We start from the raw sequence: 115,343 nt of genomic DNA, 5'->3' as shown, positions 1-115,343 counted from the left end.
GGGGGTCATCGTCGGAGCCGCCGGCCTCGAGGACGAGGACGCGTGCTCCGTCGGCGCTGAGCCGGTCGGCGAGGACGGAGCCGGCAGAACCTGCTCCGACGATCAGATAGTCACACTGCTTCACTACAGGTCTCCATCGGACTTGAAGGGTCCCGGTTGCATGGGAAGGGTGTAAGCCGTTCCAGCAGAGGGGATCTCAAAGGAAGGGGCATCGGTTTCCCGTGCCATGGTTAGTAATCTATGTCACATCGGATGGGGCGGGTAGATGCAAGATCGCATCGCGTGATTCCGTATCGGAATCACTGGTCATGACGAGGCGAAAGTCCTGCTCCAGATGCTGACCGAGTCAGGCGAGCAGGTTTGCGTCGGGGATATCGGTGACCCGTTCTCGGGTCACGCGCACCGCGGTCGCGACGAAGTCGCAGACCTCATCGCGGTAGTCGCCACGCGCGGTGGCCACCGCCGCGATCGATCGGGGCCCATCACGCAGAGGGACCGTGCTCAACGACGACGGGTCCAGTCCGAGGCGCCACGCGCTGCCGACGAGTGGAGTGACAGTGCGGGGGCTGCATGCGACGGCGAGACCCATCTCGGAAAGAGTTCGGACAGACTGCTCTGTGGGTGGTCGCCCGTGGCGCTCGTTGACCAGAAGCCAGAAATCGGTCCACAGGACCGGAGCATCGGCCATGTCCAGCATCGGTTCCTCGACGATGTCGGCGATCTCGAGGCGGTCCTTATCCGCGAGTCTATGGTCCTCCCGGCAGCACAGCATGATCGGCTCGTCGAACAGGGAGGTCAGTGCGACGTCCGGGGTCGGGCATGGCGGGCGCACCAGGGCGACGTCCACCAGCCCATCGGAGATCGCGGTGAACTGATTGGGGAAGTTGAGTTCGCGCAGTGTCAGTTTCACATCCGGTCGGTCGACCCGATATTGGCGGATGATCTCTTTGGTCAACTCCGCCGCCGCCACAGCCCCGGCGATGAGACCGATTATCAACTCGCGTCCGGGTTCGCCCGCCTTGCGCACGATCTCGATGGTGCGGCCCATGCGCTCGAGTATTTCCTTGGCCTGAGTAAGAAGGACCTGGCCCGCCACGGTAAGTCCGATTCCTTGCGGGGACCGGATCAGCAGTTCGGTACCGAGTTGGCGCTCGAGCTTGCGCAGCGACTTAGATACTGCGGGCTGGGCTATCAGCAGTCGGCGGGCCCCGCCGTGGATGCTTCCCTCCTCGGCGACCGCGACGAACATCTCCAGTTGCTGCACATCCACCTGAGCGACTCCTTTTGCTGCGAACCCGAGCGTGAGAGGCCGCAAGCCTGCCCCGTCAGTGTGATCGCCGCCACTGCTGGTGACAAGGGAGGTGCTCGAAGACGAGACATTTGTCGCTTGGGGAGACGCAGCGCACGGGCGACTCGGGCGCCATCTACGGCATCCGAGTCGCCCAGCTGCATCGTTGGCTACGGTGCGTTGTACATCGACTTGACCAGCTGGAAGCCAGCCAGGCCCTCCGGGCCCATCTCCCGGCCCATACCGCTTGCCTTGATCCCGCCGAAGGGCGAGACCGGGTCGTTGACGTAGGAGTTGATGCCGATACTCCCGGTGCGCACACGGTTGGCTACCGACAGCGCCCGCTCCGGGTCTTCACTCCACACCGAACCACCCAGTCCGAACTCGCTGTCGTTGGCCATCGCCACGGCCTGGTCGACGTCGTCGTAGGGAATCAGCGCCAGAACCGGTCCGAAGATCTCCTCCTGAGCGATGGTGTGGCGGTTGTCGACATCGGCGAACACCGTCGGCGAGATGAAGTAACCGTGATCGTGGTCCGCCGGCCGACCGCCACCAGCGGTGACGCGCGCGCCCTCAGCGGTGCCTTTGGCGATGTACGACTCGATGCGCTCTCGCTGACGCGCGGACACGACCGGGCCGATCTGAGTGGCCGGATCGAGCGGATCACCGACGGTCAGGCTCGCCGCGAAGTCGGAAATTGTGTCAACGAGTTCACCGTATCGAGCACGGGGCGCGAGGATCCGGGTGCTGAGGAAGCAGGTTTGTCCGTTGTTGAACAGGGTGGCAGGGAAGAATTGTTCGAGCCGGCTGCCCAGATCGGCGTCGTCGAGGACGATTGCCGCCGACTTGCCGCCGAGTTCGAGGGTGACCGGCCGAAGGAGGCGTCCACAGGTCTCGGCGATGCTCCGGCCGGCTGCGGTGGAGCCGGTGAACGCGACCTTGTCGATGCCCGGATGGGCCACGAGATAGGCGCCTACAGCCGCCCCCGCCGGGACCACGTTCAGGACGCCGGCTGGAAGGCCGGCTTCCATGGCGGCCCCGATCATGACGTACGAATCGAGGACTGTCTCGGGCGAGGGCTTCATCACCACGGTGCAACCCGCCGCAAGAGCAGGCGCAATCTTGGTGAAGGCGAGAGCTTGAGGGAAGTTCCACGGGACGATCGCGGCGACGACACCGACCGGTTCCCGGCGCACGACGGTCGTACCCCCGAACATCGCCGGACGGCGCTCATCGGTCGATTCTTTGACCAAACCGGCGTAGTACCGCAGCAGCAGCGCGGGGAAGACGGCTTCCATGCTCTGTGAGGTCTGAATCGGCATCCCGTTTTGCCGACTGACCGCCTCGGCGGTGCGGGCTCCGCGCTTGTCGAGTGCGTCGGCGAAGCGTTCGAGGATCTCGGCACGGCGGTGAGGCTCGTACTGCGACCAACCCGTCGGATCGTCGAAGGCCGCCCGACCGGCATCGACTGCGCGATCAATGTCTGCCTCGGTGCCTTCAGGAACCGAACCAATCACCTCTTCAGTGGTGGGGGAGACGACGGTATACGTTGACGGACTTGACGGGGTTGTCCAGTCGCCGCCGATGTAGAGGGTGTCGAAGTTGGTCGTCACTGTGTTCTCCTGGGGTGTGGTCAACGATCAGCCCTGCTGCGGCGGGACGCTGACGGTCAGACCGTCGAGTTCGGTATCGATTGCGATCTGGCACGACAGACGTGAATTGGGCTGTACGCCTTCAAGGAACTCCAGGAGCTCGAGTTCCTCCGGGGCGGCGGGCTCGAGCTTGTCGAACCACCCACCTTCCACGTACACGTGGCACGTCGCGCACGAACAACCTCCGCCGCACTCCGCCACAATCCCGTTGACGTTGTTCATGGTGGCCACCGACATCACGGTGCTACCCGTGTCCGCGTGGATGCACGATTCTTCGCCGTTGTTGAGGAACTTGATGTGGGGCATAGCTACTCCGTTGGGCTTCGGGAAACGATGGAACATTTGCGCCGACCGTGGCATTGCCCCGCCGCGCATTGCTTCTAGTTCGTAACGTAGGTCACACGCCGGAGCGTCGGTAGGCAGCAAATCGCCATCACGCGATGCCCAACGAGCATCCCTCGTCAGTTAGTACGTCGGCGGTGTCTCGCAGTGGCTCGGGGGACTCCGGCTAGGTCGCCCGAGGGCAGGTGATCGTTCGGCACGACCCCGCCACTGTTATTAATTCATTCGGTGCAATGCCGGCAGGGCGTTCAGGTTGACGTAATAATCCTTACCGGATAATGGAAATTCTTGTCTGCCAGCATATTTGGCAGACACGCACTGCCGAAATGGTCGTATCGCTGTGCGGCGCCGCATCAAGGATCAGTCATTCCGCGGAGATCGGCTCCGCTTCTATCGTTTCTGTAGCCACGAATGCGCCCGCGACAGTTGTGTTCAAGATCGATCGTCGGGAACCGCCCATAGGCCGGAGCCGGATCGTCGGCCGCCGGTGTCGGGGATGAGTGCCCGGAGCCGGGCGGCGTCTTCGCGGAGTGTCTTCTGCAGGTGGGGTCGGACGTCCTCGGCGACGTCTGGTGGCAGTGGGAGCCTTGGCGTACGAGGTCGGCGGTGTTCTCGATGAGCCGCGCCGCTCGCATGAGGAGCGGCTCGGGCACCCGGACGGCGGGGAGGTCCCCGTTGTGGTCTCTGGCCAGGACGCCGAGCGTGGAGATCATCGAGGAGTGCCGTCGTCGCTCATGCCCGGAACGGGTCGTGAACTGGGAATATGACACGTCCCCTCCGATTCTCGATGGTGACCATGCGGCCGTAGACCTCTCGGCTCCAGCGACAGCGGAATCAGGTCGGGGCGTTCGGCCGGCGCGAGAGCCGGGATTCGAGGGGATCTGCCCCACCACGCCGCGGTTACGCAGGGTTACACCTACCACTTCTGTCTGCTCCGCGTCGCTTGTAGACATCCCAGGGGCGCAAGTCGTCAAGCAGCCCGGGTGGTGCGGCGGTAGTCCCAGGCGATGTGTTCGTCGTAGTGGGTGCGGTGGCGGAGGCAGCCGTGGAGGATGCCGACGAGGCGGTTGCCGAGGACGCGGAGAGCTTGGTGGTGGAGGTCGCCGGCGTCGCGTCTCTGGTCGTAGAAGTCGCGGGCGCCGGGGCTGGACGAGAGTGCGCAGAATGCCCATTGGTCGATGGCGTCGTAGAGGCGCCGGTTGCGGACGTGGCGGGCGAGCACCGCGCGTTTTTTGCCGGACGCGACAGTTAGCGGGGAGGTGCCGGCGTAGTTTCTGCGAGACTTGGTGGTGGTGTAGCGGTCGGGGTCGTCCCCGAATTCACCGAGCACCCGGGCGCCGAGTATGACACCAAGTCCTGGCAGGGAGCGGTAGATGTCGGCGTCCGGGTGTGCCTCAAAATGTGTTGCCAGTTCGGCCTCGAGTTCGGTGATTTGCCGGTTCAACTCGGCGATGAGGCCGACCGCAGCTCTGGTGGTGGCGGCGAACGCGGCAGCGACCGGCGGCGGAGCAGCGAGATGTTCGACCCTCAGTCCGGCCTGGATGTCGCGGGCCCGGGTGTCGAGGTTGCGTTGCCGGCCAGCCTTTTTGAGGGCGGATCGGATCGCCGGCAGGGTCAGGTGCGCGGCCTCGGCGGGAGTCGGGGCGCGACCGAGCACGGCCAGGGCGTCGCGGTCGTGCAGGTCGTCGAACACCTCCAGCGCGGCCGGGTAGTACTCCCGCAGTGCCGAGCGCAGTGAGTTGGTCTGCCGGGTGCGGGCCCAGATCAGATTCTGGTGTCCGCGGGCGAGGACCTTGATCGCCTCCACGTCCGGGCTGTCTCCGCCGATCGGGCGGTGGTTGTGTCGGTCCGTGCGCACCAGGTCCGCGAGCAGCTTGGCGTCACCGGGGTCGGACTTCGCACCCGAGACGTGGTGCCGGTCTCGGTAGCGCGCGGCCGCGAGCGGGTTGACCGCGTACACCTGATAGCAGGCGGCGGTCAGCGCCTGTACCCACAGGCCGCGGTCGGTTTCGATGCCGACAACTACTTGACCTGGTTCTTCGGCGTGCTCGGCTACCAGTTCATGGAGCTGCCGGATGCCGGCCAGCCCTTCCGGCAGCCGCCGAGATGCCAACCTCCGCCCGGCCTCGTCCATCAGATACACATCGTGATGCTGTTCGGCCCAATCGTCGCCGACGAAGATCATCGATCACCGCCCCTTCCTTCGGTTTTCGCTCAATCAATTTCGAGCTCGAGGACACCCGGCGGCTACCTAATGGACCAGTGCTCGAGGTTGGCACGACATCCCATCAGCGCTACAGGCGACCTCACCGACCGGCCGGGGCACGCTCTACAATCAGGAATCTGAATCGACCCTCACTCCAGGCTCTCGCAGTGCTCACCGGCCGGCGGCTCGGTGATCAGCTTCCCCCTCGTGATCCGTTTCCTGTCGAAGGCTCGCTGATCGACTCCCATTAGGCTTCCGCGCATGACTGACAGCGGACGTGAACTCGATCTCGTCATCTACGGTGCCACCGGGTTCGTCGGACGGTTGCTCGCCGACTATCTCGCACGCACCGCCCCCGGCGGTGTGCGGATCGGACTCGCCGGACGGTCACAGGCGAAACTCGAAACAACGCGGGCGGCGCTCGGGCCCCGCGCCGCCGATTGGCCGATCGTCATCGCCGATGCCGACGACCCCGTCGCGCTCGCCGAGCTGGCCTCCCGCACACGGGTTGTCGCGACGACAGTGGGACCGTACGCGAAGTACGGCACCGAACTCGTCACCGCCGCCGTCGCGGCCGGCACCGACTACGTGGACCTGACCGGGGAGGTGTTGTTCGTCCGCGCCAGCATCGACGCCCACCACGACAAGGCCCGCGCCAACGGTGTCCGCATCGTGCACTCCTGCGGCTACGACTCCATCCCTTCCGACCTGGGCGTGCACGTACTGCACCAGAAGATCCAAGCCGACGGCGCCGGGGAACTCACCGACACCACCCTGGTCGCGTCGCTGAGCGGCGGAGTCTCCGGCGGAACGATCGACTCGCTGCGCACCCAGATCGACGTCTCCCGGGGCGATGCGGCACTGCGCCGGCTCGCCGCCTCCCCGTACTCGCTCAGCCCCGACCGGACGAAAGAACCCGACCTCGGCCGACAATCCGACGTCGCCGTCGTCGACGGCGCCGACATCGCCCCGCAGGTACGCGGATGGAAGGCCCCGTTCGTCATGGGCTCCTACAACACCCGCGTCGTGCGGCGCAGCAACGCCCTCAAAGGGTGGGTGTACGGCCGCAAGTTCAAGTACCGGGAGGTGATGAGCGTCGGTGATTCGCGCCTGTCCCGCGTCTACGCGGCCGGTGTCGCGGCCATCCTCGGCGGGCTCGTCCTCGGTCTCAGCGTTCCGCCCACCCGGTACGTCCTCGACCGCATCCTGCCTGCACCCGGCGAGGGCCCCAGCGACAAGACGCAGCGCAACGGCTACTTCGCGATGGACATCTACACCACCACCACGACCGGCGCCCGGTACGCGTCCCGGGTGACGGCGCAGGGTGATCCCGGATACCGGGCCACCGCGGTCCTGCTGGGGGAGGCGGCCCTGAGCCTGGTGCTCGACCGCGATCGGCTCCCCGACGAGGCCGGTGTCCTCACCCCGGCCACCGCGCTCGGCGACGTGCTCGTCGAACGACTGCGCGGTGCAGGGGTCGAGATTTCCGCCCGCACACTCTGAAGATGATGCGCACGGCGCCGAACTGTTCCGTGCCCGGGGAAGTGCCCCAAACGGTCTCGGCGCGCATCATCGCCAAGGGATGGTCGCGCACCCTCGGCGGCGGGCAATAGCGCCTGTGCGGGCATCGCCACCGCCGAAGTGATCCGCGTGGGCTGCATCCACTGCTCGGACCCTGCGTGGGAGGGTCCGAGGGCCGGCGGCCGTGGTCTGCGTTCGGTTGCCGCGATGAAGCGCCGTGCGCTGCGGCCGGGGGCCTCGGCCACCGCCCGGGGCCGCGGTGTCCTACGTGAGAGGCCCTCGCCCGGCAGTCTGGAGGGAATCGCGGGATGTCGGGGACATGTCATCTCCCCAGCTGGACGCCCCATTCCGTCGTGCCGACGCCCGGCCGCTGACTGTCCGCGTCATCGAACATGACGCGTGTGGGCCCCTGGTGACGTTCCGCCGGAGCGTCCTCCGCAGGAACTCCCGTGCGGCTCGCACCTTGCAATGTATCGCTGTATCGTAGGGCAGCACCGACCGAACCGGACCCCCTGCCGGCATCGCCGAAAAGGGTGATGAACAGAAAGGGCTCACCGATGGCCAACCCACATCGACTGACCACAGCTCAGGCCCTCGAGTTGATCAAGGAGGAAACCGGTAACGAGCTGTCCTCCTCGACGTTCCGCGGCTACGTCTCCCGTGGGCAAGCACCGGCACCGGTGGAGTGGATCGGCCGCACCCCGCTGTTCAAACGCTCGGAGATCACCGCGTGGGCCCACAACAGACCCGGCCAGGGCGCGCGCACCGACCTGCGTACAGCACGCCGGCGCCGCGCCGAATGATCACCGTCGTACCCGTGGCCTCAGGTTTGTCATGACGACGGAACATCTCGTCCCCCAGCGGATCCCGGTGCAGTATGGGTTCCTACCGGGCGGGAAAGTGACGTGTGTGAATGTGGTGCACCGCGACGGAAGGTTCTCAAGACCGTTAGGATCGTCCACGGCCTGCGGGGGATCGGCTTCGCACAGCAACGACAGATCAACAATTATCAGGGGGAGCGCACACACATGACAGCTGGTGAGGTCACTCAGGCGGAAAAGGACGGAGCCAACAAGTACAGCCGGGCCGTCCTCGCGGCGTACGACACCTTCGTCCTGAAGTGGAGCAACACCTACGCCTGGCGCTGCCCCCGCGAACGACTCCTCACCCACTACAACACCCACCTGGGCGGCCGGCACCTCGACATCGGCCCCGGCACCGGCTGGTACCTCCACCAGGCCACCCACCCGAGCGCGGCGCCCGAGGTCACGCTGATGGACCTCAACACCCACACGATGGCGATGACCACCAGTCGGCTCGCCGACCGGAACATCACCCCCGAGGTTCACACCGGAAGCATCCTCGCCCCCCTCGACCCCGCCGTGGGCGTATTCGATTCCGTCGCAGCGAACTTCGTGTTCCACTGTGTTCCCGGAACCTGGACGCAGAAGGGGGAAGCGTTTGGGCACATCGCCCAGGTCGTCGCCGACGACGGCGTGTGCTTCGGCTCCACCATCCTCGGGACCGGGGTGGAGCACAACCTCTTCGGCCGCACCCTCTGCGCCCTCTACAACGGGCCGATCAAGGCCTTCGACAACCGGGCCGACGACCTCGACGGCCTGCGCACCGCGCTGTCGGCAGCATTCGAGTCCGCCGACATCACCGTCGTCGGAACGGTGGCGGTGTTCGCTGCGCACCGACCGCGACGAACCCCGCCGCAGTAGGGCGCTCACGTGCTCCTCGTGCAGGCATTGATGCCGACGAGACGGGGGACGGGTACTGAGGATGTGGCGGCCAGGGTGCACTGTGCGTGGGCCACCACACGCCGCGGGTTGTGCCATGCTGGAGCAGCAGAGAGTTGACGTCGGGGGACAACATGAATGGTCATACATTGGTGCGATCCACAAGCAGGCGCGGCTGGACGGTGCGGTGCGATCTGTGCGAACACACCTTCGCCGCTGCCGTCGCCGGCCGGCCCGAGGCGGTGGCGTTTGCCGAGACGACTGGGTGGATCGTCGGCGAGCGCACGTGGTGCCCGATGTGCGCTGCGGCCCACGCCTCCCGGCGCACAGCCTGAAATCGCCGATCCACGGCCCTGACCCGGAACTCCGGGGCGGTTGTTGGGCTGTGAGGATGGATTCGAAGCTTTCGTCTCGCGTTGAAGGGAAATGTTGTGGGGGAGCTGGCCGCGGCGAGCAAGGTACACGTGATGGTGTCGTACTGGTGGAGCCGCGGGGACAGCCTCGCCAACCACCAACTCGGCCAGATCCTCACCCGCGCAGCAGGTGTGGACCAGGTTGATCTCACCGATTCGCAGTCGCTCGACCGTGCGTTGCGGATCGCGGTCGCCGATCCCGCGGTGCTGGCCGAGTTGGACGAGTGGTGGCAGATGGTCGAAACCCGCCGGGCCGGCAACGGCACCCGCAACCCGGGACTGGGCCTGAAGACGTCGATTCGGTACCTCACCGACCGGCTCGACACCGCAACAATGACGCCGGAGGCGCTCGACGAATGCCGCCGGCAGGTCGCCGCCGTCGATCAGACCATCATCAGCGCGAAGAACCTCCCCGAACTCGCGCACCCGGACGCCGAGATGCTCGACCTCCTCGCCCGCTACCTGGAGGCACGTTCCCGAGTTCTCGCCCTGGCATGACCCCACCCGGGTGAGCCGACGCCAAGGCGCGAGCCACAGGGTGGGACGGCGAACCGCCACCCGCGGAAGCGACCTGCCGGCATTGCCATAATTGCGTGCATTGTCGGCGATTATGGCGGTTCGGTGACTCGTGGGGACGTGTCATTTCCGCCGGTCACGCTGCGTATTGGCCGCCATGGTTCAGAGGTTCCAGAGTTGGAGCAGAGCGGTCCGCAGGCTGGCGGAGGCGATCCGGTGGTCGGCCCGTAGGCGGGGGTTGGGGTGCCCGAGGTTGGCGAGGGTCTGCTCGGCGTCCGGCACCGGGACCGGGAGAGGTCAGCTCGGCTGCGATTGCGGACCGCGACGGTGCGAAGTCCCAGTTCTGAAGTGCTGGCCACGGATGGCGAGTAGTAGGCCCGTATCGCTTTCTTTGTTAAGGCTAGGTTCGGTCGGAACAGGTCCCTTAGCGGATTCGAATTACGCCGTGGGGGCTGTATTTCCGGCCAGCTTCGCGGTGACAGCCTCGGCGGCGGTCAGCAAACGATCTCGGTACCGTTCGACCGCCGCGCCGGACAATTGATGGGGGAGCTGGTAGAGACTCAACAGGAGCTCCGGTTGCGTGTCTTTACCGAATACCGGTGCACTGATGATCCGGACATCGTATGTGGCAGCAGGGTCGATCTCGGCCGGTTCATATCCTTCGAGGCTGAGGGCGCGGGCGGCTGCGGTGACGTCACCTGCCAGATCGCCCGTTGCGCCGGTCAGTGGAAGCCGCGCAACAGCGCCTTCAAATCGCACCTGGGCATCGCTACGCAGCACGAGCGACCAGCCGCGGTCACGGACGCGTGTGGTTGCTTGCAGGAGTAGGTCTCGATCGAGTGCCTCTCCGCCGCGGCCGATCCACTTGTCGAGTTCGCGTCCTTCGGTCCATGCCATCAGTGGCAGTGCGAGCGGCGGTACGAAGGGCATCCGTTGGCCGAGGCGGATGTGTGGCGACGTCGGGAGAGTGCTTGCCATGCTGCTTCCTACCAGGACCAGTTGGTCTCTGATCGCGACGGAGGCGCAACATTCGACACCCAGCTCGCGGGCGACCGCGTCCATCTCCGGGCGGGCCTGATCAACGATGCTCAGGGGGTGCAACAGATCAGCCTCGCCGGGGGCGGTGAGGGATGTCGAGGAGAAACAGCCGTAGCCGCCCTGGAAGAAGATGAGCGGTGAGGTCGCATCCTCGACCTCGAGTGATGCGACCCGGCCTATCACCAGATAATGGTCACCGGCCTCGTGGACTGTATCGATCACGCAGTCGATCCACGCGATGGAGTCGTGGATACGCGGATTGCCATGCTGTGTCGGTGTCCAGTCGATCGACGCGAACTTGTCAGAACCCTTCAGTGCGAGACTTCGGCAGATGTCCTGCTGGCCGGCACCGAGCACGTTCACGCAGAAACGGCCGCTTTCGCGAATCTTCGGGAAGGTGCTGGAGCTTTTGTCCGGGAGGAACGCGACCAACGCCGGATCGAGCGAGACCGACGTGAAGGAGCCGACGGCCATGCCGACCGGTAGTCCAGCCGAATCGGTCGAGGTGATCGCCACGACGCCGGTCGGGAAGTGGCCGAGCACGGTGCGAAAATGCCCCGGGTCGATCACTGTGTTGGTCTCGGTGAGTGTCATCGGGTCATCCTTCTCGGCGTAGGGGCCGCAGTTTCCTGTTCGTCCTCGGTATTTGGTGGTACGGCTCGGGCCGTTGCGCTGCCTGGCTCCCGTCGAACTCAGAACGCCGCCCGATCACTTCGGCCTGCCTCTGGTGGAACTGCATGAGCACATCGCGTCGCGCATGTGACGTGCGTCGCTCTGTCCATGATGGTTGCACCTAACGCGACACGCTGTCAACTCTAACGTTGAACACTTCTACGAACATGTTGACGCCCGAGGTGGCTTCGTCCAGTTGGTGGATCGCATGTGACGTGCCGCGATGTCGGAATCGGAGGACGGGGAGAGCGGGGATCGAGCGAGCTGAGCGTCTACATAATTGTTGAGTTCGTGGCTGCAACTTCTCGATAGCCGGCCCGAATTCGATCCGGTCCCTTGTGAGGGCTCAGTTCGCCGCCGCGGCGATCGCGTCGGCGATCTCGGCAGGCTTGGTGAACATCGGTCCGTGGCCGGCGTCCACCTTGACGACAGTATCGACGTGGCTCGCGAACTCCTGCTGCAAGGCGACCGAGAACTGCTTGTCCTGCAGCGTGATCACGTAGGTGGCGGGGTGTTGTTGCCAGCCGAGTCCAGTGGCTGGTTCACCGAGCGTGCCGAGGGCGTGTGGGCCCATCTTGTCCAGTACCGGGGCGAGCTGCTCTTCTGTGGCGTCGTTGAACATGGTCTCCCGTGCTACCTCGCGCTTGAAGGTGGCGGTCCCGTCCGCCCGCTGCTCGAGCGCTCCCGCGAGGTCATCGTGTGGCTCCGGGTCGTGGCCCAGGAGATCGCTCACAGCTTCGCCGGCCTGGGGCAGAGCCGCACAGACGTAGACGAGATGCGCCACGCCGTCGTTGTTCGCGGAGGCACGGGTGATCACGGCACCGCCATACGAATGGCCGACCAAAACGGTCGGCTCATGAACTACCTCGAGCGCGTCACGGACTGTCTGGGCATCTCGCTCGAGCGTTCCGTCCGCACCCTGGCTCGGAAGATCCACGGTAGTTGCCTGTATGCCGCGTAGTTTCAGTTCGGTAACCACTTTGTCCCACACCCATGATCCGGTGAAGGCGCCGTGCACGAGAAGTACGGGCTTGGTCATATATCCCACCTCAGTTCGCTCTTCGTCGGATAGTCGCGTCAACGCCCGGCAGATGTTTTCTCGTATTCGAGGCGTTCGCTGTGCCCCGGCACGTCAACCCGCAGGTCAACCTATCGAGCCTCGCGCTGCAGCACCCAAGGGCACGCCGACGTGAAGGGCTACTTCCGCAAATCGAATTTCGCTTTGACGTCTCGAAGACGATCTAAGCCGTGTCCGGCGTATCCGTCAATCCTTCGCGTTAGCTTGCCGGAGAATACCTCTGGATGAGTGCGCAAGCGACAGCGCCCGGCGGATCTTGCGGCGCCGAATTAAAGTGCGGCGGTGCGAATTGGCTCAGGAAGCGCCAAGAGCGGCAGCTGGTGGCAAGCTCGGCCGGAGGACCGCTCTCGAGTGGGATGGACCACGAAATCTTCCATCCTACAGGGCGATTGCCTCAACACGACCGAACCATACAGTCAGCGGACGGCAGCGAATCCGCCGTCCACGGGTAGAAGCTGGCCTGTGATGAAGTGCGAGGCGTCGCTTGCCAGGAAAACCAATACCGGTGCAAGGTCTCTCTCTGCGTTGCCGAAGGTTCCTCCGAGAGGAATATCTTTGCGTAGCTGTTCTTGGTAAGCCGCGAGCTCACTCGCTCCCAGAGAGCTGGTGTACTTGTCGAACATTGGCGTATTTACATAGGGGAGAACGGCATTGACGCGAATTCCCGACGGCCCCCATTCTCGTGCAACAGTCCGGGTCCACGTGTGTACGGCACCCTTCGACGAGCCGTACGTCGAATTGGAGAGTTCGCCGGTGAAACCGGACATGGATCCGAAGTTGATGATGGCGCCGGTGCCTGCATCCTTCATGATCCGGAAGGCTGATTGGTTCGTATGGATTGTGCCGAGCACGTTGACTCGGTAGATACTGTCGAAAAGCTCGTCGGTGATGTCCTCGGCCATGGCGGATCTCTGGAGACCTGCGATGTTTACGAGGACGTCGACACCTCCTAGATCTTGCGCGGCGCTGCGGAAGATTGAGTCTGTTGCAGGTCCGTCCGTGATGTCCAACTTATTGAAGGTGGCGGATCCAGGGCCGGTCTCGGTGGCTTCTCTCGCGGTTGTGGATCCGTCCTCTTCGTTCAGGTCGAAGGAGTAGACCTGGGCTCCTTCGGATACGTAGGACTTGACTATTGCAGCACCGATGCCTTGGGCACCGCCGGTCACCAGAATTCGCTTACCTTCGAGCAGCATCCGTTGCTTCCTTCGACTATATGTGGTGTGAGCCTGAACATCGCTCATCTGGACGTGCGGGTGTGGTTAGGGAACGGTGAGGACGAGTTTGCCGATCACCTCTCGGGTGTGGACGGCCGTCAACGCTTCGGCGACAGCGGTCATGGGGTAGGTATTCGACACCAGCGGCCGCAGTTTGCCTGCGGCGAAGAGCCTCGCGAGTTCTCTCGAGTTGCGCGCCTTTTCGGCGGGATTCGACTGCACGAATGTGTTCCAGTAGACACCGACTACGGAGTAGCCCTTCAGCAGTAGGAGGTTGACCGCGACACTCGGGATCGATCCACTGGCAAATCCCACAACCAGCAGCCGTCCCCCTTGCGCCATCTCACGAGAAGCTGCGTGAAAGGCGTCCCCGCCGACGGCGTCGATGCAGACATCGACGCCTTTCCCTCGTGTCGCGTTACGGATTGCGCCTCGTAGATCGTGCTGGCGGTAGTTGATCAGTTCGTCGGCGCCATGTGCTTTCGCCATTGCGAGCTTTTCTGGGCTGCCGGCTGCCGCTATGACCCGAGCTCCGAGTGCCTTGCCGATCTCGATTGCTGCGAGGCCGATCCCGCCTGCGGCACCGAGTACGAGCAGGGTTTCGCCTACGCATAACCGGCCTCTCTGAACGAGAGCGTGGAAACTTGTTCCGTAGCAGGAGTAGAACGCTGTTGCAGTTGTGTAGTCCATTCCGTCGGGGATCAACTCTGCGGTGTGTTGGTCGGTGACGGACTCCTCGGCGAATCCGCCGTAGCCTGCGCCGATCAAGGCCATTACTTTCTGTCCGACCGTGTATTCGGTGACGCCTGAGCCGACTTCGGTGATGACTCCTGCGACCTCGAAGCCGGGGGTGAAGGGAAGTTCTGGCTGTACCTGGTATTTGCCCTCGATGATCAAGGTGTCGGGGAAGTTGACGCTTGCAGCGCGGACGGAGATGCGTACGTCCGTGTTACCGAGGGTGGGTCTGGGCACGTCTTCGATTCTGAGGTTTTCTGGAGAGCCGTGTGTTTCGCAGAGTACCGCTCGCATTATCGGCTCGATTCTGTCGAGCCGAGGAAGCTGTAGAGGGGGTCGTTGCTGCGGGCTCCCTGTTTGAATCCATCGAGTGGCATGGGTGGATTGGTGGATCGCCACTGTTCGCACTTGTGCCAGTCCAGCACTACCGTCCTCTCGGCGATCCGCCACACGTCGTGTTTGCGGGTGAACACGTCCAGGTAGCGTGCGCCCATCAGGTCGACGATCGGTGGGCCGTCCCCTCTCCGGATCAATGTGACCATAACCTGGCTCTCTGCGTGCGCAGTCTCGTGGTCGAGTATGTCGATGAGTGTGTTGGTGACGGAGTGGGTCGTGGCCGAGTTCGCCTCGGTCAGTCGTCCGGCCACGAAGGCGGCGAACTCCCGCCCGTTTCCTTTCCAGTAGCCGTGATCGTCGTAGGAGTCCGGGTGATACACGGACTCGAGGAGCTCGACGTCACATCGGTCGACTCCGCGGCAGTACCGGTGGATGACCTCTGTTATGGCCTGCTTGTCCAGCAGGTTCTTCAGTTCCTCGTTCATGACCCGACCTGTCTGCACTCGTTGGGCGGGTTGGATCGACGAAGCGGTGTCACAGTTCGAGTTCTTCCCGGTGTTGGTTGCGTTGCGATCCCCGAAGGGTCAGCAAGGCCACGACACTGATGATCGCGCAACCGAGGGTGTAGTAGGCGGCGGAGAGGGGGTCGCCGGTCGCCGAGGCCAACCATGTGATGATGTACGGTGCGGTTCCGCCGAAGATCGCCACGGACAGTGCGTAGGTCACCGAGACACCGGTTGCACGATTGCGGGTGCGGAAACGCTCGGACAGGAACGCCGGCATGGGTCCTCCCACGACGCCGATCAGGATTCCTGCGATGATGAGCGCCACCAGTCCTCCACCGAATCCCCACTTCAGCATGGAGTACAGCGGGTAGGACAGCACCACCACGGCGGCGGATCCGAAAAGTAGGACCGGTCGTCGACCGATTCGGTCGGACACGGCGCCGAACAGGGGCATCGTCAGCCCGGCAATCAGTCCAGTCACGAGCGCCAGAAAGTAGGAGCGCTCGAACGACATGTTGTAGCTCGTGGACAGGAAGGTGGGCATGCCGACCATGAATGTGTTTCCGACTGCGTTGTAGACCACCACTACGCCGAGGGTGGTCAGCAGGTAGGTCAGTGGACGGCGTGCTGTTTCTGCCGGGGAGGGGAGGTCGCCGGCTTCGGTTTCCACCTTGACCTGTTTGAAGTGGGGTGTCTCATCGACCTTCAATCTCAGGTACAACACGACGATACCCATGGGAGCGGCCAGCAGAAATCCGAGGCGCCACCCCCACGAAGCCATCGCGTCGTCCGAGAGGAGGACTGCCAACAGTGTGGCAACTCCGCCACCGAGCACGAATCCCAGTGTCGTTCCCACGAAGGACCAGGATCCGTACACGCCGCGCTTGTTCGCAGGTGCGGACTCCACCATCAGAGATACTGCGCCCCCCATTTCGCCGCCCGCGGAGATGCCTTGGGCGATTCGGCACAGCGTTAGAAGCAATGGTGCGAGCAGCCCGATCGCTTCGTGCGTCGGCAGGAGACCGATGCAGGTTGTCGCGACGGACATCAGTCCGATGATGAGCGCCAGAACTGGCTTGCGTCCGATTCGGTCGGTCATCCGCCCGAAGATGAGTGCACCGATGGGGCGAAGGAAGAACGCCAGGGCGAAGAGCAGAAATGTCGAGAGGATGGAGGCCGTCGGATTCTCGGAGGGAAAGAACAGCGGTGCGATGATCGGTGCCATATAAGCGTAGATGGCAAACTCGTACCATTCGACGAGATTTCCGAGAGAACCCGCTACCAGCGCTTTTCGTGACTTGCTGACATCCAGCACCAGTTCGGTACCTGGGTTTGAACTCGTGATGTTCGACATGGGGTTCGTCCGTTTCAGGATGTGCTTCACCCATCCGGCGAGTGGATGAGCAGGGAAGACCGGTCGTTGTGACTCGAGCCACATCAACGTCAACGTGAATGTTGCCCGTGTCGGATAGGAATGTCAACGCATACGTGGATGGAACGATGAAAATCAACTTCGACGTTGACAAGTTTGCGTGCCTGCTGCCACCATGAGGGAGCGACTCATCAACGCGCGCGTTGAAGGGTGGGAGTGATCCGGGCGAGGAGCGCTGGTCTCCGGTAGCCACATCGATGCGAGAGGTAATCGAATGAAGACAGTGCAAGGTGAGTCCCCGGCCCCGGATGGTGCAACCGGGGTGGGTTTCAATCCAGACCGATTGACCGAAGCCGAGGTCCGAACGGCAGTCGGGCGCGCAAACGTGCCCTCCCTGTTGATGGTCGTGTTCCAAACCACCGGGGACGAGAAGTGGCTGGAGGCACCCTATCGACCCACCCGAGGAAAGGGACTCGGCGATCACGACTCCGGTGGTCTCGACGAGGCAGTGCAAGACGAGATTCGCGAAGCTGCTGTCTCGGCGATCCTCGATCTACAGAACGGCGTCCGCCCGGCCATCGAGGCACCGTCCCCCGACCTGACCGTACGCATGATGAGCGTGTGCATGGGTGAGCCCGTTGGTGCGGAGTACGGGCCGATGCTCTCGCTCGAGCTGGCACGTCGGGCGGCGCCGGAGTCACCGCATCTTGCCCTCGATCCGATCGAGGCCCCCGAGGGCTTCTCGGTCATCGTCATCGGCACGGGCGTCGCCGGAATCGCCGCCGCTCAGCAGCTCGAAGACATGGGGGTGAACTACGTCATCCTGGAGAAGCAGCCCGAGGCCGGCGGGAACTGGTGGCAGAACACGTATCCCGGTGCCGGTGTCGACACCCCCAGCCATCTGTACTCGTTCTCGTTCGCCAAGAATGACTGGACTACGCATTTCGAGCTCCGCAACGAGCTGCAGGGCTACTTCGCTCGGGTCCTGAAGGACCTCGGCGCGGGCGAGCGTGTTCGGTACGGAACCGAGGTGCGATCGGCAACCTATGACGAAAACGCAGCTCAATGGACTGTCGAGGTGCGAAACCCAGACGGTTCTTCCTCGACCTTGCGGTCCGATGTGGTGATCAGCGCCGTGGGCGTGTTGAATCGACCGAAAACCCCCAACGTTCCTGGTATGGACAAGTTCGAGGGGATCAGCTTCCATTCCGCCGACTGGCCGGAGAACCTCGAACTCGACGGCAAGCGCGTCGCGATCGTCGGAACGGGTGCGAGCTCGATGCAGATCGCCCCGGCTATTGCCGATCAGGTAGCGCAGTTGACGATATTCCAGCGTTCTCCCCAGTGGGTGGCTCCGTTCGAGAAGTTCAGGATGCCTATCCCGATGGAGCTGCGACGGCTCATGCAGACGTGCCCGATCTATCACAGCTGGTACTGGATTCGACTGTTCTGGCAGTTCGGCGACAAGGTCATCGAATCGTTGCGAGTCGATCCGGAATGGGATCACCCCGAGCGTTCGGTGAACGCACGCAACGACGCGCACCGGGAGTACTTCACCCGGTACATCACTGCACAGGTCGGTGACCGGGAAGACCTGCTCGACAAGGTCCTGCCGGACTACCCTCCGTTCGGAAAGCGCATTTTGCTCGACAACGGGTGGTACTCGACGTTGCGCAGGGACAATGTCAACCTGATCGACAGGTCGGTCGCCGCTGTACGGGCAGAGGGATTGGTCGACGATCAGGGTACGCAGACCGACGTCGACGTGATCGTGTGGGCTACCGGATTCGAGGCGGCACGGTTCGTCAGCTCGATGGATGTGCGCGGGATCGGTGGACTGTCGCTCCGCGAGGCCTGGAACGACGACGACCCCAAGGCCTATTTGGGTGTGTCCGTACCCGATTTCCCAAACTTCTTCATGCTGGGCGGGCCGAACTCGTTCCCCGGCAGCGGCAGCTTCATGTTCTTCATGGAGGTGCAGATGCGTTACATCCGAGGCCTTCTCACCGAAATGTTCCGCAACGGAATCAAAGCCCTCGATGCGACAGCAGAGGCGAACCGTGAGTACAACGAACTCGTCGACTCGACGCATGCGCGTACGGTCTGGACGCACCGCGGAATGTCGACCTACTACCGAAACTCACACGGTCGGGTGGTATTCGTGATGCCGTTCTTGAACGTGGAGTACTGGCAAATGACCCAACGCCCCGACCTGGAGAACTACACAGCACGGTGATCGTGGCAAGACCGTCACGACCCTGAGTCCTTGACCGAACAGTGCCCCGGAGACGCATACGACTCCGGGGCACTGTTCGCGGATAAGGACCACATACGGTAGCAGCGTTCCTTGACGGGTGGTCGATACCGACTAGGTGTTCGTCGATCTGGCAGCTGCCGGTCAGAATGCATTCTCATAGCGACTCGCCGGTCGATTCGTCCGGTCGTAACCGCAGTCCCTCGAATGCAACAGCGAGTGGATGCTGGCCGAGCGGACCGGGAGGCGAGCACGGACGGGATGCAACGTTGCTGCGCGGAGTGAACTGGGACGTCAACGGCGTCTGTGACACCTACGCGCCTGCCCCACCACGACCGTGTCGAGGCTCGCCCCCGCCTGGGTTACCGACTGAAACCGAGGCTGTGGAGCGGGAGTCGCGCTCGATGATCAGGTCATGATCGCGTAGACGATACAGAGATCCGTCGTGCAGCTGAATCTCCGGCATGCCCCCGGCGAGCACGTGTGGTACCGGTCATGCTGGCCGAGAGATCGAACCGCGGCCACTTCCGATCAGCGCCGTTGCGGTACTGAGGCGCTACCAGGTATCGATCCGACGGCGCACGCTGGACGGGCGGTCCGGTCGTGGCGTGCTGATCACCGAGAGGATCCACGATCTCGTCGAGGACGGATCGATGACGTCGTCGATTTCGAAGACCGACGCAGCGTTGATCGCTTTGCCCTGCTTTTCATACTGCTCGAGGTGAGCACGATAGGCCTGGTCCCGTTCGGCGTCGTCGACGATGGCATCGAGCTCACGGCGAAAGCCAAGTTTCACTGCGCCTTCCGGGCCCATCGCACCGAGTTCACCGGTCGGCCAGGCCACGATCGCGTCGGGAACACGAAAGCTGCCCCCGGCCATCGCCTGGCCGCCGAGCCCGTATGCCTTACGCACGATCACTGTGCAGAACGGCACCGTGAGCGATGGTGCAATGACGAACAGGCGGCTGACGTGCCGAACGGATGCCGTCCGTTCGGCGTCGGGTCCGACGAGGAATCCTGCTGTGTCGCAGAGCGACACGACCGGTATCGCATAGGCCTCGCAGAGTTGCAAGAAGCGCGCCATCTTGTCTGCCTCGGCGCTTCCGATAGTCCCGCCGGCACGGCTGCCGTCGTTGGCGACGACACCGGTAGGCCGTCCCTCGATCCGAACCAACGCCGTGACGATGCCCGGTGCGAAGTCGCGGCGAAGCTCGAGCACAGAGTCTTCATCTGCGATGGTGTCGACGATGGTGCGTATGTCGAAGGGTCGGCTGCGTCGCTCGGGCACGATGTGCCGCAGCTGCCGCTGATCGGGTTCCCTCCACGTTGTCGTAGACCCGCGGAAATAGCCCAAGTAGCGTCGTGCGACCGCTACTGCTTCGGCCTCGTCCTCGACGAGCACGTCGATGACACCGTTGGGACCCTGAACCGACACAGGCCCGATCTCCTCCGCAGCGAAGGATCCGAGACCACCCCCCTCGATCATCGCCGGACCGCCGAGACCGATAGTCGAGTCTTGTGTGGCGATGACGACATCGCATGCTCCCACCAGGGCAGCGTTGCCTGCGAAGCATCGTCCTGAGGCGATCCCGACTGTCGGCACTACTCCGTTGAGGCGGCCGAGTGCAACGAACGTTCCCAGATCCATCCGTGTTGCGCGGGACATGTCGTCCGTGTCGCCTGGTCTGCCGCCGCCGCCTTCGGCGAACACGACGACGGGGGTCCCTCGCCTGCCGGCAAGGTCGAACATCCGCTCAGCCTTCTTGTGGCTCTGGAGCCCCTGTGTCCCAGCCAGCACGGTGTAGTCGTAGGCCAATGCTGCGGTTTGATAACCGTCGACAGTCCCAAAGCCCGCGACGAGACCGTCCGCCGGTGTGGAGTCTTCGAGTTCGGCGACGGGCCTGCGACGGCGTTGTGCTGCGACCACGAGAGATCCGTATTCATGGAACGGTTCGGGATCGAACAGGTCCCGCAGGTTCTCCCTCGCGGTGCGCTTGCCACGCTGATGCCGACGTTCGACGGCGGCTACGCGGGCCTCGTCGAGCGTTCGCCGGTGTCGAGCCATAATGTCGTCGAGGTCGGATCGTGTGGCTGTGAGGTCGAGGCGGTCGATGATTGCCGCTTGCTCGGGCTGATGGCCGTTCGGCTCAATGGCCGCAAGTAGGGTTCGGGCCGATACCGACTGCCCGACCTCCACATGCACGGCGGTGACGGACCCGGAAACTGGCGAGCGTACGTCGGTTTCCATCTTCATCGCTTCGACCGTGACCAGGACGTCGCCGCGGTCGACAGTGGAACCGGATTTCACCGACAGCGCGACGACGGTTCCGGTCACTGGAGTCCGAACGTCGACGGTTTCCTCGTCCGGTGCCGCCTCGCTCGCCGGTGCCGTCTTCACCAGGTGGTCGTCGATCGTTCGTGTCGTCGTTCGACCGCATCGGAACGCGTCGCTGCCGACGAACCACTGGAGTGTAGCGATGTCGGTATCGAGGTCATCGAGACGAACATCGTCGAGGGACGAATACAACTCCGTAGCGGCGGTGGCGAAGTCACCGTCATCCTGATGAACTATCACCTTTGCGAGCAATGGATCGTAACCGGTGCCGACCCGCATTCCGGGCTGCATGTGTGATTCGACTCGAAGGTGCGGTCCGGTGGGAAAGCGCACTTCCTTCAGTCGGTCGGAACCGTCCGGTCTGGGTCCTCCGGTGATCCGGGCCTCGATTGCGATGCCACGGGGGTGACCGAGGGCGCCGGGGGAGAGGTTCAGGTCCGGGAGAGTCCGGTGGTGCGCAAGGTCGAGCTGCAGACCCACCAGGTCCAGGCCGGTGATTTGTTCGGTGATGCCGTGCTCGACTTGCAACCGGGGATTGGCCTCGATGAAATACCACTGATCGAGGTCATTGGCGTCGACCAGGAACTCGAAAGTCGCCAAGCCTCGCAGTGATACTGCGGAGGCGAGTGACACAGCGGCGGTGAACAGAGCCTCGCGCGTGGTGTCGGGTAAGAACTGCGCCGGCGCGATCTCGACCATCTTCTGGTGGCGACGCTGTCCAGTGCAATCCCGGTCGAACAGGTGCATGGGGAATTTGCTACCGTCGCCGGCCACCTGAACTTCGATATGGCGGGCGCGCGGGAGATAGGCCTCGACGTAGACATCGGGAATGCCGAAGCTACGTTCGGCTTCGGAACGGCACCTGTCGATGGCTTGATCGAGTTCCCGGAGATCGTCGACTATGCGCATGCCGCGCCCGCCGCCACCAGCGGCGGCCTTGACTATGACCGCGGTCGCGCCCAGGGACTCGGCGAAGTCGCGGGCCGCTGCCTTGGTAGTCGGGCCGGGTGTGGCGGGCAGCACGGGGACCGAGCATCGGGTGGCCAGTGCCCGGGTGGTGGACTTGTCCCCGAGAAGGCGCAGGGTTGGACCGTCCGGGCCCACGAAAGTCAGCCCGGCCGCGGCGCATGCTTCGGCCAGCTCGGCACTTTCGCTGAGGAACCCGTAGCCGGGGTGCACGATCGTTGCCCGAGTCGACAACGCCGCGCCGCAGATGTTCGCCACGCCCAGATATGCGGACGGTCCGACTCCGGGAATCGGAATCGATTCGTCCGCGCGCATTACGTGCGGCGCATCAGGTTCGTCCTCGCTGTACACCGCTACGGTGCGCAGACCTCGTGCGGCCGCAGTGCGCATGATGCGTAGTGCGACCTCGCCGCGATTGGCGACGAGCAACCCCGTCATGTGGAGGTTTCGGTAGCGGCGAAGCCGCCGTAACCGCCTTGGAAGAAAATCAAGGGAGACTCGGGTGTATCGAGTTCGAGATGATGGACCCGTCCCACGACGATGTAGTGGTCGCCGGCGTGGTGCACGGCGTCGATCTCGCAGTCGATCCACGCCAGGGAACCTACAATGCGAGGCATTCCCGACGGGGTCGGTATCCAGTCGACATCTGCGAACTTGTCTTCGCCTTTGCGGGACAAACTTCGGCACACGTGCCGTTGATCGTTCCCGAGTACGTTTGCGCAGAATCTCTGCGCCGCAAGGATCTTGGGGAAGGTTGTCGACGACTTGTCGGGCAGGAAGGCGACGAGGGGTGGTTCCAGCGAGACGGAGGTAAATGATCCTACGGCCATGCCGACCGGCCGACCGTCGGCGGCGATTGCTGTTACCGCTACTACTCCCGTGGGGAAATGACCCAAGATGTTGCGGAACAGTCCTGGGTCGATCACGCGATCGTCGTCGACTACCAACGATCCCTCGGCCACTCCCGGGGTCTGGGTGCCGATCATTTGATCGTCAACCCTGCGTCGACGGGCAGCATCACACCGGTGACGTATCTGGATTGATCGGATACCAGCCAGGCGACGGCATTGCTGATCTCCTCGGGTTCGAGGATCTCGATCGGCAGCAAGTTGCTGATCGAATTACCCATGTTGGCCGGATCTGCCAATGCCTCCGCCAACGCGGTGTTTCCCACCACCATCGGTGTGTTCACCCCGGTGGGGTGTACCGAGTTGACTCGAATGTTGTGCTCGGCCAGCAGCACGGCGTACTGCCGCATCAGACCCACCACCCCGTGCTTGCTTGCGGTGTAACCGATGCCCGCGCCAGAGCTTCCCCCGACAGCCTTGATTCCGGCCGTCGAACTCGTCATCACGATCGACCCACCACGCCCCTGCGCGATCATGCGTTCCCGCGCGACCTCGACGGTATTGAAGACTCCGACCAGATTGACGCCGATCACGTCGGCGAAGACTGCATCGCGATCCGGTTCGTGCGACTGCTGCGGGGCGATGCCTGCGTTGGCCACCACGATGTCGACTCCGCCGAGCTCCGTGGCACCTTCATCGAGTGCGGCCGACAGTGCCTTCTTGTCGCGTACGTCAGCTGTTCGGGCAACGATGCGGCGATCAAGTTTTTCCACGAGCGCGACCGTCTCGGCAAGATCGTCCTCCGTTGCCAGTGAATACGGCACCGAGTCGATCGAGCGGCAGATATCGACGGCAATGATGTCAGCGCCCTCCTCGGCGAGCCGTACCGCGTGGCTGCGGCCCTGCCCGCGGGCCGCGCCGGTGATGAATGCAACCTTGCCTTCTAGCGTGCCGCTCATACGGAGTCTCCCTTTCGAAATGGACCCGGTCCGGGCACTGACGAGACATGGCACCCAGCCCGAAATTCAATGCGTCTCACGACTCCGCCCGCGACGGATAGCCGTCGACGAGCGCCACAGCTCCGCTATGGCGGCTACCACACCCGACTGTGACGCGCATCGCTCTCTCGAAGCCTGCCTTCACACGGCAATTCTGTCAACTGCGTCGTTGATCTGATCCACAACCACGTAGATTGCAACACTGTGTGCACTGACATTGGAGGTTGACATCTGTGGCACGGCGCATAATGATCGGACCAGCGATCTACGCCGACGTTGATCGCGGCGCGTGCGGGCGACAACGGATGCGCACGACCAGCTCGTCCCGAAGGAGTGCAGATGACCGACATCGAGACCAGGGTGCGACGGCTCGAAGATCGCGCCGAGCTTCAGGACCTCGCGGTTCGATACTTTTTGGCGTCCGACTTCGACGACTTCGACGCCATCGCCGACGCCTTCGCGCCCGAGGGGACCTTCTCCGCGGGCGGTTTCCCCGGTGCGACCGGCGGAAGCGGGATCGCCGACATGATTCGGCAAGCGCGAACGGCGTTCGGTACCACTATCCACACGCCTCACTACGTACTGGTCGACTTCATCGACGACGATCACGCAACGGGCCTCGTCGGTGCGCACCTCGAAATCGCGACGGGCGGCACGACCGTGTTCGGTGCCGTGCGCTACGAAGACGAGTACGTCCGAGTGGATGGCCGCTGGCGATTCGCCTCGCGCAACATGCGCACCGTCCATGTAGGCCCCTGGGACGACGTCGCGTCGTCGTTGACCACGGAGCTGCCGGTCCGTTGGCCAGGCGCCGACCCCGCACCCTCCGACTATCCCGTCACTGCCTGACTCGCGGCGCGTCCGCACCCGAGACGCAGTCGACTGCGGGAGCTACCCGTCATCGAGTCCGGCGGCTCCGCGAGTCTTCGGAAACGTTGACAAATTCGTACTGCAGTATCCAGTTCACTGGATCGAATTAAGCCATACATACAAGTCGCATTGAAGGAGATTCTTATGACTGCCACCCGCGAGGTGTCCACCCGCGAGCTCACCGAGCTCGTCGAGAAGGGAAAGATCGAACGGGTTCTGTTCGACTACGCCTACAACCTGGACATGAACCTTCCTGACCAGCTCGCCGAGCTCTTCACGGAGGATTGCTACGTCGCCTACGGACCGGACTTCGGCGCCGAAGGACGCGCCGCCTACCGCGAGACGCTCGACGGCATCGGCACGTTCTTCACGGCCACCAGCCATCATGTCTCCAACGTCGTCGTCGACTTCTCCGAGGATCTGAACTCGGCCAAGGTCCGTTCGGTCCTCTACGCATGGCATCAATACACCAAGGAAGGCAAGGCTGACGGCTATTTCTTCGGCCAGTACCACGATGACTTCGTGTACGACGACGAGCACGGCTGGCGCTTCGCTCGGCGGGAACTGCGGGCGTCCGGTGTCGTCGACTTCCACGTCAAGAAGCAAATTCCGATCGGACGGGCATGACAACGGTCGCCGAGACCAAACCGGACGCTCAGTTCGAGAACATTCGGATCGAGCATCGGGGCCCCATCAGTTGGATCGTCCTGAACCGACCGGACAAGGCCAATTCGCTGTCGAACGAGCTGCTGGACGAGTTCAGTGCGGCGTTGGCCGCGCTGGCCACCTCCGGAGGTCCGGTCATCGGAATCCGCGGAGCCGGCAAGGGCTTCTCGGCCGGCTACGACATCGGTCAGGTCGGCAAAGTGGTAGCGGATCCGGATCCGGTGGCCGACCGGGAGCGTTTGGCTCGCAACGTCAACCGATTCCTCGCGATCTGGGACCATCCGAAGCCGGTGATCGCCGCCGTACACGGCTACTGCATCGCGGGAGCCACCCAGATGTGCGTGTTCACCGATCTCACCTTCGTGGCACGCAACGCGAAGATCGGTGAGCCGGCGATACCGCTCGGTGGTGGGTACATCGCCCCACTGTGGGCCCCCCTCGTCGGCCCCAAGCGGGCCAAGGAACTGGCGTTCGTGCCTGGTAATTCGATCGACGGCACTACCGCGGTCGAGTGGGGCTGGGCCAATCACGCCGTGGACGAGCAACACCTGATCGACGAAGTAGAGGCGCTTGCCGCTCGCATGGCACGCACTCCATCGGACATTCTGCGGATCAAGAAGCTGTCCATCAACAAGACGATGGAAGCAATGGGCGTGCGCACCGCGGCCCAAGGCGGTGCGGAAATGGATGCACTGCTCCATCTGTCACCGTCGGTGGCCGAGGTCCGCAAGTTCGTGGCCGAGGTGGGCCTGAAGGCCGCTATCGCAGCCTATCGCGAACCCGTCGAGCTGACCAATCAACCTGTGGCAGAGAAGTAATGAGGAAGGACTTACCGTGAGCAGCGGAATCTTGTTCGAGCTGGACAAACACGTCGCACGTGTGACGCTCGATCGCCCCAAAGCACTGAACTCCATCGATCCCGAGATGGATTCGGCGTTGTTCGAGGCATGGACCGAAATCAACTCGAATCCCGACATCTGGGTCGCCGTGCTCGCTGCGACGGGGGAGAAGGCCTTCTGCGCCGGCGCCAACGTCAGCGGAGGGACGGAAGGCGATGGCCGCAGGATGGCGCTCGGCGGTGGACTCACCGGCGTCGGTGGACCCATGCTCACTCTTCGTAAACCTCTGATTGCGGCCGTTCAGGGCTACGCGATCGGCGGAGGTTTCGAACTCGCCATGTGCGCCGACATCATCGTCGCGGCGGACAACGCCCAGTTCGGTATTCCCGAAACCAAGGTGGGCATCATCGGCGAGGCAGGCATCATGCACCGTGCGATTCGGCAGCTGCCACATCACATCGCGATGGCCTTGATTCTCACCGGCGAGCGCATCGATGCACAGCAAGCCGAGCGTTACGGACTCGTCAACGAGGTCGTACCGTACGAAAAGCTGCTCGAAACTGCTACATCGTGGGCGGACCGAATCGCCTCGGCGTCGCCCCTCGCCGTTCAGGCCGCGAAGGACGCCGTTCTGTCGCGCGCGGGTTGGCCGCTCGAGGTCGCGCTGGCAACCCGGTACGAGCCGATCGAGGCCTACGCGAGCAGTGCGGACCGGCTCGAAGGCAGGGCAGCCTTCGCCGAGAAGCGTGCAGCCCAATGGACCGGTCGCTGAAAGCACCTTGATGATGTGCGCTGGGTCAGGTGATCGTTTCCTGACCCAGCGCACAGTCAGTTCTTCGTCCTCGCACCCCTGAAGAACAACGCGCAGAAGGCCTCGGCGGTCTGCTTGGCATCCACTTTGCGCATGCCGGGTTTGAGCCACCGATGTGTCCAGTTGATCATCCCGAACAGTGACTTCGCCATCAGCTGCACCGGTACCTCGGTACGCAGTGCGCCCTCGTCGACGCCCTGTTGGAGCGTGTCGAGGACAAGAGTTTCGAAGCGCTTGGTCTTACGGGCCATCTCTTTGCCCCAGGACGTTGCGTCCAGCTGCAACTGCGTCATGTCCTCCTGGATATACAGGTAGACGAAGGGATAGTTTTTCTCGTAAGAGTTCAGCTGTTGCTCGACGAGCCGGCGAAGCTTTCCGGTCGCGTCGTCGTCGCTGGCAATGATGTGTTCGGCAACCGCGATGTTCTCATCGAGAACATCGACCAGAATGTCGTGGAACAGGGCCTGGAACAGCTCTCTCTTACTCGCGAAGTAGTAGTAGATCGACGCTCTGTCGGTCCCGAACCGCTCGGCAATGTCGTGGAGCGTTGTCCCTTCGAAGCCCTTTTCCCTGAAAACTTCGGCGGCGGTCCGCAGCAGGTCCTGGCGTTTGGCCTGATAGTTGGGGCTGCTGTCGTTCTGAGCCCTGCGACGGCGTCGGCTCATGCCGCTGGTGGCTGCGGTCGAAGTAGGCATTGTCGGATCATACGCCCGGATCGAGGTGGGTGATCAACATCGACGTAGAGCACGATCGGGTCCAATTCTTCAGGCGGAGAAAAGCTCCGAGCACGGGCTGCCGTTCGATGACGGTACTTCTTGCGATCGGCGGTCGACCACGGGGCAATGCCGTACGTCGGTCTCGAACCTTCGGGACCGGGCTGCAGGCGAGATCTCACTGCGGAGTAGCGGTCGACGCAGAGCCTTCTGTGTGCTTCGGGTCATCCGTAACAAGAGTGGGGAGCTCCTCGAAACTCGCGTCGACTAAATCAACTCCAACGTTGACAGGGTGACGTGAGTCGCTTAGCGTTGACATCAACAGACCTTCTGCGCGCAGCACGCGAAGTCTGTGCCACGTTTCAGACAGATTCGGCAAACGAAAACTTTGCCGACGACCGACAATTGAGGACGACATGACTGACTCCGGCGACTGGTGCACCGTCACTCCGCTCGGCGACCTGTTGGTGCGTGGAGCACACGCACATCCCGACCGCGACTTGATCGTGTTTCCCGACGAGCGGTTCACCTACGCCGAGGTACTCGAGCGTGCCATCGCGATTGCACGCGGGCTGTTGGCCATGGGAGTCCAGTCCGGCGACCACGTCGCGCTCCTCGCACCGAACGGTATCGAATTCGTCGAGGGATTCTTCGGATCGGCCTTGATCGGGGCAGTCGTCGTACCGCTCAATGCGCGGCACAAGGCGAAAGAGCTCGGCTACATCATCGAAAATGCGGACATCACCGCGTTGCTGACGGTGTCCGGTCCCGACGACTACGTGGACTTCGTGCAGGTGCTGCACGAATCACTTCCCTCTTTGGCCACTGCGGGCCCAGGTGATCTCCATCTTCCCGAAGCACCGCGCCTGCGTCGAGCCGTTTTGCTGAAAGGGACCGACCGACCCGGTTTCACGTCCAAGGCCGCGTTGGATGCGGCCACAGAGACCGTCGACGCGACTCTCGTGCACCGTCACCGCCGCCGAGTGAGGACGAGAGACATCGCCGCGATTCTCTACACGTCGGGGACGACTGCCAATCCCCGTGGATGCTTGCTCACCCACGAATCGATGACGCGTGGCCCGGTAGAGCGCGCGACCGGCCGCTTGTCGGCAGGGGAGCGCCACCTCAGCTGGGCCGGCGGGCCGCTGTTCCACATCGCTGCACTGGCCCCGCTCATCGGCGCAATCGGTGCCGGGGGAACGTTCCTGACCGACACGTTCTTCGAACCTGGCCGCGCCATTGAGCTGATCAGGGCCGAGCGGCCGACCTGTGTCTGGCCCTGGTTCCCCGGACCGATGCAGATGATGATGGCGCACCCGAACTTCGACGCGGCCGAGTTCGACTCGATTCGGTACCTGTTCCTGATCGGTCCACGGGTCCTCATCGAACAGGTTCAGAATCTCTTTCCTGCGGCCGAATTGATGGCCGCATGCGGAATGACGGAAACGACCGGAATCTATGCACTCAGTGAGCCGGACGAGTCGTTCGAGGATCGAAGCGGTGCGCAAGGAAAGCCCGTTCCAGGGGTTGAGATTCGCATCGTCGATCCATTCGACGGTGCGGAGCAGCCAGTGGGGGTTCCCGGTGAGATCTTGATTCGAGGGTATTGCGTGACCGAGGGGTACTACAAGGACCCCGAGAAGACTGCCGAGTCGATCGATTCGGACGGCTGGTTGCGGACCGGGGACCTCTACAGTCGTACCGAGTCGGGGTGCCTGGTGTTCCACGGACGGCTCAAGGACATGCTGAAGGTCGGTGGCGAAAACGTCGCCGCCATCGAGGTCGAGTCCTTCCTGTGCTCGCATCCTGCCGTTCTGACTGCGGCTGTCATCGGCCGGCCAGACGACCGGCTCGACGAAGTACCTGTGGCGTTCGTTGAGGTCCGCGAGGGCCACCAGCTCACCGCGGAAGAGCTGATCACATACTGTGAAGGCAAAATCGGCCGGTACAAGATCCCGCGTGCGGTGTACTTCGTCGAGGCGGGGGCGTGGCCGATGTCGGCGACTAAGATCAACAAGCGCGGGCTCAAAACACAACTGACGACGCCGGCCAAGTCCATGAGCGCAGCCGGATGAGTTCCGTGACAGTCGGATTCGACTCCCAAGATCTTCGTGTGTTGGCGGAAGAGATTTTGGAAGGAGTTCAGGATGGAGCCGGCCTCGATGAGCAAACCCGTGTGCTCACACACATCGCGGTTCGCGCGGTAGCAACGACGATGGATGTCGCGGGTACCGGCCGCTACATCGAGGAAGCGCTCGACCTGGGCCTCGACGCTGCGCAGATCCAGGAAGCGCTGACGGTGGTATCGGGACTCGGGGTGCACACACTGTTCGAGTCGTCCAGGCAATTGGCGTCTGCCGTTCGCCGCAGAAACGGCGGCGAGGACGCACCGCTCGATCAGACGCAGCAGAACCTGTGGGATCGCTACATCGGCACCGACCCGTACTGGCAGCGCATGGAAACCGAGCTTCCGGGCTTCTTCGACGCACTGCTCAGGATGTCACCGGAAACGTTCGTAGCGTTCTTCGACTACTGCGCGGTGCCGTGGAAGAGTCGGGCACTGCGGGCAGTGACCAAGGAATTGATCTCTCTGGCCGCAGATTCCACTCCCACCCACCGATACAAGCCCGGGATCTTGCTGCACCTGAGAAACGCCCTCGACCTCGGCGCCGGTGCCCGCAGCATCCGTGAAGTTCTCGAAATCTCGGCGGCCGCCCCTGAGCACCGCGGCGTCGGCTGACTTAGCTTAGTCAGCTACCACGAGTCACATCATGCACCATAAGTCACTTCATCCACATGAGACACGCTCTTAGTCCACGATGCTCGATGTGGATCTCGGCCGAGAAGCGTCGAATCTCGTTGGCCCTGCGTAGCTCGCGGTTCTCGCGTTCGAGTTCGGCGATCCGTGCGGCCTCCTCGGTGCGCACCCCGGGACGGTGGCCGTCATCGATCTCGGCCTGGCACCCAGTTGCGCGGCCTCCGGGTGCACACCCAACTGGTCGGCGATCCGCTTGATCGCGCCATGGCTGGTGCCGGGTCCCGCCGCCCTCGGTCGCCAACCTCGTCGCCCGTTCCCGCAACTCGTCCGGGTACTTCTTCGGTGCAACCATGACTTTCATCCTTCCGTGTGATGAAAGCCTCCACCAGAGTCGGGGCGTAACAGTACGACGACCCGCGTTCAGCAGGCGCAGGCGCTGTGCGATCTCGCAGCCGGAAGGCCGGTCGTCCTCACCGGCATCTCCACAGCCAACCCCATCGTCAGTCCGGCGCACACAACAGTGCCAACGACACTGACGCGCCAAAAGATCCGAAATGTCTGGCTCCCAGACTGTCGCTGATCCGCCTGATGACAACCCTTCGTTCAAGTGCAGAGGTTCCGGACTGCCATGTCGATGAGGCGCACCAGACACACTCGATCGACTTCGTCACCGTGTTTGCCCAGCGCAGCACCGCGGAAGTTCGACGTCGCCGTGGACCGTCAGCTCAGCGACAACGGGAGCGAGAAGCTCGCCGCACCCCCGATCGCACGGACAGCTCCGAGCTAGCTGTCGAACACATTGTGGCCGATTGCCATCGGAAGAGCTTGCAGGATTCGCACGGCTACGAGCCGATTTCCGTCGCACCGGTACGACGAGCAGAACACTCCGGTTCCGGCACCACCACACCGGACCCGGGACTCGGGCCCATCGCGACTCGGCAGTGCATGCCGAAGGGACAACGCTTCCTCCACGAACGTCATCGTGCCGCCACAACGAATCAGATTCATATGAGCCACCCCCTCATTCTGCGACAGGTAAATTAGCCGTCGCCATCCGGACCAAGGCCGTTCCTGCAGCAGTCAGGTCCTGTTTGCGGTAGACGAGCACGGTATGCCGCTGCAAGGTGGGTTGAATCCGGCAGACAACAGCACCCTGTTGTTTCGCACGCTCCGCGGATCGTGGCAGTAGTAGGGCGGCGCCCGCACCGGCGAGCAGCAGCGGCACGATCGCCTCTCGGTGGAAGGTCTCCACTGCCACCAAAGTTTCTACCCCGTGCGCAGCCAGCATGGACATGACAGACGCGTGCACTCGCGGGTCGACGATGAGGGGGATCTGGGCAAGTTCCTGTATTGAGAGAACATCGCCTGGGAGCCTGGACGAACCGGGGCCAAACGCAATCGAGACGTCCTCCGCCGGCAGGGCAAGGGCCCCGAGATCCCTGGTAGCGACGGGACCGAGCGTAAGTCCGATCTCGTAAGTTCCCGCGCTCACCAAATCGACCACGTCTCCGCCGTCGGGCACTCCGATCCGAACATTGACCCCTGGGTAGCGCTTTCGGAAACGGCCCACGAGCTCTGCGAGGGGATCTGCCGCCAAAGTCGGCTGGGCGACGATGTCGAGTCTCCCGTCACGCAACTCTTGGACGTTGCTCACCGCGGTGGCAGCCACGCCGAGGGCCCGCAAGGCAAGCCTGGCTGGTCCGACGAGCGCCTCGCCAGCCGAGGTCATCACCACCCCTGTGCGACCACGCCGGAACAACGGCGCACCGACCTCGGCCTCCAATGCGTGAATTGCCTGGCTGAGGCTCGGTTGGGCGACGTGAATTGCTTTGGCTGCTGCCGTGAATGAGCCGTTGTCGGCGACCGCGAGGAAGTAAACGAGGTGTCTACGCTCGATGTCAGTCCCTCCTAGAATCTCCCTGGCTTTCGATTCGGTCTCCGGGGACTCGGAGACCGACAAGCATATATTGCTGCTGCCTATGGCGGCACCAGGGTATTGGTCTTTGCTCGACCGACTTGCTCTCAATAGCGTGATGGCCGTGCCCGTGAATCCGTCGCGGAAGATCGCCAATGAAGGTGGTGCAGATATGCCTCGATCTGGCATTCAGGTCGTTTACCTGTGTTTTCTGGTCGTTCTCGTAGACGGCTACGACATCGCCGTCTACGGAACGGTCCTGCCCGCTCTGCTGAACCAGAATGTATGGGCACTGAGTCCAGGCCTTGCCGGGGCGATAGCCAGCCTTACCCTCTTAGGTCAGATTCTAGGAGCGTTCGCGGCAGGACGACTGACCGATCGGTATGGGCGGAGAACGCTTCTCCTCGCCAGTGTATGCGTATTCACCGTTCTCACGTTCTTGTGTGCGGTCGCTCCCGGGCCCGTGTGGTTTGGCCTATTACGCTTCCTCATGGGGCTGGCGGTAGGTGGTGTCATGCCAACGGCCATTGCACTCGCACTGGAGTTCGCACCGCGCCTCCGCCATAACTTCTACGGTTCTGCAGTTCAAGCGGGTTACGGCCTAGGTGCCGTAACTGTTGCCGTCGCAGGGATATTCATCCTCCCAGAACTCGGCTTCCGCATGATGTTCGTCATCGGTGGACTGCTGGGCCTCGTCATGCTCCCATTCCTCTGGAGGCTTTTGCCAGAATCGCCAGAGTTTCTGATGGCGCGAGGACAATCGGAGCGCGCTTTCCAGGTCGCGGAGCGATTTGGTCTTACTGTCTCCGAGACGCCCCGCGGCAGTCAGCCTGCCAGGGCCGACCAGCGGGCCGCGTTGCGCACGATGATGTCCGCTAGATACCGACGGGCGACCATTGCCTTCCCGATCTCAGGATTCTTCGGGTTCCTGCTTGCCTTTGGGCTGCTCACGTGGTTGCCGGTCATTCTCGGGCAGGAGGGCCACGCCCTGGGGTCCGCCCTGTTCTTGCTTGTCGCACTGAACGTCGGCAGCTCATTAGGCAGCCTCCTACTGTCTCGTATCGCGGACTGGCTTGGTCCCCGGGGCACCATCGCCGTCTGCTTCACTGTGGCGGGCATCTGTGTCGCCAGCGTGGCGTTTCCCCTGCCCACTCCCATGCTCTACGTGCTGGTCTTGGCGGCGGGATTTGCCGGATTCGGCGCCCAGGTGGTGTCATTCAGCTTTGCCGGTGACAGTTATCCGGCAGCCGTGCGGGGCACGGCGCTCGGCTGGACCACCGGTATGGCGCGCATCGGCGGGATCGCTGGACCGACGCTCGGTGGACTGCTCGTCGGTTCCGCCGTAGCGCCCGGATGGAGCTTCGTCACTTTCGGTGCCGCTGCACTCTGTGCCGGTGTCGTCATCCTGCTCGTCCCGCGTGCACGTCGCGCTGCCGACCTGCACCCCGATGAGTCAGCGAAGGTTGTTCCGTCCCAGAACACGCCGGTTTGACTCGTCCCCCACAATCGAAGGAGTATGCCGTGGATCGTTACAACTTGCCGCCCTCTCGCCGACCGCGTCACCCAATTTCACCGGCCACCGACATCCGCCAGCAGGTGCCCGGATACGAGCCGGAGGAACCGGTGCGGCCCCCGGTGGGAGCACCGAACATCCTGTTGATCCTCGTAGACGACATGGGTTTCGGAGCATCGTCGGCCTTCGGCGGGCCGTGCCGGATGCCCGCCGCCGAGCGGCTGGCCGCGGACGGACTCCGCTACACACGTTTCCACACCACGGCGCTATGCTCACCGACCCGCGCCGCCCTGCTGACTGGCCGCAACCACCACACGTGCGGCATGGGTGGAGTGGTGGACACAGCCACGACGGCTCCCGGATACACCGGACGACGGCCACGGGAGGTGGCGACTGTCGCGCGGATGCTCCAGGCGAACGGGTATGCCACCGGGGCGTTCGGGAAGATGCACCAGACCCCGGGCGCCGAGTCCACACCGGCTGGTCCGTTCGACCGCTGGCCCACGCAAGAAGGTTTCGACCGCTTCTACGGGTTCCTCGGTGCTGAGACGAACCAGTTCACCCCCAACCTCATCGACGGGTTGACCCCGATCGAGCCGCCCGCCACCGAGGAGGAGGGCTACCACCTTTCGGAAGATCTGGTCGACCAGTCGATCTCCTGGATCGACTCGGTGTCAACCCTTGATCCGGACAAGCCGTGGTTCTGCTATCTCAGCTACGGCGCATGCCATAGCCCGTTCCAGTTGCCGCGCAGCTGGCGTGGTCGTTACCGGGGAGAGTTCGCGCACGGCTGGGATCAGCAGTGTGAGCAGACCCTTCGTCGCCAGCGTGAGCTCGGTATCGTGCCCGAGGACGCAGATCTGGCCCCATGGGCTGAAGGCGTGCCACATTGGGATGAGCTCAACGACATCGAGAAGGAAGTCGCAGAACGGCTGATGGAGTCGTACGCGTCCTTCGCCGAGCACATGGACACCCAGACCGGCCGGCTGACGACCGCAATCGAGCAACGCGGTCAGCTAGACGACACCCTCATCATCTACATCCTCGGAGACAACGGCGCCTCCGCCGAGGGTGGGTTGGTGGGCACGCTGAACGAGGCTCTCACCACGAACGGTTTCCAAGACTCCGCCGAGCGCATCCACGAAAGACTTGACGACATCGGCGGACCGATGGCGTATGCGCATTACCCTGTCGGTTGGGCGCTCGCGATGGACACGCCCTATGCGTGGGCGAAGCAGGTGGCCTCCCACTATGGCGGCACTCGCAACGGCATGATCGTGCACTGGCCGAACGGCATCGCCGCCCGAGGAGAGCTCCGCCACCAGTGGCACCACTGCATCGATGTCGCTCCGACGTTGCTCGCAGTCGCGGGCATCGAGGAGCCGCATGTCGTCGATGGTGCAGCCCAGCGGCCGATCGAAGGCACCCCGTTCGCCTACACATTTGCCGACGCCACCGCCCCGGACCGGCACACGACGCAGTACTTCGAGATGGTTGGCAACCGCGGGATTTATCATGACGGATGGACCGCGGTCACACAGCACCGCGTGCCATGGCGGTTGGACCAGGCGCGGCCAGCGCCGTTCGCGGAGGACGTCTGGGAGCTTTACGACACGACGACCGACTGGACCCAGGCCCACAACGTGGCACACATATTCCCCGAGAAGCTGGCGGAACTGCAGGAACGCTTCCTGGTCGAGGCGGCCCGTTACCAGGTCTTCCCGCTGGACGACCGAATGACGGAGAAGATCAATCCCAAGGTCGCGGGCCGGCGCGACCTCATGGGCGACCGCCTCAGCGTGACCCTGCGGCCGGGTCTTCCCGGGCTGCGTGAGGACGCCGCGCCGAACATGAAGAACCGGTCCTTCACCCTCACGGCTTCGCTCGCGGTGCCATCCGAGGATCCTGTGTCCGGAGTGATTATCGCTCAAGGCGGCCGCTTTGGTGGATGGTCGCTTTACCTTATTGACGGGAAGGTCTGCTTCTGCCACAACGTCTGTGGCTTGCAGCGGTATACGGTCCGCCACACGGTGCCGCTCAGTCCCGGTGAACACGAGGTCACGCTCCGCTTCGACTACGACGGTGGGGGCCTCGGTCGCGGCGGCATCGCGACCATCAGTATCGACGGCGTGGAGGTGCAGTCAGGGAGGATCGACAGCACTACCCCATTCTTCTTCTCGATCGACGAGACGATGGATGTCGGCCGCGACCGAGGCACGCCGGTGACCGAGGACTATCCGCAGGGCACGGCCAATAAATTCGGCGGACAACTGAATTGGGTGCGCGTCGATCTCGGAGTGGAGCAGGACGAGCCCTCCCCGGCCGAGACTTTGCGGGCCATCCTCACCACTCATTGAATCCCCCCAACTCACCGATGGAGACCAGAATATGGGCAAGTTAGACGGCAAGGTCGCGTTCATTACCGGCGCGGCACGAGGGCAGGGTCGCAGCCACGCCATCCGCCTCGCGCAGGAAGGGGCGGACATCATCGCGGTGGACTCGCTGACCGACATCGACACGGTCGATTACCCGATGTCCACACAGTCGGAGATGGACGAAACGGTCAACCAGGTAAAGGCGCTGAACCGGCGTATCCACACGACGAAAGCCGACGTACGTGACTTCGCCGCGATGAAGTCCGCGTACCAGAACGGCGTAGCCGCGATCGGGCCGGTCGACATTGTGCTGGGCAATGCCGGCATCTGCCAGCTGGGCAGCAAGGAAACGGACCCCGTACAGTCGTTCGGCGACGTAATCGGGGTCAACCTGATCGGCGTCTGGAACACCGTTTTCGTAGCTGCGCAAGATATGGTCGACCGCGGCGCCGGTGGATCAATCGTGCTGACCAGTTCGACTCAAGGCTTGTCGGGTCGCGGCGCGGACGGTTCGGGCGGCGTCCAGGGATATGCAGCAGCAAAGCACGGCGTGGTCGGGCTGATGCGCAGCTTCGCCAACTGGCTCTCCCCGCACGGGATTCGCGTGAACACCGTCCATCCCACCGGCGTGGCGACGCCCATGGTAGAAAACAACGTTGTCGGTAAGTACCTGCAGGAGAACCCACAGGCCACCCAGATGGCCGCCAATCTGATGCCAGTCGGACTAATGGACCCGGCAGACGTCAGCAACGCAATTCTCTATCTGGTCAGCGACGACGGCCGCTATGTCACCGGCGTGACGTTACCAGTCGATGCCGGCTTCAATGCCAAGTAGAATACCCCTAATAATGACAGTCTTAAGCATTGGTGTAATGCCTCTATCGCCGTCGTTAACTCCAAACAAGTCCGCAATCGATGTTATTCGTGAAACGCATTCTGAGGTGACGAGCGTAGTGTCATCTCGGCGTCGAAATCAGCGGCGGAACCGTGTATCAACAAGACCGGCCCGACGTTTGCGCTTGTTGGCCCAATTGGAACCGCCGATCGTCTGACTCGACCGTCGGAGCCCCGACGATATGCCTGCCTTCGGTGGGAGGTCAATTCACTCTTCCCTGCCGAACACGTGTCGTACCCCGCACCGCTAGGCAGTGCGTCGCGCGTGCGGGGTTGAAGGCCTCTGCCCCACCAATCCCAGAGGGTAAGCATCCATAGTCGACAAACTCGCCGACAAGATGCGTTCATCACCGAACCAACCCAGGCCAAAGGCGATGCCATGCACCGAGACTGAGCGACGAAGGCCCAGCGCCATCGCCGTCGACGTCTCCGCACAAGTCAACTCAGTCGTCTACGCGCCGGAAACCGAAGAGGACCCGGGGGACGCCGCCGAACCAAATTCGGAGACGGACATTCACGCAAACAACGCCGACATCGCACCGTAAACGACCGAGCGGGACCGAAACCGGGCTTCGAGCAGATAACGCGCTTCCCGCCACGGCACTGTCCCGAGAGGAACATAGAGTCATGGGCCACTGAAGATGATAATGATTAGAGAGCCTATGCGGCAGACGTATCCAAGTCAGAGCATGACCTGCTACGAAAGTACGACAAGGCCCCCTCAGTAACACCCACCAGAGCTGGACGTTGCTCAACAGTGCTGATCCACAAAGTCCCCAAGGAGCCAAGTCGGCATGCTCAATATCACCAACTCAGCAACACGGGCGAGGAATGCGGTAGCGGCCAAAATGCTCCCGGGCCAGAATGAACCGGATCCACGATTCACCCTGGCCAATGAACGCACCTTCCTCGCTTGGATACGCACATCCTTGGCATTGTTGGCGGCAGGGATCGCCGTCGAGGCCTTCGCCACCGAATTGTTCGCGGATCCGGTTCGGCGTGTAGTGGCGACATCACTGCTGTTACTGGGACTAGCCCTCAGTGTCGGCTCTGGGGTGCGGTGGCTTAGGGTGGAAAGGGCCATTCGGCAGCAAGCACCTCTCCCCATACCCTCGATCGCATTCTTGCTGCTATCGCTCGGGGGTGCGGTTGCTGCTGCGACATTTATTGCAGTCGTTGCTTCCGGGAAATGACCAGCAAGCGGCACACGATGGCCCGGCACTCTGATCCCGGGTTGCAACCCGAGCGCACAACGCTCGCATGGTCCAGAACTCTGTTGGCATTGGGTGTTATCGGCGCCACGTTGCTGCGTTGGACACAAGTGCACGGCGCTACGAATGTTCTTGTGGTGTTGGCTATCCTTGTATTCGTGGCGGCCATTTACGCTACACAAAAATGGCGATATTCCCAATCGAGCATTGGAATCTCCGAGGAGTTCCTCTGCGCCAACGCCGGATCGGTTTTCCTACTGGGCATTGGAACTTCCATCGTTGCGATCGTAGCCATACTTTTCATATGGATTTGAGTGACTGTAAAACCCTGCCAGGATAAAGTGGTGACGTCGCAGTCAGCAGTCACCGATCCTCGAAATTCATGGTTCCCAATTTCAACCTCAATAGCTAGGAGACTAAGAGGGTGTCTCATGTGGATGAAGTGACCTGTGGGATATAATGTGACGCGTGGTAGATGAGTTGTCACTGAGGTTGGTTCCGGATGCGTTGTGGGAGATAGTAGAACCGTTGATTCCTCCTTTTGTCGCCCGGCCGCAGGGAGGTGGCAGTGCGCCGGCCGATGACCGGGCGGTGTTCACCGCGATCGTGTACGTGCTCACCAGCGGATGTGCGTGGCGGCACCTGCCGCCCTCGTTCGGGGTAACCGTGCCGACCGCGCATCGACGGTTCAGTGCCTGGGTGCGGGATGGGGTGTTCGAGAAACTCCATCGCGAGGTGCTCGATCGACTCGGTAGCGCGGGCGAACTCGACTGGACGGCAGCGATCCTGGACGCGGCAAGCGTGCGGGCGAAAAGGGGGGCTCACTGACGGGTCCCAGCCCGGTCGACCGCGGTAAGAAGGGCTCGAAGATCCACGTCCTGTCCGAAACGAATGGAATCCCACTGGTCGTGGGCGTGACCGGGGCGAACACCCATGACAGCACGATGCTGCAACCATTGGTGGCAGCGATTCCGGGCGTGAAGTCTCGGCGCGAACCACGCCGACGCAAGCCGCGAAAGCTTCGCGCCGACAAGGGCTACGACTTCGACATTCACCGACGGTGGCTGCGCGAACGAGGCATCGTCCCGCGGATCGCCCGCCGCGGCATCGAGCGAAACGATCGCCTCGGCCGGTACCGATGGAAGATCGTACGCACCATCGCCTGGCTCACCGGCTACCGGCGCATGACCATCCGCTACGAGCGCCACGGCGAACACTTCGCCGGCTTCCTTCACCTCGCCGCCGCACTCACCTGCTTCAAGAAGCTCCCCACATGAGACACGCTCTAACATTTAGATGAATCCACCTCGTCATTCCAAGAGAGGTTAACGGTGCTTGAATGCCACCTATCGAATCGCAGGCAAAGCACAAGGAAGGTCACCGTTTACGGGACGCTTCCGACGGTGAAGGGTGATTCCATGAAGCGCGCGGTACCGAAAAACATGGAATGGATTTCGGGTGGTACTTTCTGGATGGGTTCGGAGGACTTCTACCCCGAGGAACGCCCCGTCCACCAGGTGACCGTCGACGGATTCTGGATGGACTCGCACCAGGTCACCGTGGCCGAGTTTCGGCGATTCGTGAAGGACACCGGTCACGTCACGACCGCGGAGATCGCCCCCGACCCCGCGCAGTACCCGGGCGCGGATCCGGCTCTGCTCGTGCCCGGTTCGCTCGTGTTCACCCCGACACCGGGGCCCGTCCCGCTCGACGACTACACCCGCTGGTGGTCGTTCACGCCGGGCGCGGATTGGCGGCACCCGGAGGGTCCGGGCAGCAACGTCGGCGGACGCGAACGCCATCCCGTCACGCATGTGTCGTGGTTCGACGCCCGCGCCTACGCGGAATGGGCGGGCAAGGACCTGCCGACCGAGGCCGAATGGGAGTTCGCTGCCCGCGGCGGGCTCGACCGGAAGCAGTTCGTGTGGGGCGAGGAGCACGAACCGGGCGGCAGGCCCGGCGGAAACGTCTGGCAGGGACGGTTCCCGTGGGAGAACCTCCTCGAGGACGGGTTCGCCGGGACCTCGCCGGTAGGACGCTACCAACCCAACGGTTACCGGCTCAGCGACATGGCCGGCAACGTGTGGGAATGGACAGCAGATCACTACACCGCCGACCACTCCGCAGGCGGCAAGAACGTAACCCCCGCACATTCGTGCTGTATACCGGCCAACCCGCGCGTTGATGCCATGCAGATCAACGATCCGGACGAACCATACACGCGCCGCGTAATCAAAGGCGGCTCTCACCTGTGCGCACCAAACTACTGCCTTCGATACCGCCCGTCCGCACGGCAGGGGGAGACCGAAGACACGTCCACCTGCCAGATCGGGTTCCGGTGCATCATTCATGTTTAGAGCGTGTCTCATGTGGATGAAGTGACCTGTGGGACATAATGTGACGCGTGGTAGATGAGTTGTCACTGAGGTTGGTTCCGGATGCGTTGTGGGAGATAGTCGAACCGTTGATTCCTCCTTTTGTCGCCCGGCCGCAGGGAGGTGGCAGTGCGCCGGCCGATGACCGGGCGGTGTTCACCGCGATCGTGTACGTGCTCACCAGCGGATGTGCGTGGCGGCACCTGCCGCCCTCGTTCGGGGTAACCGTGCCGACGGCGCATCGACGGTTCAGTGCCTGGGTGCGGGATGGGGTGTTCGAGAAACTCCATCGCGAGGTGCTCGATCGACTCGGTAGCGCGGGCGAACTCGACTGGACGGCAGCGATCCTGGACGCGGCAAGCGTGCGGGCGAAAAGGGGGGCTCACTGACGGGTCCCAGCCCGGTCGACCGCGGTAAGAAGGGATCGAAGATCCACGTCCTGTCCGAAACGAATGGAATCCCACTGGTCGTGGGCGTGACCGGGGCGAACACCCATGACAGCACGATGCTGCAACCATTGGTGGCAGCGATTCCGGGCGTGAGGTCTCGGCGCGGACCGCGCCGACGCAAGCCGGGAAAGCTTCGCGCCGACAAGGGCTACGACTACGACATTCACCGACGGTGGCTGCGCGAACGAGGCATCGTCCCGCGGATCGCCCGCCGCGGCATCGAGCGAAACGATCGCCTAGGCCGGTACCGATGGAAGATCGAACGCACCATCGCCTGGCTCACCGGCTACCGGCGCATGACCATCCGCTACGAGCGCCACGGCGAACACTTCGCCGGCTCCCTTCACCTCGCCGCCGCACTCACCTGCTTCAAGAAGCTCCGACTTGTATGAGTGTCAGCGGTTCGTGATCGGGTCAGCTACCCGTAGCGTCCCGTAGCAGACCGGAAGGGCTGACTCGAGAAGCTCCTGTCACCCGCACGGTGGGTTGACCCTTGTGGGGTGTGTCCAACCCTCCCGGTCTGCGTTCGCGGAGTGACTGAAGAGAGGCGTGACCCCAAGCTGCTGTGAGAGGTACTTGAAGTCGGATTGTCCTCCGCGGATCCCATCCTGACAGAGAAGGGAACCGTCTTCCATGATCGTCATCGGTATCGACCCGCACAAGTCCACCCACACCGCAACCGCGGTCGACCCGGCCACCAACACCGACCTCGGCTCGATCCGCATCGACGCCACCCTCACCGGCTACAAGACGCTGATTGCCTGGGCCAAGTCCTGGCCGCAACGCCAGTGGGCGGTCGAGAATGCCTACGGCCTCGGACATCACCTTGCGCGGTGGCTGCTCGTCCTCGGGGAGGTTACCCTCGACGTTCCGACCACCGCCACCGCCCGGGTGCGGGAACTCTCCCGCGGCGGCCGCCGCAAGAACGACCGCATCGACGCAGCCGCGGCGGCGTGTGTGGCCGCGCTGCAGGGCGACGCCCGCCCGGTCGACCCGGAGGGTCCCGCCGAGATTCTCGGACTACTCGACGAGCGACGAACAAATCTGTCCAACAGTAGAACCCGCAACATGAATCAGCTGCATGCGCTACTGCGGCAGCTGCTTGCCGGGGGTGCCCCGACCTCGCTCACCGCCTCTGCGGCAGCCGCCCTGTTACGAAGCTTCCGCGCCAAGAGCCCTGTCGACTGGATGCGGGTCGGGCTGTGTCGAGATCTCATCGCGGACATCCGACGCCTCGACGACCAGCTCGCGGCGAACGAGAAGCAGATGGCCGAGACCCTCGACGAGCACGGCACCCGCCTGCGCGAGGTCGACGGAATCGGTGCGGTGACCGCGGCCCGGCTGATCGGCCGCACCGGTCGGCCAGATCGTTTCCCGACCGCGGCGGCCTATGCGAACTACAACGGCTCGGCACCGGTCCAGATCGCCAGCGCCGACACCGACCGGCACCGACTCTCACGCTACGGCGACCGGCAGCTCAACAGCGCGCTCTACACCGTCGCTGTGGTTCAGATCCGGATGCGCGCCAGCGCCGGGCGCAACTATTTCGAGAAGAAAATCGCCGAGGGCAAGAAGCCGGCAGCGGCCAGGCGCGCCCTCAAACGTCACCTGTCCGATCACGTCTGGCGCATCATGCTGTCCGACGAAAAGCGTCGTCTTCAACCAGAGAACAATCACTCCGCAAGGGCCGCTTGACAAACAGAGAGGCACCCCACATGAGACACGCTCTTAATGCCCGTAGTTGCGCCACAAATAGATCGAATGCGTTACTCGATTCTTCATGCCAACGGATCAAATTGCCGCAGAACCCGATCTCAAAGGAATATCGCGAGTGCCCGAAAGCAGCGGGAATCGCGAGGCGCGTTGCACAGCACTATTACGACCACCACAGTCGGGCAATCAACGTCAACGTAACAGTTGACAGTGATCGCGATCACCATTACACTGGAGGGTGCGGTGATCGGTCTGTACTTCCCGGCAACACGCCGAGGCACGTCGCCGGATGATGGACAGAGCCCGTGTTCGATGCCTTCGCGTTTATCGCCCATCGGGCGGCGCGAAGCCGCGGATCTGCGTGAACGATGCAATCCGCAACGAGTGACTGAACGACTCGGAGCATTTTCTCGCGTCCCGACCGGAAAGCGCTGCACTGTCGACACGACCGAAATCGATACCTCGATGATGACAAAGATTGGGAGATCCAGAAATGGAATGCGGAATTTTTCACACCCCGTACATGCGCCCCGGGCGTAAGGACAAGGAGACGTTCGAGTACTCGTTGCTGCTCGCGGCGGCCGCCGACAAGTTCGGTTATCGCGACTTCATGGTCGGCGAGCACGGCATGCAGGCGTGGGAGAATATTCCCAACCCCGAGTTGCTGATCGTCGCTGCCGCTCAGATCACCGAGCGCATGCGTTTTGCCCCGATGGCGCACATCGTGCCGCTGCACAACCCGTCGACGCTCGCCATCCAGGTCGGGTACACCTCGCAGTTGCTCGAGGACCGTTATTTCCTCGGTGTCGGCGCGGGATCCTGGGAAAACGAGGCGGTACTGCGTGGCCAGCCCGGTGACCTGTCCGAAGCCCACCCTCGATTGATGGAGGGACTCGAGGTGATGGACAAGGTCTGGCGTCAGGAACCCTTCAACTTCGAAGGCAAGTACTACAAGGCCGCACGCCTCGACGGACAGATCGATCCGGGTAGCGTCGCATCGCATGGTGAGTTCAAGGTCAAGGACGGCGAGGAGTACCACCTGACCGCAGATCATTCGCCGCACGGCGGCGCAGACGGTCTCGAGATCGCTGTCACTGGTCTGAGCAAGAACTCTCCGTCCCACCGACTCGCCGGTGAACGCGGATGGACCCCCATCTCCTTCTACGGAGGTTCTGCGCTACTGAGGTCGCAGTGGGATACGTACTCCGAGGCCGTCCGGTCCATCGGTGGAACGCCGCAGGGTGCGAACTTCAAGATCGCCCGCGACGTGTACGTTGCAAAGACCGACGAGGAAGCCAAGGAGCAGGCCAAGAACGGCGCCCTGGGTCATGCGTGGAAGAAGTACCTGATGCCGGTCTACCAGAAGTACCGGATTCTTCAGGGCTTCATCGATGATGCAGACAAGAAGGTCGACATCGACGATGTCGACCTGGACTACCTGGCCGACCACGTCTGGCTGTGTGGCAGCCCCGAAACGGTCATCGCCAAGATCGAGAAGACCTTCGAGCTGGCAGGTTTCCGGTACGGCCAGCTGGCGGTCAACACCCATGACGCTCTCGACGATCCGGCACCGTGGGTGGAGTCACTGCGCCTGTTCGCGACGGAGGTCGTGCCGAACGTGCACGTGGAAGGCACCCACGAGACGGTCGCAGCGAACTGACGTCCAATTCGGTTTACGTCCCTGGAGATTCATCCAGTGTTCCAGGCACCGGGGTTCGATGGGCATCGTCAAGTGGTTGGCCTGCCCGAGTCTCTGCGACGATCGGCGGTCGTGGCCACTGCAGCGTCGCACAAAGGATTCCGGTATCCGAACGAGATCATCGCCCACTGTGTGTGGCTCGACCACCGCTTCGCGTTGAGCCTGCGTGACATCTCGGAGAGGATGCTCGAGCGCGGCGTCGTGGTCTCCCACGAAAACGATCCGCCAATGGTGCGCTAAGTTCGGCCACGACTACGCCAATCAGCTCCGCCGGGGGGCGACCTCGGTCTGGAGACAAGTGGGATCTGGACGAGGTGTTCATCCAGATCAACGGGAAGCAATACTACTCGGGCGCGCCGTCGACCAGGACGGCAACGTCCTCGACGTCCTGGTCCAGTCCCGCCCAATCGACATCGAAAGGTCTCCCAGCAGATGAAGGCATGGCAATTCACGGCGATAGACGAACCACTGCACATGGTCGACTTGGCTGACCCGGAGCCCGGACCCACCGACATCATCGTCGACACCAGGGCGGTCGGACTGTGCCACTCAGACATCGGCTTCATGAACGGAACCATCACGGCGCTACTCGGGCACGTACCCATCGTCCTCGGGCACGAGATCGTCGGCACCGTGTCCGCAGTCGGGACTGACGTTACCGAGTTCGTCAAAGGCGACCGCATCGGGATACCCGCCACTACCGATGGGCCGGGCACCGCACTGAACGGTGGGTACGCTCAAAAAGTCAAGGTCCCGGCCCATCTGCCGGTCAAACTGCCCGAGGGCCTCTCGTTCCGCGATGCCGCGCCAGCTACCTGCTCCGGCCGTACGGCGTACAGGGCAGTGCATACCGCTGGGCAGGTCGAATCCGGAATGAAAGTGGGCATCATCGGTTTCGGCGGTCTCGGCTATTTCGGCGTCCAGATCGCACTGGCGGCAGGGGCTACCGTGTTCGTCTCCGAGCTCAACGAGTCTCGATGGCCACTTGCGCGCGAACTGGGTGCGAAGGGGTGTTCGAAGGACATCCGCGATTTCGAGTCCGAGCAATTGGACTTGATCATCGACTTCGCGGGCGCAGACGGAACTCTGAACTCAGCAGTCGATGCCATTCGCCACAGTGGCCGCATCGTCGAGGTCGGCCTGGGGGCGGAGACGTCGTCGGTGTCCATTCCCAACATCACGATGAAGGAAGTCCGCATCGTAGGCTCGTCCAACGGAACGAAGGACGAAGCGCGCGCGATACTCGAGCTCGTCGCGGACGGATCGGTTCGTCCCCACACCGAGCAGATCGCGTTCGACGACATTCCCGCAGGACTGCATCGCCTAGAGCAAGGAGCAACGGACACGCGCCTGATCGCGGTCCTGTAACCGGAAAATGTCGGCAACCCACCGGCCCTCGAACGCTGGTGCCGGTGGGTTGCCAACTGATCGGATCATATGCCCGGGTCGGTCCGCGAAACGACGAGACAGAAGAAGAGCAGAGATCGACCGCGACCAAACGGTTGCTTTGCGGGCCTAGCCAAACTTCGGCGTAGCCAGATTATTGAGTCAAGTTTGTGGTGTTCCGTTCATGTTCGACTGCTTGATAGCTCAGGCTGCGAGTTGCGCTGTGGCGGTGAGGTTATCGACAGGGTGCGGTAGGCGGTGGCAGCTGCTCGCAGGCGTCCGGGAGTGGTTGTCGGGGTGGCGAGTTCGGCCAGGCCCGTGCGTAGGACCAGGTCGTGGACATAGGTGAGGAACTTGGGCGTCCCCCCGAGATGTGGACACCAATTCGATGCAACGGTGGTCAGCGTAGCCGATCGCTGCTCGAACTCGATCGGACAGATCCGCGCCGACATGGGTTACGACTACGACAAACACCGCCGATGGCTGCGCGAACACGGCATCGTCCCGGGCATTGCCCGACGCGGTATCGACAGGAACGACCGGCTCGGCCGGTACCGGTGGAAGATCGAACGCACCATGTCGCGTGACTCACCGGCTACCGACGCCTGACCATTCGCTACGAACGCCGCGGTGAACACTTCGCCGGCTTCCTCTACCTCGCCGGGGCACTCACCTGCTTCAAGAAACTCTCCACATGAGACAAGCTCTTAGACGTCTTTGCCCCCGCGCGTTGACGCGGAGGGCATCACCGCTGCGGCGAACCCAAGCGTTTCACTCCAGTCGGACTCTGGTCGCTGACGTGAGTGAGGCTGCCACTTGAGAGCGGCGGGCTACTCCCAACTTACGAAGCAGGTGCGCGACGTGCCCCTCGACGGTTCTGACGGACAGGACCAATCGGTCCGCGATCTCCCTGTTGGTGAGTCCGTTCGCCACGTATTGTGCAATGTCCATCTCCCGGGGTGAGAGTCCAACCACCGGATGTGGCGATGCCGCCGGGTGGTCGTCGGGCTCCTCGTCCAGGGCGTAAGCGATGAGTTCGGCTATCGACAGTGTCGACCCCCAACGACGCGCTGCCGTGTAGACCTCGTCTCCGAGCGAAGTCCGCGCACGCGATTCGTACACCTCTCTCCGTTCGACCCAGTGCCGGGATCCGTAGAGCTGCATGCCAAACGATTCCCACATGGACGATGCTGCACCGAGAAGTACGGCGGCGCGTTCCCCGGAACCTGCCGCGGATTCTGCCCATGCGAGAAGGTCGGTGACCAATGTTGCTCCGACTGTGTCGTCGAAGGAGCGGTTGAGTGTGAGGGCGTTCATTGCGTGGGTGATGGCCTCGTCGTGACGGCCGCGAACCAGCTCTACCAATCCCAATCCGTACACCGCGTACGACAACATCCATTTCTCTCCGGTAGCCGATGCCTGCGCGTAAACGAACCCGAAGTTCTCGGCAGCGCGTTCGGTCTCTCCGCGAGAGCTGCATAGCATTCCCATCTCGATATGGGCCGTCCACATCAGATCGGTAATACCGGGGAGGCGCTCGTATAGTGTCAACGCGTCCGACAGGTGGCGTTCGCCGGCCTCGAAATTACCGCCCAGGTAAGTGTTGAGGCCCTGCGTCTGCAGGGCGAATGCCAGTGTCGCATTGTCACCGAGTTCGCGTGCGCGTTGCGCGGCAGCAGCAAGCGCTCGGGCCGCTGGGACTCTCTCGCCCTGCATCGTCTGCAGCAATCCCAGCGCCGCGTTGAGCTTTGCTACGACATCTTCGGCAATGTCGTCGTGACCGAGGAACTCAGTCACCCACATCCGGTGTTCTCGTACCGAAAATGCCGACGACCACAGGAACCAGGTCGCGACGAGGCTCGCCGCGAGGTGCAGCGTCTCGTGATTCCGGTCGCTCAGCGCAGTCTGTAATGCCGACCGCAAGTTGGCGCGGTTCTCGCGAAGCCGGGTGCTCACACGCTCTTGCTCGGCCCCTGTCCATGATCGACGGGCGGTGCGCGCCAGTTCAACGCACCAACGCAGGTGTGCCACCCGTAGCTCGGCCTTCTCGCCATCGGACAGTTTGCCGGCACCGAAGTGCCGAATCGTTTCCAGCATCTTGAACCGGACCCGTCCCTCGCCGGTGGTGCGCTGTAGCACCGACTTGCCTATCAGACCGGTGATCGTATCCAAGATGCTCATGGCGTCGACAGGACCTCCGGCACAGACACTTTCGGCCGCGGCGAGATCGAATCCCTCGGAGAATACGGACAATCGGGCCCAGAGTACCTGCTCCTGCGGAGTGCAGAGATCGTAACTCCACTCGACCGTCGCATGCAGACTTCGATGTCTACTCGGCCCGCCGCGGTTACCCGTTGTCAACAACGCCAGCCGGTCGTCGAGACGTTCCGCCAGATCTTCTACGGACAGCGCGGTCAAGCGAGCACAAGCCAGTTCGATGGCCAGCGGCATACCGTCCAGTTGTGTGCACACCCGGCGGGCGGCGTCCCGGCTCGAATCCGTGATGAAGAATCCGGACAGTGCCGCCGAGGCGCGGCTCTCGAACAACTCGATGGCTGGACCCGGCCTGTCCGGGTCACGGTGGTCCGTCATGGACAGTGGATCGAGGACGAGCACGTGCTCTTCGGGAATCGACAGCACTTCACGACTGGTGGCCAGAATCTTCACATGTTCGGTGTTTCGCAACAGAAGCGAGATCAACTCGGCGCACGCGCTGACGAGATGCTCGCAATTGTCCAGCACCAGCAACAGGTGCTTGTAACGTATCGATTCGAGGAGCGATTCGGTTGCACTTCGTTCCGGTGCATCTCGCTCGTCGAACCCCAGGGCGTCCAGAATCGTCTGGGGGAGCAGAGTCTCGCTTCGCAGGGACGCAAGTTCCACGAAGCGGACTCCATCGGAAAATGCCCGACGGTACGTAGCTGCCGCCTCTGCGGCGAGTCTGGTCTTGCCGATACCACCGGGGCCGGCGACAGTGACGAATTGGCTGTCGCCGAGTAGTACCCGGATTCTGTCCAGGTCTTCGCTGCGACCGACGAAACTTGTCGAGAAGAGTGGAATATCGGTCCCAGTGGACGTGCGGATGCTCGATGTGCCGCTGCCGGTCGTTCGTGAACGCTCCTCCTTGACGCGCCGGACCGCGCTCGCCAGCGTATTTCGCGATCCGCTCCATTCGAGTTCCCGATGCAGTTGTGCCACTGTCACATTCGGATCCGCGACGAGCGCCGCGGCGATGCGGGGGCGGAGGGCGTCGGCTGACGACCCAGACCGTGGTCGGTGGTCCCGCGGGGGTGCCTCGAAGTTCAGGGCGCGCCGCACTGTGTTGCGCGAGACCTTCAAGCGCGTCGCGATGCCCGAGATCGATTCACCGGATTGTCGAAGCTCGACTATCTCGCGCCACTCGTCAGCGTTCACTGTGCTCTTTCGTCCGCGTACGTGGATTTGTGATGGGTGACACTGTTCGATCATGCCCGTGTCGGGGCGCGTGGTCAAGATCTGACAACGCACACATTGACAACCAGTGACCGGTTCATGACCGACAAAAGCGCAACCTGACCTGCATCAATCACGCCGCGCCGGGATAAGTGGTGAACCGGGTACAACTACGGTTTCGTGCACGGCGCAGACAGTCCACAGTGATACAGGTCATAGACGAATAGATCGCTGCACAGACGGAGCATCCATGAGCACGCCGGAACAAAACATCGCCTCAGCCAACAATTTCGCAAAGGTCTTCTCCACGGGCGACGTGGAACAGATCCTCGACACGCTTCACCCTGAGGCGACCTACTGGGTGTCCGGGGGTATCGACGGAATGTCGGGAAGCTATGACAAGGACGGTCTCGGTGCGTTACTCAGCGGGGTCACGTCCATATACGAGAACGGCGCTCTCGAGATCACTCCGACTGCGGCGATCGCGCAAGGCGACAAGGTCGCCGTCGAGGCCACCTCGTACGCGAAGTTGAAGAACGGCAGGGTCTATCAGAACCAGTACCACTTCCTGTTCGAGTTTCGCGACGGGAAGATCCTGTCGGTCAAGGAGTATATGGACACCAAGCACGCATACGACATCTTTTATGACTGACAAAAGGTCTCGTACCAGCACTGGATAGTCGACCACAAATTCGTAGAAAGGCAATTCACGATGGCAATGGAAACAGGACTCATCGTCCACCCGTACATGCGCCCCGAGCGGACCGCGCGCCAGACGTTCGACTGGTGCGTACAGCAGGCCATCGAGACCGACAAGATCGGCTTCGACTCGATCATGTTCTCCGAACACGCCTCACAGCGTTGGGAGAATATTCCCAACCCGGAGTTGATCATCGCAGCAGCCGCACGCCAGACCGAGCGGATCAAGTTTGCGCCGATGGCTCACATCCTTCCCCACCACAATCCGGCGAAGCTCGCGATCATGGTGGGCTGGCTGTCGCAGATCCTCGAGGGCCGGTACTTCCTCGGCGTCGGTGCTGGCGCCTATCCGGACGCCTCGTACATTCATGGCATCAAAAATGGTGAAGACACCCAGTTCACCAACGAGATGGTCCGCGAGTCACTCGACATCATGGAGAAGATCTGGAAGCGCGAACCCTTCTTCTATGAGGGACGTTTCTGGAACGCCGGCTACCCGGAAGAGAAGCACGGCGACGAGGGCGACGACCAGCACAAGCTGGCCGACCTCAGCCCGTGGGGTGGTGCACCGGAAATCGCCGTGACCGGATTCAGCGCCAAGTCACCGTCGATGAAGTTCGCCGGCGAGCGCGGATTCCGACCGATGTCGATCTTCTCCGGGCTGGACGCCCTGAAGATGCACTGGGACATCTACTCCACCGCCGCCGAGGCCAATGGGCACGTCGCCGATCGTTCGCGCTATCACGTGTCCCAGACGGTGTTCGTCGCCGACACGGACAAGGAGGCGAAGCGGCTTGTGATGGAAGGGCCTATCGGATACTGCTTCGAGCGCTACCTCATTCCCATCTGGTGGCGCTTCGGCATGATGGACGGATTCATCAAGGACGCCGGAGCGGACAGGGCCGACGTCGACCTCGAATGGGTTGTCGACAACGTGTTCTGTGTGGGCTCACCGGACACCGTGGTAGACAAGATCAATACGTTGTTCGAGGCCAGCGGTGGCTGGGGCACGCTGCAGATCGAATCCCACGACTACTCCGACGACCCGGCGCCCTGGTTCAATTCGCTGGCAATGATCCAGAAGGAAGTGGCTCCCAAGATCTCACTTCCTACAGCAGTGACGGTGTAGTGCTCGGATCGAACGAAGGACAGCAATGAACGTAGCGGTGATGAGAGCACAGCAGCCCCTCATCACCGCTACGTCTCAGGAAACGGCCCATCACATCCGACGATATAGCCCTGGTGGGTATTCCGGGCCGCAACGTCCTATAGACGCTCCGTCGCGAAACGAAGGAGTTCGATCGGACATCCATCCGACCCCGGTGCCCAGAACACCGATGACCCTCCAGGGACGTAAACCGGGCAGGACGTCAGTTCGCTGCGACCGTCTCGTGGGTGCCTTCCACATGCACGTTCGGCACGACCTCCGTCGCGAACAGGCGCAGTGACTCCACCCACGGTGCCGGATCGTCGAGAGCGTCATGGGTGTTGACCGCCAGCTGGCCGTACCGGAAACCTGCCAGCTCGAAGGTCTTCTCGATCTTGGCGATGACCGTTTCGGGGCTGCCACACAGCCAGACGTGGTCGGCCAGGTAGTCCAGGTCGACATCGTCGATGTCGACCTTCTTGTCTGCATCATCGATGAAGCCCTGAAGAATCCGGTACTTCTGGTAGACCGGCATCAGGTACTTCTTCCACGCATGACCCAGGGCGCCGTTCTTGGCCTGCTCCTTGGCTTCCTCGTCGGTCTTTGCAACGTACACGTCGCGGGCGATCTTGAAGTTCGCACCCTGCGGCGTTCCACCGATGGACCGGACGGCCTCGGAGTACGTATCCCACTGCGACCTCAGTAGCGCAGAACCTCCGTAGAAGGAGATGGGGGTCCATCCGCGTTCACCGGCGAGTCGGTGGGACGGAGAGTTCTTGCTCAGACCAGTGACAGCGATCTCGAGACCGTCTGCGCCGCCGTGCGGCGAATGATCTGCGGTCAGGTGGTACTCCTCGCCGTCCTTGACCTTGAACTCACCATGCGATGCGACGCTACCCGGATCGATCTGTCCGTCGAGGCGTGCGGCCTTGTAGTACTTGCCTTCGAAGTTGAAGGGTTCCTGACGCCAGACCTTGTCCATCACCTCGAGTCCCTCCATCAATCGAGGGTGGGCTTCGGACAGGTCACCGGGCTGGCCACGCAGTACCGCCTCGTTTTCCCAGGATCCCGCGCCGACACCGAGGAAATAACGGTCCTCGAGCAACTGCGAGGTGTACCCGACCTGGATGGCGAGCGTCGACGGGTTGTGCAGCGGCACGATGTGCGCCATCGGGGCAAAACGCATGCGCTCGGTGATCTGAGCGGCAGCGACGATCAGCAACTCGGGGTTGGGAATATTCTCCCACGCCTGCATGCCGTGCTCGCCGACCATGAAGTCGCGATAACCGAACTTGTCGGCGGCCGCCGCGAGCAGCAACGAGTACTCGAACGTCTCCTTGTCCTTACGCCCGGGGCGCATGTACGGGGTGTGAAAAATTCCGCATTCCATTTCTGGATCTCCCAATCTTTGTCATCATCGAGGTATCGATTTCGGTCGTGTCGACAGTGCAGCGCTTTCCGGTCGGGACGCGAGAAAATGCTCCGAGTCGTTCAGTCACTCGTTGCGGATTGCATCGTTCACGCAGATCCGCGGCTTCGCGCCGCCCGATGGGCGATAAACGCGAAGGCATCGAACACGGGCTCTGTCCATCATCCGGCGACGTGCCTCGGCGTGTTGCCGGGAAGTACAGACCGATCACCGCACCCTCCAGGGTAATGGTGATCGCGATCACTGTCAACTGTTACGTTGACGTTGATTGCCCGACTGTGGTGGTCGTAATAGTGCTGTGCAACGCGCCTCGCGATTCCCGCTGGAACGGACGGCATGGTGCCGATTCATCCGACGGGGTGCATCAGTGATCGGGTCCGTACCACGTCGGCAGAGAGTGCTGCGATGAGCTCTTCTTTCGACGCGAAGGCAGCCTGCCCCCGCACCCAATGCTCTAGCTGCACAGTGACAGTCAGGCCATAGAGGTCGCCGGAGAAGTCGAGTAAGTGAGCCTCGAGTAGTCGGGCACCCGACCGCCCGTAGAAGGTGGGTCGCCTGCCGATCGAAATGGCGGCGGTAAAAATCGAGCCGTCCGGCAACGTGCAGCGACCGGCCCACACTCCGTCTGCTATCGAGTTCGAATCCTCGAGTTCGAGGTTTGCAGTGCGGAAGCCCAGTTCACGGCCACGCTGATCCCCACGCACCACCCTCCCGACAACGTGGGTGGATTGGCGGTCGACGTCCGCCGAGTAGTGTGAGGGAAGGCCGGGGTCGGTCGTGGCGGAGCCGAACGACTGACTGCTGATACTCATCCCGAAATGCCACATCGTGGTACGAGCTTCGGGCGAGAAGTTGAGCAGAATCGGCGAGCGATATCCGCACTCGCGCACGACCTCGACCAGATCTGCATTGACGTCGGCCGACAGCACCCCACCATTGCTGCGCCGCGCCACTATCACTGTGCCATAACCATGTTCAGCGACCATGGTCAGAGCCGTTGTGGCGATGTCCGGCGTCAGATGCGGTACTGGATCGCTCTCGCTTTCCAAGCAGACGATGGGCGTGGCGACACCCGGAGACGAATCGAGAGAATAGGCGACATAGTCGATATCGGTGACATCGCTGCGATATCCGACGCAATGCACATGCCCCAGTGTCGACTCGCGCACCAGCGTGAACTGTGTGAGGAGATGCGATTCGGCCATGCGCCGGTAGGTGACTACGTCTTCGATGGAGACAACGCCCAGACCGTGGTCGGCGGCGAACCGCTGTGCCTCCCCGGAGCTGGAGATACGGGTGGGATCATCGTCGGAGACTAATGCGGTGAAGGTACCGGCTCGTCGTAGGCCCGCCACGCTTGCCAGGTCGACAGCGGCTTCAGCGGCAGCTCGGCGGGACAGGACGCCGGCGGGATCCGTTCGCACCGGCAACACATGTCCTGGCCTGGTGAATGCATCGGCGGCGCTGGAGCCGTCCGACAGCATGCGTAGTGTCCGGGCCCGGTCCGTGGCCGATATGCCGGTCCCCGGCCCAACGGCGTCGACGCTCACGGTGTACTCGATGCCGGAATGGTCACGGTCCTCGCCGACCATTCTGGTCAGCTGCAAGCGGTCGCATTCGGTACCAGGAAGTGCGGCACAGATCAATCCGGAGCCGAACCTCACCATGAAGGCGATCGACTCGACCGTTGCCTTCTCGGCGGCGAGTACGAGGTGTGCATCGTTGGCCGGATTCGTGCCTGTCAGCACGACTGGTCGTCCGGCGCTGAGATCAGACAAGGCACGTTGTACCCGGGTGGTCGGACAGTCCATCGTCGGCCTCGATTCTTCCAGGGTGTTTGCCAATCCTCTGTGACGAGCGTCGCAAAGATCGCCACTTCTGTCAACATCAACGTGGACATTGAGAGTTTGGGGGACCCCCGACGGCGGACGTACAGGAGACTGTGCCGCTGGTGCATGGCCGACGAGTGGCAGACCGGTGGTGCAGATAATTCGAAGTGGGCGAGCGGAGGTGCGTATCCCGGTGTTGGAGAGTTCGCCCGAAGACGGGCCAGGCTCTGTCCTGGCGCCCATCTGGCCTGGCCGGTGTCGGGAATAGGACACGGCGCTGAGGCGATCGGTGAGGTTGCCGGGGCATCGTTGCCGATGGCGTCACCATGCGTTGACTGAAAGTTCGCGCAACGAAATGTGCACCAGTGAAGACCGTCCGCGTGCGATCTCTGGGTGAGCGCAACCACAACCCGCGGATCGCACCGAAGCACCATGGTGATGTCCATGCACGCCACGACATGCATCGGAGTGTGGAGCACTCGGACTTCTCTACCGTCTGACGATCAGTGCATTCCCCTGGCCGCCACCGCCGCACAGTGCTGCTGCGCCGACGCCACCGCCGCGGCGCTTCAACGAGTACGCCAGTGAAAGCGCGAGCCGTGCGCCGGACATACCGACGGGGTGCCCGAGTGCGATTGCTCCGCCGTGGATGTTGACCTTGTCGGCGTCGACGCCCAGTTGGCGAACCGACTCCAGTGCGACGCCGGCGAAAGCCTCGTTGATCTCCACGAGATCGAGATCCTCCACCTTCAGATTGTCGTCCTTATCGAAAGCCCGCGTGATTGCGTTGGCCGGCTGGGGCAGCAGTGACGTGTCCGGACCGGCGACGAACGCGGACGTCCCGAGCTCGGCCAGCCATTCGAGACCGAGTTCCTCTGCCTTCGCCTTGCTCATCAGAACCACCGCGGCCGCGCCGTCGGACAGTTGTGATGCCGAACCGGCAGTGATGGTGCCGTCCTCGAGGAATGCGGGCTGGAGTTTGCCGAGGGTCTCCACAGTCGTGCTGCCGCGGATGCCCTCGTCGGCGGTGACCGTCGTCGAACCGCGGCGTGACACGATCTCCACGGGAACGATCTCGTCGGCGAACGTGCCGTCCTCGGTCGCGGCAGCAGCCCGCTCGTGCGATCGCGCCGCGAAGGCGTCCTGGCTTGCGCGATCGAGGTTGGTGGCCTGGACGTAGCGGTCGGTCGCCTCACCCATCGAGATGTCGTCGAACGCGCAGATCAGCGCGTCTCGGTCCAGTGCATCGTCGAATGAGACTGCACCGTAACGATATCCAAGACGCGCTCCGCGCGCGAGATAGGGGGCGCCCGTCATCGACTCCATGCCCCCTGCGACAACGATATCGGCATCGCCGGACTTGATGAGCCGGTCTGCGTCGATGATCGCTTGCAGTCCAGAAAGGCAGAGGTTGTTGATCGTGACCGCGGGGGTAGTGAGTGGAATGGACGCTGCGGCCGCTGCCTGGCGTGCCGGGTTGGGCCCGACGCCTGCCTGGACGACGTTACCCATGATGATCGCGTCCACCGCGCCCCCGTCGACGCGGGCCCTCGCCAGGGCGCCGCGAATGGCGTGCCCTCCGAGTTCGACGGCAGTCAGTGAGGCGAGCGCTCCGCCCAGCTTTCCGATGGGAGTACGAGCCCCCGCTACCAATACCGTCGCTGTCACGTGCGTCTCCTCTAAGGTCCTTCGGCCGACAACCGGCCGTGTGGTCAACAGTAGCGTAGATTGGCCCAATATCGCGCGGCTTCATCGGCCACCCACCGGCACATGCGTCGAGGGCCGGTGGGTGGCCGACGGGTTCCTGTTAGAGAACCGCGATCAGGCGCGCGTCCGTTTTCCCCTGCTCCAAGCGGTGCAGTCCTGCGGGAATGTCGTCGAACGCGATCTGCTCGGTGTGGGGACGAACCGATCCGTCCGCGACGAGCTCGAGTATCGCGCGCGCTTCGTCCTTCGTTCCGTTGGACGAGCCTACGATGCGGACTTCCTTCATCGTGATGTTGGGAATGGACACCGACGACGTCTCCGCCCCCAGGCCGACCTCGACGATGCGGCCACTGTGGCGAATGGCATCGACTGCTGAGTTCAGAGTTCCGTCTGCGCCCGCGAAGTCGATGATCAAGTCCAATTGCTCGGACTCGAAATCGCGGATGTCCTTCGAACACCCCTTCGCACCCAGTTCGCGCGCAAGTGGCCATCGAGACTCGTTGAGCTCGGAGACGAACACGGTAGCCCCTGCCGCCAGTGCGATCTGGACGCCGAAATAGCCGAGACCGCCGAAACCGATGATGCCCACTTTCATTCCGGATTCGACCTGCCCAGCGGTATGCACTGCCCTGTACGCCGTTCGGCCGGAGCAGGTAGCTGGCGCGGCATCGCGGAACGAGAGGCCCTCGGGCAGTTTGACCGGCAGATGGGCCGGGACCTTGACTTTTTGAGCGTACCCACCGTTCAGTGCGGTGCCCGGCCCATCGGTAGTGGCGGGTATCCCGATGCGGTCGCCTTTGACGAACTCGGTTACGTCAGTCCCGACTGCGGACACGGTGCCGACGATCTCGTGCCCGAGGACGATGGGTACGTGCCCGAGTAGCGCCGTGATGGTTCCGTTCATGAAGCCGATGTCTGAGTGGCACAGTCCGACCGCCCTGGTGTCGACGATGATGTCGGTGGGTCCGGGCTCCGGGTCAGCCAAGTCGACCATGTGCAGTGGTTCGTCTATCGCCGTGAATTGCCATGCCTTCATCTTCTGGGAGGCCTTTCGAGGTTGATGTGTGTAGGGGACTTCACCACTGCAGCGGCAAGCTGACAACGGCACCGACGATTCCGGAACGGTGATCGATCTGCTCTCCGGGAACGATCTCGAAATCGGGGATACGAGCGAGCCATTCCTTCAACGTCGTTGTGATCTCCTTGCGGGCCAGGTAGGAGCCCGCACAGTGGTGCACCCCGTGGCCGAAAGTGAAGTGCTCAGGATCCTTTCGCTTCAGGTCGACGTCCATGGGGCACCCTGTCACCTGTGGATCGAGTCCGAAGAGCATCGTCGGCACGGCGATCATGTCGCCGTCGAGTAACCTGACTCCGTCCATCTCGCTGTCTCCATTGATGATTCGAGCGTCGGCGACTAGGCCGTATCGACGCAGCAACTCTTCGGCTGCGTTGTCGATGAGTTCCGGATTGTCGACGAGCGTCTGTCGATCGGCGGGGTTCTCGGCAAGATGTTGCATCATGAAGCTGAGGAAGTTGACGACAGTGTCCAGTCCTGCAAGCAGAAGCAGCCCACAGATTCGCAGGCATTCGTCCTGTGTGAGCGGCCGCCCCTCGACGGTGCTTTTGACTACCGCGCTGATGGCGTCCGGTCCGGGGTTCTCGCGTCGTTCGTTGATGACGGGCCCGAGGTAGTCGAAGAATAGGTTCGTTGCCTCGGTCATCGTCATCGTACCGTCGGGTCGCGTCATCTGGTCTGCGATGAACTTCAGGCGAGCCGAATCCGAGCTCGGAAGGTCGACCAGACGCAAGAACACCTCGACAGGGAAGATTTCGGCGAACGCTTTCGTGAAGTCGCACTTGCCGTCGGCGACGATCGAGTCGATCAAGTCGGCCGCGATGCCCTCGATTTCACCTTCGATGCGGCGGATCGACGCCGGGCCTACAGCCGAGTTGAGCACTTTCCGGTACGGCCGGTGCTCGGGTGGGTCGAGGGAGGTCGGTATGAAGCTGTACTGCTCACCGGCTTCTTTCGGCAAGAAAGGGCACTTACTCGAAAAGGTCTCGTGGTTCTCGAATATCGCTTTGAGGAGCTGGCCGCGCACCGCGATCCAGTGCCCACCGTTGCGTGGCGTCCATACGAGGCCGTGTCCGGTGTCCTGCAAACCCGCCCACGCAGCCTGTAGACCGCTACTGATGTCCCCGGGCGCGAACATGTCGAAATCGACCACTCGTTCTGGCGGTACGTTGCTGGGAAGGTTCTGGGTCTCGATGCTTGTGGTCATGTCTTGTCCTTCTGGTTGGAGGGAACGTTGTTAATGGTCACCACTGTTCGGGGGCGACACGAACGACGAGTGAGGCCAGGTCGTCGCGCATGACCAGCTGGCAACCGAGACGACTATTGGGTAGGACTTCGGAGGCTGCGTCACCGAGCATTTCGTCCTCGTTGGCGGTCTTGGGGGGCAGCTTTTCGTGGTGACTCTCCACGTACACATGGCACGTGGCGCACGATGCGCTCCCCCCGCAGTCACCCACGATCGATTCGATGCCGTGGGATACAGCGGCTTTCATGATCGAGGTTCCTACCGGTACCTCGACCGCTTCCAATTCCCCGTCGGGGCAGATATAGGTGACGGTTGGCATGATTGTCCTTTCGTAGGCGGTTCGGATGCTTGATTGCTCAGGCGTCAATCGTCTCCGCGATTCGCCGTTTACCCGACTGGAACGCCGCAGCATGGTTGATGGCATCGACTGCGATGAGTCGACCGTCTCTCAGATACTCGACTGCGAAGGAGGTGCCCTGGGAGTCATCGATGACCCGCGTCTCGTCGTATCCGGTGGAGAGCCCGACGATCTTGAGGCTGTGCTCGTACTGATTGGACCAAAACCACGGAACCTGCCAGGGTTTCGGACCTCTGCCGGTCAACGTGTTCGCCGCGCGGCGGGCGTGTTCCACAGCGTTGGCGACCGATTCGATTCGCACGCGGCGGTCGTAGAATTCACTGTGGAAGTCCACGCAGTCCCCTGTGGCGAGGATGTTCGGGTCGCTGGTTGTCATCGAATCGTCGACGATGATTCCGTTGCCGATCTCCAGACCCGCATCGCTGGCGAGTTCGATATTGGGCTCCAAACCGACGCCCACTACCAGATTGTCGACACGGTATTCGGACCCGTCGGACGTCGCGACACTACTTACACGCCCGTCGGTGCCGAACGACAGGCGCTCGATCGTCGTGGAGGTCAAGATCTCCACGCCTCGTTTGGCGTGTTCGCGTTCGAAGAACTGTGAGACCACCGGCGCCGTCACCCTCGCAAGAACGCGGGGCGCGGCTTCGAGGAGGATTACTCTCTGGCCGGCCTTCACTGCGGCTGCGGCCACTTCCAGTCCGATGTAGCCTGCACCCACGATCATCAAAACGCGGCCGGTGTGAAAGCAGGCACGCAGTCGTGCGCAGTCGTCGAGGGTGCGAAGCTGGTGGACGTTGGTGGGTTGTGTTTCGAGTTGAGCAACCAGCGGGAGCTCGCGGGCGCGCCCTCCGACCGCCAGGACCAGACGATCGTAGGAGAGAGCCTGATTCGCATTCAGGCTCAGCGTTCGAGCATTTGCGTCGATGCCGTCGACCCGAGTTCCCAAGCGAAGGTCGACATCCTTCTTGGCATATAGTGGTGCGCCTTTCAACGGATCCGGATCAGCGAAGATGGCGTCCATCTTCAATAGGTCCTTCGACAGTGGCGGCCGGTGGTACGGCGGGTACGCCTCGTCGCTCAGGACTATGATCTCACCTCTCCAGCCCCCGCTTCGGGACGCGAAGGCTACTTCGGCGCCGGCGGTTCCCCCGCCCACGACGACAAGTCGTCCCGTCAAGGCGGTCTGATTTTCGTCGGTCACTAGTCACACTCCATCTCGGTAACGGTTCCTCGAAGGTCCTCGGCTCCGCCGCCCAGCGCGTTGAAGGCGAATGGAGCTGGTGTTCCGCCGCAGCTACCGCGTGTTAGAAGTTGTTCCGGCAATGGAAACGCTCTCCCTTTCTCGCGTGCGCCAGTTGGTCGCTTGTCAGGTGCGTTGATTGCTGTTCAGCGTTCGTGGTGTCGCAGTGGTGCGTTGTTCGCATCAGTGATCTGGGCAGTACCGGATACCTCATGCAGCCGGCGATGAGCCCTCAACGGTGGAATCAGGGTCTCGAATCGATGTCGAACTATTCGGCTATTAACAATCTAGGCGTGCAGGTTGTCGATTGCACCGGTCGCGCGACACACAGATAAGGCCTCGATTTGGTCTGTGCGCCCAATCACAGTCGGTATCCAAAGTGGTTGTAGTCATACTGTCGGCTGTGCACGCCCGAGTCCTCATCTGGACAGCGGATAGTCCCGTCGATTGATGCGCGGGTTCAAGCTTGCGTCAATACTGCTGATCCAAGCCAAAAAGCGAGTTCCAGTGCGTTCTCGAGGTCCAACCTGTGGTCCCGTACGGAGCACCCGAGCTGGTCTTCGATCTTTTTGAGCCGGTAGACGACAGAGTTCTTGTGCATGTGCAGTGCGTCAGCGGTGGCAGCGTAACTGCCGCCCGTCCGTAGAAACTCTCGCAGTGTCGCACGTAGCTGAGTGGCGGAGGTGTCGTCGACGCCGAGCGGACCCAGGATGTCCGCCACCCATGCCCGGGTTGCGCTCAGGTCGTTGCACATCAACGTCACCGCTCCCAGGTCGCTAGCGCACACGATCCGTTGGCCAGGCGATTCCGACGCCTGCACGACGACTCTGGCCAGATCGGCTTCGTTGTGAGTACGCACGAACCCCTCGACACCTTCGCGAGGTTGCCCGATGCTGACGAAAACAGGACTGTCCCACCGGCGCTCAAGCGCGCTCAGACGCTCACGGTCGACGGTCCCAGCGCCCGCCAGCGGCACCCAGGCGCGTGCCATGTGCGCATCTCGAGCCTCGAAGAGCGGAGGCGCACTGATGCCCAGCTGACGTGCAAGAGTAGTGGCGGCCGATTCGAGATGTGCTAACCCCACTTCGGGGCTCTGGGTGCGCTCGGTCCACAGGATGATGCCGAGGTGGTGCTGGCCGAAGTGGTATCCCAGTATCCTCTCGGTCGGTTCGACTTCGACCGGGCGATTCGCAAGAACGTCGTTTATCCGCGCCGACCTTGAGGCGCTTCGACGCGACCGCCAAGCGTCGCGCTCGAATTCGTAGGTGGACAACAACTGTTGGGCGATCAGGTTGACGTGGGCGGATACCAGGTTGGTAATCTCGAGAGCAGCACCAGCGGTGACCGTTGCGCTTTCGCTACGAACAGCGAGCTCCTGCAAACACCATCGAACAACGCTGTCTTGGTACAACCGGTATGCATGCTCGAGAGCCGTAATCGGAATGTCGCGCTGTGCGAGCAGTTGAGCTAGCTCGGTCGCGGGCGCCGACGGTCCGACCTGCTCGATTTCAATATCGTGCCGCAAGATCTGCATGGTGATGGCGAAGTTGTGGGCTGCGCCGGCATTCAACTGATCGAGGATCGCTTGATCAATTGCGAAGTATTCGATCTCACTGATCAGACGCGCGACGATCGTGTCAGCAATCTCGGTGAGGCGGGCGTCAGCAGCGGCCGTGATCGACGAAACAACCTCTCTCACCAAAGGATCAGCATGATCCTGTCGGCTGGATTCGGCACGGTCAGGCAATTCCGCCACCCTTAGTCTGCCGTTCCGAATCGGTGTGCGTGTGCGGCGTCGGTCGCTTGTAAGGTCATTGTCGGCTGTCATTCATCGCCGGGTGTAGATGAGCGCGGTGCGGCAAGCGCACCGTCGATCGAGCCTGGATGCGGCGGTGCCAACGGTGCGCGGTTCTGCGTCGATGCTGCAAGAAGCTGCCGGCCTCGGCCCAGTGCCGCGCGATACGGTCGGGCGTGAACCTGCTGCACTCGCATATGGCGAAGACCAGGATTGGCCTTGCCTCCGATTTTGGAATCGCCAACCTCCCTTTCTCCAGGCGTGACGGGCACCACAGTGGATCACTGTAGACTTTTCCGGCCACCGCCGTCAACGGCAGGGTTGATTACGTTGTGGTCGGCATCCCTCCGAGGTCTCCGAAAGGTTGCTCCTGACGCCGATGCAGTGGGGCGCTGCTCAGGCTGGAACAGTTCGAGCGAATGGGGTGTCCTCAGAGTGAGGACGATTTACCCGTCGTTGGCGACACGGTGACCTCGGCATACACCCGCTTCTGCGTGGCCAATGGCATCCGCCGCATCCGCCGCATCCGCCGCATCCGCCGCATCGGCTTGCCTGGGCCGGGGATGGATGCCGAACACGTGCGACGGGTGTCGTCCGACGGCCTCCAATGCCGCCACTGCGCTGGTCGGCGCCGGGCCGCATCGGATGCGCGTGCCTCGGCTCCCGCGTGCCTTCCGCCACTGGGCCGCACCCGGTCGAGGAGAACAGTGCCGCCGACACTCTCGCTACACACGCCAGCGGCGATCTCGTAGTCCGCGCACCACCGAGGTTTCCGTGCGGTGGGCGGAGCCATCCCTGGTCGCGGTCCGCCGCTCGCGGGTTCGCCGGTGCCGTCACTGCGTAGTTCGGTGTTCGTTGGCCGGCTCATCGTGAGTAGGGCCGGCGAGGTGGTGCAATGCGCGCTCCGCCGGCGAGGCAACCGTGGGAAGGCCCTCGTCCGCGAGGTGGCGAGGAACCCGGAGGAGGGTGATCGCCATCAGATGCGCCTGGCCGCCGATAGTGGGCCTGGGATGTCGTGTTGGGTCGATGCTCCGAGTCCTGCGTTCGAGCCCCGGCGGAGACGGCGAGCGCTGCGGCTTTGCCCATGCGGTCCCGCAACCGCGGTTCAGCGGTACCGTGAGGCTGCGGTAGATCGGCCGGTGCGGTTGGGGTAGCCGACGGCGTTCTGGAAGACGCCGCCCAGGTGGGGGAGGCCCGACCCGCGCCCGTCTTAGACGAGGAGAGGTCGCCACGGCTCGGCCGCTCAATGTCGGCGAATATGCACAGCAGCGTGCCCTTGTCTGCCCCGAACGGGCGAGTTGCATGCTCTCGCCGCAGCGGACCAGGAGGCGACCGGATGTTGTGGGCCCCCCGCCCGCGGAGCACACTCAGATGCAGGGCGGGGCATCTGCTCGACCATTGCAGGATTGGAGCGCAGTCGGATTCGCGTCCAGGTGGTGCTTCCCGTGCGCCGTTCGGCCTACGACTCGGGTTTCAACGCACCCTCGAAAAAGAGACTGCAGAAGGCATCGATGGTCTGTTTGGCATTGACCTTGCGCGGTCCCGGCTTGAGCCACCGATGGGTCCAGTTGATCATCCCAAACAATGCCTTAGCCATCAGCGGCGTGGGGATGTCATCGCGGAAGGTTCCCTCGGCGACAAGCTCGTCGAGCAATTCGGAGACGATCTTCTCGAACCGCCTGGTCATCCGGAGCATGTCTTTAGCCCAGGGCGTCGACTGGAACTCGAGCTTTGCCATGTCTTCCTGGATGTACAGGAAGACATATGGATAGTTGTTCTCGTACGACAGTAGCTGGAGTTCCACCAGTCGACGAAGTTTCTCGGCGGGGGGTAGGTCGAGCGCGAGCACAGCCTCCGCAGCTTTGATGTTCTCGTCGAGGACGCCGCTGACCACATCGTGGAAAAGCGCCTGAAAAAGCTCTTTCTTGCTCGCGAAGTAATAGTAAATCGACGCGCGATCGGTGCCGAACCGTTCCGCGATGTCGTTCAACGTCGCGGCTTCATAGCCCTTCTCCTGGAACACGATGGCGGCATCCTGCAGCAATTCGCGGCGTTTTGCCTGGTAATTGGGGCTACTTTCGTTCTGTGCGCTACGCCGACGCCGACTCATCCCGCTGCTGGTGGTCACTGAGGTTCTGGGCACCTACGGAATGATACGCGTTCCCCGTCCGAACTTCCATCAACGTTGATGTAATCAACTTCAACGTTGACCGTGTGTTCTTGGTCGCATAGCGTCGGTGCAACCAACCGCGTTCCGCTGCTATCGTTCCACACTGATTGCATGAGTGAGGGGCCCATGACGTACGAGGGTGACTGGTGTGAGGTGACGCCCGTCGGAGACCTTCTGGTCCGCGGTGCCCACCGTCATCCTCATCAGGACCTGATCGTCTTCCCTGGAAGCCGCCACACCTACGTCGAGGTCCTCGACCGTGCCATCTGGATTGATGACGCTCTCCCATCGCGGGCAGGGGCGGCGTCTCCGTCACGGCTCGCTCTGCCCGAGGCCCAAGGCTGCGAGGCGTCGTGCTCATCCGGGGTGAGGACGAAGCGGGCTTCATCGGGCGATCGGACTTCGACCGCCTGGCGGTAGGGCAGACTTGCGGCGACGTGGATCGCCAGCGGTTGTGTGTCCGCATTCGGGACACCGCGGCGATCCTCTACACATCCGGCACGACGGCACATCCCAAAGGCTGCATGCTCTCGCATGAGGCGATGACCCGCGGCCCGGTCGACCGTGCCACGAAGCGGCTGACTACCGATGGTCGTCATATCAGCTGGAGCGCTGGACCGCTCTTCCATATCGCCGCGCTCGCACCATTGCTGGGGGCCATTGGGGCAGGTGGCACGTACTTGACCGACACCTACTTCGAGCCCTGGCGGGCACTCGAGCTGATTGCACGCGAACGCCCCACGACAGCCTGGCCTTGGTTCCCTGCCGCGATCCAGGCGTTGATGGATCATCCGTCGTTCGATGCCGGGCACTTCGACTCCTTGCGATACCTGTTTCTGACCGCCCACGCGTACTCATCGAGCAGGTCCAGCGAACGTTTCCCGCCGCCGAGTTGGTCGCTGCCTGCGGGATGACGGAAACCGCAGGCATCTATGCGCTGAGTGAGCGGTCGGAGACCGTCGCCGATCGGTCAGGAGCACAGGGCAAGCCGGCGCCGGCGATCGAAATATGCATCATCGACCCGGAAACCGGGGCCGAGCAGCCCCTTGACGTGCCAGGAGAGATCCTGGTGCGCGGCTACTGTGTCACCGAGGGCTACTACAAGGATCCGGTCAAGACCGCCGAGGCGATCGACGACGGCCGGTGGCTCCACACCGGCGACCTCTACAGCCGCAATGAGGCTGGCTGTCTGGTCTTCTATGGAAGGCTCAAGGACATGCTCAAGGTAGGTGGAGAAAACGTCGCCGCCATCGAGATCGAAGCCTTTCTCTGCGAGCATCCCGCCGTAAAGGTCGCCGCTGTCATCGGACGTCCCGATGAGTGGCTCGACGAGGTTCCAGTGGCATTTGTCGAGAGCCGAGCCGGTCACACCTTCCGGGAGGAGGAGCTGATCGAGTTCTGCCAGGGACGGATCGGCCGTTATAAGATCCCGCGGGCGGTGTACTTTCTCCACTCCCACGAATGGCCGATGTCCGCGACCAAGATCAACAAGCGCCAACTGCAGGTCCGGCTCGCGGAATTGACGAACGACGTGGATGTACCGCAGTGACACCTGCCAACGCAATCCGCGGCCGGTAGCACGTCTGTCGCCGCTGCCGACTACCAGCTCACCACCGATGACATCCTCGCCTTCGCTCTCGTGGCAGAGGTATTTCCCTCGTCGGCAAGGCCGAAGTGGTTGCCGTGCGGTCGTCGGTACGACGATGGATGTTGAGGATCGAGGCGTTGCGGAAGACAGCGCGCTCGGTATCGGTGCGAGACTGGAGTCCACGAGGCTCTGGCAATGGTATCTGGGCTGAGGCCCTACCTTTCGAAGCCAGTAGGCCGCTTCGCCGAATTCTCTTCGAGCGTCAAGGACTTGAGGCCGCTGCATTAGATTCCATTCGTGATTGAATGTGTGACAATCGCGTCGGGTGAGCCCCAATTCGTCACCGGGACAATGGCCACTGTTGATCGTGCGGCACGTCGGTGGCGAACCGCGTGGGTGGGGTGGAGGAGGCGTTTGCGGCGATGGGTACGGATTTTTCCCAGCTCCTCTCGGCCGCGAAGGCCGCCCGCGCCGACCCATACTGTCAGCCATCGAGACGGCCGTGGTTTGCGTGACGGGGCACCGACGATAGACCCGTGGAGGACAGTCGAACAGGCGGCGATCGTCGATCAACGGTCGACGAACGCGGCGACAGCCGCACGTCCATCTGAAGAATCCGCACAGTCGGCGATGGACGTGGCTTCAGCATCGAGGTGGGCACTCAACGAGCTCGTACCAGAACGGCGGAGTAGATCCTTCGATCTTCGCAGGGCACGGCGTGGCCCCGCCGCGAGCATCACGGCGATGCGCTCGGCGTGATCTTTGATGTCATTCTCGGCAACCGACTCCGTGAGCAGTCCAAGTCGCAGCGCCTCTTCGTCCCTGATTGTTCTGTCGGCCAGGAGAATTGATTGTGCGCGTCTTTCACCAACGATCCGTGGAAGCGTCCACGTGAGTCCACCATCGGGTGTGAACGCGAGACCCGGGTATCCCGGCTTGAACTTGGTCGACGGTCCTCCCACAACGATGTCAGTCGCGCACGCGACGCTCATCCCCGCTCCGACCGCCCAGCCTTGGACTGCGGCGATGGTCGGGACATCGGCGTTCATGAGCAGTTCGATGAAGTGGTGGAATTCCATGGCCATGCTCTTGACAAGCGCGCGTGGATCGGACGCCGCGGCGAAGGCATGTACGTCGCCACCCGAACAGAAGTTCGGTCCCGATCCGGTTATGAGAACGGCCCCGATCTCGCACCAGCCCGACTCCGCTGATCGCCGCAGTGCCCGCGCGGCCGCAGAAGTGCGATCGAGGTCGAGCGACGCCCCCTTCCTCGTCGTTGAAATCTCTATGTGGATGACGCCATCACGCACTCGCGGCTCGAGCTTCGTGTGGGACGGCATGTGAGCATGGCCTTTCGGGTTCGTGAGTTGCTGTGCAATCCGCCGGGTCGGATACTCGTCGTCGGACCGCGAGACGGGCACCGTGGTGCTCAGGCGCGAGGTGGTTCTCTCACTTCTGCAGCCGCAGCGCGCACACATTTCGGATCGCTGCGCGGGTCTGGCCACACGTAATAGACCGGTCCGACTCGAGTATGCGTGCCAGCCTGCTGAAGTAGGCCGGCGCTTCCATACCGAACTCCTCGAAGGGGAGTCTGCTGGAGCCGCCACCGAAGCGATGCCAGCGCAGCGCGAATTCCAGCATCAGTCGTTCGAAGCGATCAGTGGTGTCCGCAAGCACGAGAGATCTCCGATTCTTCGCGACAGGTTCTGTACGGGTGCATCTCGTCGGTCGCGTCGCCGTCTTCGGGCGCCGCGGAGAATCGATGTCCCGGTGAGCGACCGGGTTGAGCCAGTACGCGGACTCGTCGAACGTCGTCGTCGAGCGCCGCGATCAACTCTTCTTTCGACGAGAAAGTGGCCTGGGCGCGGATCCAGTGGTCCAGGTGCACGGTGATCTCGAGACCGTACATATCTTCCTGGAAGTCGAGGAGGTGCGCCTCGAGTAGGCGTGGTCCCACACGCCCATAGAACGTCGATCGTCGCCCGATGGACACGGCCGATATCACTGACACTCCGTTGGGGAGTTCACAACGCCCAGCCCACACTCCGTCAACGAGTCCCGAGTTGGTGTCATCCTCGACCACCAGGTTGGCAGTCGGAAAGCCCAGCTCGCGGCCTCGCTGATCACCATGCGTGACCACCCCGCGCACGGAACGGAGCGACGTCGAGGCCGTTCCAGTTGTCGATTCCGACGTGAGCGACGCCGCAGGTTCGCGGGCCGGAACCGCCTCTGCCGCGATCCCGAGATCGCCGAAAGCGACATGGAGGTCCGCCGGTGAGGCGAGAAGGCGGGGCGCCGTGATACCCACTTCGCGGAGGATCTGCGCGATATCGGCATTTCTGCCGACTCGCTTACGGGCACGTTCGTCCGAGGTGAGGGTGAAGAAGTCGGCATTGTCGATGTTCCGCTCAACGATAACTACGCCGCCGCCGTGGCTGGCTATGAACGTGAACATATCCTGCAGGCCTTGGTCGACGGGGGTTGCGTGGGGCGCGAAGTTGATCTCTCGGTGCACATGCACCAGCGGGGCGTCGATGGCGTGCGGTCGTCCGATTCGGTAGGCGACATAATCGGACCCGGTCACATCACTCCGGAACCCGGACGTGCGAAGATCGCCGAAAGGTCCGCCGCGGGTGACCGTGAAGGTGGTACGCACATGCAGTTCAACGGCTCGACGATAGAGAATGAGATCGTCAGCGGTCACCCAGTTCAGTTCGTGGTCCTTGGCGAACTGTCGACACTCGTGTGCGCGCGCATTCTGGGTGGGATCCTTCCTCGAGACCAACACCGCGAATGCACCCACCCGCCGAAGTCCTGCCGCCCGATTGAGATCGGTGACCACTTCGGCAGGGCCCGGATGGGCGAGTACACCATCTTCGCGGGCACACTGCGGAACTACATGGCCGGGGCGGGTGAACTGGCGGGCCGTACTCGCCGGGCTGGCGAGCAATCGAAGAGTCCGCGCTCGATCCGACGCCGAGATTCCGGTACCGACGTTCTCGATTGCGTCGACCGCCACCGTGTACCAGCTACCGGATTGTTTCCGGTCCGTCCCCGCCATGGGCGGGAGGTCGAGGCGGGTGCAGTCACGCCCCGTGACGGCGGCACAGACGAAACCGGAGCTGTGCTGGACGAGGAACGCGACGGAAGCCGACGACGCTGTCTCCGCGGCAAGAAGGAGATAGCCGTCGGGATCACCAGTCGAGCCGGGTACCAGCACGACTGGCCTGCCGGCAGCGAGGTCGGAAAGGCTCTGTTGTACCCGCGTCATCGAACTAGCCATAGCGGTGGATATCCATTCTGTCGCTGCCAGCGGTAGAGGAATCGGAGCATGTGCCACTGCCGAAGCAGTGCGGCCGGGTCCTTCTGTGACTAGGATTGCAAGTTTCCCGTCCGGAGTCAACATCAACGTAGATGTGTGTGTTCGGGGACCTGGTGGGCATCGGAAGGAGCGAGGGGCGCCGTTGACAAGGGGATTCGGCATCGTTAACTTAGCGTAGTCAATATAGACGTTGATGGAGGTGGTGCGGTTGCAGCTGTCGGTGTGCGCCCGTTTGGGGCCTGAGGCCAGCGAGGCCTCAGGACGTCGATGGAGTCGCTCTTCGCGCCGCCGTCGAATCACCGAACGGCGTTGCCGAGGAAATCAGCATCGTGTGGGGGTGGTTCGATGCCCGCGCATCGCTCGAATCAGCTATCTCCCTTGTGGATATCGCTCACCAGATCTACCGCATGAAGGCTATACGCGTGCTTCCGCACCGGCGGCGCGCGCCAGCAGGAGGCGGCCCGTCGCGGTCGCCGCGACGTAAGGAATTCGGACTGTGGAAATTCAGGGAACCGCCGCACTGGTCACCGGAGCGGCCTCGGGCCTCGGCGCCGCCACCGCCAAGCGTCTCGCCGACGCCGGAGCCACCGTGTTCGGACTCGACCTGCAGCAGTCCATCGAGCGCGCCGGCGACAACGTCCCCGACGGCGTGACCCTCCTCGCCACCGACGTCACCAGCGGCGACGAGGTCCAGGCCGCAGTCGAGAAGATCGTCGAATCGGGTCTGCCGCTGCGCATCGTCGTCAACTGTGCCGGCGTCGGCTGGGCCGGGCGCATCCTGTCGAAGAAGGGCCCCCACGACCTCGAACTGTTCCGCACCGTCATCACGGTCAACCTGCTCGGCACGTTCAACGTCATGCGCCTCGCCGCCGACGCCATCGCCAAGACCGACACCGTCGACGAGTCCGGGCAGCGCGGCGTCATCATCAACACCGCATCCGTCGCCGCGTTCGAGGGCCAGATCGGCCAGATCGCGTACTCCGCGTCCAAGGGTGGCGTGCACGGCATGACCGTCCCCGCCGCCCGCGACCTCGCGCAGTTCGGCATCCGCGTCAACACCATCGCCCCCGGCATCATCGACACCCCGATGCTCGCCGGCGTCACCGACGAATACCGCAAGGGCCTCGAAACGGGGGTGCCGTTCCCCTCACGCCTCGGCCAGCCCGCCGAATACGCGCAGCTCGCTCAGATGATTGTCGAACACGACTACCTCAACGGTGAGACCTTTCGTATGGATGGTGCACTTCGCATGGCCGCGAGGTAGGATGACCGATGTTGCCGCGCTGCTGAATTCGATTCCGTTCCGTGCTGCGGTGAGGAGGGGCCGGTCGGTGACGAAGGTTCGTCCTCCGCCGCATTGTGCTTGACGGAGGCGGCGGCAGGAGATCGACTTCTTCGGCAACGATGAACAAGTCGCAGTGAAAGACTCACTCCGACGCGGCCTTCGGCTCGGGCCATATACCCGACTCGTCCACGTTCCTGTCTTCAATGCCATGTCCGTGGCGGACACGGACAACGCGTCGCAACGAAGGCAATCGATGGTGCCTTTGGCCACGCGTGGGAGAAGTCGTGACCGTGTATCCAAAGTTCGGGATTCTCTAGGGCTGCATTGACGGTTCCGGGACCGACATCGGCACTGACGAAGTCGACCGGACTTCGTGGCTCAGCACGTATGGCTGTGCGGCTCGTCCGACACCCTTCGCCGAGAAGATCAAGCACGCGAGGAGGTCGGTGTTCGGTGCGGACAGCTGTGCATGAAGACTCATGACTCGTTCGATGACCCGAACTCTGGGGGCGAATCGATGCGGTTGCTCGCTACCAAAGTCGCTCCCCGTGTCACCATCCCAGGAGGGGCCGAAGTTTCGGCCTAAGTTGCGCCCGTCTAGCCCCAATACCGTTCAGTTAGTGAACGAGGATGGTGCATTTCGGCGGTTGGGTGGGTTGTGGATGGTGTTGGTGGTGTGCGCGTTTGGCGGCCCATTTGAGGACTTTGCGTTTGACGACGCGGGGGTTGGCGCGGGGTCGGCGTGCTGGGTTGATGCGGCGCAGGATTTTGGCGATGCCCTGATTCCACAATCGGGTGGCGGCGTGGTGGTTATGAGGGGGAAAAAGAGCTGTGGGACAGGGATCGTCGGGTGATCCGCAGGGCGGCGACGAAGGACATCCGATCCGGGTCGTGACCGCCGGCGGTCACGGCGTCGCGCATCAGCGTGCGGATGGCGTAGTGGCAGCACAGGTGCCCCCAGATTTCCTGCTGAACCAGCGGTGGGGATTTCGACCGCAGCACGGCGCGTGGTCCGCGTTGGTGGGTCTTGAGTTCGTCGAAGGTGTTCTCGATTTCCCAGCGTTGGGCGTAGGCGAGGGCGAGATCTTCCGCGGGTGCGTCGGAGGGGTCGAGGATGGTGGTCAGCAGTCGGTACTGTTCGGGGGTTTCCCGCCCGTCGTCGAGGGTGTAGTCGATCACGCGCACCGTCAGTGGTGTGCGCTGCTGCCGATTCTTCCCGGAGGTGGGGATGATCTGTGCCAGCCAGGATCCGTCGTCGAGGGTCTCGAGGTGGCGGGGTGAGAGCGTCGATTTGACCCTCCACAGCAGATCGGCGCCGGTGGCGGCGGCCCGGGTCCACATGTCGAATCCGTACAGGCCGCGGTCGGCGAGCAGCAGCATTCCCGGTTCGAGGGTGTCGAACAGATCGTGCGTCAACTCCCGCTCGGAGGTGCGGCACGGTCCGATCGCGGCGTCGAAGACCGCGTGGGTGCCGCATTCGGCGAGGGCCACCAATCGTGCCTGCGGGAACGCGGACTTCTCGCCGCGACTCGATCCGGGCCGGCCGAAATGCTCGGCGTTGGCCGGGGTGTCGGGCAGGTCGAGGCAGGTCCCGTCGAGGGCCACCAACCGGCGCCCCGCGAGCCAGGATCCGGGTGTATCCGCGTCGGCGAGCGGTCGTGCGACACGGCGGAACAGCTCCCGCACCGGTTCGTGCCCCAGCCGGGACCGGGCCTGGAAGATCGCCGATTTCGTCGGCGACGACCAGGACTGCGACCATCCCGACGACCACGACAAACCGTCGGTGAGCTGCTCGAAGACCTCCTCATAGGAGCCTTGCGAATTCAATGCCATCCCGATCGAGAAATACGCCGTCACGCGAGCGGTCAACGACCTACTGCGCTGCTCGGTCCGACCGCATTCCGCGATCACCTCATCAACCAAGGACGCGGGAAACACCCTGGTCAACAACCCCACCGACACCACATCCGACAACCGCCGATCCGAGACCGGCTTCACCCATCCACTCCGAGGCACACCTCATCGTAACGCAACCCGCACTAACTGAACGGTATTGCGTCTAGCCCGGTGCACGCATACCCTCGGCAGAGGACTTCCCGCGTCACGTGGAACAAACTAGGTAACGCGCGATGGGCTATTGCTGGAAGTTGGGTGTGATGAGAACACGTCAGAGAGGATGTGGAAGATGCCGTCCGAGGTGTGGAACATCGCCTAGCGTGCGAATCAAGTCATTGAGGTGGGTGCACGAGGACACGCCGGAAAGGGTTGTCGGCACGGCACGGCGCACGTTGGATACCGACATACCAACAATCCTTTGCGTCGAGTCCGCTGCTTTCGGGCACTCGCGATAGGGGAGGACTCTCGGGGTACTCTCGATCGCGGAAATTTCCTGAGTGGGCATATCGATCTGTGCAGCCAGGTCGTATTCGTGAATGACGGTCTCGTGTCCGTCGCTGTCCACGTGGCTGTCTCGGAACATCGCCTCGGCGAGAAACGCACCGTTGGTGTGAATCAGGTCGAGTTGACGTAGCCGGCGTACTGCATGGCGCTCCAGTTCTGGAAGACTATGCCAACCGGATGGATCGAACGCGTCGAGCGCTGGTGCCGGCGGGCCCGTCCGTATCGGTATTGTGCCCGATTTCATCAACGCAAGATCGACTGTGCCGCCTGGTCGCCACCCCATGCATACGCCTATGCGATCCGGGTTCGGCTGTTTCCCGAACGGGGTGCCCTCAACCGCGGTGGAATAGCCGGCAACCATCACAACAACCGGAAGATCATCGAGAAGTTGTGCGGCGAGCGAGCCAGATTCGGCGTAGTGACCGGGGGCGATCGCTTTCCGGAAACCGCGCCTGAGCGATGTCCCTGTCAAGCTGCGGAGCGCCGCCGAAACCGGTGTGTGGACCGAATCGATGACACCGTCGTGTTTTCCGGCGGTCAACACAAAGTTGATCTCATCGTTGGTCGCAGCACCAGCTTGGCTGGTGAGCATATCTTGGCCCCGGCAGGTGATCTGTAACCGATTGCGCGAGTCGTGAAGGTGGAGGACGTCGATGCTCGTCGTACGCCGTATCGAATCAGGTTGACGGTTCGGGCTCTGTGAGCGCGGGACACCGCCGGACGCAAGCCCTGTGGGTAACACGATCGCTCCTCTCGCTGTCACCATGCCTGGGGTGCAGCTCGATCATCGGATAGTCATATACACGGAAGTGGTCGTTCGAGTGGCAGCCGACGAGAGGTGACGATGCGATGTTTTGCTGCCGCTCCGAAGAGCGATCCCGCCCTGCGGATGTCCCCTGCAGTCAAGAGGACCACATCCAGTGCACCGGAGTCAACAGTGGCGTAGATTAGAGGTTCGGTCGGCGGGATACCTGGCCACCCACATCTACGACGACGAACGCGGGTCCGCCAGAGTCGACTGGTGGAAATGTCCAGATGGTTGGTCTCAGTCCTGCTTCGGCTGAGCGTGCTCGGCTACCCAGGCCGCGATCTGGGCTCGTGAGGTGAACCCGAGTTTGGTGAGGATATGTTCCACGTGGCCCTGCGCGGTGCGTTGGGATATTACGAGTTGGGTGGCGATGGCCTTGTTGGTCAGGCCCTGGGCGACCAGGTCAGCGACCTGCCGCTCACGCTTCGTCAGGTTCGGTGTTTGATCAGCGCGCTGCGTCATAGGTGGTGTGTGCTCGCCCAAGGCGTAGGCAACGGCTTCCTCGAAGCTCAGGGCCGCACCCTTCCGCTGTGCCGCCGTTATCGCTTGTGCGCCGAGCGCCTGGTGGATTTGCCGTTCGCTGTGCTCATGATGAGGGAGCAGGGTATCGAAGAGCACCGAGGAACTCCCGACGGACCGGCCCAGTGCCTCAGCCGCGGCCAAGAGTACGGCCGCACGTTGTGGGTGGCCCTCGTCGGCAGCGATCCATGCTTGCGTCTCCAGGGCCACGGCCGCAGTGAGCGGCTCGTCCAACAGCCGGGTCAGCCGTAGGCATTGCTTCAGTAACTGACCCGCTCGACCGCGATCGCCTTGCTGGAAGATCGCCACCCCCATGGCCCATAGTGAGTACGATCGAAACACTGATTCGCCGTGGGCTTCGGTGGTGTCCAGCACTCGCTCATGGCAGGCGATGGCACGGGGAGCGTCACCCTGCAATTCGTAGGCCAGCCCGAGCATCAAAAGAATCCACACCTGGTCTGACAGGTTCCTGCGTGCGCCGAACACCTCGAGTGCTTCCTCCAACCGGGCACAGGCGCGGGGTATATCGCCGCTGTAGAGGGCCAGCAGTCCATCGGCGTGGGCAATGCGCGCGTGGACCACGGGGTCGGCCAGCTGCTCGTCCAGGGCCTGCGCCTCCTCAACCAGGAGGCTGCCCGCCGTAAGGTCGCCCTGTACGTCCGCCAGCACGCTGTCGGCGTACAGCGCTTCGATTCGTGCCGTGGTCGACAGCCCGGCCCCGTGGGCGAGGGCTCGGTCGAGCCAATGCCGCCCCTCGCTGAGCAGGCCGCGGGAGAGCCAGAACTGGAACAGGGCGGCGGCAATCCGCAGCCCTGCGGTGGCGTCGCCACCGGGCCCGGAGGACAGGCACAATTTCATCGCCTCGCGCAGGTTCGGTAGTTCCCGCTCGAGGCGTGCGATCCACTCCCGCTGACGGGGGCTGATCCACTCGGCCGCCGCTTGTAATGCCAAGTGCTGGTACCAATCTCGGTGGCGCCGGCGCAATACGGGGTGCTCCCCGGACTGCTCGGACTTCTCCCGGCCGTAGTCTCGCAGCGTCTCGAGCATCCGGAACCGCACCACCGCCCCCGCGTCCTCTCGGATCAGGATCGACTTGTCGACGAGCGAGGTCACTACATCGAGCAGATCTCCTTCCGCCAGGTCCGTGGCGCAAATTTCCTCGGCCGCGTCCAATTCGAAGCTGCCTGCGAACACAGATAGGCGGGCCCACAGCTGCTGTTCCTGTGGCGTGCACAGGTCGTGACTCCAGTCGATGGACAGTCGCAGCGTCTGCTGCCGCGTTGGTGCTCCGCGATTGCCGCGTGTGAGTAGCGTGTACCGGTCGGTGAGCCGCTCAAGGATCTGCTCGGGCGCCATCGCCCGCAATCGCGCCGCAGCCAACTCGATCGACAGGGGCAGACCGTCGAGTTGTCGGCAGATCAGGGACACGGCGCCGCGGTTGGCCTCGGTGAGTTCGAATCCCGGTACCGCGGCGCAAGCCCGGTCCACGAACAACGTCACCGCGTCGTACGTAGGAAGCCCGCGCAGGGTCGGCGTCCGCTCAGGGTCGGGGACCGTCAGCGGCGGCACGCGCAGCACCGCCTCGCCGCCAACGGCGAGGGCTTCGCGGCTGGTGGTCAGGACACGCAGCTCTGGGCAGGTGTGCAGCAGCTGCTCGGTCAGCGCGGCGATTGCATCCACTACGTGCTCGCAGTTGTCCAGTACGAGCAGCAGGTGCTGCGGAGCGAGGAAGTCCGCCACGACGTCGTCGAGTCGGCGCGCGGACCGATCCCGCACGCCGAGCGCGGTCGCCACCATCCCCACGACCAGCGACCCATCTTGCAACTCGCCGAGCTCGACCCACCGCACCCCGTCAGCAAAACCTTTCCGGACATCGGCGGCCACCCTCAGGGCGAGACGTGTTTTGCCGACACCACCTATTCCGGTCAACGTCACCAGGCGAGACGTCGCCAGCATCTTCTTCGCCTCGGTCAGCTCCTTTCGGCGACCAACGAAACTGGTAAGCCCGAGGGGCGGGTCTCCCACCGAGGCTCGGACCGCGGTCATCGAAGATATGCGCCGAGGCGGCGTGGTGTCCGCAGGATGCGGACGGGCACTCGCTGGGTCCCCATCGCGGCGTGTGGTGCCGGCGTCGCCGGGCAGTGCCATCTCGTCGACCGGAAACCCATGGTCGCGTTGGATCCGGCGCAGTTGGTCACCGAATCCCGCGGCGGAGGCGGGCCGGTCCTGCGGGTCTGCGGCCATTGCACGTTCGATGACCTCGCTGACCTCGTCCGGGATGCCCTGCTCGCGTAGGTCCGGGACCGGCTGGGTGGTAATACGCAGGAACTGGGCTACTACCTGCTCACCGCTGCGGCGCTCGAACGCCGCATGCCCTGTGATGGCACAGAACACGGTGGCGCCGAGACTGTAGACGTCCGAGGAGGGGCTGGGGGGTTCGCCGCTGAGAACCTCGGGCGCGGTGAAGGCCGGCGAGCCGGTTACCGTTCCGGTGGCGGTCCGGAAGCCGCCGGAAACGTGGGCAATGCCGAAGTCGGTCAGCGCCGGCTCGTCGTAATCCGTAAGCAAGATGTTTGCTGGTTTTACGTCCCGGTGCAGGATGCCCACCCGGTGCGCGGACTCCACCGCCGCCGCGATCTTTATCCCCACCCGGAGTGCGTCTTCCAGCGGCAGCGGGCCACCACGGCGAATCCGTGCATCGAGGGAGTCCTGTGGGTGATATGGCATCACGATGTAGGGACGGCCGGTGCCGGTGACACCGACATGTAGGGCCGTAACAATGTTCGGGTGACCGGTCAGGCGGCCCATCGCCCGCTGTTCCCGGAAGAATCGGGCCTGGTTCTCGTCGTCCAGATCGGCCTCGAGGATCTTGACTGCCACGGTGCGGTCCAGTGATGGCTGCAAGCAGCGGTAGACCACACCGAAGCCGCCGCGTCCGATTTCGTGCGCATCCTCGAACCCGGCCGCACTCAGCTCCTCCGCGACCGCGAGAGTCACTGCTTTCTGAGTCTCGAAGGGATCCTCAGCGGCCATAAGAGAGTCCTCTCACCGTCTCCCGACAGCGTCGAGAACAGAACCTGAGCGGTATGGCCGCCGAGGACGCAAACATGCCGATCACCTCAGAAGGTTGTGCTTTTCAGGATATCGATTCTTGTCGGCGGCGACGGACTTCTCGCACGGAAGGTCGCGGATACCCGGTCGGTCTGGGCGCGTCAACCAGCGTCAAGATGCATTGGCGTGGGCGATGGCGCGATGGTGAGCGGCGCAACCGGTTCTAGTGCGCACGGACGCCGCGGTATCCAGAATCACCCCTTTGCGACACGCCGGCAGGGTGGTGGCAAGAACCGTCGAGTTCGGCGACTCAAGTCCAACGACTTCCCGGATTCCGTAGCGGCGAATTCGTTGGCCGAGGAGCTCGTCGCCGGGGGAATCGCGGCCCTCAAAGTTGGAGGGTGAGCGGGTGTATGGGGACTAGAACGCCCATGGGCTGTGAGCAAGTTCTCCGCGGGCAAGCAACATCCAGTAGTTGCCGTGCGGCTGATCCGCTTCTGCGAATACACGCAGCGTCACTCGACAGTCGTCGGGTCCAAATTGAGAGCTCGATCTCAAGGTGTAGAAGGATTCACCGGGCCAAGTCCGCAGCGGTACTCGGCTGCCGTCCGAGCACTCCAGCGAAACTTCACTGTTCGGACCGGTCTGGTGTGCGTTTTTTGCTACCGGATGCTCCACGATGCCAACAGGTCTGGTCGGCGTGTAGATGTGCTCACCGAACTGGACGAGCAGGATGCCACTGAAGAACTTGCGGCTCTCTGGCTTCTCGTTCATTTGTCCTCGCCGAAGTGGAGGCTGTCTGAGGCGTCGCCTGCCCCGCGAGATCGGCGCGGGGCGGGCGACGATAGATCACAGCCGAATCTGGACGTTCTTGACCGTGGTGTATTCGAGGATTCCGGCGATGCCGCCGAGGCGGCCGAGTCCGCTTTGCTTGACACCGCCGAATGGTGCGTTGGCGGCGGCAGGTGCAACGCCGCCGTTGATTCCCACGTTGCCGGTTTCGAGCGCAGCGGCAACGCGCAGGGCTCTGCCGAGATCGCTGGTGTGTATGTAGCCGGCCAAGCCGTACTGTGAGGCGTTCGCCATCTCGATGGCCTGGTCCTCGTCCTCGAATCGAAGCGCGGACAGCACTGGGCCGAAGACTTCGTCCTGGGCGAGCTCACTGGAGTTGTCGACATCGCCGAACAATGTGGGAGCGATCATGTAACCGGGAAGGTCCAGGCGCGTACCGCCGGTCAGGAGCTCGCCCCCTGCTGTTGCGCGCGGTCGACCATGCCGAGGATCCGCTCGACGGCCCGGGCGTTGATAACTGGACCCATGCCGGTGTTCGGGTCGATTGCGTCCCCGACCTTCAGTCCCTGCATCAAACCGGTCAGGGTTTCCACATACTGGTCGTAGATGTCGGTGTGCACGATGAACCGTGATGCCAAGGTGCAGGCCTGTCCATTGGTGACCAGAAGCCATCCCAGCGCCTCCTGGGCTGCCTTGGTGACATCCGCGTCGGAGAACACCAGGTCGGCGGACTTCCCGCCGAGTTCGAGGACGCAACGTTTGCCCATTTCGGCGCACTTGGTGGCGATGGTGCGGGAGGTCGCTGTGCCGCCGGTGAAACTGATCATGTCTACCCCGGGATGTCCCACGAGGGCCTGCCCCGCCTCGGCGCCCCCAGGTAGCACCGACACGACGCCGGGCGGAAGTCCGGCTTCCTGACAGAGCTTGCCGAAGAGGCTGGCGCTGAAGGGCGCGAGTTCCGAGGGTTTGATGATGACGCAGCAGCCAGCGGCGAGTGGAGGCAGCGCGCACATACCGAGTGAACCCACCGGACCGTTCCACGGAATGATGACGCCCACCACTCCGACCGGTTCGACGAGCGTGTAATCGAAGATCTCGCCCGGAGTGCTGGGGACGACCTCACCGGATAGTTTGTCCGCTGCGCTAGCCGCGTAGTCGGTCCAGTTCAGTGAGTTCTCGACCAGAACGCCCGCCATCGAGATCGGGATTCCACTCTCGAGCGCCTGGACGGTGTGCAGCTCGTCAGCATGCGACCGCATGAGGTCGGCCAACCTGGTCAGGGCTCGACGACGCTCGACCGGATCCCACTTGCGCCATGTGCGGAAGGCTTCGCGCGCCGCGGCCACCGCTTCGTCGACGTCGGCTACGCCTGCCATCGGCACCGAGGCCTGTGGCAGGCCGGTGGATGGATTGATGTGCTCGAACTCGCCGCCGGTCGATTTCTGCCGGAATCTTCCTCCGATGAGGAGCTCTGCCGACAGCAGATCGGAGTGTTCGACGGTAGCGGTCATGTGAAGGACACCTTTCGATGAGAGATAGGAATTCGGGCCAGCGAGAGGCCGTGCGTCATGGGCACCGGCAGGCTGGTCGATCGCGACATCGGGCTTCAGTTGGAAACGTATGTGACACGCGTCATGATGTCAACAGGTATGTTGATGTGCCGACTGTGGGCGTCAACCATTATGTTGACGTAGAGGATGAGTGGCCATAACGTTGCCCAAAAGGTTTCGAGAGGAGCTTCCACCACATGCCTGAAGTGCACATTCCGGCCCATCCCTGGTGGCCCTCTGGCATGAGGCCAGATCGAGGCGGGCAGCAATACGCAGCACTGGTCGAAAGTCTTCGTGAGCTGGTCGACACAGTCGCCGGGATCGAGGCGACACATTCGGAGCTCGTCCGAGCAACGGTGGCCGTGAGCGCGATCTCGGCCGAGTTGCGCGATCACGTAGTACCGGGTGATCACCAGATCGCAGGAACACGGCTCGATCTTCCCGGGCGAGGTCATCCCGGGGTGGTTCCCTACATACCCACCTCCTGGAACGTGGACCGCATGACCGCACGAGTTCGATTCGGGCGTGCGTACCTGGGGGACCGAGCCGCCGTCCACGGCGGAGCATTGTCGTTACTTTTCGACGAAATTCTGGGGCGCTTCGCCAATCATGGTCGGGAAGGCGCTCGAACCGCACGATTGCAGGTCGATTACCGTCAGGTCGTTCCACTCGATCGGGATCTCGACGTGGAAGCATGGGTATCCGACCAGCGGGGCCGGAAGCTGACGATCGCGGGCCGGCTCGCCAATGGTGGGCACACTCTCGCTGAGGCGGAGGCGCTCTTCGTCGTCTTGCACAAGGGGCAGCCGTGAGCTCGGTGAGGGTTGGGAACGTTGTGACGTGGGGAGCCCTGGTCGGCGGGTTCCGCGGGGGTCGTAAGGTGGCTTCTCGAGGTTCACGGTGTTGGTGGAGGGGTATGTGATGGCTGACCAGCCCAGCGGTATCGGTGTTCGGCGCCGCAACGCCCGCGAGGAGTCGTCGGAAGTGTACGACGAGCGTCGCGAGCAGTTGTTGCTTGCGGCCGCGAAGGTGTTTCGTGCGAAAGGGTTTCATGCCACGAGTGTGTCCGATATCGCCGCCGAATTCGGCAGTGACCGGGCATCGCTCTACTACTACGTGAGCAGCAAGAAAGAACTGTTCGAGATGGTGGTCGAGCAGGCGGTCCTCGGGAATGTGCAGATGGCCGAGCAGATTCGTGACGGTGCGGGGGAGCCGGCAGCGAAGCTGCGCGAGATCATGATCGGGTTGATGCGCTCGTACGACGCGAACTATCCGCAGCTCTTCGTGTTCTTGCAGGAGGACACCGATCGGTTGGCGGGCAAGGATGAGGCCTGGCGTGAGCGTATGCAGGAGTGGAGTCGGCGGTATTTCCAGGCTGTACGGGATGTGATCGAGTCCGGGATAGATTCCGGCGTGTTCGCCTCGCAGTTGCCGCTGGCGGTGATCGCTCAGGGTGTGGTGGGCATGGTGAGCTGGTCGCATCGCTGGTACCAACCCGGCAGTGGTCTTCCGGCCGAGCAGATCGGCGCCGGCTTCGCCGACATGCTGCTCGACGGGCTGACCGCCCACTAAGCAGACGTACCCTTCACAAGGCTGCGTTCACGAACGGTGAGGGTCACCGTGTACACAAGCAGGGGAATAGCGCCGGCGACCATCACCGCGCCGCCACCGACGAATGCAGCAAAGGGATTGTGTGTCAGGTCGACCACCCAGCCTGCGCTGTGCGGTCCGAGGATCTGACCGATCCCCACGGGAATGAACATCAACCCGAAGGCCGCCGTCATCGCGGGCGGCGATAGCCGGTCGTGCAGGTCTGCGGAAATCACTGCCGCGGTGCCAGACATGCACATCCCTACGATAATCGCTGCCATAGTCACCCAGGGCTCCGCGGACGTCGTTACGAGAAACATCGCCAACCCTGACAACACGAATTCGCCAGCCAGCGTGGGCAGCCGACCGATCGACCGAGAGAGCCGTTCGGACACGATGCCACCGGCGATCATCGCCACTCCGATGGCGGCGTACGAAGCACTTGCGTGGCCGGGTTGCCAGTGCCCGCTATCGCGTAACGCCGCGACGAAGAAGGTCAGACAGGTCACGATCCCGAGACTGAATGATGCGAAACCGACGACGGTCCATGCCCAACGACTATCGGGCCGCCACCGGACGGTGTCCTTCACACTGTCGCGGGAGGTTTCCACTCGCGGCAGCCAGCGTAGTCCGGCAAGCAGGGTGCCCACCGCGAGCACGGTCTCGATACCCCACGCGATCCGCCAATCACCCATCATGCTCAGGAGCGCTGGGATGGCACTTCCCGCTGCGATGCCGACACCCATGCTGCTGGCAACGATGCCGATGGCCCGGCCGGGATTTCGGGGCCAGATCGCCGTAGCCAGGCCCGGTGCCGACATCCAGACCAGCGCTCCTCCCGCACCGGTCAGAAAGAGTCCGGCCCCGGCGACGGCCATGGCGGGGCTGAGCGTTAGAGATGCCAATCCGGATGCAGTACAGAGCATTCCGTACTTGATCAGCGTGTTGGGCGCTAGCCGCCTGCTCGCGCCGATGCTGACCAATGCGCCGATCAAATATCCGATCATGTGGACGGTGGCGAGCATGCCACCGTCCCCGTACGAATGGACGATGTCCTCGCGCATCGCTGGGAGCAGCGGTCCGAAGGAAAACCGAGCGAGTCCTTGAGCGATTGTCGTCGACAAAGCCAGTACCAGGAGGGCAACTGCTGAAATACAGCTCACCGGCGGCGGCGTGAGGATTACGTTGGCATCACCCTCGTCAGTCAATTGCGGCCACTCGGGAGCGAAGGGTCTGGACAGATCCTTCGCCGTCGCGGCCGACATAGACGTCGAACGACACTTCCGTGTCGGGTGAGCTGTACATGGCGTCGATGAGCGATCGATACCGTTCCAGCACCGTGGTTCGGCGCAGCTTCATGCTGCGTGTCAGTTCACCGTGCTCGGCGCTGAGATGTTTGGGCAAAACGGCAAATACACCGATGTCGAGAGGTTGATCGCTGTTGCTCGCCGCAAGCTCCTTCCTCGTCAGAGCAATGACGCGCGGGTCAGTGGCGAGTTCGGCGTAGTCGAGTCCACCATTCCCGCCGTCGAATAGGTGGTCGCGGATACTCTGTTCGTTGATCTCGATGAGTGCGCCGATCCGGGAATCGTCGCCGTGCCCCGGAACGAGAAGGACATTGCTGATGAAAGGGCTTCGACACGCGCTGATTTCCAGCGGCTGCGGTGCGAACAGCGTCCCGTTGGGAAGAAATTTGATGTTTCCGACTCGGTCGACAACGCGCAGAACGCGGCCGTCCCAGGTGCCGGCGTCTCCGCTGCGTAGCCATCCGTCGGACGTAAGTGAGAGCTGGTGAGCGTTGCCCCAGTATCCGGCGCACCGCACACCACCGCGAATCAAAATCTCGCCAGTGTCGTCGACTCGAACCTCGATCGGTTCATCACCGTACGGCGAGGGCAGTGGTGCACCGACGCTGTCGAGGTCGGTGCCCCCTTGGGTTCCGGTGATGATACCGGTTTCCGAGAAGCCGTAGACGCTGCGAATGCCCACTCCGATTTGGCGGAAGAAGTCGAAGACCTCGGAACTGAGAGAGCCGCCCGCACTGATGCCGGACTTGACGTTGTGCAGACCGAGCTCATGTCGGATTTCGGCGCTGCGGGCTTGGAGCTCATTGGGCCGTTCGAGGAGTGCGGTCGGGATCTTGGCTCGTAGGGCTTCCCACTGCCGGGGCCCGAGGAATCGGAATTGCGCTGCGGCAGAGACAAAGTCCTCGTCGATCGACGCAGGCGAGCGGGCGAAGGCGACATTCAGTGGTAGCGCAGCGGTGAGGGCCATGCCGCAGTACTGCTCTACGGAGAATGCTGCCGGCAAGGAGCTCAAATAGCTGTCACACGGCTGTGCACCATAGAGCAGGGCATAGCGCGCTGCGATGTCGAGCATGTACCGGTGTGTCCCCATCACCCCTTTGGGGGTGCCGGTGGTGCCGGACGTGAGGATGATACAGGCAACGTCGTCGAGGCCGGTCGCGTCGATTCGACGCTTGAGTTCTGCGGACGCATGAGATAGATAACGGCGACCGCGGGAGCGGAGCTCGGTGAACGCCAGAACTTTGTCGTCGTCGGGTGCGGTCTGTGTGCCCCATTGGACGATCGTCTCGATGCCGAGTACCTCTGCGGCGTCGAGGAGTTCGCGGGTCAAAGCCGCCGTGCCGCTGAATGCCACCTTCGCGCCATACCCGGTCAACGTCGTCGTCATCTCGCCGGCGGTCATGGTCTCAAAGAGCGGGAAGGCGATGCCGCCGAGCGATTGAATCGCATATTCGCTGATGAAGTACTCGGGACTGTTGGGCCCGATGACAAATGCAGGGAGTCGGTCGGCGTGTCCGAGGTCGAGTAGTCCGGCTGCGGTTTCGAGCATGACGCGTTCGACCTCGCTCCAGGTCCACGGACTCCACCCATCCAGTTCGGGAGTCCGAAATGCGGTGGAGGCCCCCAGGTGGGTGGCGTTGCGCCGGATGAACTGGGGAATGGTGGCCGAATCCATCGATGCGTCGACGCTGAACCGTGTGGCGGCAGGGCTCGCGGACTCGACTTCGGGGGTGGTAAGCATGGTTCTCCCTGGGAGCTGAAAAGGTGGTCAGTGATGCTCGAAGTGGCGCTGGTCCCGCAGTACGCCGTCGCCCGGTGGAAGCGCGTCGACGAATCGCACTGCAGTGCGGATGCGGAGTGCGCGCTCGAGCGCGGCAGATACCGAGGCGATGTCCGCCCCGGGTGTTCCACTGATGAGAACTTCGATCTCGTCCCGGCCCTCGTGGCGATCGACTACGACACAGTGTTCGGAATCGATTCCCATGTTGGTGAGGGTCCTCGTCACGAGGCTGGGAACGATGAACATTCCGCGCACCTTGGTGATGTCGTTGGCGCGGCCGACGATGCGGGGAATGCGGGGAGCGCTGTTGCCGCAGCCACAATCGTCGTAGATGATCTCGTCGACCAGGTCTCCACTGCGCAGTCGCACAATGGGCATTGCCTCCCGTGCGAAGTCGGTGACCACGATCTCGGACGGGGAACCCTTGGTCGGGGAGGAGAGCTCTCCAGTTTCGGGGTTGACGAACTCGATGAGGAGATCGGAGCGCAGGTGCATCCCGTCACCTCGTTCGCATTCGTACGCGACCGCGCCGACGTCGCCGACGCCGTAGAACTCTCGAACGGTCACACCATAGGTGTCCGCGATACGTTGTTTGGCGCCGGCATCGCTGAGCTCACCCATGATTACTGCTTTTCTCAGCGTATGCGGCCGATCACCGATGGTCTTCAGCAGGTGCTCGAGAAACGAGGGCATGGCAATCACACCGGTGACGCCGACCCGGGCGATGACCTCGGCGTGCTGGTCGGTGGCCCCGGGACCGCCCGGTACAACGGCGCACCTGAGGGTGCGGAGTGCGTGGTCGACCATTGTCGCTGCGATGACCCAGTTGTAGAGCAGGGTCTGATCGACGATGTCCGCGGAATCGAGCCCGCAGGAGCCGAGTGCGCGCGCGTATGCGGCGGTGACCCGCTTCATGTCATCGGCGGTGTAGGGCATGTAGATGGGACCTGGGGCGGCAAACACCCAGGCCAGGTCGGCTGGCTGGACGGTCAGGCGACCACCGAACGGATCTTCGGTCACCGCCGAGATGAGTTGCTCTTTGCTCAGCAGCGGCAGCGATTCCCACGTGTCAGAAGTGATTGAGTCTGCGGCGATGTCCCATTCTGCCGCGTAGGCGCGAGTTGTCGCCGCCAGTCGTGCGATCTGGACGGCCTGCCTGCGGACTTCGGCGTTTTCTTGCCACATCAGTGGGGAACCTTCCACTCAGAATTGTCGTCTCGGTTTGCGCCGTCTCGGCGCCTTTTCCCGGTTCATACGCTGATGTTAGGCACACCACACCGTCTCGTCAACAACCCTGTTGAATGCAGTACTATTCGGTCAACACATTGGTTGATCAAGTGCGGTTGGGAGAAGTTTCGTGTCGAGAAACAACACATGTACGGCTCGGTGCTGCTCGTTTCCAGTGGGCTGCAGGCTCTGATGGGAACAGAGTCCAGCGGCATAGGTGTTCGGCGTCGCACCGCGCGCGAAGAGTCGTCGGAAATCTATGACGAGCGCCGTGAGCAATTGCTGCGGGCGGCCGCGAAGATCTTCCGGGCAAAGGGATTTCATGCCACGAGCGTGTCGGACATCGCCGCGGAGTTCGGCAGTGACCGGGCCTCGCTGTACTACTACGTGGCCAGTAAGAAAGAGCTGTTCGAGCTGGTCATCGAACAGGCGGTCCTCGACAACGTGCAGACAGCAGAACAAATACGCGACCGCGGAGGGGAGCCGGCGGCGAAGTTGCGGGAGATCCTGATCGCGCTGATGCGGTCCTACGATGTGCACTTTCCGCAGCTGTTCGTCTTCCTGCAGGAGGACACGGGCCGATTGGCCGGCAAGGACGAGGCGTGGAGCCACAGGATGCAGGAGTGGAGCCGGCGATACTTCCGAGCGGTCCGGGACGTTATCCAAGCAGGCATCGACTCCGGTGCGTTTGCCTCTGCCCTGCCGGTGGCGGTAATCGCCCAGGGCGTAGTAGGCATGGTCAGCTGGTCACACCGGTGGTACCAGCCCAACAGTGGTGTCCCGGCAGAGGAGATCGGTGCAGGCTTCGCCGACACTCTTCTCGGTGGACTGGAGCGAGCGGTATGAGAACGATTCTCTGTGCGGAAGGACTGTACGAGCCCACCGTCGGTATCGCTTACTACCTCGACCGGTTCCCCGCCACTGCGGACGATCCCGTCGAGTTGCTTTTCGGGGTGCGCCGGACACCGGTCCCAGCGAGCGTCACCGGTACGCCACATGTGAAGCTGGCATCGTTCATCCCGGGCCGGGGCTTGCCGCGCCACGAGCATGTCGACTACCGGAGGTATTCGTACAGCCAGATCTGCAACTCACTCCTGCGCGGAGAACTCCGACTCGACGCCGTCGTCACGGTCGCCGGGCCGCCGCTGTCGAACCGTAGGCGCAGTCTCGGTGTGATCGACGGCTACCTGCAACTGGCCATCGATCGAGCGCGCATCATCGTGGCAGAAGAGCGCGACGGCGTTCCGCACCTCACCGGGGCCGCCACAGTCGACGCCGATTGTGCTGTCGTATCCGCTCCCGTCGAGGATGCCTTCACGCCGCTCTCCGGTGTGCCGGATGCAACGAGCGCCCGGATTGCCGAACGCATCGCGGAGTTGATCCCCCCTCGGCCGACCATCGCCCTCGGTGTCGGCCGGATCCTCGACGCATTGACCGACCGTCTCACGCAGTTAACGAACCTCCGCATCGTCAGTGGTGCAATCACGGATGCCGCGGCTGCCCTCGACGCAGTCGGCGCGCTGGATTCGAGCGCTCCCGTCGAAGGCATGTCCCTGGTGGGTAGCCACGACCTGGTCTCATGGGCTGCGGACGACGGCAGGGTGCGGTTACGGCCGTCCACTCGAATCCACGACCCATCCTGGTTGGCGGCACATCCGCGCTTCATCTGTGCACTGGGTGCGCTGTCGGTCGACCTCGCGGGCAACGTCAACTCCGAACGAATCGGCGACAGGGTGGTCTCCGGTCTGGGCGGAGCCCCCGATCTTGCCGCAGGCGCTCACCGAAGCGCAGGCGGCCTGTGCATTGTTGCGCTGCCTTCCTCGGATCCCCACGCGCGGACGACCCTGAAAGAAACGCTTCCCGTCGTCTCTGTCGAAGGGCGGTTCGTCGATGCCATCGTGACCGAGAAGGGCGTGGCCCAGCGCACCGGAACCAACGACGACTGGCGACATGCGATCGAACGCATCTTCTAGCCATCAACAGGTATGTTGACCCCGAGCGTGTGGGTCGCTACCGTGGACTTTCGACCCGGGATCGACCCGGCTTCAATCTTCGAGTGTCCGGGAGGGCATCAATGAACTCATGGGGTCAATGGGGCGAGGACGACGAGCGAGGCGCCCTCAATCGCATCGACGACGACGCGCGTCGGCGAGGAGTGTCGGCGATCTCGGCCTTCGAGCCTCACTCCTTGGCCATCCCGATCTCCGAGAAATCGATTCCATTCGCTGGAATGCGAACTCCGCCAATGCACTTCATGACACGCGACGGTGGCGACTATGCGGCAGGGCACCGAGAGGCCGGGGGCTTCGGGTTCGCCGACGACTACCTCATGGTGGCGTGCCACGGAACAACCCATCTCGATGCCCTGTCCCATGTCTGGCAAGACGGCCAAATGTGGAACGGCCACTCCGCCAACGAGGTCACCAGTCGCGGCGCACGGCGCTGCGGGATCGAGAAGACCGGCCCCATCGTCACCCGTGGAGTGTTCGTCGACATGGCAGACACGCCCGACCCGATCATCGGGGTCGGGGACCTCAAAGCTGCCATCTCGGAGTGCGGCATGCAATTGCTGCCCGGCGATGCCCTACTGGTACGGACCGGATGGCTCGATCGCTGGCGCAAAGGGGCCACCGGCCTCGACGCGTGGCCCGGACTCGGCATCGACTGCGCGAGCTGGCTCGACGACTGTGGAATCAGCCTCGTCGGCGCCGACAACATTGCAGTGGAAGCATTTCCGTCCGGAGTCGAAGGGGAACAGATTCCGCTGCATATCGAACTGATGCGCAACAGGGGTGTTCATTTCCTCGAACTGCTCGACCTCGAGGCCCTGGCTCGGACATCGCGGCACGAATTCCTTCTCGTCATCTCACCCCTACCGATCGTCGGCGGGGTCGGCAGCCCGGTAGCTCCGGTCGCCATTATCTGAAAGGTGGTATCCGTGCCTCGTGCTGTCATTTCCGGACTCGGCGAAATAGCCCCGGTTCGCCGTTCGGGTCGTACCACCTTGGATATGGTCGCCGATGCCACCAGACTGGCACTGGCCGACGCCGGGATCGCACCGGCGGACGTCGGGGGCGTCGTCACCGAGGCGTCCCTGACGCCGAAGATGGCCCCGATCGGGGACCTGGCGCCGACGGTGGGCCTCGACCGGGTCAGCGTGACCGCACTGTCGAGTCCCACCGGTGCCGGCATACTCCAAGCGATCGGCATCGCTGCGGCACTTGTCGAATCCGGAACAGCCGACCACGTGGTCTCGTACTTCGGGATCGACTGGGGAACCCGGACCAGCGGGCCGAACGACTATCACGCTGCGATGGACGCGAAATCCGTGATCGAAAGACCCGCAGGCTTCGTCGGCCCACCGCTGTACTTCGCCGCGGCGATGCGCCGCTACAGCCATGTCTACGGACTGTCCGAGCACGACACCGAAAACCTCCTTGCATCGATCGCGATGGCAGCGCGCGTAAACGCCACGCTGCACCCCGGCGCCCAGGTCACCTCGCCGCTCACCCGCGAGGACTACGACAGAAGTCCGATGATCGCGTCCCCGGTTCGAAAGGCGGACTGCTGCCTGCTCAGTGACGGCGCCGTAGCGGTGGTTGTCTCGAACTCGCACGCCGTCTCGCCGCGAGGGCGAGCGGTGTCGATACGCGGCTGGTCCTGGGCGCAGGACCGATTCGATGATGCCTCCTTCTACAGCCAAAGCCCGCTGCCTCTGCTGTCGGCCACTGCACGTGCCAGCGAGGAGGCGTTCCGGCTGGCCGGCGTGACACCCGCGAACATCGACGTCGCCGAGATCTACGACTGCTTCTCACCGGCGATCGTGTTGCAGCTCGAGAGCGCGGGTTTCTGCGCACCCGGCTCCGCCGCCGACTACGCAGCCGCCGGCGCCCTCGAAACAGCAGGGGAGCACCCGACGAACACCCATGGCGGATTGCTATCACACGGGTATCTGTTCGGAGCCAATCATCTCGCCGAGGCGGTCACCCAGCTCCGGCACGAGGCCGGGCCACGCCAAGTTCGTGATGCGGAACTGGCCTTCGTCGGAGCCGGACCGGGCCGTCAGTACACCGCGCTGATCCTCGAACACGCAGGAGAATGAACATGTCCGAACCGCTGTCGACGTGGGCTGACGGGCTGATCCGGGGAATTCCGCAGGTCCCGCGGTGTGAGAAGTGCGGGCTCTGGAACTGGTATCCACAACCGACGTGCCGCGGCTGCCAGGGGTCCGACTTCACCTGGCAGGACATCGGGACCGAAGGTGTGGTTCACACCTGGACGGAGGTCCTGCGCGCGATCGACAGCGTCGACGGCCTCGAACCACCGTATGTGGTCGCCCTCGTCGAACCCGTGCAGACTCCCGGGGTTCGAATTCCGATGCGGGCAGCACGAGGCATCGGAATCGGCGATCGCGTCGTATTCGAGCCCGTCTCCACCCCCGCGGGACCGGCACTCGAAATCTCATCAACAGGGTTGTTGACCTAGCCCGATAAACGTCGTATCGTCGGTCTATGCCCGATATCAACAAGGTCGTTGACGACGAAATTTTCCTGCATCGCATTGCCCAGGCTCGCTCCGGTGACAAGAACGATGTCTCCGACATCACCGTCTTCCTGGCAACCGCCGAGCTGTTCGAACGCGTAGAACCGCTTCTGACCCGCGAACGCGTCGCCGAGCACATGGCCCCGCTGGCAACCGGCCGAATCGACCGGTACGTGTTGCCGACCGTATGGGGGGTCAAGTTCGTCCTGCACGACGCGCTCGGCGGTGGCGGATCGAGCAGCTTGCGCGGCGACAACCTCGGCAAATCCATGGCCGCCGCTCTTCTTCAGATGACGGTGCCCGGAGTGCCGGAGGAACTTGCGCAAGCATCGCACACCTACTACGGACCGAAGGACTCGAGCCGATGACCACACCGACGATTCTCGCTGCCGGCCAAGGCTTCTACGGAGACAGCCCGCGACCGTCCAGGCGCGCCCTGGAAACCTCCGACGTCGACTTCATGGCCTTCGATGCGCTGGCCGAATTGACCCTTGCCATCCTTGCCAAAGATCGCTCACGTAACCCCGAGCTCGGCTACGCCAAGGATTTGCCGGGCATGTTCGCAGATCTGTACCCCGGCGCCGCGCGGCGCGGCGCGACCCTGCTGTCTAATGCCGGCGGTCTCAATCCCCGTGCGGCCGCTCATGCCGTGGCGAACGAATGCGCCAAGCGGGGACATTCGGACGCATCGGTGGTCGCCGTCAGCGGCGATGATGTCCTCGAATGCCTGGGTGACTGGAACGCCAACGGCATCGATCTCACCGACAAAGACACCGGACAGGCATTCGACGACATGCCCACCAAGCCGTTGTTCGCTCACGTGTACCTGGGCGCGGAACCGATCGTCGAAGCCCTCACGCACAAACCGAATTTCGTCATCACTGGCCGAGTCACCGACACCGCGCTGTTCCTCGCGCCCTTGATCTCCACCGGAGCGATCAACCCCAACGACCCGGCGGATCTCGCCCGCGGAATCTTGGCCGGACACCTTCTCGAATGCGCAGGACAGGCCTCCGGCGGTAACTTCAGTGGTGACTGGTGGAACGTCGAGCGACTCGAGGACATCGGATACCCGCTCGCCGAGGTCACCGCGGACGACCTCGTCATCACCAAACCAGCGGGGACCGGCGGTCGTGTCAGCCGCGACACACTCAAGGAACAGCTCTTCTACGAAATTCACGATCCCACCTCGTACCTGACCCCCGACGTCACCGCAGACTTCTCCCGAGTGCAACTGATCGACATCGGCCCCGACCGTGTCCGCGTGTCCGGTGTGACCGGCACCGCCGCACCGGAAACCCTCAAGCTGATCGCCGGCATTCCTGATGGATACCTTGCATCAGTGTCACTGCCGTTCGCCGCGCCGTACGCCCTCGACAAGGCCCAGCGCGCGGCCGACATCGTGCGCAAGCAGATTGCCATCGACCAGCTTCCCGTGACGGACATCCACGTCGAGTACATCGGGGTCAGCTCGCTGATGGGCGGCGTGGCAACCATTCCCGCCGAGCGCGACGTAAACGAAGTCGTCATGCGAGTCGCGGTGCGCACTGACTCGGAGACCGCTGCGCGAGCATTCATCAAGCTGCTCCCACCGCTGGCGATCAACTCCTACCCCTTCGTCGGTGGCCTACGTGGTGGTTCGTTCGTCAGTCAGGTCCTGCGGGAATGGACCAGCCTGGTGCCCCGTGAGCTCATGGCTGACCGGATTCGGATCGATGCGGTGACCGCCGATGAGTAAGGACCTGGTCACCGTCGATGTGGACAACGCGGTCGCGACAGTTCTGCTCCGCGACGGGGCCCGACGCAATCCGCTCAGTGACCGGATGATCGAGGCACTCGTCGAGGCATTGCACTCAGCCGAGGTCCGCAACGCACCTGTAGTCGCTATCCGCGGCGAATCCGGATTCTTCAGCGCCGGGGGAGACCTCGACCAGTTCTACGCCAATCTCACCACCGACGCGCTGGTCGAGTTCCGAGCAACCGAGCTGTTCCGTTCGCTGTTTCAGGCGCTCGAGGCGCTGCCAGGAATCACGATCGCGCTGGTCGAAGGGAAGGCACTCGGAGGCGGCTTCGGGCTTGCGGCGGCGTGTGACATGGTGCTCGCGTCCCGATCGGCGATGTTCGGATGCCCCGAGATCAAAATCGGTGCCTTCCCCATGGTGATCGTTCCACCCTTGGTGCGGGCCATTGGTGCCCGCAACACCCTCGCGCTCTCGGTGACCGGGCAGCCGGTCACGGCCGAACGAGCCCGGGAACTCGGGCTCGTCACGGAGATCTTCGACGCCGAAGATTTCGACGAACGTGCGCGTACTTTCGTCACCGCCCTCGGAAATCAACCCGCACATGTGCTGACCCTCGGAAAATCGACGGTGCGCAGCGCGGCGGAGTCGACCTACGACGAGGGACTTCTGATGGGCAGCGTGATGCGGGCGCTGGTCTTCTCACAGCAGTCCTTCCACGACGGTGTGTCGGCGTTCGTTCAAAGGAAACCCTGATGTACCCAGGACTCCCAGCCTTCGACTCTCTGTTGACGGATCTGACGGCGCGAGCCTTGCCACGCTGCGTCGTGGTCGCACCTCACACACATGCGGCGATGACCGCGGTAGCGCAGGTCGTGGCAACTGGAGCGCACGTTGATGTGGTCGGGGACGTAACGCTTGTCTCCGGTCTCGCCTCGAAGATGAGTGTTGATCCGGATCTCCTGCGGGTCCACCCCGCTTCGGACGCCGCTGCGGCCGTCGAACGCGCCGCTCGACTCGTGCGAGAGGGCGACGCGGCGTTCGTGGTCAAAGGCTCACTGTCGACCGCCGAGCTGCTCGGCGGTTTGTTGAGAGAGCGGCTTCCAGGGCGCAGCTCCTGCGCCTCGCATGCGTATGTGATGCACCTCGAAGCCTTCGGCGAGCGCACCGTCATCTTGACCGATGCGGGGGTCAACATTGCTCCCACACTCGAAACCAAGGTGGCCATCGTCGACAACGCGGCGGCACTTTTTCGGTCGCTCGCACGGACCGAGCAGCGAGTTGCGGTACCCCGCGTGGCGTTGCTCAGTGCTGTCGAGAAGGTCAACCCAAAGCTCGCCAGCACCATCGACGCCGCCGCGTTACGCGTGATGTGGGAACGCGGCCAGATCAACGATGTTCTCATCGACGGGCCGATGCCGCTCGACGCTGCACTGGTTCCGCACTCGGCGGCGGAGAAGGGGCTGGAGGGGGCTGTCGCCGGACAGGCCGACATCCTGGTCGCGCCCGACCTGGATGCGGGAAATCTGTTGGCCAAGGCACTGATCGGGCAGCGCACCCCGGCAATGGGTGTGGTCCTCGGCGTCGGTGTCCCGGTAGCGCTACCCAGCCGCGGCGACACCGTCGATACCCGAACTCTCAGCTTCTTCCTCGCCGCGCATCTGGCGGAAACGAACCAACTCGAACTCGAACGAACATGGTGATTTGATATGAAGTGGAACGAAACACTGCGCGACGAACAGAAGTTGTTCCTTCGCTCACTCACCGACGCGTGCCGGCGCTTCGACGATACCTACTGGGCCGAGCACGAGGAGGCTCACGAGTTCCCGGCCGAATTCTTCAAGGCGATGGCCGAAATGGGTGTCATCGGAATGCTGATGCCTCCAGAATACGGCGGTGAGGGCGGATCGCTCGAGGATGCGGCTCTGGCTCTGCAGACCATCGCGGCAACCGGTGCCGGACTGAACGGATGCTCCGCCATCCACCTGTCCATGTTCGGGTTCCACCCGCTGGTGGTGCACGGCACCGAGGAACTCAAACAACGGTACCTGCCGCGTGTGGCCGCCGGCGACATCCATATCGCTTTCGGCGTGACCGAACCCAACGCCGGGATCGACACCGGGCGGGTATCGACCCGGGCGGTGCGGGACGGGGACGACTGGAAGATCACCGGTCGCAAGGTCTGGATGACCAAAGCGGGTTTCTCCGAGGCGGCGCTCGTCTTGACCCGCACACGGCCAGTCGAGGAGACGAAACGCCCCATCGACGGGTTGACCCTGTTCGTCGTCGATATGGACTCCGAATACGTTGATGCGCGACCGATTAAGAAGATGGGGCGCAACGCGGTAGCCAGCTACGAAGTCGCCTTCGACGGGTTGCCGGTTTCAGCTGCGAACATGGTGGGCGAGGAAGGGCGCGGGTTCTACACCCTTCTGGACGGACTCAACCCCGAACGTATTCTTGTCGCCGCCGAAGCAATCGGCATCGGCCTCGCCGCCGTCGAACGAGCCAGCCGGTACGCCAAGGAGCGGGTCGTGTTCGGCAAGGCGATCGGCTCCCATCAGGGCATCGCACACCCGCTGGCCGACGCGTACATGCAGCTGCTGGCCGCCAACCACGTCATGCTCGACGCTGCCCGGCGATACGACCGCGGTGAGTCCTGCGGTCTCGAGGCCAATACCGCGAAGTTCCTCGCCGGTCGCGCCGGCTTCTTCGCCGCCGACCGCGCCGTCCAAACACACGGTGGCTACGGATACGCCAGCGAGTACGTCGTCGAGCGGCTCTTCCGAGAGGTGCGCCTGACCCGCATCGCCCCCATCCCCGAGGAAATGATCCTCAACTTCGTCGCAGAACAAGAGCTGGGTCTGCCCCGCTCGTACTGAACCCCGAACTGCTCCGTCGTGTTGCCAGTCAACCCGGCCGGAAGCGATGGAAGGATTTTGCCCAATGAGCGTTGTGGATACCGACCCCGGCACCGCCGTGGATGTCTTCGCGAAATGGCTCGACCACTTCGGCCAGCTGCTCGAAAACGGATCGACGCAGTCGATCGCGAACGAGTTCGAGACCGAGGGCCATTGGAAGGACATTCTGTCCTTTACCTGGAGCTACAAGACATTCTCAGGCCGCGACCAGATCGAGCACGCCCTCGCCACTACCCGCGAGGCGAGCAAGCCCAGAAACCTACGGCCCGCCGCCGGCCGGCAGGACGCGCGTTTCGTCCGACGGTCCGCGCGATCGGTGATCGAGGCATACTTCGATTTCGATACCGACCTCGGCCAGGGGAGCGGGTTTGTACGTTTGGCCGTTGATCCTGCGCGTCCCACCGACCCGGTGATCTGGATCCTGCTGACCAGCCTGCAGGAATTACGTGGATTCGAAGAGCGGGTCGACGATCACCGACCGACGGGCATCGAATTTTCGCAGAACTTCTCCGGTGACAACTGGCTCGACAAGCGACACAAGACGCGGGAATTCGCCGATCGTGACCCAGAAGTGCTTGTCGTCGGCGGCGGTCAAGCAGGACTGGCCCTGGCAGCCCGACTCGGACAGATGGGAGCAGATACTCTCGTCGTCGAGCGCGAACAGCGCATCGGTGACAACTGGCGTAATCGGTACCACTCGTTGACTTTGCACAACGAGGTATGGGCCAACGGATTGCCGTACCTTCCCTTTCCCCCCACGTGGCCGACCTTCGTCCCCAAGGACAAACTGGCGGGCTGGCTCGAGCACTACGCCGAGGCGCTCGAGCTCAACGTCTGGACCGGAACCGAGTTCCTGGCAGGCGATTACGACGAGCAAGCCGGTAGATGGGATGTCACCGTGCGCCGTCCCGACGGCACGGAACGCAGCATGCACGTTCCGCATCTGGTGTTCGCCACCGGCGGAGTCAGTGGAGTTCCCAAGATGCCCCACCTGCCGGGTCTCGACAAGTTCGGCGGCGAGGTGATGCACTCCGCCCAGTTCTCCAGCGGCACTCAGTATGCAGGACGTAAAGCGCTCGTGTTCGGTACCGGTAACAGCGGCCACGATGTAGCGCAAGACCTGTACTCCAACGGTGCCGATTCGGTGTCGATCGTTCAGCGTGGGTCGACGTGCGTGGTGAGCCTGGTACCCAGCGGAACTCTCGTCTATTCGCTCTACTCCGAAGGGCGAAGCGCCGAGGACACCGATCTGATCACCGCTGCCATCCCGTACCCGGTTCTGCGCCAGACGTATCAGTTTCTGACGGAGAAGATCCGGGGGCTGGACAGCGAACTCATCGGCAAGCTCGAGGCGGTCGGCTTCCGGACCGACTACGGCGAGGACGAGACCGGCTTCCACATGAAATACCTGCGCACCGGTGGCGGCTACTACATCAACGTCGGATGCTCGGACCTGATCGCAGAGGAGAAGATCGGCCTGGTCCAGGCGGAGCAGATCGAATCATTCGACGAGAAGGGCGTAGTCCTCGCGGACGGCACCGCGGTGGAGGCGGATTTGGTCGTCATGGCGACCGGATACGAGAACCTGCAGGAAGGCGTGCGCCGTCTGCTCGGTGACCGAGTTGCCGACAAGGTGGGTCTCATCTGGGGATTCGACGACGACTTCACGATGAAGAACATGTGGAAGAAGACGGCGCAGCAGGGATTCTGGGTGATGGGCGGAAATCTGATGGACTGCCGCCTGCATTCACGTTTCCTGGCGCTGCAGATCGTCGCCGAACTGAGGGGGGTGGCACCTACGGTCGCGGTCGTCGATCACGTCAGTTCAGAGGTTCTGGCCTGATGTAGCCCGCAACAACCTTCATCTGGTCCCTCGTTTATCCGCGCATAGCCGAGTCGCCCACGTGCGCGACTCGGCTACCTGCGTATCCGTAGGTGGAGCCTCGTCTCGGGCTGGCAACATACCTGTTGACAGGTGTGAGCCAGGTCGCATATTCTCTGAATAACACACCAGGAGAGGAGTTTTCAGTGTCAAGAGTAGATGGAAAGGTAGCGTTCATTACCGGTGCTGCGCGCAGTCAGGGGCGATCGCACGCGGTGCGCCTCGCGGAGGAGGGCGCCGACATCATCGCGGTCGACATCTGTCAGCAGATCGACACCGTGCCGTATCCGCTCTCGACCGAAGAGGATCTCGCGGAAACGGCGCGGCTCGTCGAGAAGCACGGGCGGCGGATCGTGACGGTACAGGCGGACGTCCGAGATGCCGACGCCATGAAGAAGGCCGTTCAAGCCGGCCTCGATGAATTCGGCCATATCGACATCGTTTCGGCCAACGCCGGCATCTGGAGTTCCAACCGCACCTGGGAGCTCACCCAGGAGCAGTGGGACGACATGATCGGCGTCAATCTGACTGGTGTCTGGCAGGCCATCAAAGCGGTGGTGCCGTCGATGATCGAAGCCGGAAACGGCGGATCGATCATCATCACGAGCTCCAACGGCGGCGTAGCGGGTTTCGAGAACCTCGCACACTACGTCGCAGCCAAGCACGGCGTCGTCGGCCTCACCCGCACGCTGGCCAACGAGCTCGGGCGCCACAACATCAGAGTCAACAACATCCAGCCGACCGCAGTAAATACCAACATGATTCACCACGACGGGGTGTACCAGCTGTTCTTCCCCGGCGATCCCAATCCGACCCGGGAGCAGTTCGCGTCAGCGTTCCAGTCACTGAATTCCATGCCGGTCCCGTGGGTCGAACCCGTCGATGTATCGAACGCGTTGCTCTGGCTCGCCTCCGACGAGGCCCGCTTCGTTACCGGAATATCCCTGCCGGTCGACGCCGGCTTCCTGCAAAAAGTCGGTGCAAGCTAGCACATCACCGGCGCGGGTGACCTGTTCACGCCCCCCGCAGGTCACCCGCTGAGACAGACGCAGAACCTTGATTATGCAGTCCTACCAGGCAACCGGCCTCGAGTACCTTCGGGTCGCGCTCGTCACCACCAGCCGCTTCCAAGACGGCCTCCGAACGACATAAGGATTCCCGTGGACACTACTCCGGAACTCGGCGTTCACCCCCAGGCGGTACATGACGACCCCGTTCGAGGACAAAGCTCCCTACGGCGCGTCATCGGCTCGGCTACCGCCGGCACCTTCATCGAGTACTACGACTTCGCGATCTACGGGTCGATGGCACCGATCATCGCGAAGGCATTCTTTCCCAACGCCGACCCGGTGGTCGCACTACTGAGCACCTTCGCCGTTTTCGCCCTCGCGTTCGTAGCCCGGCCGCTGGGAGGGTTCGTGTGGGGGCCGATCGGCGACCGTATCGGCCGCAAACGCACCCTGTCGGCGATTATCCTGCTCATCTCCATCGCAACCGTACTCATCGGCCTGACACCCGATTACCACGCCATCGGAATTGCAGCACCGATCGCGCTCGTCGTACTTCGTCTCGTCCAAGGCCTCTCGGCCGGAGGGGAGATCGCCGGCGCAGCCATCTTCGTCGCCGAGCACGCCCCAACTCGGCGCCGAGGGTTCCTCGTCAGCTGGCTGCAGGTCGCCACGACCGCCGCATTTCTGTCGGGCATATTCGTCGCAGCGGCCGTCGCCGCCCTCCTTTCTGACGACGCGATGCAATCGTGGGGGTGGCGAATCCCCTTCCTTCTCGCAGGACCGGTCGGACTTATCGGGCTCTACATTCGACTCAAGGTAGACGAGACGCCCAGCTTCCAGTCCGTCAAGCGTGACGCCGCGGTGGCGCGGACTCCCCTCGTCGCAGCATTGCGGGGACGCACCAATCTCGCGGAAATGGGCTATGCCGCGGCCTATTACATGCCGGTACTGGTGAGCTTCTACCTCTTGATGACGTTCATGCCGACGTTCCTGAAGAAGGAAATGAACTTCACCGCAACAACCTCGCTGCTGATCATCGCCATCGCAGGCACCATCCAGATGATCGCAGTCCCCATTTTCGGCAAGATTTCGGACATCATCGGCCGACGAGTCCTCCTCCGTCTGACCACCGCCGGGTTCATCGTGCTCACCGTGCCGGCCTTTCTTCTGCTCAACAGCGGAGATCTCCGTCAGGCCGCGCTGGGGCTGATCCTGCTCGCAATCCCGACATCCGCGGCACAAGCGAACAATCTCACTCCCGCACTCGAACGGTTCCGCACAAATATCCGCTTCACAGGATCCGCTGCTACTCTCGGCGTGCTCGCCGCACTTTTCGGTGGAACCGCACCGTACATCTCGACCTACCTGATCGAGATAACTGGCAGCCCACTCGCTCCCGGAATCTACTTGATCCTCACCGTCCTGCCGTCCTTCGTCATCTCCTTCTTCGTAACCGAAACGGCCAACCGGGCACTGCCGGACTGAGGTCGAGAAGAACTCGCAGTGGCGGATGACACGGCCCCCAGCGCTGACGCCTGAAGCCGGGCCCCAGAGCTGCGATGCTCCGGGGCCCGGCACTGTCGGACCACGGCCCGTAAGCGAGCAACCTGCGACGATCTCGGTCGTGCACGCCGCCGGCACAGCAGTTGTGCCGAGACCACATAGCTGAGAGAGCATCGATGACATGTGAACCACACACCGAAGACCTCCGCAGAAATAGCTACGCACCCGAGGACCCCCACCCCGCGCGGCATCCCGCGGAAGCGCTGACCGGCTGCCGAGTGGTCGAACGCGGTGGTGGGCGCGCTCGGGCAACTATGCCCGTACCGGACTTTCATGCCTCCGAGACAGTGACACTCGGATGGATGGGCACGATCGCGGACGCGGCCGCGGCGCAGGCCTTCGCTTCCCGTGTGGCGAACGGGCACGATATCCGGACTGTGAATCTTCGACTCGACAGACTCGGCGCCCTACCGTCATCGCAGTCGATGACGACTGCTCTCGCGGAAGCGTTGTGCGTCGACGATCTCACCGGGGTGAGTAGGGCGACCCTACTGGACGTTGAGGGACGCGCATTCGCCGAGTGCACCGCCAGATTCGCAGTGGTGCCCTCGCAGGACGCCACGATGCCGCCTCAGCCTCATGACCGACGCGCCACTGTACACCCGACGACGCCCGCCGAGATCGTAGGAGTTCAACGCGTGAAAGTCGATTCGGAACGGGTCGATATCCTCGCACGCCCCCCGATCAGCGTCTGCAACCATTTCGGAATCGTCCATGGAGGATTGCATGCAGGTTTCATGGACTTCGCGATGAGCGAGTTGCTGACGGCCACGTCGCCGAGCCGACACCTCATGCTCGACCTCTCGCTCGTCTACCATCGTCCGGCGACGCTCGAGCGTGATCGAGATCTTCATCTGACGGCCTCAATCGGCCGTCGTGGACGGCGTATCACCACCGTCGACGCATCGATACTGTCGTCGACCGGGCGGGTTTTGACGATCGCTCGTGGAACCTTCACGACGGGATGACGTGGGACCGCGGGTCGGGGTGAATCCGAGACGGGCCAACGCCGCTGGCGGTGAGTGTCGTACGTGCGGCGATTGTCCCACCGCGCTGATCCCGATCAGCCTGGTTGGTGCGCAGCTTTTCCCCCAGCTGTTCACCCGCGACAGCGCTTGTGGCTTCTTCGAGCAGCACGTAACTCCCGAAGCCGATTCCGGTTAGCGTGAGCATTGCTGCATAGAGTTTGTCGAGCATGGGGCCATCGTCTCCTCGATCTCGGGTTGGACTACGTTTATTCGCTCAGCTCCCGAGAACGGGCACATGGCTCCCATCCTTCTCGCGAGCCGCGACGGCGTGTTGTGACGTCGCCGCGATGACGGGACCGAGAGTTGGTTCAGGAGGCGGTCAGGCCGCCATCGATGACGTGCTCCATGCCGGAGATGTATGACGAGTCGTCGCAGGCGAGGAACAGAACCAGTTTGGACACCTCGTCGGGTTCGGCCATGCGGCGGATCGGGACCGAGTCTGCGATGCCGCCGCCTGTTTCGTCGGTGGCTGCCGCCATCATGGGTGTCTTGATGTAGCCCGGGTGGACGGAGTTGACCCGGATATTGTCGGGGCCGAACTGTACGGCTACCTGTTTTGTCATACCTCGGGAGGCGAACTTGCTGCCTACGTAGGCAAGATTTGGCGCACCGACGATGGACACCATCCCTGCCGTCGATGAGATGTTGACGATGGTGCCGCCTCCTGCCTTCTTCATCGAGGGGATGACAGTCTTCATTCCGTAGAACTGCGAATGCTGGTTTACGGCAATCACTTTGAGGTAATCTTCCTCACTGATCTCGACGACATCCTTGATCGGCCCGAGGATTCCCGCGTTGTTGACCAGCACGGTCACGGGCCCGAAGGCTTCCTCGGTCTGGTGGACGACATCGGCCCAGTCGCTGAGTGACGCGACGTCGTGCTCGAGGAACAGTGCGTTGGCGCCGAGCTCGTCGGCAAGCTTCTTGCCTTCAACTTCGCTGACATCGGTCAGCGCGACTTTCGCGCCCTCCTCGATGAACTTTCTCGCGTGCGCGGCGCCCATGCCCTGCGCCGCTCCGGTGATGATGGCAACCTTGCCGTCCAGTTTTCCCATAATCGTCGTACTCCTTGATGCGAAAGCTCTCGTCGCCACTCCGGGCCCGCCAGAGGCGGCTGCCTCGGAGGGCAATCTTGGTGGTTCGTCACATTAATGGAACTGAGTACCACAATGCAATGGTGCGGCGGAACTTCCTGTCCACGGTGGTTACAGTGTGGGGATGCAGACGCCGCCTCGCCGGAGCCCAGGAAGACCGTACGCGGCGAATCGCGATGCGGTCGAGCGCGCCGCTCTCACTCTGATGTTGCGCGAGGGCTATGACCAGGTCAGCGTCGATGACATCGCACGAGAGGCCGGGATTGGGCGGACGACGTTCTTTCGCTACTTCAAGTCGAAGCCGGGCGTCGTGTGGTCTGCGTTCGACGACACGATCTCATGGCTGGCGGAGGATCTCACCGAGAGGCAGGAGTCTCTAGGCATCCTTGATGCCGTTCGCGAAAGCATTGTTTTCTCCACGCGCTCGGCGATCTACAACAGCGAGGTGTGGCTGGAGCGTTTCAGACTGCTCGACAGTTGCGGGGAACTCCGTGCCGACGCATACGATCACTGGGAACGGTGGGCCTCCACGATCGCGACCTTCGTCGCTACCCGCACGGGAATCGCTCCGCACGACGCGATCCCCATGGCAATCGCTGGCGCGGCCCGGGGCATGTTCGTTTCCGAACTCCGACACTGGCTGAACATCGATGACAATCGCGAAGACATCCTCAATCGACTCGACCACAATTTGAAAACAGTTTTCACTGCGTTGAGCGGGCTGTTGGCAGATCCTGACGGTGGGACTGCGCAGCCGCCGCTGGCTGGAAGGTCCTCATAAAGATAGAGCGGAAGACCGCTGAATTGGTCTGGTGGTTCGAGGGCCAACTGCATTTGTCGATCGACTAGCTGTCGCCGATCGGTTACGAAACGATTATGCAACCGCGCCCTCCGACAACAGGTAGCCGCCGAGGTGGGATCCGCCGGAGCAATTCCCTCCGCCAATCCGGCCTGGCAGAGGGAATTCTGCGCGGTACCGACGTCCCCAAGACCGGAATGCTCCGCCTAGCACTCGTTGATCGGTCACAGCGGTTGCGTCCTTCCCCGGCCGGGGCGCGCGGTGAAATCTTTTGTCGCAACGAACGCGAGGTGAATTAGTGTTCACCCCGTGGTGCACCATGGTGGAGAACGCTCGACTCGACGATGTTGGTGAGGAAGCTTGATGAATCCGGTAGTTGAACAGTCCGAATTCCGTGGTGCCGGTGTCACCGTTGCCGTCGACCGGTGGGATCCACCGTCGCAGGGTGCGGGCGGATCGGGCGTCGACAGGAAGGGCTTGGTCCTGTTACTGCACGGCGGCGGGCAGACCCGGCATTCCTGGCGGAACACCGGACAAAGCCTCGCCGCGGACGGGTGGTCCGCGGTCGCGGTGGACGCACGCGGGCATGGCGACAGCCAATGGGCACCGGACGGGGATACGGCATCGATGCGCTTGTCGCCGAACTGAACTCGGTCATCGGCGAACTGGGGGAGAAGCCGGTACTTGTCGGTGCCTCGATGGGCGGGATGACGTCGTTGATCGGGCAGGGGGAGAATCCGGAGCTTGCTCGCGGCCTGGTCTTGGTTGATATCGCGCCGAAGGTGGAAACGGCCGGCACCGCGGAAATCATGGCTTTCATGCGCAGTGGGCTCGATGGTTTCGGCAGTCTCGACGACGCCGCAGCGGCGATCGCGGCGTATACCCCGAACCGTGTCCGCAAGCCCAACCCGCAAGGGTTGCGCAAGAACCTGCGTCTGCGTGATGGTCGCTGGTATTGACATTGGGATCCGGCGTTCCTACGCCAGGGTGACGAACCCACTCGCCAAGCCGACTCGATCGTGCGCTACGAACGCGCCCGGGATGCCGCCGCAGCGATCTCCGTGCCCACGATGCTCGTCCGTGGCAAGCAATCCCATGTGGTCAGTGAAGAAGGCGCCAAGGAACTGCTCGAGCTGATCCCGACCGCCAAGCTGATCGACGTCGCGGGGGCAGGTCATATGGTTGCCGGCGACGACAACGATGTCTTCAGTGGGGGATTGAAGGAATTCCTGGACGAGGACGTTGCCGCATTGCGTCAATGATGATGCGGGTTGAGGCACTCGAATGAACCTGCCAGAGGATGATCCCGATCAAACTGGACGTCGACCTGTAAACGCAGCAGCCATGGTGGGATCTATAGGTGCGCCAGCATGGGGAACAGGCGATCGCGGAGACGGTGATCCCTGTGGCGCCGGCAACGACGCCCAGTAGGGCCCGCAACGATGCCGCCTCGTCATCGACCACCGCAGACCGCGAGGTGGCGACCGCGCCGCAGACCACCGCGGCCACTCCCAAGAGGAAACCGAGTCCGACCACCCAGAACGACGCAACCGACAGGGCTCCAGAGCGATCGACACTGCGGGCAACCGCGAGCCATGTTGCTTTCGTTTCTCGTTGTCGTCGACGGAGGATCTGGGGTATCACGTGCGGCACAGCGCGGTGGCGATCTTGCAGGGGTGGTTGGACGACCACGCCGCGACCTTCCTGCGCCACCATGTCCAGCGCGGCGTCGAGCGACGACCAGGCGGGAGACGGCGACGGTTGGTGCAGGTAGCGGACACCGAGTTGGTATCCGACGAGGTCGCCGCGTTCGCGCAACCGGCTGGCGGGGCCCTAGCCAGTTGCTGTCGTGCGAACGCAGCGAGTCGGTTATGTGCTGGTGCATTTGGGTGGCCACCGACCGCACGATGACAGCCGACTGCTTAGGCGGCGGTTCGATCGCGGATGGTGTTCGTGCAGGTCGGGTCGCGTACCGGGTGGTGCTTATGCTCGATCTCGGGAGTTTAGCCGAGCGAAGAGGTGCATCAGCATGGCCCGAAACAGTGGCAGCCGGCCGGTCGGTGGCGCGGAGTTGACGGTCGGTGTCCGGGTGCTGGTCCGCAGGAGCGCCGGGGCCGATCTCACCGGTGAGGTGGTCGAGGATTATGCGGCAGTGACCGATCCTGGCGGTGGTGGGCACGAGTGGGCGCCGGTGCGACGGTGGGCGATCGCGCTCGACGACGGGCGGCTGGTCTTCGCCGACACCGAGGACCTGACCATCGATCCGGGTTCCTACCGTTCCGCCCCGAACCTGAGCTCGGACTCGGATTCGGCCCGTGTGGACGCCCGGCCGTCACCGGGGAGAATGATCGGCGGCAGCCGCTTCGTGGCCGGTTCTGGGCGGCGCCGGGCATCGTGCACACGAATGTCGCTAGCAGTCAGTCGATTACATGACTGAGGTCGATGAGGTCATCGAGGGGCAGGGGCTACGTCGATCTCATCGCATGATCTGTTGGGGTATGCCTGAGTCGTCGCATGCCGCACCGAATGTGTTTCGTGCTGTGGTGTTGTTCGGAACTAACGTTTCAGGGTTACCGTGTCCGGTATGAGAGGCGATGAGGCGCGGGTAGCCCGGGACTTCGCGGGGTGGTTGTCATCTCAGGGGTGGACGGTCCGCACCGAGGTGGAGTTCGTCGACATCGTTGCCGAGAAGGACGGCCACCAGCTCCACGTCGAGGTCAAGGGTGCGAGCTCCGCGCCGGGGTTGGATGTCGATACCGCCATCGGGCAGCTGGTGCGGCGGATGCCGAGCGAGGCGGATCAGTCGGTGTCGTTTGCGCTGGTCGTGCCTGACGAGCCGCGATCGGTGGGCGCGGCGGTGCGAGCACCGCAGCGGATTCTGGATCTGTTGGGGATGGCGTTGTATGCGGTCGATGAGGACGGTGGCGTGCGGCAGCTCTTCGGCCGCGCATGAAGCGCGCATGAAGACCGTCCTCGGTACGGCCGGGGCCACGGCCAGAAGGTGGCCGGTAGCATCACCACGCCCCACGATGGGGGATAGTGCGGTGATGGGGCGGTAGCTCAGTCGGTGAGAGCCGTGGACTCATAATCGGTTGGTCGCGGGTTCGAGCCCTGCCCGCCCCACCGCGTGTCGCCTGCGGGCCCGCAGGAGGCCCTTTGAAGGCGAATCAGACCGGGCGTCGGTATCGAGGGTGTGCGATGGCCGACCAATCCGAGGGCGGCCGAGCTTCTCGGTTGGTCCGAGGTGTTCAGGCGCAGTCGCGGCAGAGTTGTTGCGCCGTGTCGGCGAGGCGGCTGCGGTGGTGGACCAGGAAGCAACTGGTGCAGGTGAATTCGTCCGCCTGCTTGGGGATGACGCGGACAGAGAGTTCTTCACCGGACAGGTCCGCGCCGGGCAGTTCGAAGGACTCGGCGGTGTCGGTGTCTTCGACGTCGACGACAGGCGACTGGGTGTCTTTCCGGCTGGCGGTCAGCTGTTCGAGGGAGGTGTCCGGCTCGTCGGATTCGGCGACTCGCGGGGCGTCGTAGTCGGTGGCCATGGCTGTTCTACCTTCACGCTCTGGGGGTTCGGATCCGCCAGGTTAGAGGGTCCGTCGACACGACATGCTCGCGGGGTCGGGCCGGGAGGCGGGTGCGCCGGGCGTGGCGGGCGCGCTCGGTTTCGGACATGCCGCCCCAGATGCCGTAGGCCTCGGTGGCGGTGAGTGCATGAGCGCGGCAGTTGTCGAGCACGGGACAGTCTTGGCAGAGCTGTTTGGCGGCGCGCTCCCGCCGGGCGCGGACGTTGCCGCGTTCACCGTCGGGGGAGAAGAACATGTCGGTGTCGGTGCCGCGGCAGGAGGCGCGGTGTTGCCAGTCCCGGGCGGGGGAGTGGTGGAATTGATCAGGCACAGCGGGCTGGGTCGCTTTCGCATTGGAGCGGTAGGCGGCTCTTCGGTCAGGGCGGAGCGCGTGGGTGTGGCTGGCAGACCTGGGCTCGTTGCGGCGGTCTGCCGGGCGGATCGGTGCGGGTTTGGCGTGGCCTCGCGGGAACAATCACGTTCTTTTTCATCCGAAGGTGTTGTGCGACATGACTACTCGACACATCGCGGTGTCACCGCTGAGCCCGGAGTCGGCAGTCGGAGCGGCAGCGACCAACCTGGATCCGGGACTGTGATCGGTGCGGCACCACGTCCGCAGGGCGTGTCGGTGCATTTGATGCCTGGGCTTGACATCGGTGAAACCGGGACGAACCCGGATGATCCACACTCTGTCACCTCTCATGAGGTGGTAAAGGGTGTGCAATTGATGGTAGCGACACGGCGAATGATACCGAAGGGTATCGCTCGAAAGTAACTGGCATCACATCCACCGTCACGTTCGCCAGCGTCGCCGACCACCGTGAGGGCCGGTGCCGGACCGTGCACGGCGGCCACGGATAGCGCCCCACGACCGGCAAGGGGAGCAGGTGCGCGGAAACAATCATCGCCCGAACGCGTACCTTATCCGGCCGACGCCCCCTCCGTGCGCCCGTGGGGTGCACCGCACGCGCCCGGGTCCCGGGGTGCGGTCGCGGCGGCGAGCGGCGGATCGGCCGAACCGGCCGTAACGGGGTCGAGTTCGATCAGCACGGTGTCCGTCAGCGGGTCGGTCGGCGCTGTCACGGATGCATTACCTCTCGCGCCCGCTGAGTCCCGTATTGCCCTGTTCGGCGGTCTCGAGGCCCCGCGCGTCCGCGGCGTTCGCGCTGGCCGTCGGGATTGCCGCGTTTGTGTGTGTGTGTGTGTGTGTGCTGATCGTGATCCTGTCCCCGGTCGGTTTGGTGCTGGGCATCATCGGGTTGATCCTCTGCGGCCGGCCCGGAGGGTGGGGATCACCGGGAAGGGTGTGGCGATCGCCGGTCTGGTGCTGAGCGGGTTGGCGATCGTCGTCTCGATCGCCTTTGCCGCCGGCGTCGTCACGGTCATGAACAACGACTCGGCGGTGGAGCGGATCGAGCAGGAAGTGAACAAGGTGCGCGACCAACTCCCACCAGTGTCGAGGTCCCGCAACCCTGACACCCGGCACGGATGCCGTTCGGCGCCCGTCGACCGGAGGGAGCGGGGCAGTCGATCAGGGACCAGCTGCGTGGGTTTCTCGTCAAGTTGCGAAGCGCCGCGCCGCAGGTCTGTCGTGGGGCGGGCACGGTGCGGTCGCAGCGTGGAGGGTGTCTTTCTGCATCCCATCAGGTGTGTCGGGCTCTACGCCGGGGGTGTGAATGCGCTGTGATCGGGCGTTCTCGTGATCGACGATTGCGTTCTTCTATTGCAGATCGGAGCATGTGCATCGCGGTGTGGTGCAAGGGGTCCGGCACCCCGAGGTGATTTGGTTGGCGGGCGGGGGTACGCGACCCGGCGCTTAGTGGGGTTCTCTCGGTGGTATGTCGAATTGTTTCCACTCCTGTGCCCAGCGCCGCAACCGGTTTCGGGTGAATTGTCGGTGTGCGATGGCCGTGGAGAGTAGGACGGCGCCGGCGGCGAGTGCCCACAGCCCGCAGGCGGCGGTCACGGCCAGGGCGGTGTTTTCCCGGGTGTCGGGGATGGGGCCGGTGAGGTTGCCGTCGGCGTCCACGTCGATGGTGATGGTCTGGCCGGCCTTCGCGGGGGCGTCGGTGGGCACGGCGGCGACGTGATCCCCGTGGGGTGTGGTCCAGCGGGCCCGGGCGGTGTTCTGGCTGCCGGCGGGGCGGATCGTGTACTCGGGGGAGTCGGGGGCGAGGTAGGTGTCCTCGAGCAACACTGCCGGTACGGGGTGGACGCCGGCCCGCAGCGCCTGGGCTTGTTGCTCCAGCCGGGTATGCGTCGCGGTTCCGAACGCGGCCGCGACGGGGATCAACAGCAGGACCACGGCCGCGGCGAGCATCACCAGGGTGGCCTCAATGCGGTCGCTGGCCCGCATCAGGTTGTTGCGGCTCCACGGGCGCAGTCGCCACCACCGGACCGGAGTGGCCATCGGCATTGGTGCCGGTTCCTCCCGACGCATGCTCACCTCCCGCAGGATCTCCGCTTCCCCTCCTTTCGATTGTGCAACGGAATCGGGAGGCGGGTGTTTCCGCGCGTTGACCGGCGGGTCGGAAGACTCGCGGGTGACTGTCAGGCGGAGTGCTCCTGGATGTATTCCTCGACTGCCTCGCGCATGAGTTCGCTGGGCTTGCGGTGCTGGCGCTGCGCGAGTTCGTCGAGTTTGTTGCTCAGCGGCAGTGGAAGTCGAACTTGCCGCGCGTGCCGGGCGAAGCCTCAGCCGCAGACGTGTGGTGCGGCGAGAAACAATCCACCACAGACGAAGGCGCGCGATAGCCTCCACTCGTTGTTAAAACGCACGAAGGGAATTGGTCCCACCGGGTAAGGTTCCATGCCTTCGATGTGGCCCTGCCCAATTGCGTTGACCATCTCTGGGCCGACGAGTTCCACGGCGGTGAACTGGAGGTATTGGGGTGAGGGTTGGGCACCCCAGGCCCGCGCGATCGGCAGGGTCTGGTCGCTGGGACCCTCCAGAAGTCGCGCCCGGTCCTCCTCGCGTATGGAGTAGTTGGTGGTGGCGTTGTACAGGGCGGTCAGTTGCTCGGCGGTGGGCACAAGATCGGTGATCGGCGCCGGCGACGGTGCGAACTGTGTGGATTGGACGAAGACGGCCGGTTCGCGCGATTCTGTGTCCTCGGGCGAGCAGGCGCAGCTCGCGGTTGCGATCGCGACAAGAGCGCTGGCACCTATCGCAGCTTTCCTCACCCTCATGATCTGGGTATCGCCCCAAGCCGACGCAACGTGACAAGCCGGTGCCACACCAACTCGCTGGTTGCCTCTCCATCATCGATCGGATGCCGGTCATCGATCGGCGTCCGGTTCACCGACGCACCCCCGGACATGTCGCGGGCATGAAGGCGGTGAGCTCGAAAAAGGCTATGCCCTGGAGGGCACCGAAGACCCCTGTGGTTGCTCGCTGCCAAGGCGCACACCTATTACGGCGACCTGAAACAGGCCAGCTGAGTCAGACTGCTGCGGTGTCTATTTGCGACCTCGAGCGGGTCCCGTCCTCTGGTGAACGTCCCGCGGGTCATCTGACGCGGACCCGCTCGGCTTGCTTGTCCGGGAGGCGAGCTGCGATTCGCTGATTGGTCACTGATCTTGATTATTCTGTGCTCGCAATGGGGTGGTGCTGTCTGGATCGGGGTTCACTCGAGGAAACCCGCAGATGCGCATTCCTACGTGATAGACATACGATCGAGAATCGCTGATCCAGATCGGAGCGACTCGGCCTGATGGATACCGCCTGCCCTGTAGCGAAGATCCCAACGTTGCTCTATCGTGCTGCGGCACCAAAGTTATTGACTGCCAAACTGAGTCGCACTCTATCTGCCTGAAGTCTAGGTGCGTCGCGAGTGGGGACTCCAGGAAGATCGTGTCGGCATGCCCAGATCGGCAATGGGTTGGGAACAATGAAATCTCAGCTCGGAAGAATTTCCTGATTACCGTGAGTACCCGCCTGCCGTTACTGTGTGCGTTCGACATTAACCCAGCGAAGAAGGAGACACATGGCGATATCACCGAGGAGTTCTGACGGTTCGACGAAGAAGACAACCAAAGAAATTCGCGAGTGGGCGATCGGGCAGGGCCGCGAGGTGTCCTTGCGCGGCCGGATCTCGGCCGAGATCGAGCAGGCCTTCTATGACGCTCAGCCGAAGAAGGTTCAGGAAAAAGCGACGCCGGTAAGGAAGACGGCCGCTACAAAGACGGCTGTGAAGAAGCCGGTCGCGGCGACGACTTCGGGAAAGCGGGCGAAGGCTCCGGGGAAGGCGGCGACGGCGAGCACGCCTCCGGCGACGAAGACAGCCGCTAAGAAGACAGCTGAGAAGAAAAAGGCTACGACGAAAACGGCCACGGAGAAGACGGCTGTGAAGATGCCGGTCGCGGCGAAGGTGCCGGCGGCGGGGGAGGTGGCGAGTAAGGCTCCTGCGAAGAAGTCGTCGAGGGAGATTCGTGAGTGGGCGCTCGGGGTGGGTCATGAGGTGTCTTCGCGTGGCCGAATTCCGGTCGAGATTCAGCAGGCCTTCCATGACGCTCGGGCGAAGCAGGTTCAGTCAAAGGCGGCGCCGGTAAAGAAGGCAGCCGCGAGGAAGGCAGCTGTCAGGAAGACGGCCGCGGCGACGGCTCAGGCGAAGAATACTCAGGCTGTATCGGCTCCGGCGACGAAAACGGCCGCGAAGAAGGCAGCCGTAAAGAAGGCGGTCGTGGCGAAGGTGCCGGCGGCGGGGGAGGTGGTGAGTAAGGCTCCGGCGGGTAAGTCGTCGTCGAGGGAGATTCGTGAGTGGGCGATTGGGGTGGGTCATGAGGTGTCTTCGCGTGGCCGGATTCCGGTCGAGATTCAGCAGGCCTTCCATGACGCTCGGGCGGAGCAGGTTCAGGCAACGGCGGCGACGGTAAAGAAGACCGCCGGGAAGAAGACCGCCTCGACCGTTCCGGTGAAGCCGGCGAGGTCGAGCACCGCTCCCGCGACGAAGACGGCCGCGAAGAAGAAGACGGCCGCGAAGAAGAAGACGGCCGCGAAGGAGAAGACGGCCGCGAAGAAGACAGCCGCGACCAAGACAGGGGAGAAGAAAAGAGTTGGGGAGAAGTCGGCCGCGATCGTCTCGGCGAAGGTGCCAGTGACGACGGAAGGGGTGAGTAAGGCTCCGACGAAGAGGACGACCAGGGAGATTCGTGAGTGGGCGCTCGGGGCGGGTCATGAGGTGTCCTCGCGTGGCCGAATTCCGTCCGAGATCCAGCGAGCTTTCCGTGACGCTCAGGTGGAGATCCCGGTCGCGTGAGTTCCAACATCGTCCCGGTGCACATCGTGGACATCCTGTCGCGAAGGCCATGATCCGGTGGGGATCATGGCCTTCGGCGCCATGCGGTGGGCGATGGTCCGTGTCAGCGGTGCCGGGGTACGGGGCGGGGTAGTCGCGCACGAGGATGGCGCCGGGTCTTCGCGGGCACGGACGAGGTGACCGTCGGTCCCCGCCCCGCCCCTCCGTGCCTGTCCGCTTCGGGGCGGGACCCGCCGGCGAGAACTGTGAGGGGAATCGGCGGCCAGCTCACTGACCCCCGTTTGGACAGCTGGTCTCGGGCATCGACGGGTTGACCGCTCGAAGGTACGATAGGTACGTAGTTGTGACGATCGTACCTGGGAGGGTTGGATGAGTGCCGAAGCGTTCTCCTCGGGACCGGATCCTGCCATCGATCCGGTGGTGGTGGCGCGGATGTCCGAGTCGATCCGCGTCGAGGGGCTCGAGCGGGCGTTGGGTGCGTATTTCGCGGAGTTCCGCCTCGCCCTGGTCCAGGCAAGCGAGAAGGCGCCGGAGCCCGGGCCCCGCGCAGGTCGGCGCGGTCACCGCCTGACAGCACTGGGGGCAGAGGAGGCGGGCGGGGACGTGGTCACGGCGCTCACCAAGTTTTCCGCGGCCGCGCTGTCACAGACGGAGCGGTTGCAGCTCGCGCAGTCGCTGATCGCGTCCGTCACCGACACCCATGACACTGGGCCGCGGGCCTCGGCCCGCCGGTCGGTCCTCGACGCCCTCGAGGTGATCGACTCCAAGGAGGTCGCCGCGATCCTGGCGCCGACCAGTGAGCCGATCCGCAGCGTCGCACAGAAACGGCGGAAGGCGGGGGAGTTGATCGGTTTGCCGATCGGCACCCGCCCGGACTACCGGTACCCGCTGTTCCAGTTCGACCGGAACCGGCACAAGATCCACGACCTGGTGAAGTACGCGAACCGGCAGCTCGCCGTGGCGGACGACCCGTACGGTGCGGCGTCGTGGTGGCTGACCGCCACCGAGATCCTCGACGGCCGCAGCCCCGTCGAGGACCTCGAGGCCGGCGAGCTGACCGAGATCGCGATCGACAACGTCCTCGACGTGGCACGCCGGGGCATGTGAGCGGGTGCGAACGTATAACGGCGCACCCGCGCACACCGACACCATTGCGGCCGGCACCGAGTTGTGGCGGATCCACCGCACCGACAGCCCCTTCCCGCCGAACAGCTTCAACTCCGCCGCCATCGCCCCGCTCGAGGACGGCTTGACGATCAACACCCGCACCACGCGGGTGCCGCGGCAGGGCCGGTTCGACCCGGTCCACGACAACCGACTCTGCCCCAGCGGCTCACATCTCGGCGGCTACCTGTACGTCGGGTTGTCGGTCGGCGCTGTGGTGGCCGAGGGGATCCTGCGCGGCACCGACATCCCCAAGTCCGGAATGCTCTCCGACACAGCGCTCGCCGAAGCGTCGCTTACCCGGATGATTGCGGGTGAGGACATCACGGTCGCGGTCCTCGACACCCAGGCCGGGTTGGCGGCGATCAACCAGGACGGCTCGCTGGCCGGGTGCACGTGGTGGGACTACCGCGACTCCCGCATCACCTGCACGAACATCCTGATCGGCACCCCGACCGCATCTGGGGTGCGGTATCGGTGCCGCCACGGACAGGACGAACGCGCCGTCATGCTGGTCGAACGGGGCACACCACCGAACATCAGCATCGACGCCACAGGTGATCTCGCCGACCGGGGATGGGCACGGACCGGGTCATCGACTCCCTCCTCGACGACTTCGGGCTCGTCGTGGATGTCCCGTAACCGGCGTCCGCAGACCAGTGTTTCGAATGAGAGGATGCGGGCATAGTTGTGGGGCGGCGACGTCGTCGAACCACGCGGTGCTTCGTTCAGCGCATGGTAACGAGAACTATGACGGCGGTCAGCACGACGGCGATCAGTTCGATGGCCCCAGGGCCAGAGCGGCAACGGCGAGGCCGGAGCCGGTTTCGTGTTCGCGTCCGCCGGTCTCTACGTAACCGATTGCGCCGAATACCAATGCGGGGATGAATAATCCCGTCAGGGCGCAGAACAATCCCACGATCGCGCATACGTTGGTGCGCTCGGGCACCTCGATACCGAGGTCGGTCTCGTCGGATGCCACCACGGGCAATTCCTCTCGTTCATTGGTCAGCAGAGCGGCTTGGTCAAGCGATTCCTACAACAGCATCAACCTGCACCAATGGTGGACCACCTCGGCCGCCCGGCTCGGCTCTGCCCCGCGCACCGACGAGCAACGCTCCGAGCTGGCAATCCTGCTCACGAGCGAGCCGCGTCCGGTGCTGCAGGTGATGCGCGATCAGACGACCGCGCTGACGCTGCGGACACGGATAGTGGCGGACGCGGTCCGCGCCGCCCGCACCGGCGCGGCCGAGGGGCTGGCGTCGTGACCGTGTCCCGGGTGTGGGAGATCGAAATGACCGCCCGCTCGCCGATCTCGCACCGCGGGGAGCTGATCGGCACCACCGCGATCGGCCGAAGGATGAAAATCATCCAGCCAGACGGGTCGGTGGAGCTGGTCCCGGTCATCTCCGGCAACTCCTTCCGCGGCGTGCTGCGCCGAATCGGCGAGGAACTGCTGCGCGACGTCCTCGGCTACGAGGGCCAGCTCCCGCTGGCGGTCGCGCACACCCTCCGCAACGGCGGCGCGATCGTGAAAACCCAGGCGGAACCGATCACCGGCCGCCGCCTGCACCAACTCCGGGAGCTGATCCCGCAGCTGAGCGTGTTCGGCGGCGCCATCGGGGCCGCCCCGATCGACGGCTGCCTGCGCGTCGGGCACGTGGTCCCGATCGTCACCGAAGCCACCCGGATCCTGCGCCGTACCTACGAGGGGCCGATCCCGTCCCGGTTCGACATCGAGGCCCTCGAGTCCTACTCACACCTCGACGTGACCGCCAGCCACGCCGGCACCACCGTCGACACCGACGCCGAGACAGGTGGGTCGGGATCGCCGGTGATGCGGTACGACATCGAAACCCTCGCCCCCGGCACCCGGTTCGAATCGTGGGTGCAACTGGTCCGCGGCTCCGACCTCGATCACGCCTTCGCCGAGGACGTGCTGGCCGAGTTCACCCGGTCGGGCTGGCTGGGCGGTCGCACGGGGATCGGGCACGGCCAGATCGCCACCACCATCACCGAGCAGGTCGAGGGTGGTCCGGTGGTCGATTGGCGGGAGATCGTCGCCGCACGGCGCGATGAGGCCCTGGAAACCCTGCTTTCGCTTCCCGCATGACCCTTCACGTGCCCGAGGGGATGGTGGCGCTGGTGATCCGGGCTCGACTGGCCGCTGGCGTCGCGCATGGGGTGCCGTGGGGTATCAGCCTCGACGGCCTACTCGCCTCCGAGATCCGAGAGAACACCAAGGCCGCGGCACGAGAGGCGGGCACCGACTACGAGCCGTACAGCTCGGACACCGTGCCGGAGGATCTGGAGTTGCCGCTGGCCCGCTGCCCCGGTGGAGGGAGCGAGTTGTGGCATTGGGCGGCGACCTTCGCTTTCCCTGAGGACGAGGTGCCGGGTCCGCACGTGCAGTACTGGTCCGCCCGCCCGGATCAGCAGGCCCTGGGCCAGATCTCGACGGAGTTGCCGGCGTTGGTGTCCGAACGGCAGGGCCGCTACCGCTCGCGGGTGATGCCGCTACCGCTGACGGTGTGCCGGCACCTGGTGTGGCGGGCGGTCGGAAACCCGGCCGCGGTCGCCGAGCTACTCGAGCCCATCGCTGCGATCGGGAAGAAGCGCAGTGCCGGACACGGCCACGTCCTGTCCTGGGAGGTCGCCGAACAGCCGGACGCCGACCCGTGGGAGTTCGCACACCTGCATCCCGGCGGAAGCCTCGGCCGAACCGCACCCCCGTCCTGCCTGCAGGACCACGATCACGTGCGGACCGGAGGGGAGGGACAGATGGGGTTGCGGCCGCCGTACATGCACCCCGTCCGCAGGTCCCAGGTCTTCTTACCCGTCTGATCCAGGCGAGACGGTGGGCGAAGGTTCGTCGTCTGCCATCTCCCCGGTCGTCAACTGATGGAACACCTTGACGAGCACCGTGAAGAGGGCGATGGCGGTGAGGATCACGTTGGCCTGGCCGTCGCCGTCGAGGACCGCGATCTTCGTCTTGACCGCCTCGGTGTCGGCGCCCTGCAGGACGGCATCGAACATTTCCGATGCCATAGCCCGGTACTCGGGTTCGAGCTCGAAATCCAGGCGCAGATACTCCGCCGGGAGGGTGCTGACGCTCATCTGCGCCCTGTTCGCAGCCAGCGCGGGATACTTCTCATCCAGTCCGGACACGCAGGTGTCCGCGATCATCTCGGTCAAGGTCGGGCCCAGGCCGA

General features: G+C 63.3%; 96 protein-coding genes, 1 tRNA gene and 9 pseudogenes (2 of these 106 only partly in view). 57 read left to right on the top strand and 49 right to left on the bottom strand.

Translation table 11 applies throughout. The features are described 5' to 3' along the window. The 5 genes from JVH1_RS39185 to JVH1_RS39165 form a co-directional block, all read right to left on the bottom strand. Positions 1-124: the start of a GMC family oxidoreductase gene (locus JVH1_RS39185; RefSeq protein WP_009478638.1), read on the bottom strand. 1,481 nt of this gene lie to the left of the window's left edge; only the first 124 of its 1,605 coding nucleotides appear in the window; the start codon lies at positions 122-124; its stop codon lies beyond the left edge, outside the window. A 222-nt stretch (positions 125-346) separates the two neighbouring features. Beyond that, positions 347-1,270: a LysR family transcriptional regulator gene (locus JVH1_RS39180; RefSeq protein WP_009478639.1), complete on the bottom strand. Its 924-nt coding sequence runs from the start codon at positions 1,268-1,270 to the stop codon at positions 347-349. Between the two features lie 188 nt (positions 1,271-1,458). After that, positions 1,459-2,901, bottom strand: a complete 1,443-nt coding sequence (locus JVH1_RS39175) for an aldehyde dehydrogenase (RefSeq protein WP_009478640.1) — start codon at positions 2,899-2,901, stop codon at positions 1,459-1,461. Between the two features lie 27 nt (positions 2,902-2,928). Next, positions 2,929-3,246, bottom strand: a complete 318-nt coding sequence (locus JVH1_RS39170) for a 2Fe-2S iron-sulfur cluster-binding protein (protein WP_009478641.1) — start codon at positions 3,244-3,246, stop codon at positions 2,929-2,931. Between the two features lie 1,006 nt (positions 3,247-4,252). Beyond that, the gene (locus JVH1_RS39165; protein ID WP_009478642.1) at positions 4,253-5,467 is read right to left on the bottom strand and encodes an IS110 family transposase; all 1,215 of its coding nucleotides are present in this window, start codon (positions 5,465-5,467) and stop codon (positions 4,253-4,255) included. Between the two features lie 282 nt (positions 5,468-5,749). Between JVH1_RS39165 and JVH1_RS39160 the strand changes: the two genes are divergently transcribed. From JVH1_RS39160 to JVH1_RS39145, 4 genes are all read left to right on the top strand, one after another. Further along, positions 5,750-6,991, top strand: coding sequence for a trans-acting enoyl reductase family protein (locus JVH1_RS39160; protein WP_009478644.1), 1,242 nt, complete (start codon positions 5,750-5,752; stop codon positions 6,989-6,991). Between the two features lie 575 nt (positions 6,992-7,566). Continuing rightward, positions 7,567-7,812, top strand: coding sequence for an AlpA family transcriptional regulator (locus tag JVH1_RS39155; protein WP_043781434.1), 246 nt, complete (start codon positions 7,567-7,569; stop codon positions 7,810-7,812). 225 nt (positions 7,813-8,037) lie between these two features. Next, positions 8,038-8,733, top strand: a complete 696-nt coding sequence (locus JVH1_RS39150; protein WP_009478647.1) for a class I SAM-dependent methyltransferase — start codon at positions 8,038-8,040, stop codon at positions 8,731-8,733. 434 nt (positions 8,734-9,167) lie between these two features. Then, positions 9,168-9,662 carry a hypothetical protein gene (locus tag JVH1_RS39145; protein WP_371113126.1) on the top strand — a complete coding sequence of 165 codons (495 nt, stop codon included), beginning with the start codon at positions 9,168-9,170 and terminating at the stop codon, positions 9,660-9,662. Positions 9,663-9,842: 180 nt separating this feature from the next. Here JVH1_RS39145 and JVH1_RS39140 read toward each other — a convergent pair. From JVH1_RS39140 to JVH1_RS39110, 7 genes and pseudogenes are all read right to left on the bottom strand, one after another. Next, a pseudogene (locus JVH1_RS39140) lies at positions 9,843-9,971 on the bottom strand (phosphatidylserine/phosphatidylglycerophosphate/cardiolipin synthase family protein); the annotation flags it as partial. A 147-nt stretch (positions 9,972-10,118) separates the two neighbouring features. After that, positions 10,119-11,288 carry a flavin reductase gene (locus JVH1_RS39135; RefSeq protein WP_157174067.1) on the bottom strand — a complete coding sequence of 390 codons (1,170 nt, stop codon included), beginning with the start codon at positions 11,286-11,288 and terminating at the stop codon, positions 10,119-10,121. Between the two features lie 448 nt (positions 11,289-11,736). Then, the gene (locus tag JVH1_RS39130; protein ID WP_009478653.1) at positions 11,737-12,429 is read right to left on the bottom strand and encodes an alpha/beta hydrolase; all 693 of its coding nucleotides are present in this window, start codon (positions 12,427-12,429) and stop codon (positions 11,737-11,739) included. A 455-nt stretch (positions 12,430-12,884) separates the two neighbouring features. Next, a complete protein-coding gene (locus JVH1_RS39125) occupies positions 12,885-13,661 on the bottom strand; it encodes an SDR family NAD(P)-dependent oxidoreductase (RefSeq protein WP_009478655.1) in 777 nt (258 codons plus the stop codon). 66 nt (positions 13,662-13,727) lie between these two features. Then, complete coding sequence (locus JVH1_RS39120) at positions 13,728-14,711, bottom strand: NADPH:quinone oxidoreductase family protein (RefSeq protein ID WP_009478656.1); 984 nt, start codon at positions 14,709-14,711, stop codon at positions 13,728-13,730. Continuing rightward, a complete protein-coding gene (locus JVH1_RS39115) occupies positions 14,711-15,238 on the bottom strand; it encodes a nuclear transport factor 2 family protein (protein WP_009478657.1) in 528 nt (175 codons plus the stop codon). Before JVH1_RS39115 ends, JVH1_RS39120 begins: the two co-directional genes overlap by 1 nt. Before the next feature lie 49 nt (positions 15,239-15,287). Beyond that, positions 15,288-16,613 (bottom strand): MFS transporter, encoded by a 1,326-nt coding sequence (locus tag JVH1_RS39110; RefSeq protein ID WP_043781485.1) that lies wholly within the window; start codon positions 16,611-16,613, stop codon positions 15,288-15,290. Positions 16,614-17,031: 418 nt separating this feature from the next. Here JVH1_RS39110 and JVH1_RS39105 point away from each other — a divergent pair, with 418 nt between their 5' ends. Next, positions 17,032-18,867, top strand: coding sequence for an NAD(P)/FAD-dependent oxidoreductase (locus tag JVH1_RS39105; RefSeq protein WP_237735272.1), 1,836 nt, complete (start codon positions 17,032-17,034; stop codon positions 18,865-18,867). Positions 18,868-19,441: 574 nt separating this feature from the next. On the opposite strand, the gene JVH1_RS39100 is transcribed toward JVH1_RS39105, so the two are convergent. The 3 genes from JVH1_RS39100 to JVH1_RS39090 are packed head-to-tail and all read right to left on the bottom strand — an operon-like array spanning position 19,442 to position 23,993. Continuing rightward, complete coding sequence (locus JVH1_RS39100) at positions 19,442-22,624, bottom strand: carboxyl transferase domain-containing protein (RefSeq protein WP_009478660.1); 3,183 nt, start codon at positions 22,622-22,624, stop codon at positions 19,442-19,444. Further along, on the bottom strand, positions 22,621-23,172 hold the full coding sequence (locus JVH1_RS39095; protein ID WP_009478661.1) for a flavin reductase family protein: 552 nt from the start codon (positions 23,170-23,172) through the stop codon (positions 22,621-22,623). Before JVH1_RS39095 ends, JVH1_RS39100 begins: the two co-directional genes overlap by 4 nt. Continuing rightward, positions 23,169-23,993 (bottom strand): mycofactocin-coupled SDR family oxidoreductase, encoded by an 825-nt coding sequence (locus JVH1_RS39090; RefSeq protein ID WP_009478662.1) that lies wholly within the window; start codon positions 23,991-23,993, stop codon positions 23,169-23,171. Before JVH1_RS39090 ends, JVH1_RS39095 begins: the two co-directional genes overlap by 4 nt. A gap of 378 nt (positions 23,994-24,371) precedes the next feature. Between JVH1_RS39090 and JVH1_RS39085 the strand changes: the two genes are divergently transcribed. The 4 genes from JVH1_RS39085 (at position 24,372) to JVH1_RS39070 (ending at position 27,179) form a co-directional block, all read left to right on the top strand. Beyond that, positions 24,372-24,881 (top strand): nuclear transport factor 2 family protein, encoded by a 510-nt coding sequence (locus tag JVH1_RS39085; RefSeq protein ID WP_009478663.1) that lies wholly within the window; start codon positions 24,372-24,374, stop codon positions 24,879-24,881. A gap of 165 nt (positions 24,882-25,046) precedes the next feature. After that, positions 25,047-25,529, top strand: a complete 483-nt coding sequence (locus JVH1_RS39080; protein ID WP_009478664.1) for a nuclear transport factor 2 family protein — start codon at positions 25,047-25,049, stop codon at positions 25,527-25,529. Then, positions 25,526-26,386 (top strand): enoyl-CoA hydratase-related protein, encoded by an 861-nt coding sequence (locus tag JVH1_RS39075; RefSeq protein WP_009478665.1) that lies wholly within the window; start codon positions 25,526-25,528, stop codon positions 26,384-26,386. Before JVH1_RS39080 ends, JVH1_RS39075 begins: the two co-directional genes overlap by 4 nt. 16 nt (positions 26,387-26,402) lie before the next feature. Beyond that, positions 26,403-27,179, top strand: a complete 777-nt coding sequence (locus JVH1_RS39070; protein ID WP_009478666.1) for an enoyl-CoA hydratase-related protein — start codon at positions 26,403-26,405, stop codon at positions 27,177-27,179. A gap of 56 nt (positions 27,180-27,235) precedes the next feature. On the opposite strand, the gene JVH1_RS39065 is transcribed toward JVH1_RS39070, so the two are convergent. Further along, positions 27,236-27,913, bottom strand: a complete 678-nt coding sequence (locus tag JVH1_RS39065; RefSeq protein ID WP_157174068.1) for a TetR/AcrR family transcriptional regulator — start codon at positions 27,911-27,913, stop codon at positions 27,236-27,238. Positions 27,914-28,347: 434 nt separating this feature from the next. On the opposite strand from JVH1_RS39065, the gene JVH1_RS39060 reads away from it, so the two are divergent. Beyond that, on the top strand, positions 28,348-30,006 hold the full coding sequence (locus tag JVH1_RS39060; protein ID WP_009478669.1) for a class I adenylate-forming enzyme family protein: 1,659 nt from the start codon (positions 28,348-28,350) through the stop codon (positions 30,004-30,006). 101 nt (positions 30,007-30,107) lie between these two features. After that, on the top strand, positions 30,108-30,671 hold the full coding sequence (locus JVH1_RS39055) for a carboxymuconolactone decarboxylase family protein (RefSeq protein WP_237735273.1): 564 nt from the start codon (positions 30,108-30,110) through the stop codon (positions 30,669-30,671). A gap of 43 nt (positions 30,672-30,714) precedes the next feature. On the opposite strand, the gene JVH1_RS39050 is transcribed toward JVH1_RS39055, so the two are convergent. Both JVH1_RS39050 and JVH1_RS39045 read right to left on the bottom strand, forming a co-directional pair. After that, entirely contained in the window at positions 30,715-31,041 is a 327-nt protein-coding gene (locus JVH1_RS39050; RefSeq protein WP_009478671.1) for a hypothetical protein, read from the bottom strand. A gap of 669 nt (positions 31,042-31,710) precedes the next feature. Continuing rightward, positions 31,711-32,649 carry a LysR family transcriptional regulator gene (locus JVH1_RS39045; protein ID WP_192817867.1) on the bottom strand — a complete coding sequence of 313 codons (939 nt, stop codon included), beginning with the start codon at positions 32,647-32,649 and terminating at the stop codon, positions 31,711-31,713. 73 nt (positions 32,650-32,722) lie between these two features. On the opposite strand from JVH1_RS39045, the gene JVH1_RS39040 reads away from it, so the two are divergent. The 13 genes and pseudogenes from JVH1_RS39040 to JVH1_RS38980 all read left to right on the top strand — a co-directional run. Further along, positions 32,723-34,096: an MFS transporter gene (locus tag JVH1_RS39040; protein ID WP_237735274.1), complete on the top strand. Its 1,374-nt coding sequence runs from the start codon at positions 32,723-32,725 to the stop codon at positions 34,094-34,096. Positions 34,097-34,125: 29 nt separating this feature from the next. After that, a complete protein-coding gene (locus JVH1_RS39035) occupies positions 34,126-36,474 on the top strand; it encodes an arylsulfatase (RefSeq protein WP_009478676.1) in 2,349 nt (782 codons plus the stop codon). A gap of 31 nt (positions 36,475-36,505) precedes the next feature. Further along, positions 36,506-37,327, top strand: coding sequence for a mycofactocin-coupled SDR family oxidoreductase (locus JVH1_RS39030; RefSeq protein ID WP_009478677.1), 822 nt, complete (start codon positions 36,506-36,508; stop codon positions 37,325-37,327). A gap of 853 nt (positions 37,328-38,180) precedes the next feature. Next, on the top strand, positions 38,181-38,579 hold the full coding sequence (locus JVH1_RS39025; protein ID WP_083849853.1) for a DUF202 domain-containing protein: 399 nt from the start codon (positions 38,181-38,183) through the stop codon (positions 38,577-38,579). Continuing rightward, a complete protein-coding gene (locus tag JVH1_RS39020; RefSeq protein WP_085998417.1) occupies positions 38,576-38,911 on the top strand; it encodes a DUF202 domain-containing protein in 336 nt (111 codons plus the stop codon). Before JVH1_RS39025 ends, JVH1_RS39020 begins: the two co-directional genes overlap by 4 nt. A 154-nt stretch (positions 38,912-39,065) precedes the next feature. Further along, positions 39,066-39,874, top strand: a protein-coding gene (locus JVH1_RS39015; protein WP_371113125.1) for an IS5 family transposase whose coding sequence is annotated in 2 segments (ribosomal slippage) — positions 39,066-39,408 and positions 39,408-39,874 — 810 coding nt in all. Because the reading frame shifts where the segments join, the coding sequence is not laid out codon by codon here. Between the two features lie 141 nt (positions 39,875-40,015). Next, the gene (locus tag JVH1_RS39010) at positions 40,016-40,954 is read left to right on the top strand and encodes a formylglycine-generating enzyme family protein (RefSeq protein WP_043780686.1); all 939 of its coding nucleotides are present in this window, start codon (positions 40,016-40,018) and stop codon (positions 40,952-40,954) included. Between the two features lie 47 nt (positions 40,955-41,001). Continuing rightward, positions 41,002-41,813, top strand: a protein-coding gene (locus tag JVH1_RS39005; RefSeq protein WP_371113124.1) for an IS5 family transposase whose coding sequence is annotated in 2 segments (ribosomal slippage) — positions 41,002-41,344 and positions 41,344-41,813 — 813 coding nt in all. Because the reading frame shifts where the segments join, the coding sequence is not laid out codon by codon here. Between the two features lie 241 nt (positions 41,814-42,054). Next, positions 42,055-43,116 carry an IS110 family transposase gene (locus JVH1_RS39000; protein ID WP_371113123.1) on the top strand — a complete coding sequence of 354 codons (1,062 nt, stop codon included), beginning with the start codon at positions 42,055-42,057 and terminating at the stop codon, positions 43,114-43,116. A gap of 511 nt (positions 43,117-43,627) precedes the next feature. Next, on the top strand, positions 43,628-44,794 hold the full coding sequence (locus JVH1_RS38995; protein ID WP_009478680.1) for an LLM class flavin-dependent oxidoreductase: 1,167 nt from the start codon (positions 43,628-43,630) through the stop codon (positions 44,792-44,794). Positions 44,795-44,905: 111 nt separating this feature from the next. Then, positions 44,906-45,236: pseudogene (locus JVH1_RS38990) on the top strand (transposase); the annotation flags it as partial. A 29-nt stretch (positions 45,237-45,265) separates the two neighbouring features. Next, positions 45,266-46,201, top strand: coding sequence for an alcohol dehydrogenase catalytic domain-containing protein (locus tag JVH1_RS38985; protein ID WP_371113122.1), 936 nt, complete (start codon positions 45,266-45,268; stop codon positions 46,199-46,201). Positions 46,202-46,651: 450 nt separating this feature from the next. Then, positions 46,652-46,798, top strand: a pseudogene (locus JVH1_RS38980) (IS5/IS1182 family transposase); the annotation flags it as partial. Between the two features lie 192 nt (positions 46,799-46,990). On the opposite strand, the gene JVH1_RS38975 reads toward JVH1_RS38980, so the two are convergent. Then, the gene (locus JVH1_RS38975) at positions 46,991-49,687 is read right to left on the bottom strand and encodes a LuxR C-terminal-related transcriptional regulator (protein WP_051033782.1); all 2,697 of its coding nucleotides are present in this window, start codon (positions 49,685-49,687) and stop codon (positions 46,991-46,993) included. 214 nt (positions 49,688-49,901) lie between these two features. Between JVH1_RS38975 and JVH1_RS38970 the strand changes: the two genes are divergently transcribed. After that, complete coding sequence (locus JVH1_RS38970) at positions 49,902-50,303, top strand: nuclear transport factor 2 family protein (RefSeq protein ID WP_009478687.1); 402 nt, start codon at positions 49,902-49,904, stop codon at positions 50,301-50,303. A 60-nt stretch (positions 50,304-50,363) separates the two neighbouring features. Continuing rightward, the gene (locus JVH1_RS38965; RefSeq protein ID WP_043781524.1) at positions 50,364-51,479 is read left to right on the top strand and encodes an LLM class flavin-dependent oxidoreductase; all 1,116 of its coding nucleotides are present in this window, start codon (positions 50,364-50,366) and stop codon (positions 51,477-51,479) included. 241 nt (positions 51,480-51,720) lie between these two features. Here JVH1_RS38965 and JVH1_RS38960 read toward each other — a convergent pair whose 3' ends face one another. The 9 genes from JVH1_RS38960 to JVH1_RS38920 form a co-directional block, all read right to left on the bottom strand. Next, on the bottom strand, positions 51,721-52,887 hold the full coding sequence (locus tag JVH1_RS38960; protein ID WP_009478680.1) for an LLM class flavin-dependent oxidoreductase: 1,167 nt from the start codon (positions 52,885-52,887) through the stop codon (positions 51,721-51,723). A 386-nt stretch (positions 52,888-53,273) separates the two neighbouring features. Further along, on the bottom strand, positions 53,274-54,737 hold the full coding sequence (locus JVH1_RS38955; RefSeq protein ID WP_043781519.1) for a 3,4-dihydroxy-2-butanone-4-phosphate synthase: 1,464 nt from the start codon (positions 54,735-54,737) through the stop codon (positions 53,274-53,276). A gap of 507 nt (positions 54,738-55,244) precedes the next feature. Beyond that, positions 55,245-56,423 (bottom strand): acetyl-CoA C-acyltransferase, encoded by a 1,179-nt coding sequence (locus JVH1_RS38950; RefSeq protein ID WP_009478683.1) that lies wholly within the window; start codon positions 56,421-56,423, stop codon positions 55,245-55,247. Between the two features lie 139 nt (positions 56,424-56,562). Next, positions 56,563-57,456 carry an alcohol dehydrogenase catalytic domain-containing protein gene (locus JVH1_RS38945; RefSeq protein WP_371113121.1) on the bottom strand — a complete coding sequence of 298 codons (894 nt, stop codon included), beginning with the start codon at positions 57,454-57,456 and terminating at the stop codon, positions 56,563-56,565. An 82-nt stretch (positions 57,457-57,538) separates the two neighbouring features. After that, entirely contained in the window at positions 57,539-58,744 is a 1,206-nt protein-coding gene (locus JVH1_RS38940; protein ID WP_009480625.1) for a cytochrome P450, read from the bottom strand. A 37-nt stretch (positions 58,745-58,781) separates the two neighbouring features. Further along, positions 58,782-59,102, bottom strand: a complete 321-nt coding sequence (locus JVH1_RS38935) for a 2Fe-2S iron-sulfur cluster-binding protein (protein ID WP_009480624.1) — start codon at positions 59,100-59,102, stop codon at positions 58,782-58,784. Positions 59,103-59,139: 37 nt separating this feature from the next. After that, positions 59,140-60,303 (bottom strand): NAD(P)/FAD-dependent oxidoreductase, encoded by a 1,164-nt coding sequence (locus JVH1_RS38930; protein ID WP_237735341.1) that lies wholly within the window; start codon positions 60,301-60,303, stop codon positions 59,140-59,142. Between the two features lie 544 nt (positions 60,304-60,847). After that, on the bottom strand, positions 60,848-62,134 hold the full coding sequence (locus JVH1_RS38925) for a helix-turn-helix domain-containing protein (RefSeq protein WP_371113120.1): 1,287 nt from the start codon (positions 62,132-62,134) through the stop codon (positions 60,848-60,850). A gap of 1,507 nt (positions 62,135-63,641) precedes the next feature. After that, entirely contained in the window at positions 63,642-64,310 is a 669-nt protein-coding gene (locus JVH1_RS38920; RefSeq protein ID WP_009480618.1) for a TetR/AcrR family transcriptional regulator, read from the bottom strand. Positions 64,311-64,705: 395 nt separating this feature from the next. Between JVH1_RS38920 and JVH1_RS38915 the strand changes: the two are divergent. Together JVH1_RS38915 and JVH1_RS38910 are read left to right on the top strand one after the other, a co-directional pair. Further along, positions 64,706-65,394: pseudogene (locus tag JVH1_RS38915) on the top strand (AMP-binding protein); the annotation flags it as partial. Positions 65,395-65,568: 174 nt separating this feature from the next. Further along, a complete protein-coding gene (locus JVH1_RS38910) occupies positions 65,569-65,901 on the top strand; it encodes a hypothetical protein (RefSeq protein WP_237735340.1) in 333 nt (110 codons plus the stop codon). A gap of 608 nt (positions 65,902-66,509) precedes the next feature. On the opposite strand, the gene JVH1_RS38905 is transcribed toward JVH1_RS38910, so the two are convergent. From JVH1_RS38905 to JVH1_RS38895, 3 genes are all read right to left on the bottom strand, one after another. Next, complete coding sequence (locus JVH1_RS38905) at positions 66,510-67,250, bottom strand: enoyl-CoA hydratase/isomerase family protein (protein WP_237735339.1); 741 nt, start codon at positions 67,248-67,250, stop codon at positions 66,510-66,512. A gap of 139 nt (positions 67,251-67,389) precedes the next feature. Further along, positions 67,390-67,581, bottom strand: a complete 192-nt coding sequence (locus JVH1_RS38900) for a hypothetical protein (protein WP_009480613.1) — start codon at positions 67,579-67,581, stop codon at positions 67,390-67,392. Between the two features lie 16 nt (positions 67,582-67,597). Further along, positions 67,598-69,211 (bottom strand): 3,4-dihydroxy-2-butanone-4-phosphate synthase, encoded by a 1,614-nt coding sequence (locus JVH1_RS38895; protein ID WP_192817897.1) that lies wholly within the window; start codon positions 69,209-69,211, stop codon positions 67,598-67,600. 547 nt (positions 69,212-69,758) lie between these two features. Here JVH1_RS38895 and JVH1_RS38890 point away from each other — a divergent pair. After that, positions 69,759-70,526: an SDR family NAD(P)-dependent oxidoreductase gene (locus tag JVH1_RS38890; RefSeq protein ID WP_371113119.1), complete on the top strand. Its 768-nt coding sequence runs from the start codon at positions 69,759-69,761 to the stop codon at positions 70,524-70,526. 831 nt (positions 70,527-71,357) lie between these two features. Here the strand turns inward: JVH1_RS38890 and JVH1_RS38885 are convergent. From JVH1_RS38885 to JVH1_RS38865, 5 genes and pseudogenes are all read right to left on the bottom strand, one after another. Then, positions 71,358-72,563, bottom strand: coding sequence for an IS4 family transposase (locus tag JVH1_RS38885; protein ID WP_043782573.1), 1,206 nt, complete (start codon positions 72,561-72,563; stop codon positions 71,358-71,360). A gap of 151 nt (positions 72,564-72,714) precedes the next feature. Further along, a complete protein-coding gene (locus JVH1_RS38880; RefSeq protein WP_157174095.1) occupies positions 72,715-73,539 on the bottom strand; it encodes a DUF2889 domain-containing protein in 825 nt (274 codons plus the stop codon). 453 nt (positions 73,540-73,992) lie between these two features. Beyond that, on the bottom strand, positions 73,993-77,307 hold the full coding sequence (locus JVH1_RS38875; protein WP_009480203.1) for a protein kinase: 3,315 nt from the start codon (positions 77,305-77,307) through the stop codon (positions 73,993-73,995). Positions 77,308-77,745: 438 nt separating this feature from the next. After that, positions 77,746-78,099, bottom strand: coding sequence for a hypothetical protein (locus JVH1_RS38870; protein ID WP_009480206.1), 354 nt, complete (start codon positions 78,097-78,099; stop codon positions 77,746-77,748). 75 nt (positions 78,100-78,174) lie between these two features. Next, positions 78,175-79,628, bottom strand: a pseudogene (locus tag JVH1_RS38865) (aldehyde dehydrogenase). A 539-nt stretch (positions 79,629-80,167) separates the two neighbouring features. On the opposite strand from JVH1_RS38865, the gene JVH1_RS38860 reads away from it, so the two are divergent. Together JVH1_RS38860 and JVH1_RS38855 are read left to right on the top strand one after the other, a co-directional pair. Further along, positions 80,168-80,479 carry a PaaI family thioesterase gene (locus tag JVH1_RS38860; protein WP_202803510.1) on the top strand — a complete coding sequence of 104 codons (312 nt, stop codon included), beginning with the start codon at positions 80,168-80,170 and terminating at the stop codon, positions 80,477-80,479. A gap of 88 nt (positions 80,480-80,567) precedes the next feature. Beyond that, on the top strand, positions 80,568-81,239 hold the full coding sequence (locus JVH1_RS38855) for a TetR/AcrR family transcriptional regulator (protein ID WP_237735323.1): 672 nt from the start codon (positions 80,568-80,570) through the stop codon (positions 81,237-81,239). Here JVH1_RS38855 and JVH1_RS38850 read toward each other — a convergent pair. Genes JVH1_RS38850 through JVH1_RS38840 form a run of 3 tightly spaced genes read right to left on the bottom strand, consistent with a single transcriptional unit; the run spans position 81,236 to position 85,529 of the window. Next, positions 81,236-82,465 carry a YbfB/YjiJ family MFS transporter gene (locus JVH1_RS38850; RefSeq protein ID WP_192817888.1) on the bottom strand — a complete coding sequence of 410 codons (1,230 nt, stop codon included), beginning with the start codon at positions 82,463-82,465 and terminating at the stop codon, positions 81,236-81,238. The two genes, JVH1_RS38855 and JVH1_RS38850, sit on opposite strands and share 4 nt — an antisense overlap. Continuing rightward, positions 82,458-84,305: a long-chain fatty acid--CoA ligase gene (locus JVH1_RS38845; RefSeq protein WP_009480214.1), complete on the bottom strand. Its 1,848-nt coding sequence runs from the start codon at positions 84,303-84,305 to the stop codon at positions 82,458-82,460. The genes JVH1_RS38850 and JVH1_RS38845 overlap by 8 nt, the downstream gene beginning before the upstream one ends. A 27-nt stretch (positions 84,306-84,332) precedes the next feature. Then, positions 84,333-85,529: a phenylacetate--CoA ligase family protein gene (locus JVH1_RS38840; RefSeq protein ID WP_009480215.1), complete on the bottom strand. Its 1,197-nt coding sequence runs from the start codon at positions 85,527-85,529 to the stop codon at positions 84,333-84,335. Positions 85,530-85,718: 189 nt separating this feature from the next. Between JVH1_RS38840 and JVH1_RS38835 the strand changes: the two genes are divergently transcribed. The 14 genes from JVH1_RS38835 (at position 85,719) to JVH1_RS38770 (ending at position 100,196) form a co-directional block, all read left to right on the top strand. Further along, entirely contained in the window at positions 85,719-86,417 is a 699-nt protein-coding gene (locus JVH1_RS38835; RefSeq protein ID WP_009480216.1) for a TetR/AcrR family transcriptional regulator, read from the top strand. After that, positions 86,414-87,544, top strand: a complete 1,131-nt coding sequence (locus tag JVH1_RS38830) for an acetyl-CoA hydrolase/transferase C-terminal domain-containing protein (protein WP_009480217.1) — start codon at positions 86,414-86,416, stop codon at positions 87,542-87,544. Before JVH1_RS38835 ends, JVH1_RS38830 begins: the two co-directional genes overlap by 4 nt. 101 nt (positions 87,545-87,645) lie before the next feature. Next, a complete protein-coding gene (locus JVH1_RS38825; RefSeq protein ID WP_009480218.1) occupies positions 87,646-88,497 on the top strand; it encodes a cyclase family protein in 852 nt (283 codons plus the stop codon). 84 nt (positions 88,498-88,581) lie between these two features. Beyond that, positions 88,582-89,673, top strand: a complete 1,092-nt coding sequence (locus JVH1_RS38820; protein ID WP_371113118.1) for a thiolase family protein — start codon at positions 88,582-88,584, stop codon at positions 89,671-89,673. A 2-nt stretch (positions 89,674-89,675) separates the two neighbouring features. Then, on the top strand, positions 89,676-90,056 hold the full coding sequence (locus JVH1_RS38815; RefSeq protein WP_009480220.1) for a Zn-ribbon domain-containing OB-fold protein: 381 nt from the start codon (positions 89,676-89,678) through the stop codon (positions 90,054-90,056). A 26-nt stretch (positions 90,057-90,082) separates the two neighbouring features. Next, the gene (locus JVH1_RS38810; protein WP_009480221.1) at positions 90,083-90,481 is read left to right on the top strand and encodes a hypothetical protein; all 399 of its coding nucleotides are present in this window, start codon (positions 90,083-90,085) and stop codon (positions 90,479-90,481) included. Continuing rightward, complete coding sequence (locus JVH1_RS38805; RefSeq protein WP_009480222.1) at positions 90,478-91,851, top strand: acyclic terpene utilization AtuA family protein; 1,374 nt, start codon at positions 90,478-90,480, stop codon at positions 91,849-91,851. Before JVH1_RS38810 ends, JVH1_RS38805 begins: the two co-directional genes overlap by 4 nt. Beyond that, positions 91,844-92,608 (top strand): enoyl-CoA hydratase/isomerase family protein, encoded by a 765-nt coding sequence (locus JVH1_RS38800; RefSeq protein WP_009480223.1) that lies wholly within the window; start codon positions 91,844-91,846, stop codon positions 92,606-92,608. Before JVH1_RS38805 ends, JVH1_RS38800 begins: the two co-directional genes overlap by 8 nt. Positions 92,609-92,706: 98 nt before the next feature. Next, a complete protein-coding gene (locus JVH1_RS38795; protein WP_083849909.1) occupies positions 92,707-93,555 on the top strand; it encodes a phosphate acyltransferase in 849 nt (282 codons plus the stop codon). A gap of 6 nt (positions 93,556-93,561) precedes the next feature. Next, positions 93,562-94,734: an acyl-CoA dehydrogenase family protein gene (locus JVH1_RS38790; protein WP_009480225.1), complete on the top strand. Its 1,173-nt coding sequence runs from the start codon at positions 93,562-93,564 to the stop codon at positions 94,732-94,734. 64 nt (positions 94,735-94,798) lie between these two features. Further along, on the top strand, positions 94,799-96,616 hold the full coding sequence (locus JVH1_RS38785) for an NAD(P)/FAD-dependent oxidoreductase (RefSeq protein WP_051033818.1): 1,818 nt from the start codon (positions 94,799-94,801) through the stop codon (positions 96,614-96,616). A 185-nt stretch (positions 96,617-96,801) separates the two neighbouring features. Next, positions 96,802-97,644 (top strand): mycofactocin-coupled SDR family oxidoreductase, encoded by an 843-nt coding sequence (locus tag JVH1_RS38780; protein ID WP_009480227.1) that lies wholly within the window; start codon positions 96,802-96,804, stop codon positions 97,642-97,644. Between the two features lie 171 nt (positions 97,645-97,815). Next, positions 97,816-99,150 carry an MFS transporter gene (locus JVH1_RS38775; protein WP_009480228.1) on the top strand — a complete coding sequence of 445 codons (1,335 nt, stop codon included), beginning with the start codon at positions 97,816-97,818 and terminating at the stop codon, positions 99,148-99,150. Between the two features lie 716 nt (positions 99,151-99,866). Then, entirely contained in the window at positions 99,867-100,196 is a 330-nt protein-coding gene (locus tag JVH1_RS38770) for a PaaI family thioesterase (protein WP_157174098.1), read from the top strand. Here the strand turns inward: JVH1_RS38770 and JVH1_RS38765 are convergent. Next, positions 100,183-100,425: a hypothetical protein gene (locus tag JVH1_RS38765; protein WP_009480230.1), complete on the bottom strand. Its 243-nt coding sequence runs from the start codon at positions 100,423-100,425 to the stop codon at positions 100,183-100,185. The genes JVH1_RS38770 and JVH1_RS38765 overlap by 14 nt on opposite strands. A gap of 139 nt (positions 100,426-100,564) precedes the next feature. Then, entirely contained in the window at positions 100,565-101,311 is a 747-nt protein-coding gene (locus JVH1_RS38760) for a glucose 1-dehydrogenase (RefSeq protein WP_009480231.1), read from the bottom strand. A 163-nt stretch (positions 101,312-101,474) separates the two neighbouring features. On the opposite strand from JVH1_RS38760, the gene JVH1_RS38755 reads away from it, so the two are divergent. The 5 genes and pseudogenes from JVH1_RS38755 to JVH1_RS38735 all read left to right on the top strand — a co-directional run bounded on the left by JVH1_RS38755 (position 101,475) and on the right by JVH1_RS38735 (position 105,272). Beyond that, positions 101,475-102,131: a TetR family transcriptional regulator gene (locus JVH1_RS38755; RefSeq protein ID WP_051033819.1), complete on the top strand. Its 657-nt coding sequence runs from the start codon at positions 101,475-101,477 to the stop codon at positions 102,129-102,131. A 381-nt stretch (positions 102,132-102,512) separates the two neighbouring features. Continuing rightward, positions 102,513-103,411, top strand: a pseudogene (locus tag JVH1_RS38750) (alpha/beta fold hydrolase). A gap of 767 nt (positions 103,412-104,178) precedes the next feature. Next, positions 104,179-104,497: pseudogene (locus tag JVH1_RS38745) on the top strand (hypothetical protein). A gap of 236 nt (positions 104,498-104,733) precedes the next feature. Then, positions 104,734-105,102, top strand: coding sequence for a hypothetical protein (locus JVH1_RS38740; protein WP_043782585.1), 369 nt, complete (start codon positions 104,734-104,736; stop codon positions 105,100-105,102). A 96-nt stretch (positions 105,103-105,198) separates the two neighbouring features. Further along, a tRNA-Ile gene (locus JVH1_RS38735) sits at positions 105,199-105,272 on the top strand. A gap of 125 nt (positions 105,273-105,397) precedes the next feature. On the opposite strand, the gene JVH1_RS38730 is transcribed toward JVH1_RS38735, so the two are convergent. The 3 genes from JVH1_RS38730 to JVH1_RS38720 all read right to left on the bottom strand — a co-directional run bounded on the left by JVH1_RS38730 (position 105,398) and on the right by JVH1_RS38720 (position 106,792). Further along, positions 105,398-105,688, bottom strand: coding sequence for a DUF4193 domain-containing protein (locus JVH1_RS38730; protein WP_009480241.1), 291 nt, complete (start codon positions 105,686-105,688; stop codon positions 105,398-105,400). A gap of 13 nt (positions 105,689-105,701) precedes the next feature. Beyond that, positions 105,702-106,040 (bottom strand): WhiB family transcriptional regulator, encoded by a 339-nt coding sequence (locus tag JVH1_RS38725; protein WP_009480242.1) that lies wholly within the window; start codon positions 106,038-106,040, stop codon positions 105,702-105,704. 590 nt (positions 106,041-106,630) lie between these two features. After that, positions 106,631-106,792: a hypothetical protein gene (locus JVH1_RS38720; RefSeq protein WP_009480245.1), complete on the bottom strand. Its 162-nt coding sequence runs from the start codon at positions 106,790-106,792 to the stop codon at positions 106,631-106,633. Between the two features lie 53 nt (positions 106,793-106,845). On the opposite strand from JVH1_RS38720, the pseudogene JVH1_RS38715 reads away from it, so the two are divergent. Beyond that, a pseudogene (locus JVH1_RS38715) lies at positions 106,846-107,185 on the top strand (DUF4190 domain-containing protein); the annotation flags it as partial. A gap of 340 nt (positions 107,186-107,525) precedes the next feature. Here JVH1_RS38715 and JVH1_RS38710 read toward each other — a convergent pair. The 3 genes and pseudogenes from JVH1_RS38710 to JVH1_RS38700 all read right to left on the bottom strand — a co-directional run bounded on the left by JVH1_RS38710 (position 107,526) and on the right by JVH1_RS38700 (position 108,898). Next, entirely contained in the window at positions 107,526-108,125 is a 600-nt protein-coding gene (locus tag JVH1_RS38710; protein WP_009480248.1) for a hypothetical protein, read from the bottom strand. 134 nt (positions 108,126-108,259) lie between these two features. Then, a pseudogene (locus tag JVH1_RS38705) lies at positions 108,260-108,370 on the bottom strand (ribbon-helix-helix protein, CopG family); the annotation flags it as partial. A gap of 33 nt (positions 108,371-108,403) precedes the next feature. Next, positions 108,404-108,898, bottom strand: coding sequence for a hypothetical protein (locus tag JVH1_RS38700; RefSeq protein WP_051033821.1), 495 nt, complete (start codon positions 108,896-108,898; stop codon positions 108,404-108,406). Positions 108,899-109,695: 797 nt separating this feature from the next. Between JVH1_RS38700 and JVH1_RS38695 the strand changes: the two genes are divergently transcribed. The 3 genes from JVH1_RS38695 to JVH1_RS38685 all read left to right on the top strand — a co-directional run bounded on the left by JVH1_RS38695 (position 109,696) and on the right by JVH1_RS38685 (position 112,819). Beyond that, on the top strand, positions 109,696-110,967 hold the full coding sequence (locus JVH1_RS38695; RefSeq protein WP_009480251.1) for a histone-like nucleoid-structuring protein Lsr2: 1,272 nt from the start codon (positions 109,696-109,698) through the stop codon (positions 110,965-110,967). Between the two features lie 369 nt (positions 110,968-111,336). Continuing rightward, on the top strand, positions 111,337-112,074 hold the full coding sequence (locus tag JVH1_RS38690; RefSeq protein WP_009480252.1) for a hypothetical protein: 738 nt from the start codon (positions 111,337-111,339) through the stop codon (positions 112,072-112,074). 4 nt (positions 112,075-112,078) lie between these two features. After that, positions 112,079-112,819, top strand: coding sequence for a hypothetical protein (locus tag JVH1_RS38685; protein WP_009480253.1), 741 nt, complete (start codon positions 112,079-112,081; stop codon positions 112,817-112,819). An 87-nt stretch (positions 112,820-112,906) separates the two neighbouring features. On the opposite strand, the gene JVH1_RS38680 is transcribed toward JVH1_RS38685, so the two are convergent. Further along, positions 112,907-113,116 (bottom strand): DUF4190 domain-containing protein, encoded by a 210-nt coding sequence (locus tag JVH1_RS38680; protein WP_009480254.1) that lies wholly within the window; start codon positions 113,114-113,116, stop codon positions 112,907-112,909. Between the two features lie 19 nt (positions 113,117-113,135). Between JVH1_RS38680 and JVH1_RS38675 the strand changes: the two genes are divergently transcribed. From JVH1_RS38675 to JVH1_RS38665, 3 genes are read left to right on the top strand one after another with little or no spacing between them, the layout of a single operon-like run. After that, positions 113,136-113,399 (top strand): hypothetical protein, encoded by a 264-nt coding sequence (locus JVH1_RS38675; protein WP_009480255.1) that lies wholly within the window; start codon positions 113,136-113,138, stop codon positions 113,397-113,399. After that, positions 113,396-114,244 (top strand): RAMP superfamily CRISPR-associated protein, encoded by an 849-nt coding sequence (locus JVH1_RS38670; RefSeq protein ID WP_009480256.1) that lies wholly within the window; start codon positions 113,396-113,398, stop codon positions 114,242-114,244. The genes JVH1_RS38675 and JVH1_RS38670 overlap by 4 nt, the downstream gene beginning before the upstream one ends. Further along, a complete protein-coding gene (locus JVH1_RS38665; protein ID WP_051033820.1) occupies positions 114,241-114,975 on the top strand; it encodes a hypothetical protein in 735 nt (244 codons plus the stop codon). Before JVH1_RS38670 ends, JVH1_RS38665 begins: the two co-directional genes overlap by 4 nt. Here JVH1_RS38665 and JVH1_RS38660 read toward each other — a convergent pair. Continuing rightward, positions 114,964-115,343, bottom strand: the 3' portion of a protein-coding gene (locus tag JVH1_RS38660) for a hypothetical protein (protein WP_009480258.1). It continues 169 nt past the right edge of the window; only the last 380 of its 549 coding nucleotides appear in the window; the start codon falls outside the window, past its right edge; its stop codon occupies positions 114,964-114,966. The genes JVH1_RS38665 and JVH1_RS38660 overlap by 12 nt on opposite strands.

This window comes from Rhodococcus sp. JVH1 (assembly GCF_000280725.2).
Taxonomy (GTDB): Bacteria; Actinomycetota; Actinomycetes; order Mycobacteriales; family Mycobacteriaceae; genus Rhodococcus_F; species Rhodococcus_F jostii_A.
Note: the sequence above shows the minus strand (reverse complement) of the source record. Positions and strands in the feature narration are given on the sequence as shown.

What these genes read in the sequence shown, in the direction of transcription:
- JVH1_RS38840 (WP_009480215.1), bottom strand. Translation starts at nt 85,529, where the DNA reads ATGTGGCAAGAAAACGCCGAAGTCCGCAGGCAGGCCGTCCAGATCGCA.
- JVH1_RS38875 (WP_009480203.1), bottom strand. Translation starts at nt 77,307, where the DNA reads ATGGCCGCTGAGGATCCCTTCGAGACTCAGAAAGCAGTGACTCTCGCG.
- JVH1_RS38975 (WP_051033782.1), bottom strand. Translation starts at nt 49,687, where the DNA reads ATGATCGAACAGTGTCACCCATCACAAATCCACGTACGCGGACGAAAG.
- JVH1_RS38965 (WP_043781524.1), top strand. Translation starts at nt 50,364, where the DNA reads ATGGCAATGGAAACAGGACTCATCGTCCACCCGTACATGCGCCCCGAG.
- JVH1_RS38985 (WP_371113122.1), top strand. Translation starts at nt 45,266, where the DNA reads ATGAAGGCATGGCAATTCACGGCGATAGACGAACCACTGCACATGGTC.
- JVH1_RS38830 (WP_009480217.1), top strand. Translation starts at nt 86,414, where the DNA reads ATGAGAACGATTCTCTGTGCGGAAGGACTGTACGAGCCCACCGTCGGT.
- JVH1_RS39020 (WP_085998417.1), top strand. Translation starts at nt 38,576, where the DNA reads ATGACCAGCAAGCGGCACACGATGGCCCGGCACTCTGATCCCGGGTTG.
- JVH1_RS38790 (WP_009480225.1), top strand. Translation starts at nt 93,562, where the DNA reads ATGAAGTGGAACGAAACACTGCGCGACGAACAGAAGTTGTTCCTTCGC.
- JVH1_RS39080 (WP_009478664.1), top strand. Translation starts at nt 25,047, where the DNA reads ATGACTGCCACCCGCGAGGTGTCCACCCGCGAGCTCACCGAGCTCGTC.
- JVH1_RS39030 (WP_009478677.1), top strand. Translation starts at nt 36,506, where the DNA reads ATGGGCAAGTTAGACGGCAAGGTCGCGTTCATTACCGGCGCGGCACGA.
- JVH1_RS38665 (WP_051033820.1), top strand. Translation starts at nt 114,241, where the DNA reads ATGACCCTTCACGTGCCCGAGGGGATGGTGGCGCTGGTGATCCGGGCT.
- JVH1_RS38940 (WP_009480625.1), bottom strand. Translation starts at nt 58,744, where the DNA reads ATGACCACAAGCATCGAGACCCAGAACCTTCCCAGCAACGTACCGCCA.
- JVH1_RS39040 (WP_237735274.1), top strand. Translation starts at nt 32,723, where the DNA reads ATGGCCGTGCCCGTGAATCCGTCGCGGAAGATCGCCAATGAAGGTGGT.
- JVH1_RS39010 (WP_043780686.1), top strand. Translation starts at nt 40,016, where the DNA reads ATGAAGCGCGCGGTACCGAAAAACATGGAATGGATTTCGGGTGGTACT.
- JVH1_RS38815 (WP_009480220.1), top strand. Translation starts at nt 89,676, where the DNA reads ATGTCCGAACCGCTGTCGACGTGGGCTGACGGGCTGATCCGGGGAATT.
- JVH1_RS38995 (WP_009478680.1), top strand. Translation starts at nt 43,628, where the DNA reads ATGGAATGCGGAATTTTTCACACCCCGTACATGCGCCCCGGGCGTAAG.
- JVH1_RS38805 (WP_009480222.1), top strand. Translation starts at nt 90,478, where the DNA reads ATGACCACACCGACGATTCTCGCTGCCGGCCAAGGCTTCTACGGAGAC.
- JVH1_RS38910 (WP_237735340.1), top strand. Translation starts at nt 65,569, where the DNA reads ATGCTCAAGGTAGGTGGAGAAAACGTCGCCGCCATCGAGATCGAAGCC.
- JVH1_RS38740 (WP_043782585.1), top strand. Translation starts at nt 104,734, where the DNA reads ATGAGAGGCGATGAGGCGCGGGTAGCCCGGGACTTCGCGGGGTGGTTG.
- JVH1_RS39160 (WP_009478644.1), top strand. Translation starts at nt 5,750, where the DNA reads ATGACTGACAGCGGACGTGAACTCGATCTCGTCATCTACGGTGCCACC.
- JVH1_RS38935 (WP_009480624.1), bottom strand. Translation starts at nt 59,102, where the DNA reads ATGCCAACCGTCACCTATATCTGCCCCGACGGGGAATTGGAAGCGGTC.
- JVH1_RS38695 (WP_009480251.1), top strand. Translation starts at nt 109,696, where the DNA reads ATGGCGATATCACCGAGGAGTTCTGACGGTTCGACGAAGAAGACAACC.
- JVH1_RS38955 (WP_043781519.1), bottom strand. Translation starts at nt 54,737, where the DNA reads ATGGACTGTCCGACCACCCGGGTACAACGTGCCTTGTCTGATCTCAGC.
- JVH1_RS39170 (WP_009478641.1), bottom strand. Translation starts at nt 3,246, where the DNA reads ATGCCCCACATCAAGTTCCTCAACAACGGCGAAGAATCGTGCATCCAC.
- JVH1_RS39105 (WP_237735272.1), top strand. Translation starts at nt 17,032, where the DNA reads ATGGTCGTGTTCCAAACCACCGGGGACGAGAAGTGGCTGGAGGCACCC.
- JVH1_RS39085 (WP_009478663.1), top strand. Translation starts at nt 24,372, where the DNA reads ATGACCGACATCGAGACCAGGGTGCGACGGCTCGAAGATCGCGCCGAG.
- JVH1_RS39165 (WP_009478642.1), bottom strand. Translation starts at nt 5,467, where the DNA reads ATGATCTTCGTCGGCGACGATTGGGCCGAACAGCATCACGATGTGTAT.
- JVH1_RS39075 (WP_009478665.1), top strand. Translation starts at nt 25,526, where the DNA reads ATGACAACGGTCGCCGAGACCAAACCGGACGCTCAGTTCGAGAACATT.
- JVH1_RS39130 (WP_009478653.1), bottom strand. Translation starts at nt 12,429, where the DNA reads ATGACCAAGCCCGTACTTCTCGTGCACGGCGCCTTCACCGGATCATGG.
- JVH1_RS38970 (WP_009478687.1), top strand. Translation starts at nt 49,902, where the DNA reads ATGAGCACGCCGGAACAAAACATCGCCTCAGCCAACAATTTCGCAAAG.
- JVH1_RS38845 (WP_009480214.1), bottom strand. Translation starts at nt 84,305, where the DNA reads ATGCTTACCACCCCCGAAGTCGAGTCCGCGAGCCCTGCCGCCACACGG.
- JVH1_RS38825 (WP_009480218.1), top strand. Translation starts at nt 87,646, where the DNA reads ATGAACTCATGGGGTCAATGGGGCGAGGACGACGAGCGAGGCGCCCTC.
- JVH1_RS38860 (WP_202803510.1), top strand. Translation starts at nt 80,168, where the DNA reads ATGACCGCACGAGTTCGATTCGGGCGTGCGTACCTGGGGGACCGAGCC.
- JVH1_RS39150 (WP_009478647.1), top strand. Translation starts at nt 8,038, where the DNA reads ATGACAGCTGGTGAGGTCACTCAGGCGGAAAAGGACGGAGCCAACAAG.
- JVH1_RS38700 (WP_051033821.1), bottom strand. Translation starts at nt 108,898, where the DNA reads ATGAGGGTGAGGAAAGCTGCGATAGGTGCCAGCGCTCTTGTCGCGATC.
- JVH1_RS39000 (WP_371113123.1), top strand. Translation starts at nt 42,055, where the DNA reads ATGATCGTCATCGGTATCGACCCGCACAAGTCCACCCACACCGCAACC.
- JVH1_RS38900 (WP_009480613.1), bottom strand. Translation starts at nt 67,581, where the DNA reads ATGCTGGAATTCGCGCTGCGCTGGCATCGCTTCGGTGGCGGCTCCAGC.
- JVH1_RS38960 (WP_009478680.1), bottom strand. Translation starts at nt 52,887, where the DNA reads ATGGAATGCGGAATTTTTCACACCCCGTACATGCGCCCCGGGCGTAAG.
- JVH1_RS39115 (WP_009478657.1), bottom strand. Translation starts at nt 15,238, where the DNA reads ATGAACGAGGAACTGAAGAACCTGCTGGACAAGCAGGCCATAACAGAG.
- JVH1_RS38810 (WP_009480221.1), top strand. Translation starts at nt 90,083, where the DNA reads ATGCCCGATATCAACAAGGTCGTTGACGACGAAATTTTCCTGCATCGC.
- JVH1_RS39120 (WP_009478656.1), bottom strand. Translation starts at nt 14,711, where the DNA reads ATGCGAGCGGTACTCTGCGAAACACACGGCTCTCCAGAAAACCTCAGA.
- JVH1_RS38870 (WP_009480206.1), bottom strand. Translation starts at nt 78,099, where the DNA reads ATGAACGAGAAGCCAGAGAGCCGCAAGTTCTTCAGTGGCATCCTGCTC.
- JVH1_RS38820 (WP_371113118.1), top strand. Translation starts at nt 88,582, where the DNA reads ATGGTCGCCGATGCCACCAGACTGGCACTGGCCGACGCCGGGATCGCA.
- JVH1_RS39025 (WP_083849853.1), top strand. Translation starts at nt 38,181, where the DNA reads ATGCTCAATATCACCAACTCAGCAACACGGGCGAGGAATGCGGTAGCG.
- JVH1_RS39090 (WP_009478662.1), bottom strand. Translation starts at nt 23,993, where the DNA reads ATGAGCGGCACGCTAGAAGGCAAGGTTGCATTCATCACCGGCGCGGCC.
- JVH1_RS38760 (WP_009480231.1), bottom strand. Translation starts at nt 101,311, where the DNA reads ATGGGAAAACTGGACGGCAAGGTTGCCATCATCACCGGAGCGGCGCAG.
- JVH1_RS39060 (WP_009478669.1), top strand. Translation starts at nt 28,348, where the DNA reads ATGACTGACTCCGGCGACTGGTGCACCGTCACTCCGCTCGGCGACCTG.
- JVH1_RS38710 (WP_009480248.1), bottom strand. Translation starts at nt 108,125, where the DNA reads ATGCCGATGGCCACTCCGGTCCGGTGGTGGCGACTGCGCCCGTGGAGC.
- JVH1_RS38880 (WP_157174095.1), bottom strand. Translation starts at nt 73,539, where the DNA reads ATGCTCACCAGCCAAGCTGGTGCTGCGACCAACGATGAGATCAACTTT.
- JVH1_RS38730 (WP_009480241.1), bottom strand. Translation starts at nt 105,688, where the DNA reads ATGGCCACCGACTACGACGCCCCGCGAGTCGCCGAATCCGACGAGCCG.
- JVH1_RS38795 (WP_083849909.1), top strand. Translation starts at nt 92,707, where the DNA reads ATGACCGCGGTAGCGCAGGTCGTGGCAACTGGAGCGCACGTTGATGTG.
- JVH1_RS38765 (WP_009480230.1), bottom strand. Translation starts at nt 100,425, where the DNA reads ATGCTCGACAAACTCTATGCAGCAATGCTCACGCTAACCGGAATCGGC.
- JVH1_RS39050 (WP_009478671.1), bottom strand. Translation starts at nt 31,041, where the DNA reads ATGGTTGCACCGAAGAAGTACCCGGACGAGTTGCGGGAACGGGCGACG.
- JVH1_RS38785 (WP_051033818.1), top strand. Translation starts at nt 94,799, where the DNA reads ATGAGCGTTGTGGATACCGACCCCGGCACCGCCGTGGATGTCTTCGCG.
- JVH1_RS38835 (WP_009480216.1), top strand. Translation starts at nt 85,719, where the DNA reads ATGTACGGCTCGGTGCTGCTCGTTTCCAGTGGGCTGCAGGCTCTGATG.
- JVH1_RS38755 (WP_051033819.1), top strand. Translation starts at nt 101,475, where the DNA reads ATGCAGACGCCGCCTCGCCGGAGCCCAGGAAGACCGTACGCGGCGAAT.
- JVH1_RS39095 (WP_009478661.1), bottom strand. Translation starts at nt 23,172, where the DNA reads ATGATCGGCACCCAGACCCCGGGAGTGGCCGAGGGATCGTTGGTAGTC.
- JVH1_RS39100 (WP_009478660.1), bottom strand. Translation starts at nt 22,624, where the DNA reads ATGACGGGGTTGCTCGTCGCCAATCGCGGCGAGGTCGCACTACGCATC.
- JVH1_RS38690 (WP_009480252.1), top strand. Translation starts at nt 111,337, where the DNA reads ATGAGTGCCGAAGCGTTCTCCTCGGGACCGGATCCTGCCATCGATCCG.
- JVH1_RS39125 (WP_009478655.1), bottom strand. Translation starts at nt 13,661, where the DNA reads ATGCTGCTCGAAGGTAAGCGAATTCTGGTGACCGGCGGTGCCCAAGGC.
- JVH1_RS38895 (WP_192817897.1), bottom strand. Translation starts at nt 69,211, where the DNA reads ATGACGCGGGTACAACAGAGCCTTTCCGACCTCGCTGCCGGCAGGCCA.
- JVH1_RS39065 (WP_157174068.1), bottom strand. Translation starts at nt 27,913, where the DNA reads ATGCCTACTTCGACCGCAGCCACCAGCGGCATGAGCCGACGCCGTCGC.
- JVH1_RS38800 (WP_009480223.1), top strand. Translation starts at nt 91,844, where the DNA reads ATGAGTAAGGACCTGGTCACCGTCGATGTGGACAACGCGGTCGCGACA.
- JVH1_RS39110 (WP_043781485.1), bottom strand. Translation starts at nt 16,613, where the DNA reads ATGTCGAACATCACGAGTTCAAACCCAGGTACCGAACTGGTGCTGGAT.
- JVH1_RS38945 (WP_371113121.1), bottom strand. Translation starts at nt 57,456, where the DNA reads ATGGTCGACTTGGCTGACCCGGAGCCCGGACCCACCGACATCATCGTC.
- JVH1_RS39155 (WP_043781434.1), top strand. Translation starts at nt 7,567, where the DNA reads ATGGCCAACCCACATCGACTGACCACAGCTCAGGCCCTCGAGTTGATC.